This is a genomic window from Aliiglaciecola sp. 3_MG-2023 (genome assembly GCF_030548205.1).
GTDB lineage: Bacteria > Pseudomonadota > Gammaproteobacteria > Enterobacterales > Alteromonadaceae > Aliiglaciecola.
On record NZ_JAUORV010000004.1, the window covers coordinates 1 to 115,343 of the forward strand.

Annotated in this window: 99 protein-coding genes (1 of these 99 running past the window's edge); 44 read left to right on the forward strand and 55 right to left on the reverse strand. The window is 41.5% G+C overall.

All coding sequences use genetic code 11. The features are described from left to right. Positions 1-207: 207 nt before the first annotated feature. From Q4574_RS05325 to Q4574_RS05335, 3 genes are read right to left on the reverse strand one after another with little or no spacing between them, the layout of a single operon-like run. Positions 208-1,104: a histone deacetylase gene (locus tag Q4574_RS05325; protein WP_303472330.1), complete on the reverse strand. Its 897-nt coding sequence runs from the start codon at positions 1,102-1,104 to the stop codon at positions 208-210. A gap of 32 nt (positions 1,105-1,136) precedes the next feature. Then, positions 1,137-1,802: a TVP38/TMEM64 family protein gene (locus Q4574_RS05330; RefSeq protein ID WP_303472332.1), complete on the reverse strand. Its 666-nt coding sequence runs from the start codon at positions 1,800-1,802 to the stop codon at positions 1,137-1,139. Then, the gene (locus Q4574_RS05335) at positions 1,795-2,577 is read right to left on the reverse strand and encodes a gamma-glutamyl-gamma-aminobutyrate hydrolase family protein (protein WP_303472334.1); all 783 of its coding nucleotides are present in this window, start codon (positions 2,575-2,577) and stop codon (positions 1,795-1,797) included. The genes Q4574_RS05330 and Q4574_RS05335 overlap by 8 nt, the downstream gene beginning before the upstream one ends. 431 nt (positions 2,578-3,008) lie before the next feature. Here Q4574_RS05335 and Q4574_RS05340 point away from each other — a divergent pair, with 431 nt between their 5' ends. The 6 genes from Q4574_RS05340 (at position 3,009) to Q4574_RS05365 (ending at position 13,290) form a co-directional block, all read left to right on the forward strand. Continuing rightward, the gene (locus tag Q4574_RS05340) at positions 3,009-4,046 is read left to right on the forward strand and encodes a LacI family DNA-binding transcriptional regulator (protein WP_303472336.1); all 1,038 of its coding nucleotides are present in this window, start codon (positions 3,009-3,011) and stop codon (positions 4,044-4,046) included. 73 nt (positions 4,047-4,119) lie between these two features. Continuing rightward, on the forward strand, positions 4,120-5,274 hold the full coding sequence (locus tag Q4574_RS05345; protein ID WP_303472338.1) for an endo-1,4-beta-xylanase: 1,155 nt from the start codon (positions 4,120-4,122) through the stop codon (positions 5,272-5,274). A gap of 17 nt (positions 5,275-5,291) precedes the next feature. Then, complete coding sequence (locus Q4574_RS05350; RefSeq protein ID WP_303472340.1) at positions 5,292-6,608, forward strand: glycoside-pentoside-hexuronide (GPH):cation symporter; 1,317 nt, start codon at positions 5,292-5,294, stop codon at positions 6,606-6,608. 2 nt (positions 6,609-6,610) lie between these two features. After that, on the forward strand, positions 6,611-8,254 hold the full coding sequence (locus Q4574_RS05355; RefSeq protein ID WP_303472342.1) for a glycoside hydrolase family 43 protein: 1,644 nt from the start codon (positions 6,611-6,613) through the stop codon (positions 8,252-8,254). Between the two features lie 220 nt (positions 8,255-8,474). Beyond that, on the forward strand, positions 8,475-11,657 hold the full coding sequence (locus Q4574_RS05360) for a TonB-dependent receptor (protein ID WP_303472344.1): 3,183 nt from the start codon (positions 8,475-8,477) through the stop codon (positions 11,655-11,657). A gap of 100 nt (positions 11,658-11,757) precedes the next feature. After that, on the forward strand, positions 11,758-13,290 hold the full coding sequence (locus Q4574_RS05365) for a tryptophan halogenase family protein (protein WP_303472346.1): 1,533 nt from the start codon (positions 11,758-11,760) through the stop codon (positions 13,288-13,290). 106 nt (positions 13,291-13,396) lie between these two features. On the opposite strand, the gene Q4574_RS05370 is transcribed toward Q4574_RS05365, so the two are convergent. The 12 genes from Q4574_RS05370 to ccmA are packed head-to-tail and all read right to left on the reverse strand — an operon-like array spanning position 13,397 to position 22,694. Further along, entirely contained in the window at positions 13,397-13,936 is a 540-nt protein-coding gene (locus Q4574_RS05370) for a hypothetical protein (protein WP_303472348.1), read from the reverse strand. Between the two features lie 51 nt (positions 13,937-13,987). Next, positions 13,988-14,794 carry a glutamate racemase gene (murI, locus tag Q4574_RS05375; RefSeq protein WP_303472350.1) on the reverse strand — a complete coding sequence of 269 codons (807 nt, stop codon included), beginning with the start codon at positions 14,792-14,794 and terminating at the stop codon, positions 13,988-13,990. Positions 14,795-14,822: 28 nt separating this feature from the next. Then, positions 14,823-15,599: a VacJ family lipoprotein gene (locus Q4574_RS05380; protein ID WP_303472352.1), complete on the reverse strand. Its 777-nt coding sequence runs from the start codon at positions 15,597-15,599 to the stop codon at positions 14,823-14,825. Next, positions 15,599-16,849, reverse strand: coding sequence for a c-type cytochrome biogenesis protein CcmI (gene ccmI, locus Q4574_RS05385; protein ID WP_303472354.1), 1,251 nt, complete (start codon positions 16,847-16,849; stop codon positions 15,599-15,601). Before ccmI ends, Q4574_RS05380 begins: the two co-directional genes overlap by 1 nt. Continuing rightward, positions 16,842-17,282, reverse strand: coding sequence for a cytochrome c-type biogenesis protein (locus Q4574_RS05390; protein ID WP_303472356.1), 441 nt, complete (start codon positions 17,280-17,282; stop codon positions 16,842-16,844). Before Q4574_RS05390 ends, ccmI begins: the two co-directional genes overlap by 8 nt. Beyond that, complete coding sequence (locus tag Q4574_RS05395) at positions 17,279-17,851, reverse strand: DsbE family thiol:disulfide interchange protein (protein ID WP_303472358.1); 573 nt, start codon at positions 17,849-17,851, stop codon at positions 17,279-17,281. The genes Q4574_RS05390 and Q4574_RS05395 overlap by 4 nt, the downstream gene beginning before the upstream one ends. Beyond that, a complete protein-coding gene (locus tag Q4574_RS05400) occupies positions 17,848-19,896 on the reverse strand; it encodes a heme lyase CcmF/NrfE family subunit (RefSeq protein ID WP_303472360.1) in 2,049 nt (682 codons plus the stop codon). Before Q4574_RS05400 ends, Q4574_RS05395 begins: the two co-directional genes overlap by 4 nt. Before the next feature lie 12 nt (positions 19,897-19,908). Further along, complete coding sequence (gene ccmE, locus Q4574_RS05405) at positions 19,909-20,397, reverse strand: cytochrome c maturation protein CcmE (protein WP_303472362.1); 489 nt, start codon at positions 20,395-20,397, stop codon at positions 19,909-19,911. Beyond that, positions 20,394-20,657 (reverse strand): heme exporter protein CcmD, encoded by a 264-nt coding sequence (ccmD, locus tag Q4574_RS05410; protein WP_303472364.1) that lies wholly within the window; start codon positions 20,655-20,657, stop codon positions 20,394-20,396. The genes ccmE and ccmD overlap by 4 nt, the downstream gene beginning before the upstream one ends. Then, on the reverse strand, positions 20,654-21,400 hold the full coding sequence (locus Q4574_RS05415; RefSeq protein ID WP_303472366.1) for a heme ABC transporter permease: 747 nt from the start codon (positions 21,398-21,400) through the stop codon (positions 20,654-20,656). Before Q4574_RS05415 ends, ccmD begins: the two co-directional genes overlap by 4 nt. After that, a complete protein-coding gene (gene ccmB, locus Q4574_RS05420) occupies positions 21,400-22,068 on the reverse strand; it encodes a heme exporter protein CcmB (protein ID WP_303472367.1) in 669 nt (222 codons plus the stop codon). The genes Q4574_RS05415 and ccmB overlap by 1 nt, the downstream gene beginning before the upstream one ends. Then, complete coding sequence (gene ccmA, locus Q4574_RS05425; RefSeq protein ID WP_303472369.1) at positions 22,065-22,694, reverse strand: cytochrome c biogenesis heme-transporting ATPase CcmA; 630 nt, start codon at positions 22,692-22,694, stop codon at positions 22,065-22,067. The genes ccmB and ccmA overlap by 4 nt, the downstream gene beginning before the upstream one ends. A 210-nt stretch (positions 22,695-22,904) precedes the next feature. On the opposite strand from ccmA, the gene Q4574_RS05430 reads away from it, so the two are divergent. The 6 genes from Q4574_RS05430 to Q4574_RS05455 all read left to right on the forward strand — a co-directional run bounded on the left by Q4574_RS05430 (position 22,905) and on the right by Q4574_RS05455 (position 33,769). Further along, positions 22,905-25,208, forward strand: a complete 2,304-nt coding sequence (locus tag Q4574_RS05430) for a flagellar hook-length control protein FliK (protein ID WP_303472370.1) — start codon at positions 22,905-22,907, stop codon at positions 25,206-25,208. Positions 25,209-25,220: 12 nt separating this feature from the next. Beyond that, complete coding sequence (locus Q4574_RS05435; protein WP_303472371.1) at positions 25,221-25,544, forward strand: EscU/YscU/HrcU family type III secretion system export apparatus switch protein; 324 nt, start codon at positions 25,221-25,223, stop codon at positions 25,542-25,544. A 124-nt stretch (positions 25,545-25,668) separates the two neighbouring features. Continuing rightward, the gene (locus tag Q4574_RS05440; protein ID WP_303472373.1) at positions 25,669-30,624 is read left to right on the forward strand and encodes a PAS domain-containing protein; all 4,956 of its coding nucleotides are present in this window, start codon (positions 25,669-25,671) and stop codon (positions 30,622-30,624) included. A 147-nt stretch (positions 30,625-30,771) separates the two neighbouring features. After that, a complete protein-coding gene (locus Q4574_RS05445) occupies positions 30,772-30,990 on the forward strand; it encodes a hypothetical protein (RefSeq protein WP_303472375.1) in 219 nt (72 codons plus the stop codon). A 143-nt stretch (positions 30,991-31,133) separates the two neighbouring features. Continuing rightward, positions 31,134-32,087 (forward strand): transposase, encoded by a 954-nt coding sequence (locus Q4574_RS05450; RefSeq protein WP_303472376.1) that lies wholly within the window; start codon positions 31,134-31,136, stop codon positions 32,085-32,087. Between the two features lie 497 nt (positions 32,088-32,584). Continuing rightward, positions 32,585-33,769 (forward strand): histidinol-phosphate transaminase, encoded by a 1,185-nt coding sequence (locus Q4574_RS05455; RefSeq protein WP_303472378.1) that lies wholly within the window; start codon positions 32,585-32,587, stop codon positions 33,767-33,769. Between the two features lie 240 nt (positions 33,770-34,009). On the opposite strand, the gene Q4574_RS05460 is transcribed toward Q4574_RS05455, so the two are convergent. The 3 genes from Q4574_RS05460 to Q4574_RS05470 form a co-directional block, all read right to left on the reverse strand. After that, positions 34,010-35,179 (reverse strand): histidinol-phosphate transaminase, encoded by a 1,170-nt coding sequence (locus tag Q4574_RS05460; protein WP_303472381.1) that lies wholly within the window; start codon positions 35,177-35,179, stop codon positions 34,010-34,012. A 30-nt stretch (positions 35,180-35,209) separates the two neighbouring features. Then, complete coding sequence (locus Q4574_RS05465) at positions 35,210-36,034, reverse strand: sulfite exporter TauE/SafE family protein (RefSeq protein WP_303472830.1); 825 nt, start codon at positions 36,032-36,034, stop codon at positions 35,210-35,212. Positions 36,035-36,161: 127 nt separating this feature from the next. Next, positions 36,162-38,780 (reverse strand): TonB-dependent siderophore receptor, encoded by a 2,619-nt coding sequence (locus Q4574_RS05470; protein WP_303472383.1) that lies wholly within the window; start codon positions 38,778-38,780, stop codon positions 36,162-36,164. A gap of 526 nt (positions 38,781-39,306) precedes the next feature. Between Q4574_RS05470 and Q4574_RS05475 the strand changes: the two genes are divergently transcribed. After that, positions 39,307-40,308 (forward strand): LysR family transcriptional regulator, encoded by a 1,002-nt coding sequence (locus tag Q4574_RS05475; RefSeq protein ID WP_303472385.1) that lies wholly within the window; start codon positions 39,307-39,309, stop codon positions 40,306-40,308. Here Q4574_RS05475 and Q4574_RS05480 read toward each other — a convergent pair. From Q4574_RS05480 to Q4574_RS05490, 3 genes are read right to left on the reverse strand one after another with little or no spacing between them, the layout of a single operon-like run. After that, positions 40,301-40,540, reverse strand: a complete 240-nt coding sequence (locus Q4574_RS05480; RefSeq protein WP_303472388.1) for a hypothetical protein — start codon at positions 40,538-40,540, stop codon at positions 40,301-40,303. The two genes, Q4574_RS05475 and Q4574_RS05480, sit on opposite strands and share 8 nt — an antisense overlap. Positions 40,541-40,551: 11 nt before the next feature. Then, a complete protein-coding gene (locus tag Q4574_RS05485; protein WP_303472390.1) occupies positions 40,552-40,986 on the reverse strand; it encodes a hypothetical protein in 435 nt (144 codons plus the stop codon). 7 nt (positions 40,987-40,993) lie between these two features. Continuing rightward, a complete protein-coding gene (locus Q4574_RS05490) occupies positions 40,994-41,311 on the reverse strand; it encodes a DUF883 domain-containing protein (RefSeq protein WP_303472392.1) in 318 nt (105 codons plus the stop codon). A gap of 213 nt (positions 41,312-41,524) precedes the next feature. Here Q4574_RS05490 and Q4574_RS05495 point away from each other — a divergent pair, with 213 nt between their 5' ends. Further along, positions 41,525-42,505 (forward strand): endonuclease/exonuclease/phosphatase family protein, encoded by a 981-nt coding sequence (locus Q4574_RS05495; protein WP_303472394.1) that lies wholly within the window; start codon positions 41,525-41,527, stop codon positions 42,503-42,505. A 77-nt stretch (positions 42,506-42,582) separates the two neighbouring features. Here Q4574_RS05495 and Q4574_RS05500 read toward each other — a convergent pair whose 3' ends face one another. From Q4574_RS05500 to pncC, 4 genes are all read right to left on the reverse strand, one after another. Further along, a complete protein-coding gene (locus Q4574_RS05500) occupies positions 42,583-42,741 on the reverse strand; it encodes a YqaE/Pmp3 family membrane protein (RefSeq protein WP_216046824.1) in 159 nt (52 codons plus the stop codon). An 85-nt stretch (positions 42,742-42,826) separates the two neighbouring features. Continuing rightward, positions 42,827-43,273 carry a PA2169 family four-helix-bundle protein gene (locus Q4574_RS05505; RefSeq protein ID WP_303472398.1) on the reverse strand — a complete coding sequence of 149 codons (447 nt, stop codon included), beginning with the start codon at positions 43,271-43,273 and terminating at the stop codon, positions 42,827-42,829. Positions 43,274-43,639: 366 nt separating this feature from the next. Continuing rightward, complete coding sequence (gene recA / locus Q4574_RS05510) at positions 43,640-44,674, reverse strand: recombinase RecA (RefSeq protein ID WP_303472400.1); 1,035 nt, start codon at positions 44,672-44,674, stop codon at positions 43,640-43,642. Between the two features lie 212 nt (positions 44,675-44,886). Continuing rightward, positions 44,887-45,372: a nicotinamide-nucleotide amidase gene (gene pncC, locus Q4574_RS05515; RefSeq protein ID WP_303472401.1), complete on the reverse strand. Its 486-nt coding sequence runs from the start codon at positions 45,370-45,372 to the stop codon at positions 44,887-44,889. 163 nt (positions 45,373-45,535) lie between these two features. On the opposite strand from pncC, the gene mutS reads away from it, so the two are divergent. The 9 genes from mutS (at position 45,536) to Q4574_RS05560 (ending at position 58,523) form a co-directional block, all read left to right on the forward strand. Further along, entirely contained in the window at positions 45,536-48,115 is a 2,580-nt protein-coding gene (gene mutS / locus Q4574_RS05520; RefSeq protein ID WP_303472403.1) for a DNA mismatch repair protein MutS, read from the forward strand. Positions 48,116-48,302: 187 nt separating this feature from the next. Continuing rightward, positions 48,303-49,934, forward strand: a complete 1,632-nt coding sequence (locus Q4574_RS05525; protein ID WP_303472405.1) for a CTP synthase — start codon at positions 48,303-48,305, stop codon at positions 49,932-49,934. Positions 49,935-50,040: 106 nt separating this feature from the next. Continuing rightward, complete coding sequence (gene eno / locus Q4574_RS05530) at positions 50,041-51,333, forward strand: phosphopyruvate hydratase (RefSeq protein ID WP_303472407.1); 1,293 nt, start codon at positions 50,041-50,043, stop codon at positions 51,331-51,333. Between the two features lie 80 nt (positions 51,334-51,413). Next, complete coding sequence (locus Q4574_RS05535) at positions 51,414-52,055, forward strand: hypothetical protein (RefSeq protein WP_303472409.1); 642 nt, start codon at positions 51,414-51,416, stop codon at positions 52,053-52,055. Positions 52,056-52,436: 381 nt separating this feature from the next. Further along, positions 52,437-53,996 carry a 2-isopropylmalate synthase gene (gene leuA, locus Q4574_RS05540; RefSeq protein WP_303472411.1) on the forward strand — a complete coding sequence of 520 codons (1,560 nt, stop codon included), beginning with the start codon at positions 52,437-52,439 and terminating at the stop codon, positions 53,994-53,996. A 7-nt stretch (positions 53,997-54,003) separates the two neighbouring features. Beyond that, the gene (gene leuB / locus Q4574_RS05545) at positions 54,004-55,110 is read left to right on the forward strand and encodes a 3-isopropylmalate dehydrogenase (RefSeq protein WP_303472413.1); all 1,107 of its coding nucleotides are present in this window, start codon (positions 54,004-54,006) and stop codon (positions 55,108-55,110) included. A 40-nt stretch (positions 55,111-55,150) separates the two neighbouring features. Further along, positions 55,151-56,545, forward strand: coding sequence for a 3-isopropylmalate dehydratase large subunit (gene leuC, locus Q4574_RS05550; protein ID WP_303472415.1), 1,395 nt, complete (start codon positions 55,151-55,153; stop codon positions 56,543-56,545). A 9-nt stretch (positions 56,546-56,554) separates the two neighbouring features. Next, positions 56,555-57,157 carry a 3-isopropylmalate dehydratase small subunit gene (gene leuD / locus Q4574_RS05555; RefSeq protein WP_303472417.1) on the forward strand — a complete coding sequence of 201 codons (603 nt, stop codon included), beginning with the start codon at positions 56,555-56,557 and terminating at the stop codon, positions 57,155-57,157. Positions 57,158-57,320: 163 nt separating this feature from the next. Next, positions 57,321-58,523 (forward strand): HD-GYP domain-containing protein, encoded by a 1,203-nt coding sequence (locus tag Q4574_RS05560; RefSeq protein ID WP_303472419.1) that lies wholly within the window; start codon positions 57,321-57,323, stop codon positions 58,521-58,523. A gap of 54 nt (positions 58,524-58,577) precedes the next feature. On the opposite strand, the gene Q4574_RS05565 is transcribed toward Q4574_RS05560, so the two are convergent. After that, entirely contained in the window at positions 58,578-59,642 is a 1,065-nt protein-coding gene (locus Q4574_RS05565; protein WP_303472421.1) for a general secretion pathway protein GspB, read from the reverse strand. A gap of 1 nt (position 59,643) precedes the next feature. Then, complete coding sequence (locus Q4574_RS05570) at positions 59,644-60,546, reverse strand: ExeA family protein (protein WP_303472423.1); 903 nt, start codon at positions 60,544-60,546, stop codon at positions 59,644-59,646. A 117-nt stretch (positions 60,547-60,663) separates the two neighbouring features. Between Q4574_RS05570 and Q4574_RS05575 the strand changes: the two genes are divergently transcribed. The 4 genes from Q4574_RS05575 (at position 60,664) to Q4574_RS05590 (ending at position 66,103) form a co-directional block, all read left to right on the forward strand. After that, a complete protein-coding gene (locus Q4574_RS05575) occupies positions 60,664-61,896 on the forward strand; it encodes a multifunctional CCA addition/repair protein (RefSeq protein ID WP_303472424.1) in 1,233 nt (410 codons plus the stop codon). Positions 61,897-62,005: 109 nt separating this feature from the next. After that, positions 62,006-63,220: an ATP-dependent RNA helicase SrmB gene (gene srmB, locus Q4574_RS05580; RefSeq protein ID WP_303472426.1), complete on the forward strand. Its 1,215-nt coding sequence runs from the start codon at positions 62,006-62,008 to the stop codon at positions 63,218-63,220. Between the two features lie 427 nt (positions 63,221-63,647). Beyond that, positions 63,648-65,435, forward strand: coding sequence for a bifunctional diguanylate cyclase/phosphodiesterase (locus Q4574_RS05585; RefSeq protein ID WP_303472428.1), 1,788 nt, complete (start codon positions 63,648-63,650; stop codon positions 65,433-65,435). A gap of 92 nt (positions 65,436-65,527) precedes the next feature. Next, the gene (locus tag Q4574_RS05590) at positions 65,528-66,103 is read left to right on the forward strand and encodes a thymidine kinase (protein ID WP_303472430.1); all 576 of its coding nucleotides are present in this window, start codon (positions 65,528-65,530) and stop codon (positions 66,101-66,103) included. Between the two features lie 138 nt (positions 66,104-66,241). Here Q4574_RS05590 and prsR read toward each other — a convergent pair whose 3' ends face one another. The 13 genes from prsR to Q4574_RS05655 form a co-directional block, all read right to left on the reverse strand. After that, a complete protein-coding gene (gene prsR, locus Q4574_RS05595) occupies positions 66,242-67,603 on the reverse strand; it encodes a PEP-CTERM-box response regulator transcription factor (protein ID WP_303472431.1) in 1,362 nt (453 codons plus the stop codon). 27 nt (positions 67,604-67,630) lie between these two features. Beyond that, positions 67,631-69,655 (reverse strand): XrtA/PEP-CTERM system histidine kinase PrsK, encoded by a 2,025-nt coding sequence (prsK, locus tag Q4574_RS05600; protein WP_303472832.1) that lies wholly within the window; start codon positions 69,653-69,655, stop codon positions 67,631-67,633. A 67-nt stretch (positions 69,656-69,722) separates the two neighbouring features. Beyond that, entirely contained in the window at positions 69,723-70,847 is a 1,125-nt protein-coding gene (locus tag Q4574_RS05605) for a beta-ketoacyl-ACP synthase III (protein ID WP_303472433.1), read from the reverse strand. 170 nt (positions 70,848-71,017) lie between these two features. Further along, positions 71,018-71,974, reverse strand: coding sequence for a hypothetical protein (locus Q4574_RS05610; RefSeq protein WP_303472434.1), 957 nt, complete (start codon positions 71,972-71,974; stop codon positions 71,018-71,020). Positions 71,975-72,017: 43 nt separating this feature from the next. Beyond that, positions 72,018-72,650 (reverse strand): hypothetical protein, encoded by a 633-nt coding sequence (locus tag Q4574_RS05615; RefSeq protein ID WP_303472436.1) that lies wholly within the window; start codon positions 72,648-72,650, stop codon positions 72,018-72,020. Further along, positions 72,643-73,185, reverse strand: coding sequence for an RNA polymerase sigma factor (locus tag Q4574_RS05620; RefSeq protein ID WP_303472438.1), 543 nt, complete (start codon positions 73,183-73,185; stop codon positions 72,643-72,645). The genes Q4574_RS05615 and Q4574_RS05620 overlap by 8 nt, the downstream gene beginning before the upstream one ends. A 71-nt stretch (positions 73,186-73,256) precedes the next feature. Next, positions 73,257-74,168, reverse strand: a complete 912-nt coding sequence (locus Q4574_RS05625) for a hydrogen peroxide-inducible genes activator (protein WP_303472440.1) — start codon at positions 74,166-74,168, stop codon at positions 73,257-73,259. Between the two features lie 130 nt (positions 74,169-74,298). Continuing rightward, on the reverse strand, positions 74,299-75,567 hold the full coding sequence (locus Q4574_RS05630; protein WP_303472442.1) for an inorganic phosphate transporter: 1,269 nt from the start codon (positions 75,565-75,567) through the stop codon (positions 74,299-74,301). Positions 75,568-75,581: 14 nt separating this feature from the next. Further along, positions 75,582-76,259 carry a TIGR00153 family protein gene (locus Q4574_RS05635; protein WP_303472444.1) on the reverse strand — a complete coding sequence of 226 codons (678 nt, stop codon included), beginning with the start codon at positions 76,257-76,259 and terminating at the stop codon, positions 75,582-75,584. 194 nt (positions 76,260-76,453) lie between these two features. After that, positions 76,454-77,131, reverse strand: coding sequence for a phosphate signaling complex protein PhoU (gene phoU, locus Q4574_RS05640; RefSeq protein ID WP_303472446.1), 678 nt, complete (start codon positions 77,129-77,131; stop codon positions 76,454-76,456). 12 nt (positions 77,132-77,143) lie between these two features. Then, positions 77,144-77,950, reverse strand: a complete 807-nt coding sequence (gene pstB, locus Q4574_RS05645) for a phosphate ABC transporter ATP-binding protein PstB (protein ID WP_303472448.1) — start codon at positions 77,948-77,950, stop codon at positions 77,144-77,146. Between the two features lie 13 nt (positions 77,951-77,963). Then, complete coding sequence (gene pstA, locus Q4574_RS05650; RefSeq protein WP_303472450.1) at positions 77,964-79,523, reverse strand: phosphate ABC transporter permease PstA; 1,560 nt, start codon at positions 79,521-79,523, stop codon at positions 77,964-77,966. Further along, the gene (locus tag Q4574_RS05655) at positions 79,516-81,678 is read right to left on the reverse strand and encodes an ABC transporter permease subunit (RefSeq protein ID WP_303472452.1); all 2,163 of its coding nucleotides are present in this window, start codon (positions 81,676-81,678) and stop codon (positions 79,516-79,518) included. The genes pstA and Q4574_RS05655 overlap by 8 nt, the downstream gene beginning before the upstream one ends. 246 nt (positions 81,679-81,924) lie before the next feature. Between Q4574_RS05655 and Q4574_RS05660 the strand changes: the two genes are divergently transcribed. The 3 genes from Q4574_RS05660 (at position 81,925) to ppx (ending at position 86,159) form a co-directional block, all read left to right on the forward strand. Then, on the forward strand, positions 81,925-82,428 hold the full coding sequence (locus Q4574_RS05660; protein ID WP_303472453.1) for a glycine cleavage system protein R: 504 nt from the start codon (positions 81,925-81,927) through the stop codon (positions 82,426-82,428). Between the two features lie 96 nt (positions 82,429-82,524). Continuing rightward, on the forward strand, positions 82,525-84,588 hold the full coding sequence (gene ppk1, locus Q4574_RS05665; RefSeq protein WP_303472455.1) for a polyphosphate kinase 1: 2,064 nt from the start codon (positions 82,525-82,527) through the stop codon (positions 84,586-84,588). A gap of 44 nt (positions 84,589-84,632) precedes the next feature. Next, positions 84,633-86,159 (forward strand): exopolyphosphatase, encoded by a 1,527-nt coding sequence (gene ppx, locus Q4574_RS05670; protein ID WP_303472457.1) that lies wholly within the window; start codon positions 84,633-84,635, stop codon positions 86,157-86,159. An 87-nt stretch (positions 86,160-86,246) separates the two neighbouring features. On the opposite strand, the gene Q4574_RS05675 is transcribed toward ppx, so the two are convergent. The 4 genes from Q4574_RS05675 to tkt form a co-directional block, all read right to left on the reverse strand. Beyond that, on the reverse strand, positions 86,247-87,146 hold the full coding sequence (locus Q4574_RS05675; RefSeq protein ID WP_303472459.1) for a fructose bisphosphate aldolase: 900 nt from the start codon (positions 87,144-87,146) through the stop codon (positions 86,247-86,249). A 93-nt stretch (positions 87,147-87,239) separates the two neighbouring features. Further along, positions 87,240-88,418 carry a phosphoglycerate kinase gene (locus tag Q4574_RS05680; RefSeq protein ID WP_303472460.1) on the reverse strand — a complete coding sequence of 393 codons (1,179 nt, stop codon included), beginning with the start codon at positions 88,416-88,418 and terminating at the stop codon, positions 87,240-87,242. Between the two features lie 80 nt (positions 88,419-88,498). Next, complete coding sequence (gene epd / locus Q4574_RS05685; RefSeq protein WP_303472462.1) at positions 88,499-89,506, reverse strand: erythrose-4-phosphate dehydrogenase; 1,008 nt, start codon at positions 89,504-89,506, stop codon at positions 88,499-88,501. A gap of 110 nt (positions 89,507-89,616) precedes the next feature. Further along, positions 89,617-91,608 (reverse strand): transketolase, encoded by a 1,992-nt coding sequence (gene tkt, locus Q4574_RS05690; protein ID WP_303472464.1) that lies wholly within the window; start codon positions 91,606-91,608, stop codon positions 89,617-89,619. A 349-nt stretch (positions 91,609-91,957) separates the two neighbouring features. Here tkt and metK point away from each other — a divergent pair, with 349 nt between their 5' ends. Then, a complete protein-coding gene (metK, locus tag Q4574_RS05695; RefSeq protein WP_303472466.1) occupies positions 91,958-93,103 on the forward strand; it encodes a methionine adenosyltransferase in 1,146 nt (381 codons plus the stop codon). 68 nt (positions 93,104-93,171) lie between these two features. Here metK and Q4574_RS05700 read toward each other — a convergent pair whose 3' ends face one another. After that, complete coding sequence (locus tag Q4574_RS05700; RefSeq protein WP_303472468.1) at positions 93,172-93,624, reverse strand: hypothetical protein; 453 nt, start codon at positions 93,622-93,624, stop codon at positions 93,172-93,174. Between the two features lie 137 nt (positions 93,625-93,761). Here Q4574_RS05700 and Q4574_RS05705 point away from each other — a divergent pair, with 137 nt between their 5' ends. Continuing rightward, positions 93,762-94,568 carry a M48 family metallopeptidase gene (locus Q4574_RS05705; protein ID WP_303472470.1) on the forward strand — a complete coding sequence of 269 codons (807 nt, stop codon included), beginning with the start codon at positions 93,762-93,764 and terminating at the stop codon, positions 94,566-94,568. Between the two features lie 71 nt (positions 94,569-94,639). Here Q4574_RS05705 and Q4574_RS05710 read toward each other — a convergent pair whose 3' ends face one another. Further along, positions 94,640-95,464 carry a mechanosensitive ion channel family protein gene (locus Q4574_RS05710; RefSeq protein WP_303472472.1) on the reverse strand — a complete coding sequence of 275 codons (825 nt, stop codon included), beginning with the start codon at positions 95,462-95,464 and terminating at the stop codon, positions 94,640-94,642. 577 nt (positions 95,465-96,041) lie between these two features. On the opposite strand from Q4574_RS05710, the gene Q4574_RS05715 reads away from it, so the two are divergent. The 3 genes from Q4574_RS05715 (at position 96,042) to Q4574_RS05725 (ending at position 98,721) form a co-directional block, all read left to right on the forward strand. After that, a complete protein-coding gene (locus Q4574_RS05715) occupies positions 96,042-96,221 on the forward strand; it encodes a hypothetical protein (RefSeq protein ID WP_303472474.1) in 180 nt (59 codons plus the stop codon). A 213-nt stretch (positions 96,222-96,434) separates the two neighbouring features. Beyond that, positions 96,435-97,163, forward strand: coding sequence for a 16S rRNA (uracil(1498)-N(3))-methyltransferase (locus tag Q4574_RS05720; protein ID WP_303472476.1), 729 nt, complete (start codon positions 96,435-96,437; stop codon positions 97,161-97,163). An 88-nt stretch (positions 97,164-97,251) separates the two neighbouring features. Further along, a complete protein-coding gene (locus Q4574_RS05725; protein WP_303472478.1) occupies positions 97,252-98,721 on the forward strand; it encodes a GAF domain-containing sensor histidine kinase in 1,470 nt (489 codons plus the stop codon). Here Q4574_RS05725 and Q4574_RS05730 read toward each other — a convergent pair. Further along, positions 98,692-99,342 carry a response regulator transcription factor gene (locus Q4574_RS05730; RefSeq protein WP_303472481.1) on the reverse strand — a complete coding sequence of 217 codons (651 nt, stop codon included), beginning with the start codon at positions 99,340-99,342 and terminating at the stop codon, positions 98,692-98,694. The two genes, Q4574_RS05725 and Q4574_RS05730, sit on opposite strands and share 30 nt — an antisense overlap. Further along, complete coding sequence (locus Q4574_RS05735; RefSeq protein WP_303472482.1) at positions 99,339-100,478, reverse strand: sensor histidine kinase; 1,140 nt, start codon at positions 100,476-100,478, stop codon at positions 99,339-99,341. Before Q4574_RS05735 ends, Q4574_RS05730 begins: the two co-directional genes overlap by 4 nt. A 220-nt stretch (positions 100,479-100,698) precedes the next feature. On the opposite strand from Q4574_RS05735, the gene Q4574_RS05740 reads away from it, so the two are divergent. Beyond that, on the forward strand, positions 100,699-101,241 hold the full coding sequence (locus tag Q4574_RS05740) for a hypothetical protein (protein WP_303472484.1): 543 nt from the start codon (positions 100,699-100,701) through the stop codon (positions 101,239-101,241). Here Q4574_RS05740 and Q4574_RS05745 read toward each other — a convergent pair. After that, the gene (locus tag Q4574_RS05745; protein ID WP_303472486.1) at positions 101,238-102,419 is read right to left on the reverse strand and encodes a DNA-binding transcriptional regulator; all 1,182 of its coding nucleotides are present in this window, start codon (positions 102,417-102,419) and stop codon (positions 101,238-101,240) included. The genes Q4574_RS05740 and Q4574_RS05745 overlap by 4 nt on opposite strands. Before the next feature lie 181 nt (positions 102,420-102,600). On the opposite strand from Q4574_RS05745, the gene xylB reads away from it, so the two are divergent. Both xylB and xylA read left to right on the forward strand, forming a co-directional pair. Beyond that, entirely contained in the window at positions 102,601-104,061 is a 1,461-nt protein-coding gene (gene xylB, locus Q4574_RS05750; protein WP_303472488.1) for a xylulokinase, read from the forward strand. A gap of 146 nt (positions 104,062-104,207) precedes the next feature. Continuing rightward, a complete protein-coding gene (gene xylA / locus Q4574_RS05755; RefSeq protein WP_303472490.1) occupies positions 104,208-105,527 on the forward strand; it encodes a xylose isomerase in 1,320 nt (439 codons plus the stop codon). A 123-nt stretch (positions 105,528-105,650) separates the two neighbouring features. Here xylA and Q4574_RS05760 read toward each other — a convergent pair whose 3' ends face one another. From Q4574_RS05760 to Q4574_RS05770, 3 genes are all read right to left on the reverse strand, one after another. Continuing rightward, positions 105,651-106,424, reverse strand: a complete 774-nt coding sequence (locus Q4574_RS05760) for a ThuA domain-containing protein (RefSeq protein WP_303472492.1) — start codon at positions 106,422-106,424, stop codon at positions 105,651-105,653. 76 nt (positions 106,425-106,500) lie between these two features. Continuing rightward, positions 106,501-107,877, reverse strand: a complete 1,377-nt coding sequence (locus tag Q4574_RS05765; RefSeq protein WP_303472834.1) for a sugar porter family MFS transporter — start codon at positions 107,875-107,877, stop codon at positions 106,501-106,503. Positions 107,878-108,124: 247 nt separating this feature from the next. Further along, a complete protein-coding gene (locus Q4574_RS05770) occupies positions 108,125-108,577 on the reverse strand; it encodes an Lrp/AsnC family transcriptional regulator (protein WP_303472493.1) in 453 nt (150 codons plus the stop codon). 123 nt (positions 108,578-108,700) lie between these two features. Here Q4574_RS05770 and cysK point away from each other — a divergent pair, with 123 nt between their 5' ends. The 4 genes from cysK to ruvX all read left to right on the forward strand — a co-directional run bounded on the left by cysK (position 108,701) and on the right by ruvX (position 111,808). Next, positions 108,701-109,681, forward strand: a complete 981-nt coding sequence (cysK, locus tag Q4574_RS05775; protein ID WP_303472496.1) for a cysteine synthase A — start codon at positions 108,701-108,703, stop codon at positions 109,679-109,681. Positions 109,682-109,863: 182 nt separating this feature from the next. After that, positions 109,864-110,829 carry a glutathione synthase gene (gene gshB / locus Q4574_RS05780; protein WP_303472498.1) on the forward strand — a complete coding sequence of 322 codons (966 nt, stop codon included), beginning with the start codon at positions 109,864-109,866 and terminating at the stop codon, positions 110,827-110,829. Then, on the forward strand, positions 110,816-111,373 hold the full coding sequence (locus Q4574_RS05785; protein ID WP_303472500.1) for a YqgE/AlgH family protein: 558 nt from the start codon (positions 110,816-110,818) through the stop codon (positions 111,371-111,373). The genes gshB and Q4574_RS05785 overlap by 14 nt, the downstream gene beginning before the upstream one ends. A gap of 15 nt (positions 111,374-111,388) precedes the next feature. After that, entirely contained in the window at positions 111,389-111,808 is a 420-nt protein-coding gene (gene ruvX, locus Q4574_RS05790) for a Holliday junction resolvase RuvX (RefSeq protein ID WP_303472502.1), read from the forward strand. A gap of 2 nt (positions 111,809-111,810) precedes the next feature. On the opposite strand, the gene Q4574_RS05795 is transcribed toward ruvX, so the two are convergent. Genes Q4574_RS05795 through Q4574_RS05805 form a run of 3 tightly spaced genes read right to left on the reverse strand, consistent with a single transcriptional unit; the run spans position 111,811 to position 114,308 of the window. Further along, a complete protein-coding gene (locus tag Q4574_RS05795) occupies positions 111,811-112,137 on the reverse strand; it encodes a DUF2007 domain-containing protein (protein ID WP_303472504.1) in 327 nt (108 codons plus the stop codon). Positions 112,138-112,142: 5 nt separating this feature from the next. Further along, a complete protein-coding gene (locus Q4574_RS05800) occupies positions 112,143-113,255 on the reverse strand; it encodes a PilT/PilU family type 4a pilus ATPase (RefSeq protein WP_303472506.1) in 1,113 nt (370 codons plus the stop codon). A gap of 9 nt (positions 113,256-113,264) precedes the next feature. Further along, a complete protein-coding gene (locus tag Q4574_RS05805; protein ID WP_303472508.1) occupies positions 113,265-114,308 on the reverse strand; it encodes a type IV pilus twitching motility protein PilT in 1,044 nt (347 codons plus the stop codon). 29 nt (positions 114,309-114,337) lie between these two features. Here Q4574_RS05805 and Q4574_RS05810 point away from each other — a divergent pair, with 29 nt between their 5' ends. Together Q4574_RS05810 and proC are read left to right on the forward strand one after the other, a co-directional pair. Continuing rightward, positions 114,338-115,030 carry a YggS family pyridoxal phosphate-dependent enzyme gene (locus Q4574_RS05810; protein WP_303472510.1) on the forward strand — a complete coding sequence of 231 codons (693 nt, stop codon included), beginning with the start codon at positions 114,338-114,340 and terminating at the stop codon, positions 115,028-115,030. A 13-nt stretch (positions 115,031-115,043) separates the two neighbouring features. After that, a protein-coding gene (gene proC, locus Q4574_RS05815; RefSeq protein WP_303472511.1) for a pyrroline-5-carboxylate reductase crosses the window boundary here: on the forward strand, positions 115,044-115,343 show its 5' end (the start). Its footprint extends 522 nt past the window's final position; the window shows 300 of its 822 coding nt (coding positions 1-300); the start codon lies at positions 115,044-115,046; its stop codon lies off the right edge, out of view.

The window sequence follows — 115,343 nt, forward strand, 5'->3', positions numbered from 1 at the left end:
TTTCCATGGCCTAAAGACCATGCTACAAGCACCTTCACACCTGTAGTCGGGTGCTTTAGCCCCGAAGCTCTGTTAGACATTTCCATGGCCTGATTTCCATGGCCTAAAGACCATGCTACAGGCACCTTCACACCTGTAGTCGGGTGCTTTAGCCCCGAGGTTCTGTTAACAACCAACAACGCTCCCACGGGATAAATCTGTATTTGCTCAATATACCCCAGCGGCCCTAAATAACTGTAAATGCACCTTAACCAAGGCATCAATGTCTCGCTGATAACCGCCACCAATCACCGCGGCGACGGGCAATCCTTTGTGTTCACACAGATCAAAAACCATCTTATCTCGCGCATAAACGCCTTGGGTACTGATACACAAATGCCCTAGATCATCATCTTCATGAATATCCACCCCAGCGTCATAAATCACAGCGTCGGGTTGGAAATTATTGACCGCAAGATTCAACGCACAATCAACCGTATCTAGATAGACCTCATCTGAGGTGCCTTTGGGCAATGGGAAATCATAGTCAGAGACTTGCTTTCGATGTGGAAAGTTCTTTTCACCATGAATAGATACGGTTTTAACGTTGGCATTTCGCTCGGCCAACTTGGCGGTACCATCACCTTGGTGAACATCACAATCAAATATCAAAATCCTATCCACACTTGGATTTTGCAGCATATTTAATGCACTGAGATATAGGTCATTGACCATACAGAAGCCCGAACCAAAATTCGCGAATGCATGATGATAACCACCCGTTAGATTTATTGCCTTGCCAGACTCTAAAGCGAGTTGGCTGGTTAAGATAGTGCCACCCACGGCAGTTAAGGTGCGAGTAATCAACTGTTCTGACCAAGGAAATCCTATTCGCCGCATGGCTTTAGCATCCAGAGTACCAGTGGTAAGTTGCTGAACATATAATGGATTCAAAACCGACTTTAAACGTTCAACGTTTACAGCTTCGGGTTGCTGAAAACTAGACTCGGCAACACCAAATTGGCGCAGAGCATCATAAATAGCCTGATATTTTTGAATCGGAAATCGATGCCTCACCGGTAAATCAAGAATCGAATAAATGGGGTGAAACACCAAAGGGATCATATACTTCCAACATTTAACATTAATCTAACCGCTTATTCTTCTTGCTCGGTCTGTTTATTCACCATGACCCGATAAACAATAAAAAGAATAATTGCAGCAACAAGTGAAGTGGCCGCCAAGCCAGACGGCTCTTTCATCATTTGCAGCGCACCTTCACCGAAAAATACAGCACTTAAACCTAAAGGCATAATACCGACAGTTGAGCCAAATGCGAACTTCCAAATATTAATTCCCAAAGAACCGCCAATTATACTCGTAACGGTAAACGGAGGTGTGGGAGCCAACCTTAATGCAAGAACCGCCCAAGCCCCTTTATCATCCATTTTGTTTTTCACTTTATCTAAACTATCACTGACTCTTTGACCAAACACTTCTACCCCCATGAATTTACCTACACCATAGCCACTAAGGCTCGCCAGTAAAAATCCAGGGATACAAATTAGCAAACTAATCCAGATATTAAACACTAAGCCTACAGCGAAAGCCATTAAAGGAATAGGGATCAATAAACTACCGCCAATGAAAAAGATCCCCAGAAAAACTAAAGCAGTGACTAGGTTTTGCGGTACACTATTGGTCAATTCAGTGATCTTATCTATGCTCAAAAATTCTCCCAAAGGAGTCAAAAAATAGGCAGCTGCTAAACCGACCAAAATCAATATAAGCACCCCAAGTTTCATCCCATTATTTTTATTCATTGTCCCCCTCCTTTTGCCCTTTTCGATTTTTCGCCTGTTGCACTAACCATTGAAAAATACTTCTGTGGGTTTTCATATAAAACAAATACTCAGGATGCCATTGCACGCCGAGTACATTGTCACTGTTTTTACTCTCGATAACCTGATTGATACCGGCTTTTTCTTTTGCGGTAACCTCCAAAGACTCTGCGGGCTGAGCTATGGCTTGGGAATGAATCGCATTAACACGGATGGGATCATCACCAACAATATCGTTAATCAAAGTGTTGTCTTTGGTATAAATCACTTTTTTACGGGGAAAGGGACTGCGGATCCGCATTTTTTCCTGTAATAGAGGCAACGTAGACTGGTACATGCTGCCGCCTAGTTCCGCATTAAGAAGCTGGTGTCCTCGGCAAATCCCCAAAATAGGTTTGTCTTGTTCCATAGCATAATCGATAAATTCTTGCTCCATTGAATCTCGAGCTTTGTCATACTCGCTGGTTGAGAACCTGCTCAAAAGCTCCATGGGATATACCAGCGCTTCTTTGATTTTCAGCCATAAAGATCGCTCGACTTTAGGTAACGCCTGCTTAATGTAATTATCAGGATGAATATCAGAACCACCACCAATAATGATGCCATCAAAATCAATTTGACCGCTGAAATCATCGGGCGTGACGCGAATAGGAACCCCACCCGCCAAGCGAACGTTCAGGGCCGTAAAAAGCCAAGCAGTCAGACCAGAACGATTGGGCCCTGTCACTGCGATTTTCGGTTTATTATTCACTGCCATACATCCACCCACTGTAAAAAAATTGATTATGTTTAGGTTCTAAATCAGCCCCTAACAAGATTAATTTGCAAAGAATGAACCAATTTCAACAGCCCCCAAAAAGTCAATTAAAAACCCTATAAAATCAAATATTTAAAAATAAAAACCAACAAAACCCAGCAATCTAAAACGAATTTTTTTGTTTGCAAAATGAATTAATTTCAAACATAAATGTATTTTTTCTATGGCAATGCCTAATTGATGGTTGAGTAACGATTCTCTTTAAACGTAAGACTTTTTTTGTCTTGCAGACAATGATTTCAAAACAAGCCGTTAGACAGTGTCACTCTGTATTTATGAAAAATGTTAATTAACATTTAGGTATGTCGATATTGATCCTGTAGACTAGCCAGATTCGAGGTTTACTCTGTTAACAAAATGGGACGAAATACATGTCTAAGGTTAAACTGCAAGATATCGCAATCAAAGCTGGCGTCTCAATGATGACCGTCTCAAGAGTAATGAATAACGATCCCAAAGTCGGTGCAAAAACCCGCGAAAAAGTCAGCAAAATTGCCAATGAAATGCACTATAAGCCCAATATAGCGGCGCGACATCTGGCGAGTTCTCGATCTTATTTCATCGGTTTAGTTTGCGAATACGCTAATTATTCATACGTGAGTAAATTTCTAGTTGGTGCCCTGCGAAAATGTCGTACTAGTGGTTATCATATTATATTGGACGAAGCCACTAGTCATCGTGAAAAGACCATAGCCACTATAAAAGATCTCATTTATGTGACTAAAGTAGACGGATTAATTTTACTCCCCCCGATTAGCAATATTCCTGAAGTTGTCGATTTATTAGTATCGGAAAACATTGATTTTGTGCGTATCGCACCTGACATTAATCTAACCGCTAGTCACTATATTTGCATTGATGATTATCAGGCGGCGTTTGAAGTTACTGAAAAGCTTATATTAAATGGCCACAAACGGATTGCACATATTATTGGCAGTCCCAGTCAAGGGGCAAGCAGAATGCGTTATCAAGGGTATTTAGATGCATTGCGCTCCAATCAGCTAATGATACCACCGGAGTATATTGAACAAGGAGATTTCACCTATAAATCTGGCTTAGACGCGGCAAAGCGATTACTTGAACTAACCAACAAACCTGATGCAATATTTGCGGCAAATGATGAAATGGCAGCAGCGGTTGTTTCCGTCGCCCATATGAAACATCTAGATGTACCCGAAGACGTTTCCATTGTTGGCTTTGATGACACTGAACTTGCCACCACTATTTGGCCGAACATTTCAACGGTTACACAACCTCTTGAAGAAATGGCTGAACTCGCCATAGATATCCTAACCACTCCCAAAACGCCCTCTCCCCCCAAAAAACCTAAAATGTCTAGTATGCGTCATGTGCTGGAATATCAATTGCAGTTAAGAGACTCAAGTAAAAATAATGTTAATTTAACGTAAATTCATAATTGACAAACGAAACCCGACAAAATATTGTTAGCGCTAACATTTTATTGCGAAAGTTCGGTGATTAATGAAACTTATAATAGCGTGGGCATTTTTATTCTTTGTAATTGGCTGTGTGTCGGGATGCACTCAATCTAGCTCGACTCACACAAACTCTGAACTAGTGACAGATGTTTCATTGCACCAAGCATTTTCTCCTTATTTTGATGTTGGCGTTGCTATCAACACGCAACAAGCAAATGGCCAAGACAGCCAGTCAGTCGCCATTGTGAATCAGCATTTTAATACCCTCACCGCCGAAAATGATATGAAGTGGGAAAGCATTCAGCCGACCTTAAATAACTTCACCTTTGAAGCTGCAGATGCCCTTGTTGAATATGCAAACGCAACCCATAAAAATATTATTGGTCACACCTTAGTTTGGCATCAACAAACGCCTGATTGGGTTTTCGAGGACGAATTTGGCCAACCTGCTAGTCGTGAACTTTTGTTATCGAGAATGAAAGCTCATATTTTTGCGCTGGCAGGCAGGTATAAAGACGATATCAAAGGCTGGGACGTGGTGAACGAAGCGTTTAATGAAGATGGCTCTTTAAGGGACTCGAAATGGTCACAAATTATCGGTACAGACTTTATCGAAAAAGCCTTTGAATATGCTCATCAAGCTGCGCCAAATGCCAAGCTGTATTACAACGATTACAATTTATATAAAGCCCCTAAAATGGACAGCGTGATAGCACTAGCTAAACGCCTCAAAGCTAAGGGGATACCCATAGATGGAATTGGTGAGCAAGGTCATTACGGCGTGGAACCTCCCCTTGAACAACTGGAAATCAGTATTAAAAAAGTGGCCGATGCGGGTTTAACAATAATGATTACAGAGCTGGACATTTCGGTTCTTAAATTCCCTGACGAAGAAAATATGGGGGCAGACATTTCATTAAATTTTACCCTTAAAGATGAATATAACCCTTATGTAAATGGCATTTCGAAATCCGCTTATTCTAAATTGGCTAACGCCTATAACGATCTATTTAAGCTGTTTATAAGCTATCACCAACATATTGACAGGGTCACTTTTTGGGGTGTTTCTGACAATGATACATGGCGTAATAACTGGCCCATGCAAGGCCGCACCGACTATCCACTGCTATTCGACCGACATTATCAAGCCAAAGCTTTTGTAAATGACTTAATGGCGCTAGCCAAACAATATCAATAATTTAAGGTAAGTATTTAATGGTAAAGGTAAGCGTTACTGAGAAAATAGGCTATGGCCTGGGCGATGCAGCAAGTAACATCGTGTTCCAGGTAGTGATGGGCTTTTTGCTGTATTTCTATACCGACGTCTTTGGCATATCCGCTGCGGCAGTGGGTACCTTATTTTTGCTAGTTAGGATTTTTGATGCCATAACCGATCCTGTTATGGGTGGGATTGCAGACAGAACCGATACAAGATGGGGCAAATACCGTCCCTATTTATTGTGGTGTGCAATTCCATACGGTCTGCTAGCGGTATTGGCCTTTACCACACCCGATTTTAGTGACACGGGAAAGCTGGTTTACGCTTACATTAGCTATACATTATTGATGACCGTTTACACAGCCATCAATATACCATATTCCGCCTTAGGTGGTGTAATGACTGCGTCGCCCACTGAACGGGCGTCGGTTCAATCTTATCGGTTTGCACTGGCCATGGTAGGTGGCGCGATTGTGACGGCCAGTGTTTTGCCATTAGTTGACTATTTTGGTCAAGGCAACGAACAACAAGGTTTTCAAATGGCAATGGTCACGTTATCCATTGTCGCTGTGCTCTGTTTTGTGGGCTGTTTTTCTTTGACCAAAGAGCGGGTAGAGATGCCGAAATCCCCTGCCAATCCTATTCTTAAAGGAATTTGGCTCGACTTTGCCAAAATGCTGCAAAATGACCAGTGGCGAATCATCGCAATTGTTAGCTTGTTACTGCTTATTAGCGTGGCAATGCGTGGCGCGACAACCCCCTTTTATGTGCAATATTACTTGCAACAAGAATCGCTAATTACGCTGTTTATGACCAGCGGTATGGTTGCAGGTATAGCCGGCGCTCTGAGTGCGAACTGGTTAGTAAAAAGATTTTGTAAAGTCACACTTATGCGTTTGTGCGCGCTGGGTATAGTGGTGGCCAATGGGGTGTTGTTTTTTGTCCCCCGTGACTCAATGGAAATCGCCTTGGTGTTTACAATACTAGCCAATTTTGTCCACATGATATTTACCCCTCTATTATTTTCTGCCGTACCGGACACCGTGGACTACGGTGCCAAAAAATTAGGTCAAAGTGCCATGGCGATGGCGTTTTCCGGGCACCTATTAATGATCAAACTAGGCATTGCATTAGGTGGAGCCTTTACGGGCTGGATCCTCGCTACAACTGGCTATCAACCAAACATTGAGCAAAACGAAACGGCATTGAATGGCATCTTATTCTTGTACTCTGCAAGCTCTGTTATTGCCGGCCTTGTGGTATTTGCTTGTATGAAATTCTACAAACTTACACGTGATTTTAAGGAAGCGTAAGAATGACGACCCCGACTCAACCTATGATACAAAACCCAATACTTCCAGGTTTCAACCCAGATCCGAGTATTGTTGCAGTGGGCGATGATTTTTACATCGCGACGTCCACCTTTGAATGGTATCCAGGTGTGCAAATTCACCACTCAAAAGATTTAAAGAACTGGCAATTGGTAAGCCGTCCATTAAATCGAAAAGCCTTGTTAGATCTGCGTGGTGAACCCGATTCTTGTGGTGTTTGGGCTCCCTGCCTTAGCTATCATGACGGCTTATTTTATTTAATTTATACCGACGTAAAACGATTCGACGGTGACTTCAAAGATGCCCATAACTATTTAACCACTTGTGAAACCATAGATGGTGATTGGAGTGATCCCATCTACATGAACTCCAGTGGCTTCGATCCTTCCTTGTTCCATGATGATGATGGCAAAAAGTGGTTCGTCAATATGGTGTGGGATCACCGCCGAGAAAAAAATAGATTCGGCGGTATCTTATTGCAAGAGTATTGCCCTGTTAAACAAAAACTAGTGGGGGAAATTAAGAATATCTTTGCGGGTAGCAAACTTGCTTGTACCGAAGCACCTCATTTGTATAAACGTAATGGATATTATTATTTATTAACTGCAGAAGGTGGCACGTTTTACACCCATGCAATGACACTGGCTCGTTCTAAGAATATCGATGGTCCATACGAACTAGACCCGTACGGCTACTTATTAACCGCTAAAGATAATCAACATTTGCCACTGCAGCGAACAGGTCACGGTGACTTGTTTGAAACAGCTAGCGGTGAAACCTATCTTGTGCATTTATGTGGTCGCCCCTTGTTAGGCGAACGGCGCTGTCCCCTTGGCCGTGAAACCGGATTACAAAAGACCTATTGGACTGACGATGACTGGCTAAGAGTTGAGAATGCAGTCACAGATGGCTTACCCACAATGGAGGTACCCGCACCGAGTTTGCCCGAACACCCTTGGCCAGCAAGTCAAACTCAGCATGACTTTGATTCACCTCAGCTGCCAATTGAATTTCAATGGTTACGTACCCCTAATCCCGAGCGTTTATTCAGCTTGTCCGCCCGTTCCGGTTATCTACGTTTGATTGGCAGAGAGTCCATAGGTTCATTATATGAGCAAGCCTTGGTTGCTCGTAGGCAAGAAGCTTTTAGCTATACAGCACAAACCGCCATGGAATTTTCACCCGCCAATTTTCAACAAACAGCTGGGCTTATTTGTTACTACAACAGCCAAAAATTCCATTACTGTTATGTGTCCATCGACGATGAAGGCAACCGTTTTGTAGATGTAATGAGTTGTTTAGGCAACCCTGATTTAACCCTAACATTTGCCCTTCGAGAAGGTCATACCGAGCCTTGGGTGACAGACGAGCGCTTTATACTACCCAGTCAAGGGCCGGTATATTTGGGAGCTGAAGTGAGCCACCACAAGCTCAACTTCTCCTTTTCAACGGATGAAATACATTGGACTAAGCTGCCCATCAACCTCGACTACAGCATTATTTCCGATGAAGCTGGCAGCGGTGAAGGAGCTCATTTTACCGGGGGATTTGTCGGTATGGCTTGCCAAGATCTGTCAGGACAGCAATGCACTGCTGATTTTGATTATTTCAACTACATCGAGCAATAAGTACAAAAGAACATGATTACCCTCGAGACGTCACTTTTTACCTTATGTTTAAGCTCGGCGATGTATGCCGTTCAGGTTAGTTCAATGACGTTTCTCGTTAACAAGTATTTTAGCACCACATAACGGCGGCTTTTTAGGGTTGCTAGTGGTAAAAAAATGACCAACAAAACACATTGAAATATTAAAACCAAAAATAGTGATACGAACTTGGAGTTTAACCGTGAAGCATAAAAACCAATTAGCCGAACTAAAACGTAAGCCTAAACCTCGTTTTAATAAGTCCATGATTGCTTTAGCAATAATGGGTTTTAGCAGCCAAAGCTTTGCTCAAGATGCGCAGCCAAGCCCTGCAGCGGAAGACACAGATGTAGAAATCATCAACGTTCGAGGAGTGAGATCAAGTGTTATTCGCGCCCAAGAATTAAAACGTGAAGCAGACACCTTTGTCGACGCAATTACCGCATCTGATATAGGAGCACTTCCAGATCGAAGCGTACTTGAGGCGATGCAGCGCATACCCGGCATTTCAATTGAACGTTTTGCTGCAGCCAATGACCCCGACCACTTTGGAGTAGAAGGCAGTGGCGCGGTGATCCGCGGTATGTCAGCTACCCGCAGTGAATTCAACGGTCGGGATTCGTTTACAGCAAATTCTGGAAGAGGTCTGAGTTTTCAAGATGTTCCTCCTGAATTAATGGGATCGGTACGAGTTTATAAAAATCAGAGTGCGGATCTGATAGAAGGAGGGATTGGCGGTACTGTGAGTCTGCATACGCGCCTGCCTTTCGATTCTGATGAGCGTATTGTCGCGGTTTCTGCAGATCTGACTTACAGTGATTTGATAGAAGAAACCACTCCTAGCGGGTCCGCCATGTTTAGTGATAGTTGGAGAACAGATGCTGGAAAATTTGGTTTCCTAGTCAACGTCGCCACGTCTGAATTGGAAAGCCTGTCTCATAGTATGCAATCTGAAGTATTTTTAACCCGCGATGATTTGGTCGAAGGTCAGACGGTACTTGCTCCTAATGGTGGCAACTTTGGAAAAAATAATATAAACCGAGAAAGACAAGGCCTTGCCCTAGCCGTTCAATGGGAAAGCCCTGATCGTCGTACTTTAGTGACTGGCCAGTTTATGCGCTCTGATGCGACCCTAGCTTGGACTGAAAATACGTTCAGTTATCAAACCGATATGAACAATGGCGCTGAAGCGGATGGCCTGAGACGAGACACTTACCCGCTAGATGGCACGCCTGCTTATGAATTTGATGATAGCGGTACTTTCGTCAATGGCACTATCACCGACCAACGTGATGGAGGCTGGCGTTCAAATGGAAATGATCAGCAACGTGTGCCAATTGCTGCAGATTGGGGAAACCCTTCAGTACCACAATTCGGTAATACGTACCAAACAACAACACGTACTAAAGAACAAAGAACCATTGTTGATGACTATGCATTCAACGTGAAATTCAGACCCAATGACACTTGGTCCCATGAGTTTGACGTACAGTATATCGATGCCACAACCAAAGACGATGATGTCACCCTATTCTTAGGTACTCAAGCCAATTTAAGTTTGAATTTAAAAGGAGATGTGCCACAAATCGAACTTTTAGAACCGTGGAATGGACACCCAGGAGGTAATGGACAAGAAAGTAACCCTGCTTTTTTCCAAACCAAATCTTCATATTACTGGCGCTCAGCAATGGATCACTACGAACGGAGCGAAGGTGATTCCGTTGCATTTCGCTATGATACTAAACATATTTTTGATAGTGGCTTTTTCTCTTCGGTCAAAGCTGGAGTTCGTTATGCAAAGCGTGAACAAACAGTGCGATTTTCAGCCTATAACTGGCAATCACTGGGCGCAATATTTAGCAATGATATAGATGGTGATGGATATGCTGCAGCCTGGCTAGACCTGCCAGCAGCGGCAAGCTTAAATGATGAGGTACAACAAGTTAGTTGGGACAATCATCACCGTGGAGACAATGTAATCGTGCCCGGCGGCACAACCCTACACCCCTCAATTGCGTTAGTCCAAGACTACGCTAATTGGGGAAGCAGACTGGCAGATATAGCGTCAGATTGGGAACCGTTATCCGAGCGACAAATACAAAACGGAGTTGACGCCAATGGTAACCCCACTTATGAGCAATTAGACGGACCTTTTAGACCGGCTGAATCGAATACCTTTGTGGAAACCAATAAAGCCGCCTATGTACGCTTTGATTTTGAATCTGACGACTACAAGTTCCCTTTTAACGGCAACTTTGGTATTCGTTACATTGAAATAAAGCGGGAAACCGAAGGCGCTGTTACCTTTCCTAATCTCATTCCCAATGATCCAACGGACACATCTGATCGCTTAAATTATTTACCTGCAGATGATCTTGCATTTGGTAATTATGGTACCTCGATGCTTAACGATGTCTACACAGATGACTTCATTTTGCCTAGTTTCAATCTAAAAGTAGAATTAGATGAAAATTTAATTGCTCGCTTTGCCGTGTCTAAAGCCATTGCTTATCCAGATACGGGGAATTTGAAAAACTACGTGAGTATTGAGGATGGCATCTTCGTTACCGACCGAACAGAACCAGAAGAACCCGGCGGTGAAGCAATCATTAACGGTGCAGATGTAACCACCTGGGAAGGTAATTCAGGCAATCCTTATTTGGCTCCCATGGAATCGATTCAATACGACCTTTCCCTTGAATGGTATTTCAGCGAATCAAACTCTCTAACAACTACCTTATTTTACAAAGATTTGAGTAACTTCTTTGTGACTGGGGCAATGGATGAGCAGTACACCAATAATGGGGTGACCAACACAGTGAGAGTGCAAAAGCCACTAAATACTGACGAAGGAACAATGCAAGGTATTGAATTTGCTTATTCGCAATTTTTCGATTTCTTACCATCTCCTTTTGATGGTTTAGGGGTTCAGGCTAACTACACCTATATTGAAGCTGAGGGAGTGCCCAACAGTAATACCTTTGAAACTGAACCTGATGGACAACCCAAAGATGGGCCAGCGGAAGCCGCATTTGATTCGCTACCGTTAGAGGGGCAATCTAAACACACCGCAAATTTAGTGTTAACTTATGAAAAGAATGACGTATCAGCGCGTATGGCCTATAACTGGCGGTCGGCATACTTGTTAACCGCAAGAGATGTTATTGCGCCCTATCGGCCTATTTATAATGAAAGTGCAGGCTTTCTTGATGGCTCTATTTTCTATAACGCAACTGACAATATTAAGGTCGGGATTCAAGCTGTCAACTTGCTAGATACGGTGACTAAAACAACCATGCAAATAGACGATGAAGGCACTCGAACCGGTCGTTCCTGGTTCGTAAACGATAGACGATTCTCTTTTGTAGTTAGAGCAACCTTCTAGTTAAGTTAGCAACGAAGTACAGGTTCGCGCACCCAACAGGGTGCGCTTTTAGGCTCAATTTCGATGAATAATCAAGTGCGCCAGTAGAATAGGAAAATATATGAGTGAACACCTAATAAAGAACATTGTTATTGTAGGTGGCGGGACTTCAGGTTGGATGACAGCAGCCGCCCTTGGCACTTTGCTCCGCCAAGAAGGCATGAATATCCGGTTAATCGAGTCTAGTGATATTTCGAATGTCGGTGTGGGTGAAGCGACAATTCCTCAAATTAAGCTCTTCAATGATCTACTGGGGTTAGACGAAGATGACTTCGTTAGAAAAACCCAAGCCACCTTTAAACACGGAATTGAATTTGTAAATTGGAAGAAACTAGATCACAGCTATATGCACCCATTTGGTACGTTAGGTTTAAACTTTGAAGGGGTTGAATTTCATCAATTTTGGCTAAAAATGTCGAAACTTGGTAAAGCTGGTGATTTACAAGATTATGCCTTCAATAGTGTTGCCGCGAAATCCGGAAAGATGATGCGCTCCATCGACACACCTAACTCTCCATTAAATAATATCGCCTATGCCTTCCATTTCGATGCAAATTTGTATGTAAAATATTTACGAGAAATAGCTGAGAAACATGGCGTGAAACGTACTGATGCCAAGGTAACCCAAGTCAATTTGCGTAAAGCAGATGGGTTTATAGAAAGCCTATTATTAGATAGTGGCGAACTGGTTGAAGGAGAACTATTTATTGATTGTAGTGGTTTTCGCGGCATATTGATTGAACAAGCGCTACACACAGGTTATGAAGATTGGAGTCACTGGTTACCTTGTGATCGCGCCGTTGCAGTGCAAAGCGAAACCATGGAAGCGCCTGTTCCCTATACCCGCTCTACCGCGCAAAAAGCAGGTTGGCAATGGCGGATTCCCTTGCAACATCGTGTAGGCAATGGACATGTCTATTCATCAAAATTCATGAGCGATGAAGAAGCCGAAAAAATCCTTTTAGACGGTATAGATGGAGTGCCATTAACCGCACCACGAATAATTAGATTTAAGACAGGTATGCGAAAAAAATTCTGGAACAAGAATTGTGTCGCAATAGGTTTGGCTGGCGGTTTTATCGAGCCCTTAGAATCAACGGCTATCCATTTAGTCCAAAGCGGTATTTCTCGACTGATGAGTCTCTTCCCGTCAAAACAATTTTTTAAACCTGATGTGGATACCTATAACTCACAAGCTGCGTTAGAGATGGAACGCATCCGCGACTTTATTATTTTGCATTACAAAGTTACAGAAAGAGACGATACGCCGTTTTGGGATTACGTTCGTAACATGGAAATACCTGAATACCTGCAAAGAAAAATAGATTTATTTAAGGCAAATGGCCGCATATTTCGTGAAGATGAAGAGTTATTTAATCAAACCAGTTGGTTAAGTGTGATGGTTGGACAGGGCATATCGCCTGAAGGTTATCATCCAATGGTTGATGTACTAAGCGAAGCGCAAATACAAAAACGTATGGAAAACGTGAAAACTGTGATTGAAAAATCTGTCGATTACATGCCCAGCCAAGCACAATTTATAGCTCAATACTGCGCAGCCTCGCCAATAGACAACAACCCTAAAACGGATTGAGAAGGTATAATAGGGTTAAATTGAATAACAAGCTTTTTGATTAACCCTTTGTATTCTTTAATGACAACCAAGCGGTTAAATTAAAGAGATTGCTTAGGGTCATAGATTAATCTAAGGGGCACGTATGATCACTCGCCGCTAAATTACATAAAAATGTATCATCCATTTGCTGTTTCCAAAACAAAAACTGGGGTTCTTCCACATCAAATGCCCATACCTTTTGAATATGATAAAAGCTTTCTTGACCTTGCATCATTAAATGGATCATACGGGCCACAACTTTACCATTGACTTCACAACGCGTTTGCCAATATGCAAAAGGGATATTATTTATTTTTGGATGAGTCATATTGATGGATTCAAATGCCTGGCAATGGGATTTACCCGGTGCATCTAATTCAATGCGTTTTTGTTGTAAGTTTTCTTGGAGTTGATCATAAATGCTAACGGCAAAAGTATCCGCCCAACGCTGTCCTTTCTTCTGCCACATATTGGAACGATACCGATGGTCTTGCTTTTGAAATAATTGCCAAGACTTAAGCTCTTGAATGGAAGGTAAAACTAAGTTTTCCCCTTGATATGGGCTGTTTTGACTGGCGCAAGCCGAGAGGACAGTTATGAATATTACAGTCAGTATCAAACGCATAATGAAAGACCCAGCAGCGGAAACACTCTAACTATATCCCAACACTTCTAACTAGTCTGTGAATTCATGAACTTGTTCAAATTCTTTTGGCCATAAGAGCTCACAAATTCCTAAAAACTCGGCATTGCAGCGACTGCTAAATAACTTGGTTTTGCCGCCTTCTTGGCATCTATTTATCTTGTCATTACGTTCTAATACGGCCAAAGTTTGGCGGGCAATGGCATCGCTGGTATTTACCAACTGCACGTCATCACCTGCAATACATCGAATTTGCTGGCCCAAAAAACCGTAGTGAGTGCAACCTAACACTATTTGATCAGCCCCTTGGCTAACTAATGGCGTGACATATTGTTGAATTAATTGTTGGGTCGCGAGGGAATCAAACTCCCCCGCTTCAATTTTTTCCACTAAGCCATCACAAGCCTGAGACAAAACCTTATTATGAGTTTTTAATCTAGCGACTAATTGCTGGTATTGCTCACTTTTAATGGTGTTGTGGGTGGCCAATACGCCAACAATGCCTGATTGGCTAGCATTAAGCGCAGGTTTTATGCCGGGCTCAACACCAACAAACTCAATGGGATAGAGTGCGCGTAATTTAGCAATACAGGTCAGTGTAGCTGTGTTACAAGCTACAACTATGAGTTTGACTTGCTGGGCCATTAAATATTCTACGATGGCCTGACAGCGCTGCAAAACAAAGTGTTCAGGCTTGCCACCATAGGGAGCATTGGCGCTATCGGCAACGTAAATGATATTTTCATGGGGTAACATTTGTCGTATTGCAGCGGCGATGGATAAACCACCAACACCGGAATCAAATACACCTATGGCAGCATTACTTGCAGAAGTTAGCAAGGGTAGCCCTCTCCATAAACAGACGACCTTAGAGGTCGTCTAAAAAATCTTCAAAGTTTTCGCTTTCTTCTTCCGGATCGGTATTTAAATCAGATTGAGGTACCTCACCGTCTGTGACGCGAAATTCGAGATTCTGGAAGTAGGCGTTCTTCACGAAAGCATAGGGATCAAGTGATTGTTCCAATTGCCCTTCTTGCTCCATCAGTTGAGCCCGGGCTTCTAACACTTTTATACCGGTTCGCACCGCTGCGACGTAAAATGACAAATCTTGCAGTGGAAAATATGCCGAATCCACAAAGTCACCGGTTAACGAACGAAGATCAGTGGGACCATAAGCCGGCAACATGAGGTAAGTACCCGTGCCCACGCCATACTTACCTAATACTTCACCAAACTCTTCTTCTTGTCTTTCTATGCCAATTTCTTTAGCTACATCAAATAGACCTAAAATACCCACAGTGGAATTAAGTACAAATCGACCTAGACTAGCCAAGCTTCCACCGACTTTGCCTTGCAGCAGATTATTCACGGAATTTGACGGTTCTTCTAAATTCAGCGCAGCGTTATGCAATCCTTGTCGTGCCGGTTGCGGAACATAGTCGACGTAAACCACGGCAGTGGGTCGCAGAATATATGCATCAAGCACATCATAGTTAAAGTCCCACATGGTGCGGTTGAAACCTTCCAATGAGTCACGGGGATCGTTATATTCGACCGCTTGAGTTTGTCCATTCACTGCCTGCTGTGAAGCACATCCACCAAGCAAAAATGCTGCAACTAATAACAAGCAAATTTTTGGGTTCATTACATCACTTCCTTATCGATAACAATTGATTGCATGATCTGATTACCTGCTTGCAGCGTGACTGTCACTTCGCCCTGGAGCTCGCCTTTGGCTTGAGCTACATTTTCATCCAAGGAAATTCGCGCCACCAACCTTGCATTTTCAAGCTGGGATAATTTAAAATTCGGTAACATTGCATTCGCATCAGACAATTCAACCTGCAGTGGCAAATCAGCCAATCGATTTTTAACCACAGCGGCTGGCATTCTCACCGAACCATTGGCATCTTGAGCAAACACAAAAATAAACGCATTTTCAGGTATTTTAGCCACTAGTTCGTCAGATATTGAGACCGTAATTAAAACCGATGTATCTGCATCTGCAACCTCAACAGCTTCATCTACTTGGGGGGCAACAGACCCTTGACTAAGTTGGGCGATACGTTTTTCAACCTCAGCCGTCATAGGATCATCGGCCGGTAGTATTAGTTTTAACTGTTGCCAGCTACTAAGGGCTTGTTGTGTGTCACCTAACTGAGTAGAGGCCACTGCCAACATGCCGATGGCGTTCATATCTTGGGGGTTACTCTGAACCATTGTTTTTAACAAGCGTTGTGCCTTACGAATATAATTCTCTTCACCAGTCATCACCAATGTTTGGGTATAACTGGACAATACACCACTGTGTTCTGGCGCTAACATATAGGCCTTTTCAAATGCTTGTAAGGCAGACTCTAAACGATTTAAAGATGCGTGCAGCCTACCTAATAATAACCAACCTATATAATCATCGGGGGCATTTGCTAGTTTACTGCGCATGGCAAGACTGAAATCGTTCAACTCATCTAGGGTGACACTGGAGTCGCCTTCTATCACGATTCGTTTCGCCAATTCAGAGGATTGTTGTTTCACCTCTTGCCAATGCTGTAAATCACTTACTTCATTGCTTTTGTAGTACAAAATTGCACACAAAATAACGCTAATACTGATCCCTAAAAACAACGGCCAAGAACCGGCTTGTTGTTGATCTGGACTGCCAACAGTTTCATCCACTAGAGCTAATTTTAGCTCTTTAATTGCAATGTCTTTATCATCAGCAGAGATTACGCCTTCATCCACTTCACGACTCAGTTCTTGCATTCGCTGTTTAATAATTTGAGTGTTAGTCAACACATCTTGGTGATGTCGATTGCGTTTAAGTAACCAAGGAACAACTAAAATCCCCACAGCAATGGCCGACAACATGGCAAAACCCAGCCAATAACTAGTCATTCTCTTTCTCCAATAACGAATCTGCTTTGGCTAAAACATCTTCATCAAAATCATTCACTTGTTTCTTACGTTGAGTCAAAACGAACCAAGCCGCACCGATGACGAAAATTACCGGTAACAACCATAACCAAATAGTTAGTGGCGTCACTGGCGGCTGATAAGATACAAAATCACCATAACGGGACTTCATAAAATCGACGATTTCTGCTCTACTTTTGCCTTCGTTCAGCAATTCGTAAACTTTACGTCGTAAATCGTGGGCAATCATGGCATCAGAATCAGCTATGTTTTGATTCTGACACTGAGGACAGCGTAGCTCCTGGGTTAGTTCCAAAAACAATTTTTGCTTCACAGGATCATCAAAGTTGTAGGCTTCTTCCAGCGCCCAAAGAGGACTAGTAACTAAAACAAATAACAGTATCAACTTTTTCATTGGGCCATTAACTCATTGTATAGAGGTGCGATTTTAGATCGCCAAACCCGAGTATTAATATCACCAATATGATGCATTCTAATCACGCCTTGTTTATCAATGAGGAAGGTTTCAGGTGCTCCGGTGACCCCTAAATCCAACGAATAATCTCGCTTTACATCAAAAACATTAAACTCATATGGGTTGCCCAATTGCGCCAACTTTGTGGTAACTTCTTGTTGAATAGTTGGGATGCTTTTTATCCCGAAATCAGGATCGGTATCTTGGTCGTAATACAAACCAATTATACGTACCCCCTGTTGACTCAACTCTGTTAGATAAGGTAGCTCAACAGCACAGGTGACACACCATACTCCCCACACGTTCATCAAAGTCACTTGGCCTTCAAATATGGATGGATCATAAATCACATCCGGTTGCATCAAATCCGGTAACGCAAAATCAGGGGCGGGTTTATTCAAGACAGTAGAATCGAGTTGTCTCGGGTCACCGTATAAGCCCTTGTATAAGAAAATCGATACCAACACAAACAAGGTTATTGGTATTAAAAATATCGAGATCTTTTTCATGCTTGTCCTTGTACTTTGGTTGCTAACGCCTCAGAGCTAGCGTCGCTGGCAAGCTTGTCACCACCTAAACGTTTTTTCACTTTGGCCACTTTAGCCATGCGATAACGCTTATCGGAAATCGATAGAATTCCCCCTAAAGCCATGATTAAGGAACCTGCCCAAATCCAATTGACAAAAGGTTTGATATAGATTCTGACAGCCCAAGCGCCATCATTTAATTGCTCCCCTAAGGCAACAAATAAATCTCTGGAGATTCCACTGTCGATTCCCGCTTCGGTCATACTAGTTCGTTGTACCGGGTAAAAACGTTTCTCAGCTTCTAAATGAGTGATTTTTTTCGTCATGCTCGTATCGGTGAACACGTCGACGATCCCCACATGACCGACATAGTTTGGTCCCTTTAAGTCCCTTACTCCAGTAAACTTGAACACATACCCGCTAATTTCAATCACATCACCGGTGTGCATGCGTACATCTCTTTCCTGTTCGTAATTGCTGACTAAGGTTATCCCTATTAAGGTGACCGCAAAACCCACATGGCCCATTACCATTCCCCAATGACTCGGGGTTAAACGACGCAGCTTTTGCCACGTAGTTGATGATTGAGTTTTGTCATTTTGCGCTGCAACCCGCTGCATAATTTCCTGAACAGTAGAAACGAAAATCCAAACACTTAATATTGAACCTAAGGTCGCCATATAGGTCATTTGGTTGTAACTAGCTTGGATTAAAAAGCCACCACAAACACTGATAACAAAGCCAATTAGAAGCTGTTTCTGTATTGCTTTAGGAGACTGTTTTTTCCAGCGAGATAAAGGACCCATCGCCAATAACAATACAAATGGCACGATTAAATAAACAAACATATCGTTAAAAAATGGTGCACCAATGGAAATTGATCCCAAGCCGATTTCTTTATGAACTAGGGGTAACAAGGTACCCATTAACACCACGATAGTGGCCGCCGTTAATAACAAATTATTGCCCATCAACATCACTTCTCGGGAGAACCACTCGTAGCGGCCAACACTTTTTAGTTGAGGAGCGCGGATGGCATACAATATTAATGAACCACCAACAACCACACCTAAAATAGCAAGAATGAACAAACCTCGGGTGGGATCACTGGCAAATGAATGCACTGAAACCAGCACACCTGAGCGTACTAAGAAGGTCCCTAACAAACTTAAGGAAAATGCGGAAATGGCTAATAACACAGTCCAAGACTTAAAAATCTTACGCTTTTCGGTGACTGCTAAGCTATGGACTAACGCGGTTCCCACTAACCAAGGCATAAAGGATGCATTTTCCACTGGATCCCAGAACCACCAGCCACCCCAACCTAATTCGTAATAGGCCCACCACGAACCTAGAGCAATACCTACAGTTAGAAAACACCAAGCCGCTAGCGTCCAAGGACGAGACCAGCGGGCCCAGGTAGAATCCAGTTGCCCGGATATCAATGCCGATATAGCAAAGGCAAAGGCCACCGAGAAGCCCACATACCCCATGTACAACATAGGAGGATGAATAATCATGCCAAAATCTTGTAGAAGTGGATTAAGGTCTCGTCCATCAACAGGGTAGAAAGGTAGCAAGCTTTCAAACGGATTAGAGGCGGTCAAAACAAACAGATAAAACCCGACTGCCACCATGCCTAATATTGATAACACTCTGGCAACCATGACTTGAGGAATACTATTACTCAGCACCGCTACAGCCACAGTCCACACTGAAAAGATTAATATCCAAAGTAAAAATGAGCCTTCATGTCCGCCCCATACTGCGGTTAATTTGTAATACCAAGGCAACAAGCTGTTGGAATGATTTGCCACATAAGCAATGCTGAAATCATCGTTGTAAAATGCATTCATTAACGCGCCAAAAGCAATGGCGGTAAACAAAAACATGCCTATGGCCAATGGCTTGGCAAGGGCCATAAATTGGATTTGGTTCTTGTACGCCCCCCACATTGGATAAACAGACAACAGCATTGCCATGAGTAAGGCCAATACCAGTGAAAAGTGTCCTAATTCTGCAAGCATGTTTGTTGTATCCTAATAGCCAGAATCGGTTTTTGATTCCGATTGTAAATTGTCGGGTTTGACATGCTTAATGCCTTTCATTTTTTCTGCCAATTCAGGCGGCATATACTCTTCGTCATGTTTCGCTAACACTTCATCCGCCACAATGAGGTTATTTTCCGTTAGTCGACCCGTTGCCACTATGCCCTGACCTTCACGAAATAGGTCAGGTAAAATGCCTGCGTAACGCACGGTCACTAAGGGGCCTGTATCGGCCAAATCAAAACTGACGGCTAAACTTTGTTGATCCCGTTTAACACTGCCAGGAACCACCATGCCGCCTATACGAAGACGCTGACCGATTGAGGGCGTGACACCTTCTTTACCATTAATAATCTCAGAGGGTGTATAAAAATGATCAATATTTTCACTTAGTGCACTGAGCATCATCCATACAGCTGCAGCTACCAACAGCACAACTGCCAATATTCCAAACAAACGTTTTTGACGTCTTGGATTCACGATAATTCACCTTTATTTTCAGAACGAGAATGGGATTCTTTGTCGGCACTTTCAGCCGCTTTTTTCTGTTTATTTTGTTTAATACGTTTCTTTCGAGCAATTTGCGCATTAACCGCTTTAATTAATTGCTTTTTAGCCCAAATGCTTTCGTAAACAACCAAAAGCACAGCAATGAATGACACCCCAAATGCCAGCCATACGTAAAATCCATATCCGCCCATGTCCCAAAACGCTTGCCAAGAATCAAATTGAAACGTCATGATTTCCCCTCTTTCAATAAGGTTTTGACTGCCCAAGGACGGTGTATTTCGCGGCGTAACAACTCATTTTGCAAACGCTTTAAGGTGATTGCCCCAATTAATAAGACTGCCGCCAACAAATTCACCATTAGTGGCCAAAACATTTCCGGTGCTATAGAGGGTTTATCAAACTTGCTGATAGTTGCCCCTTGATGCAAGGTGTTCCACCACTCTACCGAATAATGAATAATGGGTAGATTGATAACACCAACTAACGACATCACCCCAGCCGCTTTTCCTGCCTGAATTTTGTCGTCGAAGGATTTGTACAAGGATATCACCCCAAGATATAAAAATAGTAAAACCAGTTCGGAAGTTAAGCGTGCATCCCATACCCACCAAGTCCCCCACATAGGTTTACCCCAAGCAGCGCCGGTAAACAAAGCAATAAAGGTCATCATCGCGCCAACGGGCGCAATTGCAATCATCGCCATATAAGCTGTACGGATTTGCCAAACTAGACCAATAAGGGCAGCTACCGCCATGGCGGCATAGGCGCTCATTGATGTGATAGCACTAGGCACATGTATGTAGATAATTCGGAAAGAATCGCCTTGCTGATAATCAGCTGGAGCGAACATAAGCCCTAAAATCAGACCACTAATTAAGGTTATTGCTGCACTGATTGAAAACCATGGCAATAGGGTTTGACAGAGCCGATAAGTTGACTCTGATTTAGCATAAGGATGTAACCACTTCCACATTAACTTTGACTCACTTTTAATGCATAGGCAATGGCCATAGGAGCCAGTGCAAGAGCGAATAATAACATTGCTCCAATTAAGCCTAAATGGGCTGAATAAGATATTTGTAGCGAGGCGGCTTCTACTGCCGCGGTAGCAAATATCAATAAAGGTACAAAAACCGGTAACAATAACAAGGCTAACAATACGCCACCTTTCTGCAGCCCCACAGTCAAACCAACTGCGACTGCGCCAACTAAGCTCAGTAGTGGGGTACCAACTAACAAGGTAGCCAACAATGCCCAATACATCTCTAACGTTAGGTTTAAAAAGAGCCCTAACAAAGGAGACAATAAAATTAAAGGTACAATGCTGGCTAACCAATGCACTGCCACCTTAACCACGCAAACAAGGGGCATAGATGCGCCACTTAGCATTATCTGCTCAAGGGTTCCATCCTGAAAATCGTCGCGGAATAATCTCTCCATCCCTAACAAGGAAGATAAAATAGCTGCTACCCAAATAACGCCGGGGCCAATCTTTTGTAGAATTTCAGGGCCAGGACCAACGCCCAACGGAAACAAACTAATCACTAACACAAAAAACATCATTGGCTGCAATAGTTCAGCCCGCTGACGAAATGCCAAGGCTAGATCGCGCTTGAAAACAGCCAACAATGAGGCGGTCATATGCGATACTCCAACAACAATTCAGATGTGGGGTAATCCACATCTAAGGTTTGATGAGACGTAATAATAATCGCCCCGCCTTCACTCAAATGTTGAATCATTTTGTTTCGCAGCAAGGCAATGCCTTGCACGTCTAACGCTGTAAAAGGTTCATCTAAAATCCATAGCTTAGCGTCAGTTTTCAACCATAAACGGGCTAAAGCAACACGCCTTTGCTGACCTGCGGAAAGCTGACTTACTGGCACATCTTCAAGGCCAACTAAGCCCAGCTCGGCAAGTAATTCAAATAATTCAGTTTCTGTGCAATTCACTTGATTTAATTGACACCAAAATTGTAAATTTTCAATGGCATTTAAATTCAGACTTAACCCCAACTTGTGTCCAAAATAAACCAGATCTTGAAAATACTGCTCACTCACAGTGTGAATATCTTGGTGTTTATACTCTACATGGCCGGCAGCAGGATCGCTTAAGCCAACCAAAATTCGTAACAAACTGGTTTTTCCAGCGCCATTTTGGCCGCGCACATAAAGTAATTGGGAGGGTTCGATTGAAAAATTAACCATCTCAAACAAGGTTCGATCTTGTTTTACACATCCCAAATTTTGCCCACGTAACAATGCCAAGTTGAGTCATTCTCCAGTTAGGCTATATACAACAATGACTTAACTAAGTGTTAAATCAAAAATATTTCGATTTACTTAAAACTTCCAGCCGAAAAATCGGCGCAAATGATACCATAGCAAAAAGCCAAATCCAGCTATTAGATTCTATATCTACAACAGGTTATGCTTAGTCAGTGTTTAATCTACTGACGCTTTGCCGATAACCTGTTTATGTCAGATATATCACTTAACGCCCAACAGCAACTTGTACAGGTAGCAGCTCAGCTTTCGAAGCTGTCTACAAACTCGCCAGTTGCAAAACAAGCAGCGCAAGTTATCGTGCAGTTTTTAGCAAACAATCAAATTGGTTTAACCTTGCCCAAACAGCAGCAAACCGTCACCTTGCCAAAACCAGCCAACTTACCTCAGGCATTGAACGCCACCCAAGTACAAGCACAATTGCAAAATCATACCAGTTCGTCGGGTAATCAAAATACTACTTCAGAACTATTATTATTTAGCACGTCAACAAAAACAGACAGCCAGTCGGTTTTAGCGAGCCTCAATCAAAAACAACTTTCCACCATTTTAAATGCCATTAGCAGCAAAGCATCTCCCAGTGGACAAGCTAAAAGCGCTAATGTGGAAGTAAAAGTAGTGAGTAGTCATAACAACACCCTTAATTTATCAACCCAAATACAAGGTAAATCAGAACTCATCAAAGTAACCTTGCCAACTATAAAGCAGGTATTGCCAAGCAATCAAAATCTACATTTGCAGATCACCCCCAAAGGCAACCAGTGGCAAGTTAAACTAAACACAGAGAGTCAAACTAAACTAAGCACAGTAGTAAACACAGACAGTCAAACAAGCCATCAAAACCAACAGACTGTCCGCCCAAACTATTCTCAAAACAATCAGCAACATAGAGGCGTGCCGCCAAACCAACAGAATCTGAATAACAGCCAAACTCAGGCCAACGCGCAAACCACTACTCAGAGTCAAACGAACCCTGGGCAAAAAGTCATTATGCTCAATTTGAGCAAACCTGATATCGTTAAATTGTTACAATCTGATTCAGCTAAGCTGCACAACACCGCCCACAATGTGTCTTTGTCGGTACCTCGTCAAACATTGATCGAGACCCTGACAAAACACCCGGAACTGCGATTAGACAATGCCGTATCTAAACTTTTACAGGTCGAAGGATCAGTAAAAAATGTGAGTATCAACATACTGGTATCTGGTTTAGGTGAGATTAAAGCCCCTGTAAAGACTCCCCTTGCTCAGCTTCCCCTCACAGAAGCCCAAGTGAAACAAATCAAACAGGTGCTGTTTTTGCAAACGGATCCTAAACCAACCTCCAATCAAACCGCCGAACCCTCCGTTTTGCGTTCAGACACGGCAATAGTCAAACCCGAAACTTCATCAAAAAGCCAAGCCATAGGTCAATCAGCCCAAATGGATAAGCCCCATGGTGGTCACAATACAAATCAATTGCCCGCAAAAGAAGCTACACCCAACCCCGTGCAAACAGATCGCCCTGAAGTGGTTAAAACACTTCCCAATTTAACCAGTAAAATAGCGGCGATACCCGCAGCTGAGAAACAACAAATATTGTCACAAATAAGTGAATTAATGCGCCGGGTTTTGCCACAAGTAGCTAGCCCAAGCGACACACTGCAAAAAATTGAAATAGCCTTAGGAGACCCCATTTTAACAAAGTCCCCAGAGACTAAAGCGGTGGTGGAATCAATACTGAAACAACTCCAGCAAGGCACACCCCAAGGCAAAGAAGCTGATGTTGAAAATATTAAACAGCTAATCACCCAAGCCCCTCTTAACTTGACGCCCATACAGCTGACCCAAGCTATTTCTTCCCAAGGATTAGTCGCGGGTTTGATGACAATGTTACAGGTTAGCTTAGCTGCCAAGTTAAATAGAAACCAACCTCAGAACAGTGAAAAAATCGCTCAAATAGTCAGTGGCCTGCTTTCTGGTTCAAACAAAACTGTTTCTCCACCCACTCAACGAAGCTTAAGTGATCTCAATCAAATGGAACAAAAGCATCAGATACTTAAGCAGCTAGGGCGTATGTTTGCGCAACATCAATCATCTAAAATGAATAATGCTGAACAAGCCTTACAAGGACAAGAAAGCTTTTATTACGTGTTACCCAGCGGTATCGGTGAAAACAAAAAAGATATCGAATTACTCATCAAACGAGAGCCGGATAAACATGGAAATGCAGATAAACAAAAAAGCAAACTCGCAATTTGGCATCTAACCATGAAAATGGACATTGGTGATATTGGGCAAATACTCACGAAAGCGAAATTACAACAAAATGAACTAGAGCTAGACTTGTACACCTCCAATGAAGCGGTAAAGGATTTGGTCTATAACTATCTACCTATGTTTAAAAAGCGATTAAAAAGCCTAGGCATTGAAGTGGCTAAAGCACAGTGTCAACTAGGGAAAATACCTGAACATTTGCAAACTCGTCCTTATCATATTTTTCAAACCCAAGCATAATAAGTAGACACTATGACAGATCCTAAAAAAGCAAAAAAAACCAAGAGTGCGGTAGGCCTTCAATACCAAGAAGGAGACAAACAAGCACCAAAAGTTATCGCCAAAGGGTTTGGGGATTTAGCCGAAGAAATCGTTACCCTTGCAAAACAAAGTGGTGTTTTAGTACACGAAGATCCTTACTTAAGTGAATTTCTTGCCAGCATGGATTTAGGTCAAGAAATCCCCGAGCAGTTGTACCATGTTATAGCGGAGCTCATCGCCTTCTCCTACGTATTACAAGGCAAATTTCCAGAGAGCTGGGCGGCTAGTCGACATAAATTATCGACCAAAGCTTAAATACTTATCATTTGTTAAACAGTTACTTAGGTATTGTTTTATACACCTAGTTGTTTTTAAAAAGATGTGTTGTCACAAGCAGGCAGGTTACTCTAGTTGTAATATGTTGAGTGGGAATAATTTAATGACGCTGCACGCATTTAAAAAAGTGTCTAACATCTGTGTTGCTCTAAGCACATTGTTGATTACGAATAATGTATACGCCATTGCTGAACAAGTATTGGCGCAATCTAGTGATACCATTGAATATGGGTTAATCGCTATCGTTGCCTTGTTCGTTGTAGTTTTTGTAATGATGATCATTTTTAAAGTCGGTCACAAAAAAGCGACTCATCAGCTTGCTGAAAATCAGCGAATTTTACAACAAAACACCTTTTATCTAGATAATTTCCAGGTGGGTATGGTACATGTAAACCATGCTGGTGAAATCCAATACTGTAATAAATTAGCTGCATATTTTTTAGGAAACAGACCTGAAAATCTAACTGGAAAAGGGTTAAGCACACTGTTTAATAAGCAATATTCTGAACAAATTGAAAAAGGGATTAACGCTAAAGTTCAATCTAAAGAACAACTTATAGGCCCTGTAAAAGAGCGTGATTTATTGCTCGAATTTGCTCCACAAAAAGGCAATATACACAACATTGCATCAATTATATCCATAGTCGACTTTACCGCAGCTCAATCAAAAATAGCTTCCCTAACGAATTCCTTAGACTTTAATAACCAGCTGTTAGATAGCAGCCAGATAGGTCAATTAGAAATCGACTTATCAGAAAAAACATTCAGAACAAATAGGGTTTTCTCCAAGCTACTGGCAAACACTGATGAGCAAATTCAAGGGGATCTAAAACAGTTTGAACAATATATATCACAACAAACACAGTTCGCTTGGATTCAAGGACTTAAAGATTTAGAAAGGGGGCAACCCATTGATTTAGTGTGCAAATTGGATGCCCACGAAGGAAATGTATTTGTTAAGGTTATTGGCTTGCCATTGAACTTGGATGAGAAGGGGAAAGCGCAAAACGCTCACATGACTGTCACCAACATCAGTCCCCAGGTAGCGTTAAAAGAGCAGCTAGCCGCTAGCAAACAGATTGTAAAAGGGATGCTCAGCTCCATGAGTCACCCTACCCTATTATTGGATGAGAATAGTTTAGTAGTGGCCTGTAACACAGCATTTGAATTGATTTTTAATACGTCGACGGAGAATTTACGTCAACAACCTGCAAAACAGCTGTCGGTGTTACCAACTGAAATTCAAGATCTTATGCCCCAAGGACAGTCATCCAGCATGGTTTATTCTGCAAGTGTTGGTAGTGCCAAGGAAATGAGCTTAACCTTAGCTACAGGCGAACAAAGAACTTTAAAAATAAAGATTCAGTCTTTTCGTGATGAAAGCGGTAACCCTGCAGGTTCAATATGTTTAATGGAGGACGTTACTGAGCTTAAACAGACCAAAGCACTCCTGGAACACGAGCGTCAGCGCTTCGCTAATATCATTAATAAGGCACCACTAGGTATCGCCATGATTGACGAGGACGATGGCATCGTACAAGCCAATTCAGCATTAACACAACGTCTTAATATCACTGAAAAAGAATTAAAGAAAATCTCGTTTTATCAATTATTTAATGACCCCAAAAATTCAGGAAAAGCGGCCAAAAAGCTACACAAAAATGGTCGTCTAGAAGGCTTCCACGCCGACTTAAAGGGCAGTCAACAACAGTTGCATCCTAGCGAGCTAAATATCGAATTATTTGACCGCAAAAAACAACATTATTTATGCTGGATATCAGATATTAGTGATGAACAATATCAGCAAGATAAATTCGAAAGTTTGTTGTTACACAGCAGTATGCCAATGGCCGTATTGGCCGAAGATGGCTTTAATAAGCTCAACCCCGCAGCCTGTGACTTTTTCTCAGTAGAAGACCAGGAAGATCTATTTGGGCTCTATCCTTATTCGCAAAAACTCAACGATGAAGAATCGGATCTCGAAAGCCTACAACATAAAATTGAGCACATAAAACAAGATGGACAGGCATTATCAATCACTTGGCAACACAGGCTTGATAAGAAAAAACTGCCTTGTCAGGCCACCTTTGTTCCTATGTTTAAAGGTCAGGATTTTGATTCAATATTATGCATATGGACAGATTTAAGAGCCATTAAAAAAGCAGATCAAGAGCGCTTAGAAGCGATTAATTTGCATCAAGCAGCGGAACGATTAATTGTCGAGAAACAACAACTATTGGAAAGTAGCCAAGATCAATTAGCCAGCAAAGTAAGATCACTGTCTGATACCCAATCTAAGCTAAAAGCAGCTGAAGAAGATATTACCGATAAAACATCTGAATTGTCCTCTCTACAAGAAGCCCACGACAATATCACTGCACACTTAAATCAATTACAAGAAGACTATCAACAGAGCAGAGATTCACTGGCCAGCAGTGAACAAGCCAATGAAGAATTGGCTAAGCAACTGGAACAAACTAGCAAACGTGTTAATGGTCTAGAAAAACAACGAAATCAAATTGCCGATGAATTGCAGTACAGTAACAAAAAATACAAAGACGCTCAGAAAGAGTTGGCTGAAAGTGAAGAAACCGCTCGCACTTTAGAAACAGAACGACAAGAACAACAGCAGAAAATGCTTGCCTTTGAGGGTGAAATCAGTCAGCTGAAAACATCTATTCATCAAAAAGACAAACAGATTTCAGATGTAAACGGCCAGATAAGTAGTTTGCAATCGAAATTATCAAGCTCTAGTCAAGCCAGTGAAAAATTACGTCAGTTGCTAATTAATCAACGTAAAGCTAGCGAAAAAGCTGAACAACAACGGCGTGACTTAGAGCAATCGTGTTTCGTTGCGCAATCTGAATTGTCAAATAAAGCCCGTCATATTGATCATTTGCAGTATGAAATGGATAAATTTGAAGAAATGTCCAAGCAGCAAAAAGGCGATATGGAAAAACAACAGACGTTGCTGCAACAAGAGCTTGAAAATAAACAACGTCAGTTGCAAGCAACCCAAGGAGTTTTAAATCAAGCCCAACGTCAGTCAGAACAAGATAAAGCAGAAAAACAGCAACAACAGCAACGCTTACAGCAATTGCAAGACGACTTAATGGAAGTTGAACGTCGCAGTGAACAGCAACAACAAAAAATAGCCGAAGCCGATAAACACTGGGCGCAACAACAACAAAAATTACAACAAGAGTTACACGACAAACAACAAAAACTGCAGGACACCCAACGCATTTTACAGCAACAAGAACTGCAAGTAGAAGCAGAGAAGTCTGCTAAAGCTGAGCAACAAAAAGTGTTCGAAAAGTTACAACAAGAATTGGCAGAAATGGAGAGGCGTAGTGAATTGCAGCAACAGCAAAAAAATGATGAAGCTGAGTTAAGGCTGCAAGAACAACAGCTACAATGGCAGCAAGAACTTGAACAACAGCAACAGAAACTGCAAAGGGCTGAACAGAATCTAAATCAAGCCAAACAACAAACTGAAGCAGAAAAAGTACAACAGCGGGAATTGATGCAGCGCTTACAATCAGAATTGGTTGAAATGGAAAAGCGTAGTGAACAGCAGCAAAAACAAATTGTAGAAGAGGCTAACCGTCGTTGGAAAGATAAACAAGATGAGTTACAAAAAGCGCTGCAACGTAAGCAGCAGAAACTATTAGAAACCGAACAAGCTTTGCAAAGAACGGCACAGCAAACCGAAACTGAAAAAGCAGCTAAACAACAGCAGCAAAAGATTTTTGAACAACTGCAATCTGAATTAGTAGAAATGGAGCAACGTAGTTCTCAACAACAACGAGAAATGCAAGAAAGTGATCAACAATGGCAACAGCGGCAGGAAGCGTTAAAACAAGAAGTTGAGGCCAAGCAAGCAAAACTGAAGCAAACTCAACAACAATTAGACGAGAATCAGCGGCAAGCGGATAAGGAAAAACGGGAGCGCCTCGAACAACAACAAAAACTTGATCAATTGAAGTCAGAGTTATCAGATGTAGAAAGTCGTGCGACTAAACAAAAAGAAATGCTGCAAGGAAGTGATGAGCAATGGCGTCAACATCATGCAGAAATTGAGCAACAGAAAAAACAGCTGCAACAGTCTTTACGTGATGCTGAACAGCAAAATAAACAAATGCAAGAGAAGCTTCAGCACAGCCTGCAGGAGTTAGCCCGGGCTGAGTCACAAGTGAACGATACCCAGTCTGGAGAACAGAAGTTACAATTAGAATTAGAACAAGCAAAACGAGAAGCCCAGGAACTTCAAGGCAAACTGAAACAGCAAGAGCTGCAGGAGCTAAAACTACAACAACAGTTAGCAGAACAGCAAAATGCGCTGCAAAACAGCGAGCAAAATGTACAAAAGATGCAAAATGAACAACAGCAACTGGCCAATCAATTGCAGTCTATTCAGGCTGAGTACGACCATACAAAAGCAAGTTTAAGCGCACAAGATAACAATCAATCAGAGTTAACTGAAAAATTACAGCAATTGGAACAAGAGTTAATCAATAACAAACACCAGATTGCGAATAAAGAGACGGAATTAGAGCGAGCACAAAAACAACTGGAGTCCAGTCAGGCTAAATTACAAGTCAAGGAAAAAGCTTTAGTTGCTGCTCATAAAGAAGAATTGAAACAAGTTCAAGAACAACGTCCTGATTCGGAAACTCTACAAACCCCTGAGTTTGCCAAATTAGAAATGCCTAGAGATCCTCATATTTGGTTCGACTTATTGCCCTTTTTACAAAAAAATCCCCCAAAACAATCTCTGGCCGTTGATTTAGGTGCATTGATGAATGAGTTAGAGGATGCCATGGAAACCATGGATAAAGCAGTAACCGAAGACAATGCAAGCGCAATACTAACCCAAGGCCGAAAACTCGCGCATATTGCCCGTAAAGTTAACTCTAATCCTTTGGATGATGTAGCTACGCGTTTAGAAGCGGACTTTCGACAAGGAGAAGTTGATAGTATTTCAATATTTTGGCCGAGTGTAAAAGAGTCAATAATGACCACGCTTAGGGTGATTTATTCCCATTTAAACAAGTAATTTATACATAATTGGGCTTAGTTAAGTGTGGTTCTGAACTAGGCCCAAGGATATAAATTTAATAGTCATACTATTGCCAATTTGGCTCTGAGCATGCAATATTGACGACAGTATCCAATCTCTTAAAAGCCTCAATTTATTCTAAACATGCAAAATCAAATTATTTATCAATTCCCCAACGGTCAGATAGCGAACCGTTTTCTCAACGATGTGAATTCTGATCAACTTCCTAATATCAGAGCTAAATTGTACCGCGGTTCTTTGAAGGTGCAGGTAACTTACCAATATTCGGATTCAGGGTTCGACAGCACCAGTGCGGAACTGGATGACCTAGCGGGCAAATACGGTGGCGAAGAAGTAAATTAAGTTTAAATATCTAAATCAAGACAGCCACACAATAAATCAAGACAGCCACAAACTAGACTATCTAAATCAAGACAGCCACAAACTAGACCACCTCTTTCAAGTAATCAACTAAGCTTTAGGTATTAGATTCAACAGGAAGAACTATGCCTTTAGCAAGGAAGCGTCAAATTTGTTTGACGGACACTCCCTACTATCACTGCGTGTCCCGCTGTGTTCGTCGGGCTTATTTGTGTGGGAAAGACAACATCACAGGAAAAAGTTTTGAACACCGTCGTCAGTGGGTTGAAGACCGATTACTGTTTTTATCCACGGTATTTGCCATTGATGTCTGTGCCTACGCCATTATGAGCAACCATTCCCATGTGGTGTTGCATGTTAACGTGAACGACGCCAATCAGTGGACGGACAAACAAGTGTGCGCAAGATGGCATAAATTACACAAAGGAACGCTGTTAACCCAGCAATTCTTGAGTAGTGAAACCACATCGTTTTCTGCGCCAGAATTAGACAGTTTGCAAGCCACGTTATCCATCTATCGACAACGGCTAATGGATATCAGTTGGTTCATGCGCGAACTTAACGAACCCATTGCGCGAAAAGCCAATCATGAAGACCAATGCACCGGCCATTTCTGGGAAGGACGCTTTAAATCTCAAGCGCTATTAGATGAGCATGCAATAGCCGCATGCATGGTTTATGTGGATTTAAACCCAATTCGGGCAAAATTAGCCACCACACCTGAAACCTCTAAACATACCAGCGTCAGACGACGTATTATCGACTTGAAACACGGAAAACAAACTTCAACATTGATGCCATTTGTAAGCAACGTATTACCCCGTCAGACAACCGTGATACCGTTTAATCTTATAGACTATCTAAAATTAGTCGACCTTTCCGGGCGTAGTCTACATCCCACTAAAAGTGGTGCAATAAATATGAATCAGTCACCTATCCTTCAGCGACTGGGTTTTGATGAACAAACTTGGAATACCCTTTTTTCAAGCTTCGAAGAAACTTTTAGTGTCGCAGCGGGCCAAAACGACACTCTTAAAAGTTATAAACGACGACGTCGACATAAGCGCTTAGTTGCTTGATTGTGGCACTTCCTTTCATTACTAAAATTTAAGACTAAGAAAGTATTGTTTTCTTTAAAATATTGCTAAAAAGATTCTCCCGAATTAATTTCAAATCAACAAATATATAGCGCTGCTAAATATTCAAATAGTCGTATAATCCATATTGCATTCTCAATAGTTAATCTAATTCTATTTTAATAACTAATCTTTCTCATATGCCTGTCCAAGTTATTGCTCATATGCCTGTCCAAGTTAATGCTCATATGCCTGTCCAAGTTAATGCTCACATATTAAAAAACATGCCTGTCCAAGTTACTCTGTCCAAGTTACTTCTATTTCAGTTATTGCCATGTAAAATAACCACCAAACTTTTAACTTAATTTACAGCGTCGTAACATGTGATGTTGTTAGTCAAAAACTTTATCAATTTCACCGACTTACCCTTTATTTACCATTGCATAGCTAGGCTATAGGATTTAATCTAAAATCCCAATAACTATTAGACAGAGTGGCAAATGAAACAAGGTATAACAAACATTAATAAAATTGATTCTTCACGCCGCAAATGGCTAAAATCCGTTGGACTAGGTACGGGAGCTTTAGCACTCTCTGCATGTGTAGATTCTAGTGTAAAAGAACTCAATGCCGCAGGCATGAAAACTGATCACTTTCCGTCCGCAACACCGAATGTAAATGACGGACTTATAAGACTGTCCTCAAATGAAAATGCATTTGGGCCATCAGCTAAAGCAGTAGACGCCATGCAAGGTGAACTATTCAACCTTGGCAGGTATGCTGATGCAACTGTGGATGTCCTGAAGAAGAAAATTGCAGCCCAAGAAGGTGTTTCTGAAGAACAGATCGTAGTCACCAATGGCTCTTCTCCAATCTTATTTGGATACGCGGACTGGATCACCAAAAATGGCAATAAATTAGTCACTTCCATGGCCACCTATGAAGGGGTTCCTCGTGGTGCAGAATTTATGGGCGCAGACGTTACTTATGTTCCCTTAGACTCACAAATGAACTTCGATCTAGATGCAATCGAAGCAGCAGTTACTGATGACACCACAGCGGTTTATATTTGTAACCCAAACAACCCAACTGGTTGTGTAGTTGATGCTGGAAAACTAACCGAATTTGCAAAACGTGTATCGCAAAAAGCGCAAGTTTTCATTGATGAAGCCTACATTGAAATGTCAGATGCTTACCCTGCAAACGTCCAGTCAAAGTTAGCTGCCGATGGCTACAACGTCGTAATTTGTCGTACCTTCTCAAAAATACATGCAATGGCTGGACAGCGTTTAGGTTACGCTATAATGCCCGTTGAACAAGCCAAAGTAATAGGCCGAATGTTGAGAATGGGAGGTGTGAACTACCTCGGGCTAGTGGCGGGTATGGCGAGCATGGATGATCATGAGAATTTAAATACTATGCGAAAACGTGTTCAAACCGAACGCGCCAAGTTAACCGCTGCTGCTCGGGAATTAGGACAGCCATATGCAAAAAACCCGCAAGGGAATTTTATCTATATGGATACAGGTATGCCCCATGACCAATTTTCGGAAAAAATGAAAGCTGAAGGAATAAAAGTGGTCGGCAGAACATGGCCTGGTTATGACTCTTGGTCTCGTATTAGTATAGGAACGCCAGAAGAGACTGATGCTTGTGTTAAAGCTTTAAAGGCAGTTTTAGCATAATTAAGGTTGTCCAAAGCATTTAATAACTTCAACTTTAAACGCAAAGGATACCGCAACAACCTCAAGCCTCTGTTCCAGTCAGGTTAAATATCTCTGGCTGGAGCATTGGTTAACTAAACAGATATTTAACAACTTTGCCCTTTCAAAAACCATAAAAAACCCATTATCTGCAAGAAACAAATAATGGGGTTAATGTTAAATCTACGATTTTGAAGCTAACCTAAAGTAGTGGTTGCGAACTTACGATTTCATCATTTTATACATTTCATCTAACGCTTTAGGCATAGCATCAGCGTACATTTGCACATCTTTTATTATTCCTGTACTCACCCGCGACCAAGGTTGATAAGTACGATATTGGCCGCGAATTAATACGTTTTGTTTTTCCATCGCCTGCCTAAATGAATTGGCGTCTCCATCACCAAGATTAACAAACACAAAGTTAGTGCTTGAAGGTAACGCAGTCAACCCATTGGCTTTTACCGCTGACAATATTATGCCTTTAGCTTCCATAACTTTTTCTCTAGAAAAGGTTTTGAAGCCCTCATCATGATAACTAGCAATGGCTGCAGCTAAACCAGCCTGGTTGATTGAATAACTTCCCAGACCATATTTGTTAATAAATTCGATATTTTCTTCCGAACCCAGCATATAACCCACTCGCATTCCCGCCAGTCCATAGATTTTAGAAAAAGTACGAGCAACAATGATATTGTGGCCCTGATTAATAAGGGGGATCATCGAATGTTTAGGACCATCTTCAATGAGTTCATTGTATGCTTCATCCACCAAGACTAAAGTTTTCTTAGACGCCTTAATACAAAACTCTTTCAGTTTCATCGGATCAAGAATTCTTCCGGTGGGGTTATTCGGATTACAAACGTGCACCATGGCAACATCATCATCTATGGCATCATAAAGAGCATCAAGATCAATTTCTAAATCGGCAGTATTTGGCACCCGGCGAATTTCGGGTCCTCCCTGACTTATAGGCGCTTTAGAGGTGGTATCCCAAAATAAATCTGGCCCTAAGATAACGCCTTTCGTTGTTGCTGCCAAAGCGGCGAAAGCCAGAATCAACGAAGAGCCTGCAGTAATTGAGATATTGCTAGGTTTCAAACTATAGTTTTCTGCAATCATATCCCGTAAATACATTGCTGCATTGTAGGCATAATACGCGCCTCCCTGACTACTCGCTTGCGAAATAGCTTTTAAAGCTTCTGGGCTAGGGCCATAAGGGTTTTCATTGGCGTTAAGTTTGGCAATACCGGCGGCAGGTCCGTAATTAACTTTGGGTGCTGTTGTAGCAGCTGATGCCATGCCTGCAGGCACAATTAAGCCTGAAGCTCCGGCAGCGGAAGCAGCTATACTGCCGCCTAAAAATAAGCGTCTAGATGGATTATAAGTCATTATTATTTTCCTTTTCTTCTTAAAATGTGTCTACGACAAAACTTTGATAAACATGGCAGTTGATACAATTACTAAATAAATACCGAACAAACGTTTGAGTTTTTTCTCGCTAAAACTATGGGCCAATGAAGCCCCAAATGGTGCAGTTAAAATGGAACCAACGCTGATGGCAATTAAGGCCGGCAGATTGATGTATCCAACAGTGCCAAATGGCATGCTCTCAGGACTAGTGTTTTCCATAAACAAAAATCCGATAGCACCAGGCAAGCCAATTAGACATCCCACACCCGCTGCAGTTGCCACTGCCTGTTGTATGGTGCGTTTACACATAACCATAGTGATAACAGTTGGCGTTCCGCCACCGATACCCAATAATGCCGAAAACCCGCCCAATACAAATGCCAGTGTGGCTTTGCCCATGCCTGAAGGCATTGAAAAGGACACCCCTGGACGAACAACAAAATCTGGGAAAAGAAAATAGATTGAATACAGCAAAACCCCTGCGGCAAAAACAATAGTTAAACCAACGCTACTTGTATGGTTAGCAATGGCAAGCCCTCCCAGAACCCCTAAAACAATCCAAATAGACCATGACTTGAGGACATCAAAATCAACCGCACCTCGACGACGATGGGCCATCACTGACCGGGCACTCGATACCACTATGGAAGCCAAAGACGTACCTATCGCCACTTTCACCAACTCTTCAGAATTGGGTGTAAAAAACGGAAAAACCGCCAATAGGGCGGGCACCACGACAAAACCACCACCGTTTCCAAATAATCCCGCGGTAATACCAGCAACAGCGCCGGCACAACATAACGTTAGAACGAACCAGAGTAACTCTATCTCCATCACAACATCGCTCCACTAAAAATGGTTTTCAAAATATGTACTCAACTTAATAAAAAATAAACTCGTAAAACAAGCAGGGGGCTTTCGCCCCTTCTGCCATTTCAGTATCTTCTAATCGTTTAACGATTTAGAAATTAGCAATAAATTTGGCGTAGTAGTAACCACCTTGCCAATCAACCACCGAATCTGAGCGATAAACGCGTCCACAACATGAATCTCCCATTGTTGCTACATCAGGATAGTTGTCGAAAATATTACGAACTCCCATGGAAACCGTATACATGTCATTGATATGATAGGTACCTTCCAGATCAACCATTAGCTCTGAACCAAAAGTTTGGATTTCAGTATCAACTGAGCTATCGTTGGCATTTTCATATTCACCGTAATAACTGAAACGTGTAGTTAAACTCCAATCCTCGTAACTGTGATTAATCGAGAACACACCGCGCATTTCGGGTACCCCATTCTCAAAATCGAATTGATCTTCTGCGTTTAAGTAATCACTAGGATCTGAATCAAACTCCTGAGAGTTATAATTGATCGAAGCGGTAAACATTGTTTCGCCAAAATCAGATTTCAAAGCGTAGGTACCAACTACGTCAAGGCCTTCAGTTATTGTATCGAAGGCGTTTTGGAAGAAGAAAACACCACCAATGGATTCAGCGCCCACTACACCGGCTTCGGCCAGATTCAAATAGTTAGTGTAATCATCACCACTTGACGGATCGGTAGACACGTCCATGGTAGAAACAGCATACACTCTGTCTTCCAATAATATATGGTAGTAGTCAACGGTTAAGCTGAAATCACCAATTGCTGCGGTCAAACCCAATGTAAAGTTAGTCGATAACTCAGGGCGAAGCTCTTCAGCACCAAGTGCTTGGGCAACCGAACCACCTGCTGGAAACAAACCTGTCGCAACCGGAAACCCATTGGGTAAGCGAGTAGACACATTGGTTGTACCTTGCTGACCTGGCGTTGGTGCTCTGAAACCAGTTCCGTATGAGCTACGAACTGCAAACTCATCAGTAAATTGGTAAATAGCAGCGACTTTATAGACTAGCTCGGAATCAAAATCAGAATAATCTTCATAACGCAGTGCAGCTTGTGCAAATAGTTTGTCAGTAAGATCACCTGAAATATCCACATAAGCAGCATAGGAATCTCGAGAGTATTTACCTGAGAACTCAGGAGAATAACCAGGGAAACCATTTGAACCTACACCAACAACTCGGTAAACCGGATCTAATCCTTCAATACCGTCATCTTCAAAACCGTCACCATCTACATCGTTGGTCGTATAATTAGCGCAATCTAGTGTCGAACCGCTATCGATAACAGCTTCACCAGCTTCAGTCGGTAGATAATCATCTGTACAGAAATCCCAAGGATCTGCAGAAGCGTAAGGGCCTGCAAAGTACGAGTCTTCTTCTCCGCCGGAGATTTCATAAGACTCATCCATATAACTCAAACCAAAAGCAAGAACGTAATCAGCTAAGTCATAAGCAAAGTCAGCTTGAATTTGTGTCTCTTCATTACTTAAATCACCCGGTTTAAATGACGTAGGTGACAAGTTACCCATTGATGGGTTAACAGTATTGCTTAACGTATACGAAATTTCATTGTAACCATATCGGGCACTTATATCGTAACTAAATGCATCGTTCACCCCTTTTATACCACCAAGCAGTGAGTAGTCAGTTACGTCTCCGAAGAAACGTGGTGTAAACCCTCCAGGAAATATTTCGATTGGGCTCCATATAGAACCATCTTCCAAACGAAGATCTTCAATGGTGCCATTACCCGGATAACGATAAAAGAATGACCCATCACCTTCACTTTCTGAATAATTTCCGAAGCCATAAAGTTCAACATCATCAGTAAGTGAATACCCTGCATTCACAAAAATCCGAGTACCGCTTGAATTGGGCTGTCCCCACGGCTGAACTTGAGACGAACCGTGTATTGTTTGACCTTGTAACTCTGCAGCTGCAATATATTCTGCAGATTGTTCGTCAACGCAGAACCAAGCTTCACAATACTGGGTTCCTCTGAAAGTGGCTTCCGAATCTGAATACTCAGCGGAGATGCTTAAAAAACCATCATCACCTAAAGCAAACCCTTTATTACCTGCGATGACCAACTGATCACCATCGCCTTCAAAATATTGTCCAATTTCTGCTGAAAACATACCGCCTTCAGTATTATTTTTAAGCTGGAAATTGATTACCCCTGCGATGGCATCAGAACCATATTGGGCAGCAGCACCATCACGCAGTACCTCCACACTCGCTATCGCTGCGGTAGGAATGGTCGCTAGATCAGGCCCTTGTGTACCTGAACCACCAATGGAAACTAAAGAAGCACGGTGACGGCGCTTAGAGTTTACGAGTACTAAGGTTTTGTCTGTAGGTAACCCCCGCAGCTGAGCAGGACGGATAAAGGTACCGCCATCTGAAATAGGCTGTCGAGAAACTGAATAAGATGGTACTAAGGTTTTTAGGACATCATTCATATCTGAAAACGCGACCGCATTTAAGTCATCGGCACTGAGCACATCTACAGGGACAGGTGAACTGGTCACTGTTCTTGGAGCACCTCGCACCCCCACTATCGCTATCTTTTCTAAGTTGTCTTCTTCTGCCGCAGCCTCTTGCGCGAGTGCTAAAGGAGCACTCATCAGAGAAATAGCACAACCAGATAAACCCGCTAAAATGGCGGCATTAATTTTGTTTAGTTTCATTGTGTGTTCCCCTATCAAATATGTGTTCTAAATAGTGTTTTGTTATTTTTTCTTTTTATTTTTTATTCTTGAGTGTTTTTAGTTTCAAATTCCTGAGTTAATTTCGACTTAGGGAGTGCCCTTTTTGGGTTCAATTAAGCACCAACTTCAAGCAAATAGATTTTTTGATAATGCATCAGGCCTATCAACTATCTTTCAAGAGACTAAAAAATGCTGTGACGAGGCGGAAGAAAAAAGATTATTGAGGGTTATAAGAAAAACATTGAGCCTTAAATTTTTCTTATGAATAACAAGAGCATATAGATTTCGTTTTGCTCAAAAAAATATTATCAAAAATTGAACTAAACATATTTTTTACATTATCAAACTAGATACATCATAGCCATGGTATAAAAAATGCTTAATTAACAAGTAATTACAAGGAATAGTGCAAAAAATAAGTCTGAAACCGATATGTAACTAATTTAGTGCAATGGAGGACACCAATTATCATTAAATAAGCGTCATTGTTAGAGGTAGCTGTTAAATGAATACTAAACAACTTGAGTACTTTTTGATGACTGTACAGCAAGGTAGCATTGCAGCCGCAGCAAGAGACCTCGACATTGCTCAACCCGCCATTAGTCAGCAATTAGCTAATTTAGAAAGAGAAATGGGCGCAGTCCTTCTTGAGCGCAGCTACAAAGGTGTGAGGCTTACCCATGCAGGGCAAATATTTGTTAATTATGCTGAATCAATAACCAAAAACATCAATGACGCTAAGAGCGAACTGCAGCAACTCGTCAAAAGCTCCTCGGGAGTAGTTAGGGTTGGCATGCTACCGTCAATTGGAAATGTCTTGTCAATGCCTCTGATTGCTGAGATCAATCATTTTCACCCTCACATCAAATTAGAAATTAGTACAGGCCCGTCCTACGCGGTAAAAGAATGGCTTAAAACCAATCAACTCGATATCGCGTTAACTTATGAACAAGAAATAGATCAGAATTTTATGAGCTCCTACCCCCTTATCGAAGAGTTTATGTACTTGGTTGTTGGGGGGAATGATAGTGCGAAAAACTTCAAGCAGTTGTTACATAGAGATTCAGTGAATTTTTGGGAGTTAAGTCAATTTGAGCTTTTAACGCCAGGCCTAAAAGACGCTCTAGGAAAGCTAATCAATAATTATGAACAGCGCACGGGGGTTGCCTTAAAACACGATAAAGCGTATTCAGGACAATTAATGACAGGATTAAGACAAGTGATCCAAGGCGAGGGATTGATGATATTACCTTCCTCAGCAATGTACCATTTAGAAGAGAGCAAGGTCATTAAAACTTTAAAGATAGAGCAACCAGAGATGACTCGAATGGTATTAGCAACCACCAATAAGGGAAAGCGTATTTCTGATGCTTCGATTCAAATGCTAAACGTGATCAAAGCCGTGACAGCAAGTGAACAAGCTTTATCACATTGGCGCGGTCGATTAGCGTTATCGACAGAAAAACTCCCACAAACCCCATCAAACTTAATCGCTAAAGCTATATAAGTCGCAATAAAATACTGATGATGGTTTTGCTAGAATTTGAATCTGATCCCGATTGAAGTTCGTAACAAGAGCCAACTACAAAAGACGTTAACAGCCCTTTAGGAGATCCCAGCCATTGTTTAGATTGGTTTTGGGCATACTCTAACCTTTGCTGCTTAATATCTTTGGACACTTTATATATAGACGCTTCGTTATCGACTCGGGCTTTTTGTGCGGCCAATAAATCAAACATATTAAACCTCGTTAAGTTTGAGTTGATGAATTTTCTGTAGGTTTACCAAATAAAGTATTGAGTGTTGTAGAAAGTCCAATAGAACAAACGGCATTTTTGAAAACTCGATGGATAACCCAAAACAAAAGTAGATTTAGGGTGATTAAAAAAACAGCAACAACCATCCAGTGAACACCGTAACTATAAGCGCTATAACCTAAGGTGAAAAGTAAGCCGGTCCAGGTAATTAAACTAATCCCGACTAACAGTAAAATGCAAACAAAGCTCAACACCAATCCTTTCACAGAAAGTTTTAATTCCTGAACTGCTAGCGTCTTCGCCTTGCCTACTTGTGCTTTTTGTGACTCCCACACCCTAGCCCAACTTGCCTGCAGTTCAGCAAAATCTGCAACGTCATTGTCAGTCGCTGCAGATTTTTCGCGCTGGTGAGTCTCGCCATCAATCATCAGAAGTCTACTTTCTTTTCAGAAGTGCAGTCAGTGCCATACCGGCAGCAAATGCGATACCTGCTGTTGCAACCGGGTTCTCTTTGGTAAATTTCCCTACCGCTGAAGAATTCCAGAAATCTAAAGCTTCTTGCTGTTTTTCCGACATTGCTTCTGCTGAAGCGCTTGCAGAGTGCCTTACTTTTTCTTCAGTCTTAGCTGCTTGCTTCGATAATGAATCAACTGAGTGATGAAGGGCATCTGTTACCTTGTCAGCAATTGGAGTGTCTGACTCATCACGGCCCTGTTTAGGAATATTGCTAGCTGAATGTGCTTGGTTTGACATGTAATGCTCCTTTTTTAGTTAAATGCTATCAATCAATTATTGAAAGACAGTAATTTATAAGGAGCAACCAATATGCCACTTTAAAAGGCACAACTTAATTCAATCAAAACAAGTAATTAACGATTTTTAGTACGAACCACCCCATAATTAAAAGGTTATTCTTGTAAATACTTCTGATATTCTTTGCAACAATTACATCAATTCGTAAAAAATATGATTGAAACAACTCTACTTTGTACCAGCGGTTTTCTTTTAGCCATTACTCTACTCCCTTTATTACCTAGCAATCATTGGATATGCCGGAGTTGGGAGTTCCCTCGGGTACAGATAGTTGTGTTAATCGTAATTAATATTTTACTAACGGCAATCTTCAGCGAAAATACCTTAATGATAAGTCTACTTGCAGTAAACATCGCAAGTTTACTTTATCAAGTAATTTGGATATTGCCTTACACATTTCTTTATCCTAAAGAAGTTGAACAAGGAACAAAAACGCAATCCAGCACAAGTATTAAAGTCATCACTGCAAACGTACTCATGCCGAACAAATCAGCTCAAAAACTAATAGACTTAGTGACCCAATATGAACCGGATATCTTAGTCACATTGGAAACAAATAAGTGGTGGCAGGAAGCAATGAGTCCCATCCACAAAAAATATCCATATCGAGTTAATAAGCCTTTGGAAAATTTATATGGAATGCACGTTTACAGTAAGTTTGAAATATCCGATTTACAGGTTATGGAATTAATTGAGAAGGATGTGCCATCGGTTCATTGTTATATCCATTTTGCACAAAACGTGAAAGTAAAATTTCATTTTATGCATCCTGCTCCCCCGTCACCAACAGAAAACGAAACAGCAAAGCCCAGAGACAAAGAGTTACTTTTGATTGCCGATGAAGTGAAAAACTCTCTACAACCGACCATAGTGACTGGAGATTTAAATGACGTTGCCTGGTCTCCTACTACACGAAATTTTCGTCATAAGAGTGGATTACAAGATCCTAGAATTGGCAGGGGCTTTTTCAATACCTTTCATGCAGACTATCCAGTTATTCGATGGCCTCTTGATCACCTTTTTCATTCCCATCACTTCATGCTGATAGACATAAAAAGGCTGCCTTCCATCGATTCTGATCATTTCCCACTATTCACTGAGCTCGTCGTGAAAGAACAAGCACAATCAGAGTAAGGGTATCTGCAATGAAAGTAGTCCGCTTGCAAATTTAAATTATATTGCTGCGGACTTTACTCTTAATATTATTAACTTTATCTTTTGGCAATAATCCAAACTGCGTGGATTATTCCGGGTAAGTAACCAAGAATAGTCAGCAGAATATTTAAGAAAAAAGCGCCACTGAATCCTACTTGAAGAAAGACTCCTACGGGTGGCAATAGAATAGCTAAAATAAGTCGAATGATATCCATAATGTACCTCACTGATGAACATTGATTAGTTTACAATCACATTATAAGCCGCCCTGTGAGCGGCTTATAACTATTAAGTTATCGGCTAAGCAGTGATTTCCTGCAGAGCTTTCATTTCATCGTGACAAGCTTGCATAGTGCCACGGATTTCTCGAAGTGCTAAGGTGCATGTATCAGGCTGGGTTTCTTTAAGAGCCTCATCAATAATTTCTAAGGTTTTATCTTCAACTTCTTCAAGTTGACTAATGTACGTATGTTCTTTGTCGAAAGACAAAGCACCGACTAATTTGGTGTACATGTTTCGTATATTAACCGCAATGGATTCACCTTTTTCTTTCTCACCTTTTTCAGCAATGGCGAAAGGCTGTAGAGCTTCGATTGCCGCCTTTTTCTCAAACATCATTCTTGCAAAAACTTGTTTCACCGATTGATGAGATGCTTTGTCGATACTTTCTTCATAAAAGTCTGCGCCAGCGCTTAATACTTCAATCACATCAGTTACTTTGTTTACTTGTTTCACTTCATTACTCATAAATATCTCCTTTTAATGATCGAAAAAATAATCAAAATTTCACTTTGATTGTGTTGTTATTCAGTCTAAAGGGTTGCAGAAACCGCACCATCGTGAAGTAACAGCGCAAAGAAATATTAGAATGAACATAAAAAGCACATTTTATTATTATATTTCAATTAGATAAGAGAATTTTAAATGAACCCGTTAATCGGCATTCAGAGATAAAGAAAAAAATAGAAGAGAAAGACAGGCAATCCAAATTGTAAAAAATTTACGCATAAGATGGAAAGTTTACAAAGAAAAGTATCTATTTCAGTATTTAAAAAGCCCCGCCAATAAAATTAGCGGGGAACTCACGCTTAGGGAATGTGTGTAAGGTTAGGGTTACAACACATCCTCAGAAGCTATAGGATCTTCTGGTTTGACTGTTTTAGACAGTAATAACTCAGCTCTGAGGCGTTTCTCAATATCATCAGCCATATCAGTGTGTTCTCGTAGGTATTTAACCACGTTGGCTTTACCTTGACCGATACGCTCTCCATTGTAGCTATACCAAGCCCCCGCCTTTTCAACAAACTTCTGCTTTACACCTAAGTCAATCAACTCAGCTTCTTTACAGATACCTTGGCCATATAAAATTTGGAATTCAGCTTGTTTAAATGGCGGAGCAACTTTATTTTTAACCACTTTTACTCGGGTTTCATTACCAACCACTTCATCGCCGTCTTTAATCGCACCAATACGGCGTATATCTAATCTTACCGAAGCATAAAACTTAAGGGCATTACCACCAGTTGTGGTTTCTGGAGAACCAAACATTACCCCAATTTTCATACGAATTTGGTTAATGAAGATAACTAAGGTGTTTGACCGTTTGATATTACCGGTTAGTTTACGTAGCGCTTGTGACATCAAACGTGCCTGCAAACCAACGTGGGAATCTCCCATATCACCTTCAATCTCAGCTTTCGGCGTTAACGCCGCTACGGAATCGACCACTACAACGTCAACCGCACCAGAACGCACTAACATATCGCAGATTTCTAATGCTTGTTCACCGGTATCAGGCTGAGAGACCAACAGATCATCAATATTCACCCCTAATTTGGCCGCATAGACTGGATCCAAGGCATGCTCCGCATCTACGAAGGCACAAGTTTTACCCATTTTTTGCGCTTCAGCGATAGCTTGTAAGGTCAGGGTTGTTTTACCAGATGATTCTGGACCATAAATTTCGACGACTCTACCACATGGCAAGCCACCTATTCCCAGCGCAATATCAATTGTCAAAGAGCCGGTTGAAACCGCTTCAATATCTAAAGCTTGGTTGTCTCCAAGGCGCATAATCGCACCTTTACCAAATTGTTTTTCAATCTGCCCTAGAGCAGCTGATAATGCGCGAGATTTATTATCGTCCATCGGAATATCCTTCGAAAATAGCGTGATAAATTAAACAAGGGTTCAACGAACTTGTTTATTTGTTTCATAACCTAAAGTTTATGCTGAGAAGTATACTGTATGATTATACAGTTGCAAGTACAGTTTTACTTGTTTTGTAATTTTCTGACCTGATGAGTTAAAAATGTCTATTAAAGGTAAGACGTATTAACGCCTTAACAATATGTAAAGCCTTAACAAATTCGTTGACTAACCTGTTTTAACGCAAACTCGATAGCTTGCAGCCTCACTTCATGACGATCCCCAGAAAATATCTGTTTTTCAGTAAAAATATCACCATTGATATAAAAGCCAAACCACACTAAACCTACAGGTTTGTCTTCTGTCCCACCATCAGGTCCGGCAATACCACTTATGGAAACGCCCACTTCGGCGTGGGATTTTTGTGCGCATCCTGAAGCCATCTGTTCAACAGTCTGAGCAGACACAGCGCCAAAGGAAATCAAAACTTCCTGTCTAACCCCTAACAAATCATGTTTTGCTTCATTAGAATAAGTAACGAAGGATTGCTTAAACCATTCAGAACTTCCCGCAACGCTGGTGATTGCAAAGGCAACGCCTCCGCCGGTGCAAGATTCTGCACAACTTATCGTCCAACCTTTTTGTTGTAACTGCTGACCAAGTTGCTGCGCCATTAAATCGATTGATTCGGTTAACATATACAAATATGCTCCAATATTAATTTTAAGTGGCAGATTGTACTAACAACTGCTAGAAAAAAAACCCATACTTCTTATAATGCCCAATTGTTTTTAATTGTCTTGCTTTAGGTAAGTCATTTATTCAAGCATAACCTCAACCTGCAAAGAGATCCCAACCTCAATGAGTAATAGCGTTAAACAGCCAGATCTAGATAGTCATACTCCCATGATGCGTCAGTACTTAACCATAAAAGCTGAACATCCAGATATTCTGCTTTTCTATCGAATGGGCGATTTTTACGAGCTGTTTTTTGACGATGCAAAAAAAGCCTCGGAACTACTAGATATCTCCTTAACCGCCAGAGGCAAGTCAGGTGGGAACGCCATTCCTATGGCCGGTGTGCCCTATCATGCTGTAGAAAGTTACCTTGCCCGGTTAGTTAAAATGGGGCAATCGGTGGCGATAGTTGAACAAGTGGGAGATCCTGCCACCAGCAAAGGTCCAGTCGAAAGGCGAGTACAACGAATTGTCACCCCAGGCACAGTAACCGACGAAGCCTTACTCGAAGACAAGCAAGATAATTTGTTAGCGGCTGTGTTTTCCCAAAAAGACGTGTTTGGTTTTGCCGTGATCGATATTACAAGCGGCCGTTTTAGTTTATCTGAATTTACTGGAGAAGAAGCATTATTAGCTGAATTACAACGCTGTAATCCTGCCGAATTGCTATATCCTGAGGGGTTTAGTCATCTGCATTTAATCGATGATCGCGCAGGCTTAAGGCGACGTCCTGTATGGGAATTTGATTTGCAAACGGCCAACAAGCAACTAAACCAACAATTTGGTACCACAGAGCTCAATGGCTTTGGTGTGCAAGATGCAAAAATTGCGATTTGTGCTGCTGGCTGTATTGTTCAATATGTTAAAGACACCCAACGTTCGGCTTTACCGCACATACGCAAAATCCAATTGCAAAATAATGACGATACCGTACTCATGGATGCAGCCACCAGGCGCAATCTAGAGTTAACCTTGAATTTATCTGGCGGCGTTGAACATACTTTAGCGAGTATTCTAGATTATACAGTTACGCCCATGGGTAGTCGCTTATTAAAACGCTGGATCCAAACCCCTGTGCGCGACTTACAGGTTATTAATAGCCGTCAACAGCAAATAAAAGCCTTACATGAAGGCGAATACGAAGATTTGCGAGATATGCTTAAATCTGTAGGCGATATGGAACGCTGCTTAGCCAGGTTAGCTTTACGTTCCGCTCGTCCAAGAGACTTTTCCCGATTAGGCAATGCATTTGAAATGCTACCAAAGGTTCAACAAACTTTGGCGAATTTAGGACCAGAGTTTGTTAAATTGAGTGAAGATATCAACAATTTTCCTGAACTTGGTGAATTGTTATCCAACGCAATCATCCCTAACCCACCGGTATTGATACGAGATGGAGGTGTGATCGCCCCAGGCTACAATGCAGAGTTGGATGAACTCAGAAACCTAGCCAAAGGTGCTACAGACTATCTCGAACAGTTGGAAATTAGAGAAAAAGAACGAACGGGTATTCCCTCACTTAAAGTAAATTACAATAAAGTGCACGGCTATTATATTGAAGTTAGTCGCAGTTTTGCCGATCAGGTCCCTGCGGATTATGTCCGCCGTCAAACCTTAAAAAATAACGAACGCTATATTATTCCAGAACTCAAAGAGCACGAAGACAAAGTACTTACCAGCCAAGGACGCGCACTCGCTTTGGAAAAGCAGTTATATGATCAGCTCTTCGATTTATTATTACCCCAATTAAATGAGCTCATGATAAGTGCTATGGGACTGGCTGAGTTAGATGTTATTTGTAATTTAGCACAACGAGCAGAAGCCTTAGATTTACATTGTCCGGAAATGTCTGAACAGAGCGGAATATTCTACGAACAAGGTCGCCACCCTGTGGTTGAAAATGTGATGAAAACGCCTTTCATTGCCAATCCCTTAGCGATGACCCCATCTAGACGAATGTTGATTATAACAGGGCCAAATATGGGCGGAAAATCAACTTATATGAGGCAAACAGCATTGATCGTGCTGATGGCGTACATAGGTTCATTTGTGCCCGCACAGCAGGCCGTTATCGGCCCTGTAGATAGAATATTCACCCGCATTGGAGCATCAGATGATCTCGCCTCTGGCCGCTCTACTTTTATGGTGGAGATGACCGAAACGGCGAATATTTTAAATAATGCAACGGCCAATAGTTTAGTTTTAATGGACGAAATTGGTCGTGGAACCAGCACCTATGACGGCCTATCATTAGCCTGGGCATGTGCCGAATACCTTGCATCTAAGATTCACGCATACACACTTTTTGCCACCCATTATTTTGAATTGACTCAATTGGCTTCAGAGCTCGACAGTTTAGCTAATGTGCACCTTGATGCTATTGAACACAACGATGAAATTCGTTTTATGCATGCGGTTCAAGAAGGCCCTGCTAATCGCAGTTATGGTTTACAAGTGGCGCAACTAGCCGGAGTGCCGAAGAGTGTTATTCGCTCCGCCAAAACAAAACTCGCTATTTTGGAAAAACAACCAAACATTGACAGTAGTGAGCTGGCAGTAAGTGATCACTCACAGCAATTAGATCTTTTGGACTGTGTAGATGAATTACGGATTAAATTGAAGCAAGTGGAACCCGATGAGTTGACGCCTAAAGAAGCCCTAGCATTAGTTTATTCCCTTAAAGAAATGAGCAAACAATCTTAATAATATAGACGTTATTAGCATTGACTGAATGTAGTTTAAATCAAATCAAGATTTGTCGCTGTTTAATGAAAAAGTTCGTTGTATGGACAGGCAGGTTTCCGTATACTGTTGAGCCGTCCATATGCCGAAACTTTGTCGGTTCCTTGGTCAAGTATTCTTATCAACTCCAAAACGTCTTAGGTTACACATGACACATTATATTTTCGTCACAGGTGGTGTCGTTTCATCACTTGGAAAAGGTATTGCCGCAGCTTCGTTAGCTGCAATTCTCGAAGCTAGAGGATTGAAAGTTACGATGCTCAAACTGGACCCATATATTAATGTGGATCCGGGCACTATGAGCCCCATTCAACACGGCGAAGTATTTGTTACCGATGACGGTGCAGAAACAGATTTAGATTTAGGTCATTACGAGCGCTTTATTCGTACCCGTATGACCAGACGCAATAATTTCACCACAGGTCGCGTATACGAAGAAGTATTAAAACGTGAAAGACGCGGTGACTATCTTGGCGCGACCATACAGGTTATTCCTCATATTACTAACGAAATAAAACGTCGGGTAATAGAAGGCGCAGAAGGAGTAGACGTAGCCATTGTTGAAATAGGTGGAACTGTAGGTGATATAGAGTCACAACCATTTCTCGAAGCAATTCGTCAGTTAGGTGCAGAATTAGGGCGTGAGCGCGCCATGTATATGCATCTAACATTAGTTCCTTACATGGCTGCATCCGGTGAAGTGAAAACCAAGCCCACTCAACACTCCGTGAAAGAGTTGCGCTCCATTGGTATCCAACCAGATATTCTAGTTTGCCGTTCAGAGAGTGCCCTTCCTTCAAACGAACGTCAAAAGATTGCATTATTCACGAACGTCCCCGATAAAGCCGTTATCGGTTTAAAAGATGTGGATAGTATTTATCGCATTCCTGCGGGCCTAAAAGCCCAAGGTATGGATGAATTAGTGGTTCAACGTTTTGGTTTAGATTGCCCTGAAGCCGATTTGACTGAGTGGGAACAAGTTTTATATGCAGAGTCTAATCCAAATGACGAAGTCAATATCGGCATGATCGGCAAATATGTCGAATTACCCGATGCATACAAATCAGTTAACGAAGCATTAAAACATGCAGGCTTAAAAAACCGTCTTTCAGTCAATATCCGTTATATCGATTCTCAGGATATCGAAAGCAAAGGCGAAAATGTATTGCACGATCTTGATGCTATTTTGGTTCCAGGTGGATTTGGCGAACGTGGTATTGAAGGGAAAATAGCTGCCGCTAAATATGCTCGTGAAAACAAAGTACCCTATTTGGGAATTTGTTTAGGGATGCAGGTTGCATTAATTGAATATGCTAGAAACGTAACTGGCATGGCGGATGCGAACAGTACTGAATTTAATCCAGATACCCCATTCCCAGTCGTCGGCTTAATTACCGAATGGCTGGAATCAGACGGCAGCACAGAGGTCAGAGATGAAACTTCTGATCTAGGTGGTACAATGCGTTTGGGTAGTCAATTGTGCCATTTAATTCCAGATACAAAGGTGCACCAAACCTATGGCGATACAGAAATTTATGAACGCCATAGACATCGTTACGAAGTAAATAACAATCTGCGTGATGAAATTGAAGCATCAGGTTTAATTGTGTCTGGTTTATCTACCGATAAACGTTTGGTTGAGGTTATCGAATTACCTGATCACCCATGGTTTATTGCAGGCCAATTTCACCCAGAATTTAACTCTACACCCCGTGACGGCCACCCTCTATTTACAGGGTTTGTGCACGCCGCTGGTGAATACCATAAAAATAATAATTAAAAGAAGAACCAAGCGCCTATTCGTATAATAAATATAAGCCTTAAACAAAGGCATTATTATGCGAGTGCTTAGAACGTAAATTAAACATTTTTATAAGGCAACAAGAATGGCAAAAATCAGCAAGATTATTGGCCGTGAGGTAATGGACTCGCGTGGTAACCCAACCGTAGAGGCAGACGTTTATTTGGAAAGTGGTGCTTGGGGGCGAGCTTGTGCTCCTTCTGGCGCATCAACTGGCTCTCGTGAAGCATTGGAATTACGTGACGGTGATAAGTCTAGATACTTAGGTAAAGGTGTACTTAACGCCGTTGCCGCTATTAACGGTGATATTCAGGCAGCGTTAGTGGGTCAAGATGCACTTGAACAACGTGCAGTAGATAAGGTTATGATCGACCTAGATGGCACAGAAAATAAAGAAAAGTTTGGTGCTAATGCCATTCTTGCGGTTTCTCTGGCAGTTGCTAAAGCGGCGGCGATGGAGAAAAACGTTCCTTTATATCAACATATTTCTGAACTTAACGGCACGCCAGGACAGTACTCAATGCCAGTCCCCATGATGAATATCATTAACGGTGGTGAGCATGCTGATAACAACGTAGACATTCAAGAGTTTATGGTTCAGCCGGTAGGCGCACCAAATTTCCGTGAAGCACTACGTATGGGCGCTGAAATCTTCCATAGCCTTAAAAAAGTTTTGTCTGCTAAAGGCCTTAACACTGCAGTTGGCGACGAAGGTGGCTTTGCCCCTAACCTAAGCTCAAACGAAGAAGCCCTTAAGGTTATTATCCAAGCAGTTGAAAGCGCTGGTTATGTCATGGATAAAGACGTTACCCTAGCACTCGATTGTGCATCATCTGAGTTTTATGTTGACGACCAATATAATATGAAAGGTGAAGGAAAAGTCTTTAACTCTGAACAGTTCAGTGATTATTTAGCTGACCTTTCTGCTAAGTATCCCATTATCTCAATTGAAGATGGTTTGGATGAAAGCGACTGGGATGGTTGGGCTTACCTAACAGGCAAAATCGGCGATAAAATACAACTTGTCGGTGATGACTTGTTTGTGACCAATACCAAGATTCTTAAACGCGGTATTGATAATGGTGTAGGTAACTCTATCCTGATTAAGTTTAACCAAATTGGTTCACTTTCAGAAACCTTAGATGCGATTAAGATGGCTAAAGATGCAGGTTTCACAGCCGTTATCTCTCATCGAAGTGGTGAAACTGAAGATGCAACCATTGCAGATTTAGCAGTAGGAACCGCAGCAGGACAAATCAAAACAGGTTCTCTATGCCGTTCTGATCGTGTTGCTAAGTACAACCAATTGCTGCGCATTGAAGAAGCTTTAGGTGACTCAGTTAGTTACGGCGGTCGCGCTGAAATTAAAGGTCAATAAAGCCTAATGAGCATGTGCCAGCCTGAGTTTTATCTGGTGCATGCTTACAACTACCCTAATTGTCTGATATAAGTCAGATAATGTCCGATACCAATCATCAACAACAAGTTGATATCTTCGCCTCAGATCAAAGACAGCGCCATTTTGCCGAGCTGTGTAATGCCCTGTATGAAAGAGAATTACACTCCTTAAGTAAAACCGCACCGAATAATATACGATTGTTACAACGTCGGTTATCCGGATTGCCCTACCATATTAAAAATGCAGCCGAATATTTACTTGCCCAAGACTATCCAATTCAAGTGGATATTCACAATGGCAGCTGGCAAGCAAAACAAACGGCTAAATGTGTTAGTAGTAAGTACGATCCAGAAAAAACCTTTGTTTGGTTTAGCAATTATGTTCGTATGGGCTTACCCTCACCGATTTGCATGAGTGATATGGGCGTTGAAACCGTGGAGTTAGACTCTGTTGATAGAATCGACCAAGAACAGCATAAACTGCATTTCAATAAACATGGTTGGTTTGATTTCAACGGCGCTTATTTAGGCGAGTATGAACATTCATTGCAAAGCAAAACCTTATTAATCCCCAATAAAAGCAATATCACCGCAGCGTGTTGCGGTCACAGCTGGAATCATAAGGGGAAAACCATTCCCCGCACGCTCAGCTTACGAGAATTATTGCTATCCACAACCATCAATTGGAAGACCTATAAGTAATTAACCTAAAAGCAACATAGGTTAAAAGGTCGCTTAGTTAATGAACAGTTTTTTGAGTTTAGTGAAATTTCCACTGCAAAATGCGCCATATACGCCTGCTTATCCCGAGTTAAGGTTAGTTATTCCAAAGCGATATATATGGATTTATTAACTAAGGTTGACGCATAGGCTGATAAAGGATACAAATACACCACTGGAGAATTTACTCTAAATTTGATTAATTGAGAACAATGTGGCTTTACGAAAAATAGCTTTACTGAACATCCTACTACTTCTGGCAGCGAGACTGCACGGGTAGGTTGTAAATGTCACAACTGATTTTAAAACCCGTGCAACGCACGGGTTTTTTGTATGGGCAATATACTTAACAGGAGAAAAAATATGTCTAATCAAGTGAAAATATTTGATACAACCTTGCGTGATGGCGAACAAGCGCTGCCTGCAAGTCTCACTGTTAAAGAAAAACTGCAAATTGCGTTTGCCATTGAACGTTTAGGCGTAGATATCATTGAAGCTGGATTTCCAGTGTCGTCACCGGGTGACTTTGCGTCAGTGCAAAGCATTGCCAGAGAAATCAAGAACGCCACTGTATGTGGCTTATCTCGAGCACTAGAAAAAGATATTGATGCCTGTGGTGAAGCCTTAAAGGTTGCCGATCAATTTCGTATTCATACCTTTATCGCAACCTCAGATATACATGTTGGCGCTAAACTTAAAAAATCCCAAGAAGAGATTGTGGAAATGGCGGTTCATGCCATTAAACACGCTCGTCGCTATACAGATGACGTAGAATTTTCCTGCGAAGATGCAGGACGTACTCATATCGACTACTTGTGCAGCATGGTTGAAGCGGCAATCAACGCTGGCGCAACTACGGTCAATATCCCTGATACTGTCGGTTATACAACGCCAACAGAGTTCGGTGGGATCATTAAAAATTTATACAATCGAGTCCCGAACATCGACAAAGCAACTATCTCAGTTCATTGTCACAATGACTTAGGTTTGGCCGTTGCTAACTCCTTGGCTGCCGTGGAAAATGGTGCAAGACAAGTTGAAGCAACAATGAATGGAATAGGTGAACGCGCGGGTAACTGTTCATTAGAAGAGATTGCAATGATATTGCAAACCCGCCATGCCATGTTGGGTTTGCAAACCAACATCAACTCCAATGAAATTTCACGTACCTCTAAACTCGTTAGCCAGTTATGTAATATGCCGGTTCAGGCTAACAAAGCCATTGTAGGAGCCAACGCGTTTAGTCACTCTTCTGGTATTCACCAAGACGGTGTTCTAAAAGCACAAAACACCTATGAAATCATGACTCCAGAGAGTGTGGGAATTAATAAAAATAACTTAAACCTAACTTCACGTTCAGGTCGCCATGTCATTAAGCATAGATTGACTGAGTTAGGCTATAAACAAAGCGACTATGACTTAGAAGCGATTTACAGTGCATTCTTGAAATTAGCCGATAAAAAAGGCCAAGTGTTTGACTATGATTTAGAAGCACTGTTGTTTTTTGATCAACAGAAACAAGACCAAGCTCATTTCGAGCTACTCTATTTACAAGCCAATTCGGGTCGGGAAATTATTCCCAGTGCTACCGTGAAAATGCGTATTGGTGAATCTGAAGTTACCGAATCAGCTGTGGGTAACGGGCCAGTAGACGCAGCCTTCAATGCCATTACTAAAGCCATAGGTCACAGCAGAGTCGATGTGGTTGATTTCAAATTAGACTCGAAAGGTGAAGGTGCTGATGCACTCGCTCAAGTCAGTCTAATCGCCGAATATAATGGTCGCCGTTTCAACGGTATCGGTCTTGCCACCGATATCGTGGAGTCGGGCGTCAAAGCACTCATTTATGTGTTAAACAACACACATTTAGCTGATCAAATTGATCAACAGAAGAAACAACAAATAAAAATTGCAGGGGTTTAATAAGTACATGTCTAATTATGAAATTGCCGTTTTACCAGGAGACGGTATAGGTCCAGAAATTATGGCTGAGGCCAGAAAAGTGCTCAGTGCAGTTGAAAAAACCTGCGGATTGTCATTTACTCTGAACGAATATGATGTGGGTGGCTTAGCCATTGATAATCATGGAAAGGCTCTCCCAGAGTACACCCTAAAAGGGTGCGAACAAGCAGACGCAATTTTGTTTGGTTCCATAGGCGGTCCTAAATGGGATAGTTTGCCTTTGGAGCAACGCCCAGAACGAGCTGCATTGCTTGCATTGCGAGGCCACTTCGATTTATTCAGTAACTTACGACCTGCTAAGATTTATGAAGGCTTAGAATCACTATCCCCCCTTCGCGCAGATATCGCAGCAAGTGGATTTGATGTACTCGTCATCAGAGAACTCACCAGTGGCATTTATTTTGGTCAGCCTAAAGGACTTGAGGGTGAAGGCGAAGAGCAATTTGCCTATGACACTATGCGTTACTCAAAACGTGAAATTCGTCGTATAGCTAAAAGTGCGTTTGAAGCGGCGATGAAGCGCGGCAAAAAAGTCACCTCGGTAGATAAAGCGAATGTGCTAGTGTGCTCTCGTTTATGGCGTGAAGTAACGGAAGAAGTAGCAAAGGATTATCCAGAAGTACAACTTGAGCATATCTATATTGATAATGCCACCATGCAATTACTGCGTTACCCCAACGAGTTTGATGTGATGCTTTGTTCTAATTTGTTTGGCGACATCATCTCTGATGAGTGTGCAATGATTACAGGCTCCATGGGATTATTACCGTCTGCGAGTGTTAATGAGAGCGGTTTTGGTATGTTCGAACCTGCTGGAGGCTCAGCGCCTGACATTGCAGGTAAAGGCATTGCTAACCCTATTGCGCAAATATTGTCTGCTTCGATGATGCTACGTTATAGCTTGAATCAGGGCGAAGCGGCAGATCAAATTGATGATGCGGTGCGTAAAGCGTTAGCTGAAGGTGTATTAACAGGAGAGTTACTTCCTCCAGAAAAACGCCATCTAGCCAAAACTACATCGCAAGTGGGTGACGTAATTAGTCAGCACATATTATCAGCAGCGCAAAATAGCTAAAATTAGCCTGCAGGCTACGCTTTAAATTTAGGAACTAAAAATGGCAAAATCTTTATATGACAAAATTTGGGAATCCCATATTGTCGATCAATTGGGTGAAGATAATCTTATTTATATTGACCGTCACCTGATCCACGAAGTCACCACTCCACAAGCGTTTGCAGGGTTAAATGAAAAAGGACGTAAAGTAAGATGTCCACAAAAAACCTTCGCAACCATGGATCACAGTATTTCTACTCGCTCGTTAGCAATAGATGCCTGCGGCCCGGAAAACCAACTGCAATTGCAGACCTTAGCCAACAATTGTAAAGAACACGGTATTGAATTATTCCCTGTAGGACATCAAAAGCAAGGTATCGTCCATGTAATAGGGCCTGAACTTGGCTTAATTTTACCCGGTATGACGGTTGTTTGTGGAGATTCCCACACGGCAACCCATGGCGCATTTGGCGCCCTTGCTTTTGGTATAGGTACTTCACAAGTTGAGCATGTTTTTGCCACCCAAACATTAAAACAAAGCAAAGCCAAAAGTATGCTAATTAATGTTGATGGAAAATTACCCATTGGCATCACAGCAAAAGACATCATTCTGGCCATTATTGGTGAAATAAGCCATGCCGGCGCCACTGGGTATGTTATCGAATATGCCGGAGAAGCCATTCGTGGGTTAACCATGGAAGAGCGCATGACAGTGTGTAACATGACCATTGAAGCAGGAGCAAAAGCGGGCTTTATTGCACCTGATGAAACCACGTTTGAATACATTAAAGGTCGTGAATATGCGCCAACTGGGGAAACTTGGGATGAAGCAGTAGCCTATTGGAAAACCTTGCATACCGATGAGGGTGCGCATTTTGATAAAGTGGTTGAATTGCAAGCACAAGACATTGCCCCACAGGTAACTTGGGGAACCAACCCAGGCCAAGTGACTGGAGTGACTAATGCCATTCCAACCCCAGAAGACTTTAGCGATCCCATCGAGCGTGAATCAGCTAGTAAGGCCCTTGCATATATGGATTTGAAAGCGGGTACAAAGCTTACGGATGTTGCAGTCAATAATGTATTTATCGGTTCTTGTACTAATAGTCGAATTGAAGACCTGCGCTCAGCAGCGCAGATTGCTAAAAAAGGAAAAGTAGCAGAAGGCGTAACAGCCATAGTTGTTCCCGGTTCCGTATCAGTTAAACAACAGGCTGAAGAAGAAAAACTCGACCAAATCTTTATTGATGCGGGTTTTGAATGGCGCCTACCCGGTTGTTCAATGTGTTTAGGAATGAACGACGATATTCTCAAAGCAGGTGATAGGTGTGCGTCAACGAGTAACCGAAATTTTGAAGGACGCCAAGGCCGTGGGGCAAGAACCCACCTAGTTTCTCCAGCAATGGCAGCTGCAGCTGCGATCACTGGTCACTTCATTGATGTACGCGACTTGTAGGAGTAGATGATGACAGGATTCACAACCCATTTAGGTACAGCAGCACCACTTGATCAAGCCAACGTGGACACAGATCAAATCATTCCCAAGCAATTTTTGACTGGGGTTACTCGCACAGGCTACGGCAAACACTTATTTCACGATTGGCGTTATTTAGATTTACATGAAAAAGAAGTCAACCCAGATTTTGCCCTAACCAAACCTGAATATCAGGGAGCGAGTATTCTACTAGCTCGTGAAAATTTTGGTTGCGGTTCAAGCCGTGAGCATGCTCCTTGGGCCCTCGCTGATTTCGGCTACAGCGTCATCATTGCCACCAGTTTCGCTGATATTTTTTATGGTAATTGTATAAATAATCAATTATTGCCAATTAGCCTTAGCAATGACGAGATGAACAGTCTTTTTGCCATTGTGAAAGACAAGCCTGAAACCCAAATTTTTATCGATTTACCCAATCAAAGGGTTAAAGTGGCTGAGCATGAATATCATTTTGATATCCCTGAACACCATAAAAACAATTTGATTAAAGGGCTTGATGCTATTGGTCAAACCTTAGAACTAGACGATAAAATTCTTGATTATGAAAATAACGCGTTAGCTTGGTTAAGATAGTTCTCTTGTAATAACAGCATCCAGGAACGACGGAGTAAATTCCTTGCCTGGATGCTTGTTTAAATTTCTAAACCACGATTTAAAAGGAGATTTGAAATTACTATTGGGATAAAATACAGCTTCATTTAAAACCTTAAAAATCTGTTGGGAGTGCTGGGTAGTAATGCTTGAAGCGATCAAAATCGAAGATTTAAAGCCAGGCATGTTTGTTAATGAAGTTATCGAACAAAAAGGCAAATTAAAAATAAAAACAAAAGGCCTAGTAAAATCAGTTAAATCAATTGATTTGTTAAAGAGCAAAGGTGTAACCAAAGTAGAAATTGATTTATCTCGAAGTAATCTTCCACCACCAGTTGTCACTCCTAAAGTAGAACAAGACGATATTAAAGAAACACCTCCATCGCCTCCCCCCAAAATAAAATCTTATACTGATAGTGAACAACTTGAGGCTGCTACTAAGCTATATGATGAAGCCTTGGTTATTCAAAGTCGATTTTTTAAGCGCTTAGCAGCCAACGATACGCCGTCACTGTCCGATGTGAAGAACTTAAGTGCAAATATAATAGAATCAGTATTAAACATGCCAAGTGGCTTGAGTTGCTTAACCTTACTGAATAAATCAGGAAGATATTTGTTAGAGCATTCTCTAAACTGTTCTATTTTACTGACGATGTTTGCAAATTATAGAAACATGGGTCCGCAAGCAATTGAAGAGTTAAGTCTAGCCGGATTGTTAATGGATGTCGGTATGACCAACATGCCAAAAGACATTACGCAATCCCCAGCAAAACTAACCCTCCAACAAAAAGAAATTATTACAACCCATGTGGATATTGGTCTTGATTTAGTTGACCGCTGCGGAGGTGTAACCGCGATAGTACAAGATATTATCTTCAACCATCACGAACGAATCGATGGCACAGGTTATCCAGATGCGCAGAGTGAACATGATGTAAGTGAATACGTTCGCATGGCCGGGATTGTAGATAGCTACGATGCGATGATTAATGAACGGCCATTTCGTAAAGCCGTGACCCCTTCTAAAGCCCTAGTGAAGCTTCTAAGTGATGAAAGTTACGACCAGGTACTTGTTGCTCAATTTATAAAATGCTTAGGTGTGCACCCCGTTGGCTCTCTTGTAAAATTGGATAATGATAGGTTAGCGATAATAACTCGCGGCAACAAAGAGACTCCTATGAAGCCTGTCGTCATGGCTTTTTATAACTTAAAAACCTCAAGCTATTCTGAAGTCAAAAAGTTAGATTTAAGTCAGGTGAATGTAAAAATTATCAGTGCCGTTCGACCTGAAGACTTTGGTTTAAATTTAACCAAGTTTTTAAAAGAGATTTTAATAACCGCGTTGTGATTTTTAAACAGGGCATTTAGTAGTCGTTAAATGCCCTCGAATAAGTCACTTAATCTACCAATCTGATAGTGCTTCCATACTAAACTCTTGACCTTTAAACGTCATGATCACATGTTGCGGCTCAATTCCCTGTATAATAAGCCCGTCTTCAATTTCCTGTCCTTCAACGGCTCTTTTACCATTCACCCTAACCCATCTCTCTTGCGGTGCTGACACGTACATATGGGCGGAAAACGCTAAACTCGGTAATTCCATTAACACCCAAGCAGGAAGATCACTCACCGATGGTACATCCTTGATGGATTGTGAATTATCAGCAGGATCGACGGGGGTTTCATCTCCTAAAGAGGCCAAGGCATTTCGAAAGCGCTGCAATAACTCTGGTGGAATATTAGCTTCTTCTTCCTCGCTTTGTTGTTTAACAGCTTGTTGTTCTGCCAGCCGTTGCGCCTCGTCATCTGCAGATTCTTTCTCTATAGGGCGTTGGTTTTGCGTTGGCGGTTTTTCTTGTTCAGGCTCGGAGTCGAGTTCGGAAATGACTTGCTCGGTTTTCGCCGTTACCGAACTAACTTGATCAATATTCTGCTCTTGCTGAGTAATTTCGGACGCAGTGGACTCATTAGGATCGATGAGTTGGCTGTTATCTTCTGGTTTTGATTCTGTCGTTTGTGCGACTTCAGGGGGTGGATTAAATACATGCTTAAATTGGGTTAAGTTTGCCAAAGTTAAACCAAAACAAAATCCAGCGGCGATAACCACTACTGCAATCAGTGATTTTTTACCATAATACTGCCATGCTTCTGGTAGCTCTTGCACCGAAGGTAAAAATAAACTGCGGTTAAACTGCTCTGAAATACCTTGGTCGATGTGCTGAGTAATAGTACTGGTATCTTCAACCAATTTTTGGGTTTTCGATTTAGCAATTTTGGGCTTTTTGACTTCCACCGTCATATCGGGGTCGATCTCAACTTCCTGCACCCCCATTTCAGCTAACGCATTTACCATATCCAAGCTGCTAACAAGACCGGACTTTTTAATCTTTACGGGTCCGTTTTGGGCAGTCACTTTAATAATGACCATTCCAACTTTAAGTTGCTCAACACTGATTTTTTGGGTCATGTTAGGCTCCAACCATATAGCCAATACTGGCAGCGGCGAGAAAACTTGCAACCAATATCAAAGTCCATTGCTTTCCTTGTCGCTGTTTAACCACGTCATCACCTAAGATTTGCCTAGCAGCCGCGATAAAAATATGGCGACGAACAATGGGATGTTGTTTGGTAAATGTTAGTGTTAAAGCGCGATCGCAGAGTAGGTTAATGACCCTAGGTATGCCGCCGGTTATTTGATAAATCGCTTGTAAAGTAGGTTTACTGAAAATTCGTTCATGCCCGCCTGCCACCGACAGTCGATGGGCAATGTAGTTTTTGACTTCCAGTGAAGAAAGGGGCAATAAGTGATATCTGGCGGTAATACGTTGGGCTAATTGTCTTAACTCATTGCGTTTCAGCAACTGTTGTAACTCAGGCTGTCCTATTAACACCACCTTAAGTAATTTTTCCCGATTGGTTTCCAAATTCGTTAAGAGTCGCAACTGCTCCAACACTTCAGGTAATAAATGTTGAGCCTCATCAACAATCAAAACCGTATTGATTCCGTTTCCATGATTGGTGGTGAGTTTATCTAAGATTTTATCGGTAAAATATTTCAAACTGGCTTGTTTTTTAAGATAACGAATTTTTAACTCATCGCAAATTGTTGCCAGTAATTCTATTGCCGAAAGGGTTGGGTTGAGAATCATTGCCACTTGCGTATTATCAGGCAATTGTTGCAGCAGTTTGCGTGAGACAGTGGTTTTCCCAGTGCCGACCTCACCTGTGAGCATGACAAACCCGCCGCTTTCACGTAAACCAAAAATTAAATGAGCAAGCGCTTCTTTATGGCGAGGACTCATATACAGATAATCTGGGTTAGGTGCTATCGAAAACGGGTTATCGGATAATCCAAAATAATTCAGGTACATATATGCTTATAAAACCAATCCAAATTTGCGACGAATAAGGTAACACTATTTGAGGTTAACTCAAAGACTGCTTACTATGGGAGTTATTGTGGAAAGCATAAAGAGAGTTATCTACAGATGAAATGTTTTTTAGTTGGCGGCGCGGTGCGCGATAAACTGCTGGATCGCAAAGTTAATGACCAAGATTGGGTTGTGGTTGGCGAAACCATAGAATCAATGTTGGCCGCGGGTTTCACTCAGGTAGGTAGTGATTTTCCGGTTTTTCTGCACCCCAAAAGTAAAGAAGAATATGCACTGGCGCGCACCGAGCGAAAAAATGGTAAAGGCTACACTGGATTTGAGGTAAATAGTGCCCCTGATGTTACCCTTGAAGAAGATCTGCAACGCAGAGATTTAACCATCAATGCTATGGCCTTAGATCAGAACCAGCAGTTGATCGACCCTTTCAATGGTCAAAAAGATTTAAAGGAGCGTGTTTTACGTCATGTCTCCCCTGCTTTTACGGAAGATCCACTCAGGGTACTGCGAGTAGCTAGATTCGCTGCTCGATATCATCAATACGGTTTTCAAATTGCGCCAGAAACCGCATTGTTAATGAAACACATGGTGGAACAAGGAGAAATAGATCACCTCGTCCCTGAACGTGTATGGAAAGAAACATCTCGCGCACTATTGGAAAACGATCCCGACATATTTTTTGAAACCCTAAGAGCCTGCGGTGCATTGAAAGTATGGTTTCCTGAACTAGACATACTATGGGGCATTCCAAACCCTGTGCAATGGCATCCCGAAATCGATACTGGGATCCATACCATGATGGTCATTCAACAAGCGGCGAAACTCACTGATAGTTTAGCCATACGTTATGCAGCCTTAGTACATGACTTGGGCAAAGGGCTAACGGATCCTGCTCAGTGGCCATCCCATCGAGAGCATGAAGAGTTGGGAGTTGCCCCTATCCAAGCCCTCAGTGAACGTTTGAAAGTCCCTAATGATTGTAAAGAATTAGCGATTATGACCAGTGAATACCACACTCATATTCATCGAGCTTTGGAGCTCAGACCCGCCACCGTATTGAAGGTATTAAATCATTGTGATGCTTGGCGACGACCACAGCGATTCAAAGATTTACTTACAACCTGCATAGCGGATGCAAAGGGACGAGCCGGCTTAGAAGATAGAGACTATCCCCAAGCGGATTTCATGTGGCAAGCCTTCGAAGCGGCGAATGGCGTAGAGGTCAAATCGATTATTGAAGCAGGTGCTGTGGGCAAAAATATTAAACTACGCTTAAATGAAAAACGCATTCACGCTATTCGAAACATGAAAGAGAATTATGCGGCGAATTAACCCCCTTACATCGGCAAAATTGCTTAACTCAATTAAGGCTGCCCTAAAGTGGATAACTACTTTATAATTGCGGCAATTATGTGAAAGCGACTAGAATCCACGGAAAAATATGTTTGATGAATTAGATCTTGACGAAAAGTTATGTCAAGCCTTAGCCGATATGGGGTACACCTCCCCTACCAGTATTCAATCTCTGGTGATCCCTCCAGCCATGGAAGGACAAGATATCTTAGCCAATGCACCTACGGGAACGGGTAAGACTGCCGCATTTTTGTTACCGGCTTGTCAGTTTTTACTGGATTTTCCTCGTCAACAACCTGGTTCTTGTCGAATTTTGATACTAACGCCTACCCGAGAACTCGCCTTGCAAGTGTATGAACAAGCAATGCAAATCACACAATATACAGATTTAGAGTGTGGCGTAATCACTGGAGGCATTAATTATGGAACAGATCGCGAAACCCTAGAAAAAAACCTGGATATTTTAGTCGCAACCCCCGGCAGATTGTTCGAGCATATTGAAAAAGAAAGTTTTGATTGCCGCGATATTGAAAGTTTAGTGTTGGACGAAGCAGATCGCATGTTGGATATGGGCTTTTCCGCCATAGTGAATCAAATTGCTGCTGAAGCGCGTTGGCGCAAACAGTCCATGTTGTTTTCAGCTACCCTTGAAGGTCCTGGGATTGCGCGTTTTGCCAAAGACTTGCTAACCAATCCCGTTTCACTAGAAGCGACCCCAAGCCGCAAAGAACACGCGAAAATTCTGCAATGGATCCATCTAGCAGATGATGCAACCCATAAATATAATTTGCTAAAAAGTATTCTAACCAATCAAATTCAATCAGCGGTGGTATTTGTAAAAACTCGGGACCGACTCAACCAACTTAAACAAATGCTCGAACGAGATGGATTCACAATTTCGTGGCTGCAAGGAGAAATGCCCCAAGATAAACGCAATAGTGCGTTACAACGTTTTAAAGATGGCGAGATAAACATTCTGTTAGCCACCGACGTTGCTTCAAGAGGTATTGATGTGGACAACATCAGTCACGTCATTAATTACGATCTTCCTAGAACAGCAGATATTTACGTTCATCGTATTGGTCGAACCGGTAGAGCAGGAAAAAAAGGAACCGCTATATCCATTGCTGAAGCCCACGAGATGGGGATCATCGCAAAAATTGAGCGCTATACACAGCAGCGCTTGAAACGTCGCGTGATAGAAGCGTTGCGACCAAAGAATAAAGAAGCTAAACCGCCGGTTAAAAAGAAAAAGCCTAAATCTGCCAAAAAGAAAATTAAGCGTCCCAAGAAAAACAAATGAAGGTGATAGTTTGCAACACAATATCGCAAGAACTTCAAATTAATCAATAACTTGCTGTGATAGCTAGTTAAGCCTTCAAATTATGGGGGAGTAAATTGTTTTTTTAGATAGTTTGATAGTCCTATTTGCTTAAAAGTTGTATGATGTTGGCGTATTTAGTTTCGCTGTGTAACCAATTTGGCTGGTTTTTAGAAGGGGTTCTGCCATTAACAACGATTTTGAAATTAATCAGGCAAATTTACGAGATAAAACTAACTCCATTTATGAAAATTTACTTGTCGGACTAATCGGCAGCTTAGTTGCAGCCATTTTTCTTGTTTTTGCATTAGATACACCCAATACCCATAGTTTAAAGCTAACTTGGTTGGCTGTTGTTGCCCTGATAACAGCTTTCCGGTTCATTGATTGGCTTTATTGGCGAATTAAATTGCGCCGAAAAAAATACGAAGCACATCCGGCCAGAAATCGCGCGGTGCTTGGGGTTATTTCGTTGGCTTTAATGTGGTGCGTCTATTCGGTCGTTTTTTACGACAGTATGGATCTAACAGAGTTGGCTTTGACCTTTGCCATGCTTTGTACCCTCTCAAGTGGAGCAAACTCTGCTCTTTCAGGCCATAAAAAGACGGCTATTCTTTATACTATTCTGTTGTTAACACCCGTATCCTGTATGGCGTTATTTTCTGGTGTTACAGTACATATTTTTATCGGCTGTTTAGGGCTTCTATACAATATTGCCATCACCTATTCCGCAGCTCGAGCCGCTGACTTAACGAAAGAAGCCATCAAACTACGCAATGAAAACACGCTTATTTTAGAAAAAATGCAGCAAAAAATCGCCCAAACTGATGCCGTCCATGCAGAATTATCACAGGCTTATAATCATTTAAGTGATAACAAGGAAGCCTTAGAAAAAGAGGTAGAGCGACGCACAGAAGAAATCAGAATGTTATCGAGCTTAGATCCGTTAACTCAGTTATATAATCGTGAAGCATTTATCCGTCAGTTATCCGAAACGGCAACTAAGAGTATTAAAAGCGGTCATTCAGTCGCTTTGCTTTTCATCGATTTAAATGGCTTTAAAAAAGTCAACGATACACTCGGACACAAAGTAGGGGATGCAGTATTAGTCGAGGTAGCCGGCCGAATTGGTGCATTTGCTAATGACTATCAAGCGGGACGCTGGGGTGGCGATGAGTTTTTAATGTTATTACCCTATGCTGACCATGAAACTGCTATTTCGGTGGCCAATGCATTATTAGCTCGTATATCTCAGCCCTTAGATGTCATGTCTAATCAGCTTTTTGTCAGTGCAACCATTGGCATCGCGATGTTACCCGAACACACGTCAAATGAAACAGAACTAATTCAACTGGCTGACTTTGCAATGTTCGAACAAAAGAAATTGAATTTATCTGCGCCAAGAATGTTTTCCCAGGATTTATTTGAAAACCTCAAACAAATCGAGGAACTGCGCAATGGTTTACAGGAAGCCATCAGCAATAAACAACTTTATTTATGTTACCAACCCATTGTGAAATGCAAAACTAAACAACCTTGGTCATTTGAAGCTCTGTTACGTTGGAATTTTAACGGCAACCTCGTTGGTCCCGACACCTTTATCCCCTTAGCAGAACAAACCGGATTAATTCACGAAATTGGTGCTTGGGTGCTTAACCGAGCCTGCATTGATGCCAGCCAATGGCAGCATAGTCCCAATGCATCGGTATCTGTAAACGTTTCGATCACACAGCTGTTAGATTCTGATTTTATTGGCGTTTTAGATAAAGCATTAAAAACGAGTAAATTAAAACCAGAACGACTGCATTTAGAAATAACAGAATCGATGTTTGCTGATAACAAAGAAAAAGTTAAAGCCAAAATAAATGCCATCAAAGAAAGAAATGTTCAAGTTTCCATTGATGACTTTGGTACAGGTTACTCGTCATTGAGTCAGTTACAAACCCTCAAGTTCGATACCATAAAAATTGACCGTTCTTTTGTTTTGAATATGCAGCATGGTGGCGAAGCTATCATCAGAGCAACCCTGTTTATTGCCAAACAATTTGGTTGCCAAACTGTAGCTGAAGGTATTGAAACAGAACAAGAAGCACTCAAACTGTCTGAAATGGGTGTGGATTACTTACAAGGTTTTTTGTTTTCTAGACCGATAAAAAACGACGATTTACGTCACTGGGTGGAGAAGATTGAAACCTAATTTAGGCAACATATACCCCAATAACAGACACACCTTGATTTCAACTTTTAAAATACAACTGTGTGGCATAACACAGTTTTAGAGCACGCTTTATGGCCCAACTTTATTTCTATTATTCTGCAATGAATGCAGGTAAATCCACATCTTTGTTGCAGTCTGCTTACAATTATCAAGAACGCGGCATGCGCGCAGAAATTTTCACAGCTGCGCTGGATGATCGCTACGGAATTGGAAAAGTAACGTCTCGTATAGGTTTAAAGTCAGACGCTCACTTGTTTAATCGAGAAAGTGACTTATTTAAAAGTACGGAAGCGTTACAGGACAATGGAAAAATTGACTGCATCTTTATCGATGAGGCGCAATTTTTAAATAAACGCCAAGTAAAACAATTAACTAAAATTGTTGACCAATTGCACATTCCGGTCTTGGCCTATGGTCTGCGCACCGACTTTCTCGGTGAAACCTTCGAGGGAAGTCACTATTTATTAGCGTGGGCCGACAAGATGATTGAATTAAAAACAGTATGCCATTGTGGTAAAAAAGCAAATTTCGTTGTCCGTTGGGATGAGACGGGAAAACCTGTAAAACACGGCGCACAGGTGCAAGTTGGCGGTAATGATACTTATGAGTCTATGTGTCGAAAACACTTTACTCAACTAGTTTGGTAGTCTCCATAAGAGGGATAACTGATTAGACTTTAACGCAAGGCTGATACCCTTTAGACACCAAACCTGCCCCATTAAACTTAAAACGCCTCAGCATATTTATCCTGAGGCATTGTCGTGTTTTGGATTTCCCAATACTTGTTAGGCTCCAGTTTTAATATCATCTAAGTGGTACTTATCAATAAGCGAATATAACGTTGGTCGTGTCACCCCTAAAAGTTCAGCAGTTCTCGACATATTCTTCTCGGATTGGTAATAAGCTCGGCGAATAGCACGACTTTCGGCTAATTCTCTTACTTCACGTAAGTTTAGGCTATCCACGCTATCATCACCATCTTCACGGACAATTAAGCCTAAGTCATCAGCCTGAATTGTACTGCCTTCGGCTAAAATAACCGCTGACTTCAGTTTATTTTGCAACTCACGAATATTACCGTTCCAGCGATGTTGCAACATCGCTTTAACCGCACCATCACTCAGGCCTTTCACTTTGGTTCCAAACTCTTCGTTGTACTGATTTAAAAAGGTTTTAGCCAGCAAAATAACATCATTCTCGCGCTCTCTTAAGGGCGGAATGCTGATAATAATTTCGCCAACGCGATAGAACAAATCTTCACGGAAAGTTTGTTCTGTCACCATATCTTGCAAATTTCGGTGGGTTGCACAGATAACACGAATATCCACAGGGATTTCACTTCTCCCCCCTACCCGTTCAATCACCCTTTCTTGCAGAAAACGGAGCATTTTGGCTTGTAGTCCAAGGGGCATATCACCAATTTCGTCTAAAAATACAGTGCCGCCTTGAGCCGTTTCAATTTTACCTAACGTGGTTTTATTCGCGCCGGTAAACGCCCCTTTTTCATAGCCAAAAAGTTCGCTTTCTAGTAAATTTTCAGGAATAGAGGCACAGTTGATGGCAACAAAAGGCTTGTCTTTTCGAAGACTATGATCATGAATACTGCGGGCAAACACTTCCTTACCAGTACCACTTTCACCTAACAACAAGGTGCTAATATCAGTTTGTGCAATTTTCTCAGCTTTACGGCTAACTATTTGAATAGATTCACTATTACCAATAATTTTGCTCATGGATGAAGAGTTTTTAGCAAGCTGCCGGTTTTCTAGTTCAAGATTAAATAAATTAGCAGCCCGATTCACTAGAATCTGAATGGTGTCAGAGTCGATTGGCTTTTGATAAAAGTCGTAAGCACCTAGGGCAATAGCTTTGAGGGCATTTTCTTTATCATTATTGCCGGTCACCACGATCACTTTGGTTTGCGGCGATAAGGCTAAGATTTCCTCCAGAGCGGCTAAGCCTTCAGAAGCATTAGCAGGATCTGGTGGCAATCCTAAATCGAGGGTAACAACTTTAGGCTCATATCTGCGTAATTGGTTGATCGCAGATTGGCGATCTTCAGCAAAAACAACTTCGTATTCGCTTAAGCTCCATTTAAGTTGCTTTTGAATTCCTAGATCGTCATCAACTACTAATATTCTATCCACGTCTTTTGGGTCCCTCTATAAAGATTATTATTCTGCAGGAAAATTCAGTGTAAACACTGACCCTTTTTGCTGTTCACTTTGGACCTTAATACTGCCGCCCAACCTTTCAACAAAATTCTTGGCATCGTATGCACCAATTCCCATTCCTGCGTTACCTTTAGTGGTATCGAATGGTTTAAATAAGCGATGTTCAATAAAATCTTGACTCATTCCCTCACCGCTATCTTCGATGGTAACGATAAGAAAACGTTGGTCAACGCTCATATCGATGCTCACTTTTACCTGCCCGTGATCGTCAGTCGCTTGTTGCGCATTACTGATCAAGTGATACATAACATTACAGAATTTTTCTTCATCTATCACCAGTTGTTTCTCATCAATGACAATTAAACTCGGAATGGGTAAATTTCCTGCGCATTTTTTGTCGATCACTGATTGAATACTCACGGAAACATCACATAGCTTTTCGTTGCTTCGTTGCGCTTCTTTTTTATCTGTGAGCTGGCGTAACATTTTATCCATACGCGCTTTTGTGTGGGTCAAGGTTTCAAAAGTATCTTCAATAAACTCAGGGTTATCTTTGTGTTGCTCAGCGTTGGCTAAAATCAAATCGATTTGTGCTAGCACATTCTTCAAGTCATGTAATACAAACGCCGACATTCGGTTGAACGCCGCAAACTGTGCATTTTCAGCCACCTCTTTACCGGCTTCGTGATGGAAAACATAGCTTGATATTTGTGCGGTCACTGCGGTCAGGTAATCCCTGAGCTCCCAATTTAATTTACGAACCGAGCGGTCACCATTCATAATTGCTAACCCCCAAAGCGCTTCGGCCTTATATATGGGAAGCACAATTTGAAAGGAGCACTCATTTAACAACGCATGGTTCAATTTTAAGCCTTCATAAATAAACGGCTGATAACGCAACTCTTCTATATCGATAACCCAGTCTTTTTGCTGGCAATACACAGCTAACTCATTCAATAATTGAACTTCTCGTGGAGTAAGATCTGGGTGGTTAATTTGTGCTTTAGGATTAAGGCTGTGCCCTTCCTTTTTCAGTAACACACCAGAATTGTATTCAATGGCTTGAATCCAACCATTAAGCGCATTTTCATAAACCTGTGAAATATTGGATTCATTGGAAGACAAAGCATCGGTTAATTTTAACCATTCAATACGATAATCGAACTGATTGACGAAAAAGTGCTTGGTAATAAATACCCGTATTTTCACTCTTAGGCTGTTGGACAAGAACAAGGTCATTAGCAGTGCAGTGGATAATACTATGAGTATTATCTGTATTGTGCTTCCCCACTCTCCACCAATGTATTTTACGAAATAGCCTATCATCGCCATGATAAACAAATACACGCCTGCGACCATTAACAAAGAACTGTGTAACACGATTTCTCGAGAGATAAATATGTCAACGCCCCAATGTTTGATTCGGCGAATAGCCAATACTAGGAACGGCAACAATCCCGTATAAACGTAACCTCGTGCGGCAATATAAGTTACTTCTACGCCGCCAACCATAGTGGCATTGGCAAAGGTCACGAATTCAAATAAATTCGTGGCTCCCAGGTATAACACAAGGGGTTTATATGCCCACTTATTTTCTCCAGCTTGTCGATAGATTAACTCCAGTATGACCAGAACTTCCAAAGAGATAATTGTTAGGGCTAGAAACTGCCAACTCACATCGATTGGGAGAAAATAAGGCAATAAAATGCTGGCAACAGGCACAGATAACATGATGATGGAAAAGGGACGCATTAACACGTCCTTAATACTTCGAAAGTCGTTTTTAATGCAAGCCAGTAAGAAAACTAGCCAGATACTTTGTTTAACTGCATCCCATAGAAATAAGTGTTTGATTTCTACAGGTCCAAATAAAAAATTAATGTGCAGTAAACACCACACAGCAGTCCCTGCTGTAGCTAGAATCAATAAATATTTAACCAATCCTGCCTTTCTAACGGTGAAAAGCAACAATAGCAATAGGCTGTAACTGACTACACCTAGTCCAAACCCAAGATCAGCTATCATCATCTATTGACTTCCTTGCACAAAACTAACTATCGTAAGCACCAATTAACCCTTCAATGGTTAACTCTTACTTCTTTTTAAGCACTAAACTGCCAATGGAATAACCCGCACCGAATGAGCAAATCAGGCCATAATCTCCTGATTGTAAATCTTGATGATGTAAATGAAACGCAATAATTGAGCCTGCCGATGCGGTGTTTGCAAATCGATCTAGTACAATAGGTGCTTCGTCAGCATCTGCCACCCGACCGAGTAACTTTTTAGTTATCAAGGTGTTCATATTAATGTTCGCTTGATGTAACCACCAGCGCCTTACATCTGCGGAGGTTAAATTGTGCTTGGCCAAATGATCGGCAATGTGAGCGGCCGCCATGGGACAGACTTCTTTGAATACTTTGCGTCCCTCTTGATGAAACAATTTATCCGGCCCGTAAGGTTCGGTATCAAAAACTCGACTCATGTAACCAAAGTTGGAACGAATATTACTGGAAAAATCGGTAACAGCTTTGGTACTGAGAATTTCAAATTGTTGCTCACTGGTAGCCGTATCTTGATGTTCAATTACCATAGCTGTGGCAACGTCACCAAAAATAAAGTGACTATCACGGTCCTGATAATTAATTTGCGGTGAAATTAATTCAGGATTAATGACTAAAACACATTTGGCCGTTTCAGCAGCGATCATTTCATATGCTCGATGCAACCCAAAGGTTGCCGCGGAACAGGCAACCAACATGTCGAAGCCAAAACCTTTAATGCCTAACGCACCTTGCACTTCAATGGCAATAGCCGGATATGAGCGCTGAGTATAAGCACAAGATACAATAACTGCATCAATGTCTTGTGCTGTCTTATTTGCCGCTTTTAGTGCTTTTTTCGCTGCATCTAAAGCCACTTCAGCTTGGTGTGACAATTCATCATCACTGCGCTCTGGAATATTTGGACGCATTCGTTCAATATCTAAAACACCGTCTTTTACATAAGCGTACCGACTTTTGATACCTGATGCTTTTTCTACAAAATCTGCGCTAGATAAGGGTTTAGCCTTTATTTCATCCGCAGCAATGGCCTCGGCGTTTTCTAAGTTGTACTTTTCAGCATAAGCATTATAACTGTCAACCAACTCACTGTTAGAAATACTGTAAGGGGGCGTCCACATTCCCGAACCACTGATCACAATCTGTTTAGTCATGTATTAAAATCCAATCATTTGTCACTGCAAAATTAAACTGTCTAAGCTTAGCGTTTTCGCAGTGTAAAGTCATGGAACATGCACAAGCAATTTACATCTAACGCCTGCTCATATAAAAATACCGTGAAGATTCACGGTATTTTTAACGCCTCGATATACCTGATTTGACCTTAAAACATGTAGGTCTCTGCGTTGGTTAACAATTGTTTATCCGTTATTTTGTCTTTTACACAAGATTGAATATCCTGATTTTTAAAAACATAAATACGATCTTCAGAGCCATTGTTCTGTGGCGAGCCAAAGTTCGATAGCACAAAAGTGACATGCTCATCCCCAGGCAGTGCTCTAAATCCATTGCCGTATTTACACAAAGTCGTGGCTATATTGTTTTCAAAACGCGATAGAAATGCACTGTACTGTTGCTTTTTCTGAGCCATCCTTTGCTCCGCTTGCTGTTTTTGATCTGCTGCTAACTGTTTGGCATATTTATCGACACTAGCCTGCTGTTCTTTTAATTCTGCAATTTCACTCTCAAGTTCCGTTTTTTCTTCTAACAGATCTGCTTTTCGCTGACTATCTGCGTTGCGCATTTCAAACTCTATATCCCGCAAGCGGCGTGTATATTCTCGCTGCTCCCAAGCTATTTCACGTTCTTGTTGATTGAGCTCTCGTAGCTTTTCTCTTGCTTTATTCATTGCCCCACTCGCTAACCGCAAAGATTCCTCGACTTCTTCGCTCCAATGTTCTTCATCAATTTCAATGAATACATTGTGCTCATCATCGCCAATCTCCGGTAAAGGCGGTATAGGCGGCAATTCGGGTATCACCGCAAAGTCACTATCGCCATTAAAGGAAAATTCAAAGTGTCTGGAGTGAGCACTGCTTGTTAACTCAAAAACCACACCTTGGGTAGACAAATAGGTAACATCTAAGCCCCTAAGTTTGATCCCATCTTTACTTTCCCCTTGGGTTAACGCGGTTTTGATAATACCGCTCATTATCTGCAATTCACTTTTCAATTCAGGCAAATTTGTTTTTGCCCATACCATGCTTGTCGTTATGCCTAATAGTGCGGCACTTAAGCCAGTCGCTAATGTGAGTTTTTTGAATTTACGATAGGTTGTCATTTTTCACCTCTTGAATACTTAAAATTAGATACACTATTCGGCCTTAGGGTTTGCCCGTTGGGTTATCATATATAGCGTTTTGAAGCTGATTGAGTTGGCGGGCATAAAACAACTGATCGTCATTTCGTTGTTCATTAATAAACTTAATTAACTCACCAAAATCTTCTTTACGTTCTTGTCTACTGGAAGCCAATAAATACTGGGTAAGCTGAGTACTAGCATCTAATTGCTGCTCACGTAGGGAGGCGACATAGTCATTCAATGCCGCATTTTGTTGCGCTTTAAATTCGTCTAGCTGTCGCGCCACTTTTTGCTCTAGACGTTGCCCAGAATCACGAAAACCAAATGTCATTTTACCTCCCTCAACACTGGCTTCGAAACCACTAAACACCAGCACAATAGCGACAATTGAAAGTGCGCTTGAAAACACCGAGAAGCCTTGCCACTGCCACCACTTTTGCGAAGCTTGATAATCAAAACTTGCTTCTTGATTCCAATTAGGTGCAGCTTGTGATTGATAATCTTGAGCAAACAAAGAAGCTCGGTTGGCCATTTCCACTTGCTTGGAAAAGTCGTCATCTTCAATGCATAAACTTTCAAACTGCTGTTGTTGTTGTGGACTCAAGTCTCCTTCCATCCAAGCGGCAAGCAACTCAGATTGATTTAAATTAGGCATATTCAACCTCCAATAAAATTTTTAACTTTGATAACGCGCTGTACATTCGAGATTTAGCGGTGTTAGCTGAAATTCCAAGTTGTTCCGCAATTTCTTCAAACGTAAATTGACCGAAAAATTTCAATTCAATAACCGCTTTTTGAGATAGCGGAAGCTGCTGCATTGCATTTACCAATTGATTAGCATTTTGAGAGGACACCATGGATGTTTCCATACATGGCTCACCACTTTCAATTTCTGGACTATCATCAAGGGCTTGATGGGGCTTTTTACGTCGGTAAAATTCAATGCATCTATAATGGGCAATTTTGAAAAGCCAACCTCGAAAGCAGCCCTCTCCCCGGAAATTACTTAAATTACGAAACACTGAAATAAATACTTCCTGCATCAAATCTAATGCGTCTTCGCGGGTGCCTGTCATGCGAATGCCATAGTTATACACTTGAGATTCATAGCGTTTTATCAGATTCAACCAAGCACGTTTGTTGCCGTTTAATGCTTTGCTTATTAACTGTTGGTCGCTTTTTTCAAACACGTAAATGGTTCCATTAGTCTGCTTGTTGATATAGTCGAGACCAAGTTTCAAATAGTTTGAAACCAGCGAAATTATTTTTTTAAGGTAGGTATAGGCATCAGTGGTGAGAGCAATTCTGCTAACATTCTGAATAAACGAACACGGGTGGTTCCCGATCGCCAAACTAGGCCAATTTCACGGTAAGCATTGTCTTCGGCTGGCATGGACATTAGTTGTGCGTTGTTTAGTATATGATGATCAATGGCAAGTTCTGGTAAAAAAGTATAACCGAGTTTGCTATTTGCCAGTTCAACCAGAGTATGTAAGCTAGACGCTGCGAGTGAACTAACTTGTTCAGAATGTTTCAGTCGACAGGCGCTCACGGCGTGTCCCGTCATACAATGTTCCCGTTGTAACAAGAAGACACTGTCTTTGGGTAATGCAGACATATCCATAGGATCGGCCAAGGACTCGATTAAATCACTGTGGGCCACTAAATGGAAGGGGTCATGACCAATAACCAATTGCTTACAGCCAGGGGTTTCCATAGGCAAAGCTAAAATTAATAGGTCTAAGATTCCATCGTTTAATTGGCGTAACAGATTTTCAGTGGTGTCTTCTTGGAGTTTTAATTGCAACTCAGTGAAGTTGGCTTTGACTACTGACAATATTCCTTCGAAAATGAATGGCGCTATAGTAGGAATGACCCCTAATTTCAGACTACCCGCCTGCCAATTACCAGCCGAATGGGCAAAATCAACCAATTCCGTAGCATCATTTAACAATTTTTTACTGCGCTCGACCAACTCTAAGCCGAAGGGCGTAAAAACAAAAGTTTTATGGTCCCGCTCGAGCAACTGACAAGCAAATTGTTCTTCCAGGTTTTGAATAGCGGTACTGAGGGTCGATTGACTGACGCAACACAGCTGAGCAGCCTTATTAAAATGCTGCACTTCATGTAATACAACCAGATAATGTAAATGTTTTAAATTGGGCCACTTCATGATTTATCTTCTAAAAAACTGATTAGACTTGTTAGTTTAAATCAGATTTTTAAATATTCAAATCAAATAAAAACAGCACCCTAGGGTGCCGTTGTTTTGCATAAGCAATTTAATCGCTGTCAATTTTAGACTAACTAGCAAATATACCTTTGAGCATGAAAAAGAATATAATTGATAAAGCGGCACCTGCAGGTAGAGTAACAACCCAGGAAATCACGATGTTTCGCACAACCCCCAAGTTCAGTGCAGCGATACCACGTGCCATTCCTACTCCTAACACAGCCCCTACTAGAGTTTGTGTAGTAGAGATGGGTAAGCCAGTACCTGAAGCAAGCACCACTGTGGAGGCAGCTGCTAACTCAGCCGCAAATCCACGACTGGGCGTTAAATGGGTAATGCCGTTTCCTATGGTTCGAATTACTCGGTGACCAAACAAGGCTAATCCTGCAACAATACCGAGTGCTCCTAGGGGGAGTATCCACCAATCCAAGGCAGCTTTAGAACTGATTTCACCTTGGCTATTGACCACTGAAACAACCGCTGCCAAAGGTCCAATTGCATTGGCTACATCGTTTGAACCATGAGCAAATGCCATACAACAGGCAGTAACAACCATCAAAATAGCAAATACTTTTTCAACATTGGTAAAATGCATTGATCTGTCGAGACTTTCGTCAAACTTGAGTCGATTTATATACAAACGACCAATAGTAGAAACAACAACGGCAATAACTATCGAAAGTATGCAAGCCTCAAAGAAGGTAAAGTGCAAGCCTACATGCTTCAACCCTTTCGTGATGGTGACTAGCGACATTACAAAGCCAGCAAATGCCATATAGAAGGGCACATAGCGTTTGGCGTTTCTAAACGGATTATCGGTATCAAAGATAAGACGTTGGGCACTCATGAAAATCAAAAAGGCGATAAAACCGGAAATAGCAGGTGTAATTACCCAACTACCTACAATCCCGCCAACTTTAGTCCAGTCTACAGAATCTGCACCTACGCCGACGGCGGCAAAACCAACAATGGCACCTATAATAGAGTGAGTAGTGGATACCGGCCACCCCAAATAAGATGCAACCCCTAACCAAATGCCAGCTGAAAACAACGCAGATATCATTCCAAATACGAGTAAATCGGGGGAATCAATGAAATAGCTAGTGTCAATAATGCCTTTCCGAATGGTAGAAGTCACTTCCCCACCGGCTAAATAAGCGCCGGCAAATTCGAACACCATTGCAATAAATACTGCTTGTTTAATGGTTAACGCTTTAGAGCCTACAGAGGTTCCCATGGCATTCGCAACATCATTAGCGCCAACCCCCCAAGCCATCAAAAACCCAACGACAGCCGCAACAACGATCAGGATAAACCCGTAGTCATTAATAATTTCCATAGAGGTACGCCTTTTTATCCTGCTAACATCAATTCAAGTCGAGCACCGACTCGTTCTGCGGTATCGGCTAAACCACCGACTAATTCAATGATGTTGTATAAGAACATAACATCGACAGGATTCATTTCAGATTCCAATTTCATTAAAGAACTACGCATGTTTATTTGCATACTGTCAGTTTCATCTTCAATTTCATCTAGTTGGGATATCATTCTTTCAACTAAATCGACTTCCCTACCTTTAAAACCCGCTTCCAATAATTCATCTAATTCATTGATGACATTTTTAGCTTGAGATGAAGCATCAAGACACCTAAGCAGATAAGCATTAAATGACTCCTGTAATGATTCGGGGATCTGTAATTGACGACCTATAATGCGACCAGAAATATCCTTTGCTTTATTGGCCAATTTATCTTGCTGAGTTATCAGTGCAAGTATGTCTTGACGTTGAATGGGCATAAACAAACCTGTCGGTAAGTTTGTTCTCAATTCACGTTTGACCTTGTCTGCCTGTTTTTCCAGTTGAGATATTTGTTGTTGCACATCCTCTGCGCGAGTCCAATCACATTCATAAACATGTTTAAAAAATACAGCGAGCAATTGAGTACACTGATCGACTAGATCAATGTGATCTTCAATCGGCTTCAGTGGCGATTTGGCAAAAACACCAAGAAATGAGTTTGTTGACATTATGTATCTCTAAAATAATCGGTTAGCCAATCCAGAAGCCTGAATCATACGCGAAAGACTAACCTGTTTATATGACATTTTTATGACCCCGCTGAAACCCTTTGAATAAAAGGGTTTATAGAAAAATCACAAAATCGAATGCGCTTAAAAAAAGCACTATTTACGCTAAAAAAACGACTCTCAATACCCTCTATTTAGATGTCGCGGTTAGCTGAGCCTTCCACCAAAAATATAACGTATTCACAGACATTCTTGCACCTATCTCCAATACGCTCAAATGAGCGCAAGGCCCAAAGGACCTCCAACCAATTTTCAAGTTCATCGGAATGTTGTTGCATTTCTAAAATAGTAATACTGAGTAAGTCTTTGTACTGGGCATCTATTGATTCATCATTTTCATACGTTTTCTGCGCAGCCATTATATCCAAGCGTGCAAACGCATCTAAGGTATCTTTAAGCATTTCTAATACATGTTCACCAATATTCAACATACTCGACTTGAGTGTCTCCGAGTCAGGTACATTAGAATGAGAGATCAGTTTTGCTACCCGTTCTATTTCATCTCCCATGCGTTCAATATCGGCAGTTGCTTTGGCTATCGTCATAATTAAGCGCAAATCACTAGCCGTTGGGTGACGTCGAGCAATAATTCGCATGCATTCTTCATCAATCTGAATTTCCATGGAATTAATTTCTTTATCATTAATTACCACTTTTTCAGCTAAACCAGCATTATTTGTTTTTAAGGCATGCAAAGTATCATTTAGTTGCTGCTCTAACAGGCCTCCCATAGTCAGCACTGAGTTCTTGAGATCTTCAAGTTCCTTGTTAAAACCAACAGAGATATGGGTATTGATTTCTATGTAAGCCATTTAGCGTGGTTCCTACCCGTAACGTCCGGTTATATAAGACTCTGTTTGCTTGCGTTTAGGCATTGTGAACAAACTATCACTGTCAGAGTATTCAATAACCTTACCTTCATGGATGAACGCAGTATAGTCAGATACCCTTGCAGCCTGCTGCATATTATGGGTGACTATAATAACAGTGTGTTGCTTCTTCAGTTGATTAAGCAATTCTTCAATATGTAATGTTGCTAATGGGTCAAGTGCTGAAGTGGGTTCGTCAAGCAAAAGGATCTCAGGTTTTAACGCTAAAGCACGAGCGATTACCATACGTTGTTGTTGACCGCCTGAAAGGGTTAACGCCGATTCAAATAAACGGTCGCGAACTTCTTTCCAAAGTCCGGTTTCACGTAATGCCTGCTCAACTGCGTCATCAAGTTTTCTTCGTTCATGGACACCTTGTAACTTCAAACCATAGGACACATTTTCAAAAATTGACATGGGAAACGGATTGGGTTTCTGAAATACCATGCCAACACGAGTACGCAAAGTCGCAACATTTTGTTTACGATGGTAGATATCACTACCAGAAATTATCACCTGACCAGATACTTCACACCCGTGCAATAAATCGTTCATTCGGTTGAAACAGCTAATTAAGCTAGATTTTCCACAGCCGCTTTGACCGATCAGTGCGGTCACCTGATTTTTAGGGATTAACATATTGATGTCTTCGAGCACTCGTTTCTCACCAAAACGCAAATTGAGTTGCTTCACCTCAATGGCGGTTTGCTCTGGTGATAAATTATTGACATCTAATTTGTCATGTTCAAATAACTTTAACATGTATTCCTGTACTCTAATTCTGTGTATATTGTTTACGCAGCCGATTACGAATAAAGATAGCGATTAAGTTTAAACTCAACACCATTAACAGTAACAACATGCAACAGGCAAATATAAATGAAGAGCCATTACCAATATTTTGACTATGGAATGCACCGTCATATATTAGTACACCTAGGTGCATAAATTGGCGTTGTAAATGGAAAAAGGGAAATTCCCCGTCTACGGGTAACGCAGGCGCGAACTTCACAGCACCAATTAACATCAAAGGTGCGACTTCCCCGGCCCCACGGGCCATTGCGAGTATGACACCAGTCATGATCCCTGGACTCGCAATAGGCAAAATCATCTTAAAAATCGTTTCAGCTTGTGTTGCTCCAAGGGCATAACTGCCATCGCGCAACGACTGAGGCACCCGTCGTAAACCTTCTTCTGTGGCAACTATGACAACGGGCAAGGTCAAAATAGCCATTGTTAGTGACGCCCAAAATATCCCCGGGGCGCCGAACGTTGCCGCGGGAAGTTCGTTGGAGAAGAGTAACTTGTCAATATTTGCCCCAACCACGTATACAAAAAAACCTAAACCAAAAACACCGTACACAATGGAAGGTACCCCTGCCAAATTATTCACCGAAATACGAATAAGGGCCGTCATTTTATTGCGCGGAGCATATTCATGCAAATACACTGCGGCTAGCACGCCAAATGGAGTAACGAATAACGTCATTAACAGCACCATCACAATAGTACCAAATAACGCAGGGAAAACCCCGCCTGAGGTATTGTTCAATTTTGGTGAGTCGCTAATAAAAGAGGCAAATGCAGCAAACGAGGAAGCAAGCTTATCTTTCAGGCTCATGGCATTTGGAGTGCGCAACTCGCGAATATCCTGAAGATTTATTGAATAAGTACTGCCATCAGCAAATGCCACTGTGAGTGCATAACCTGTGAGGATTCCCTCCACATCCTTAAGGGCATCCTGCAATTCATAAAACCGTTTAGCTAACTTTACGCGGGCTGGAGCATCAGACTTAACCCCCCGCTGATCCAAACTGGCTAGAGCTCGATGGATATCAGCCAATTCGCCTTGACGAATTAATTCAACAGATGCAATTAATTGATTAATTTCCCCTTGAACACTATCAAACTTTTCCAAGCCTAAAGTATTGCCCGATGCATCCATTATTGATAAAAATTGAGCAATCACTGTCCCGCCGTTTTTTAATTCAACCACTACCACATCGGGGATCTCTTCAATACTGATAATACTTGATTTTTTAAGGGTCAACTGGCCACTGAATAGTTGTTGTACAGAAGAATAGCGGTAATGCATAATCTCTTCACCAACACGCATTGTTTTGGCATCCAACTTTACAAACTGAGTCTGATAATTTCCATCAGGTTGTTGGTAAATAATAGTTTGAATATTTTGCGGCCAAAAAAAGCCTCCACCTCGAATAAAAATAAAAAACGACAGTGCGATTAAAACTAACACTAAAAAGCCTGCCACCGCTGCGGTAAAGCTGGTTGCCACTGATTGTTTTTGGTCGAGATTAAACTTCCAATTAGCCATGTTGATAGTTCTTCCTCAACCACTGTCGAAGTAACTCTGCAAAGGTATTTAATACAAAGGTAAATAGAAATAGTACTAGAGCAGTTAAAAACAGAATTTGGTAATGACTGTTACCCACTTCTGATTCTGGCATTTCAATGGCTAAGTTAGCGGTTAGGGTGCGTAAACCAGATAACAAATTCCAATCAGCAACGGGGGTATTTCCAGTGACCATCAGAACGATCATGGTTTCCCCAAAGGCCCTGCCTAACCCTAAAGCGATGGCACTTAAAATACCTGGATACGCCAAAATCAACACCACTTTACGGAGAGTTTGTAGCCGCGTAGCCCCCAAAGCGGAAGATGCTTGTTTGAGACTATCGGGCACTTCATAAATCGCATCTTCAGCGAGCGAATAAATGCTAGGCACTATGGCTATTCCTAATGCCAACGCAACAACAAGGGTATTTTTATTAATATTTTCTAAACTATCTATTGGTAACCACCAATGTCCTTGAAGATTAGTGCTTACCATCGACAAGACGTCCGTAATCGAATAAACAAAAAAACCTAAGCCAATGAGTAAAACACTCGCAATGGGCAACTCCCACCCTTGTTTAAAGCGCTGTGGCAAACGTTCCACCAATGGTTGATGTAAAAGGGCAAACAAAACCAAAACCAGGGGTAATAACAAAACAAAAAGCAACAATGACAAGATAAATTGTTCTGCTAAGGGCGCTAACCAAATCGCAGCAATAAAGCCCAGAACCACAGAAGGGATAGCTTCGAGCACTTCGATACTCGGCTTAATCCAATTACGTAACCTTGGTGGTGCGAAAAAACCGGTATACATGGCTGCACACACAGCCAAGGGAACTGCAATTAGTAATGCCAAAAAAGAGGCTTTTAAACTGCCAATGACCAAGGGAACTAAACTAAATTTAGTTTCGTGATAATCCGCTGCCGAGGTCGTTTGCCATACATAATCAGGTTTAGGATAGCCCTCATACGTATTTTTCCCCCACAAAGATTGCATGGTATTTACCGCAGAAATGGACTCAACTTCCCATACATGAATGGTGTTATCCGTCGCCGAATACAAAATGTTCTGGCTTAATGAGACATGATTGTTGATATCGTTTGTGAATACATCGCTAACCTGCTCACCAGTGACATAATTGATGACCTTTAATTGATGTTTATTATCAACGATAAAGGCCGCATTCTCGGATTGGTGAATTAAAATTTGTTGCGGTTGATGTTCAATCACAATCGAGTACATGGGTTCAAAGACTAATTGCCCTTTGGAGTTCACTATGCTCCATTTTTGCAGTGTTTTATCCCGTAAACTAATAAACAATGAACGTTGGCTAGGAAATACATTCAATGAACTAATGGCATCCTCAAAAGCGATACGATTTAAGCGGCCAGTGGCGATATCATGGGTAACCAGTTTACTATCAGCCACATACACAAATTTACCAATTCGTGGTAGTAATTTAAGGTGCCGCGCACGTTCAACGTTGACCACATCAATTTTATTTTTGCTGCGTCTATCAATATTATAGACCTTCCAGCTTTTACCCTGTTGCACTGAAAGCATGATAGTGTTGTTGCTAAGTTGAAAGTCAAATTGATTGGTCGCAATTAGGTGGTTTATCTCGGTGACCGCTAACGACATCTCCAACTCAGGAAATAGCTGTTTATCTACTTGATTGAGCTTTTCGATCCGTAAAATGCCAGAATGACTTAATATGGCCAGATAGAGCTGACCATCAAAGAACTTAACTTTGATTTGGTCAGTGCATAACAATGGCATAATTTTACTTTTTCTTAAGCTGGCATTTGGCGTTTCTGCTGATTGAGAATAAAAATTTATTCGGCAATCTTGATCTTGGGTGATGATGGGTACCGCATTCACCACATCTCCCATATACAAAATCCGTTCATTGGGGGAAATAGCATATTGGTGTGTTTGCGTAATGCTGACATCACGAGTCAATGGCAACACTTGAATAAGCAATTGCCAAAGTAATAACCCGAGCGTTAGCAAAACCAACCATCCTGACGTTGCGATAGCTCCAGCAACCAGACGGTTTTTAATTTTTCTTAAACGGGCGACTTTCACCGTTTGGGTGTTGCTAGACGATGATTCATCAACTGATGATTGACTCACAAAACTAACCCTACTTTTAAAATTGTGCCTAGTGTAATGGATATCTGCAAACAGGCAAGTGACAATCTTTTTAGTCGGGACACGTTAGAATGATGAATCTATGTTTAAAATATGCCTATCTACACAATGATTAATTTACGAATTATCATATGATTAGGCTATGATGTTAGTACAACTGAAAATTAGACCTATCGGGGATAACCCTGAAGGTATAACTCTAAAATAGTTAAGTCGAAGGGGATTGCAATGAAACCGATAATTTTAACCCTAATCGGAAAAGATAAACCAGGGCTAGTAGTATCACTCGCGCAAAAAGTTTATTCCTTAGGAGGGAATTGGTTAGCTAGTAACTTTTCCTATATGGCGGGTCACTTTGCAGGTTTTGTCGAGGTCGATATCCCTGTTGAAAATCATGACACCCTAATCGACTTCTTACAAAAACATCCCGACCTCACCATCCATTCGGTCAGTGCTGACAACGAAACTGATGATAAACCTGATATCGTGGAAATTGACATTATGGGCAATGACAAGCCCGGCATTGTGCAAGAGCTGACATCAACCTTGAACCGATTTAATATCAATATCATTAAGTTTGAATCCAGTTGTCAAAGCGCGCCTAATTGGGGCAGTTTATTGTTTAAGGCCCATGCCGTTGTGGCTATTCCTTCGGGTTTCCAGCTAGATGAACTTTCCGAGGCACTTGAAGATATTGCCAACGATTTGATTGTTGATGTTGATTTACGTTAGTAATTTACAATGAAATTACACAATTTAACAAAACTGTCATACAAACAATGGAACATTCCATCCTATTGAAAACGCGCGAGAAAAATCAGGTAACTAATGTATCCAGAACAAATCTATTATCCAAAAGAACTCAGTTGGCTTTCATTTAACGAACGAGTATTGCAAGAAGCCGCCGATCAACATAACCCAATCGTTGAGAGAATCCGTTTCTTGGGCATCTATTCAAGCAATATGGATGAGTTTTATCGGGTTAGAGTAGCCGAAGTAAAGCGCCTAATTTATATCCATCTAGAGGAAGGGAACGAAAAAGCGGCGGAAAATACCAAGGTGTTGATGGAACAGATTCAAAACAAAGTGGTAGATCTAACGGACAGTTTTGAAAAAGTATACGATGATGTTGTGCATGGGCTAAAGCGTTACAACATTTACATTGTAGATAAAAACCAACTCACGCCATACCAACACGAGTGGCTCACCAACTATTTTAAAAATAAGATATTACGGCATATAGCGCCAATTTTACTGCACAAAAAAGTAAATCTAGTTGACCGTTTAAACGACTTTGGTACCTATTTATATGTGGCAATTTATAAAAAAGACCGGGCAACTAAATACGCGACCATCGAGTTGCCCACAGAAGCCATGTCCCGTTTTATTCAAATTCCGCCAGAAAAAAGCCGAAAAAAGAAACATATCATACTCATTGACGATGTTATTCAACTCTGCTTAAGCATTGTTTTTAAAGGTTTTATTGAATTTGATGAATTGGAAGCCTATTCGTTTAAAGTAACCCGAGACTCAGAATATTCAATTAACGATGAGATTGATGAAAGCTTCGTAGAAAAAATGTCTGAAAGCATGAAACAGCGCTTAATTGCTGAGCCGGTTAGGGTTATATACGATGCTGATATGCCCGAAGAAATGCTTAAAAATCTAAAGAAGCGACTAAAAATAAGTTCCTTTGATAGTTTGATTGCCGGCGGAGCCTATCGAAACTTCAAAGACTTTATCGGTTTCCCGAATGTGGGTAGAAGTTATTTAGAAAACCCACCGCTACCCGCGATTAATACCCATTTATTTACTGATTTCGACACCGCATTTGATGCCATCAAGCACAAAGATATTTTACTTTACTACCCCTACCATCGATTTCTACATTTTACCGAGTTTGTTCGCCAAGCGGCGTTTGACCCGAGCGTAAAACATATCCGCCTTAATATTTACCGAGTAGCCAATAAATCGCGAATTGTGAATTCACTTATTGATGCAGTAGACAACGGTAAAACTGTGACTGTGGTGGTTGAACTGCGAGCCCGTTTTGATGAAGAAGCCAACATTGAATGGTCTAAAACCATGACAGATGCAGGGATTCGTGTGGTGTTAGGTTCTCCTTCTTTTAAAATTCACAGTAAATTATGTGTTGTCAGTCGTGAAGAAAAAGGTGAGTTAGTTCATTATTCCCATTTCGGAACGGGTAACTTTAATGAAAAGACCGCCAAAATTTATACCGACTTTAGTCTTTTTACCCGTAATCAAGAGTTAGCTCAAGAGGCCATATGGGTATTTGATTTAATTCAACTACCTTACCGCCGTAATAAATTTCAGCACCTTCAGGTATCCCCGCTGAATGCACGTACCAAAATCCAAATTTTAGTACGCCAAGAAATACAAAATGCCAATGAAGGGTTGCCATCGGGCATCATATTAAAAGTGAATAACCTTGTTGACCAACAGTTAATTGATGACCTTTACCGGGCCAGTCAAGCTGGCGTAAAAGTGAAAGCCATAGTGCGTGGCATGTGCTCCCTTATCCCTAACATACCGGGGGTCAGTGAAAACATTTCTATTATTAGTATTGTCGATCGTTTCTTAGAACATCCTCGAGTGACGGTTTTCACCAATGGTGGGAAACCCAAAGTGTATATATCCTCTGCCGATTGGATGGCAAGAAATATGGATAACCGTATCGAAGTGGGTTGTCCTATTTATGATGACGATTTAAAGCAGCAAATTATTCATATTCTCGAACTTCAACTTAAAGATACTATTAAAGCGCGGGTAATTGATGCAGAGCAAACCAATAACTATGTGAAACGTGGAAATCGAAAAAAATTGCGCTCGCAAGTTGAAATATACCACTATCTTAAATCACTAGAATAATACACTATATTGGAAAGTGAACGGGTTAAGGAACCTTTGAATACATGTCTGAATTAAGCGAAGCCTTTAGTAATATTGAAGCACGCCCTACAACCCAAGTTGCGGCCCTAGATATTGGCTCCAATAGTTTTCATTTGGTGGTCGCACGTATTGTTGCCGGTAGTGTTCAGATATTACATCGCGTTAAGCAGAAAGTGCGTTTGGCTGATGGTTTAGATAAGCATAACCGATTGTCAGACGAAGCCATGCAAAGAGGCTTAGACACCTTGCAGATTATTGCGGAAAGTCTTAAAGGCTTTGAGCCAGACACAGTTAGAATTGTTGCCACTTACACCCTGCGAAAAGCCAAAAATGCCAAAGAGTTTATTCAGGCGGCCAAACAAATTTTACCTTATCCAATTGAAGTTATATCCGGCATTGAAGAAGCCCGTTTAATTTATTCAGGTGTGGCACATACGGTTCAAAATGATGGCCAAAGGCTAGTGGTAGATATTGGCGGAGGTTCAACTGAATTTATCATTGGCGAAGGTTTTGAAAGCAAAATCATGCGCAGTTTACAGATGGGCTGTGTGAGTTATACAAAACGTTTTTTTGCCAATGGCTCTCTTTCTTCCGGGGCGTTCAAAAAAGCGGTTACCGCCGCACAGCAAGAGCTGGAATTGATAGATGCAAAATACATAAAACTAGGTTGGCGGCACTGTATAGGCACCTCGGGTACAATTAAAGCGATAGTGCTATTAGCCCAATCTTTAGATGATGCCAATCCAGAGGGCTTTGTATCGCTGGACGATCTAAAAGCATTGCGCGATAAATGTATATCTGCCGGCCATATAAAAGACCTAAAATTAGCGGTCACCGAAGACCGAGTTCCAGTTTTAGCAGCCGGCATTTCCATTTTAATTGGCATCTTCAAAAGTTTAAAAATAACCACAATGGAATATTCTGCAGCTGCGTTGCGAGAAGGCGTGCTCTACGAAATGGAAGAGCAATTGGCCCATCACGATATCCGTGAACGCACAGCGCAAAGTCTAGCGACTCGTTATGATGTAGATGTGGACCAGGCCAAACGTGTGCATGTAACCACATTAGCCGTTTACAACCAATGTAAAAAGGCCTGGAAAATTGGCGGTCAACAGTATCGCAACTTACTGAGTTGGGCTGCGCTGCTACATGAAGTGGGTTTACAAATAAATTCTCGAGGGGTTCAGCGCCATTCTGGTTACATATTACAAAACGTGGACTTACACGGCTTTAACCAAGAACAACAGGTTCTGCTGTCTGTGTTAACCCGATTTCACCGCAAAAAACTTCGCCCAGACGAACTACCTGAGTTTTGGCAATTTGATTCGGAAGTGGTAAAAAAGCTGATTGTCATTTTACGCTTAGGTGTGCTGTTAAATATCAAGCGACAAGATGATTTTCTGCCTGATTTTGCAGTTGTAGTTGATGACAAATCGATACAAATAACCTTCCCTGAACAATGGTTATTGCACAAACCAATCATCAGTGCAGATTTAGCCCGAGAAGCTGAATACCTCAGCGTATTGAACTATAAACTGGCCTTTTCCTAGTCAATTTCTTAAATCTTTTCAGATGTACTAGCCAGAAAATAAAAAAGCCGAACAAAGGTCCGGCTTGATTAGCTATTGACACTAAAATTAGGTAATAGAAGCTTGATAGATACTTTCGATAGAAGCATCCAATGTATCTTCAAACTCTTGATCAGAAAGTTGCGCGAATAAACCTTCTGAAAGCGCTCGTGAAAAACTAGCAATAATACCTTTGTTTGCAGTTAAACGACTGTTGGCTTCTTCTCTTGAATAGCCGCCAGATAAAGCAACAACTTTCAGTACACGAGGGTGCTCAATCAATTCGGTATAAAAACCATTCACTTCGGGCAAAGTCAGTTTTAACATTACATTTTGGGTATCTGGAAGAGCATCAAGTTGCGTTAAAATTTCAGCTTTAAGCAAAGATTCCGCGGCTTCTTTATCAACAGCATGAATATCAACTTCTGGCTCGATAATAGGAATAAGCCCTTTCGCCAATATTTGTTTACCTACTAGGAATTGCTGTTCAATTACCGCTTTAATACCAGCAGGGTTAGCAGATTTCACCACTGAACGCATCTTGGTACCAAAGACATCTTTTGCGTTGGCTTTATCCAAAACCTGATCCAAGCCTGGCATCCCTTTCATTAACTGTACGCCATTCTCTTCCGCTTCCAACCCTTTATCCACTTTCAGAAAGGGAACAACTTGTTTTTCTTGCCACAAATATTGCGAACTAGCTTTGCCTTCAATATCTCTGTCTAGGGTATTTTCAAACAAAATAGCGCCTAATACTCGCTTACCATTAAACGCATTGCTGGTGATGATTCGAGTGCGCATTTCATGCACTTTATCGAACATCTCTTCGTCACCGTTATACTCATCTTCGGTTACACCATACAGCTTTAATGCTTTTGGGGTACTACCACCACTTTGATCCAAGGCCGCTATAAATCCATTATCGGACTCTATTTTTTTAAGCATGTCTAGTTGTGCTTGTGATGCCATTAGCAACACTCCTTTTTATTTGAGTAGTCTACAAAACTTTTATTGAGTGCTTCATTACACTTCTTGTTGTGAGAGTAAAAAAACTCTCGATTGTTACTCTTTTGCCCTTGCTTCCAACATTGCTACAGCAGGTAAAGTTTTGCCTTCTAAAAACTCCAAGAAAGCACCACCGCCTGTTGAAATATACGAAACTTGGTCAGATATACCATATTTGTCTACCGCTGCCAAAGTATCGCCACCACCGGCAATTGAAAAAGCACTACTTTGTGCAATTGCCAGAGAGATTGCTTTCGTTCCTTCACCGAATTGATCGAATTCAAAAACGCCAACTGGACCATTCCATACAATAGTGCCAGCTTGTCTAATTAAAGCGGCAAGTTGATTGGAAGTTTGAGGTCCAACATCAAAAATCATGTCTTCATCGCTGACCTGAGTCACGGCTTTCAGACTAGCTGATGCGCTTTCGGAAAACTCAGTCCCCGTCACCACGTCTACGGGTACAGGAATATTGCCACCATTATCCGCTGCTGTCTGCATTAAACGCTTGGCTTCAGGGATTAAATCTTCTTCATACAAGGATTTACCCACATTATGCCCTTGAGCTGCGATAAAAGTATTGGCAATGCCGCCACCAACGATAAGTTGATCAACTTTACCAGAAAGTGATTCTAAAACCGTTAATTTTGTTGAAACTTTAGATCCACCCACAATGGCTAACATAGGTCTAGCTGGGTTATCTAACGCTTTACCTAAGGCATCTAACTCGTTAGTTAGAAGAGGGCCAGCACAAGCTACAGGGGCAAATTTACCTGCACCATGGGTTGATGCTTGCGCTCTATGTGCCGTGCCAAACGCATCCATAACATAAACGTCACACAAGGCTGCATACTGTTTTGATAGCGTTTCGTCGTCTTTTTTCTCACCCACATTAAAGCGCACGTTTTCTAATACAACGACTTCGCCTGTTGCCACTTCAAGGCCATTCAAATAATCGGTTGCTAATCTGACTGGGCAATCAAGGTGCTCGTTTAAATAATTGACAACAGGCTGCAATGAATACTGAGGATCAACTTCACCTTCGGTGGGTCTGCCTAGATGAGACATCACCATCACCTTTGCACCTTTTTCCAGGGCTAGCTTAATTGTTGGCAAGGCCGCTTTAATGCGCGCATCTGAGGTCACTTTGCCGTCTTTTACCGGCACATTGAGATCTTCGCGTATTAACACGCGTTTATCTGTGAGAGTTAAATCAGCCATACTGAGTATCGACATATTGCTTCCTTTAATCTTGCTTTTATGGATAGTTAATCTTTCAAATCATTAAGTATATTAGTTAATAATTACATTATTGTTTAGACACGAAACATAGCTTGCGCTGTATCTAACATTCGATTTGCAAACCCCCACTCATTGTCACACCAAACCAAGGTTTTCACTAATTGCTTATGGCTCACTCTGGTTTGCGTGCCGTCTACGATACAAGAGTGTGGGTCGTGATTGAAGTCTACTGATACCAACGGTTCTTCAGTGTAACTCAATATTCCATTTAATCTGCCCTGACCTGCTTGTTTCAATACCTGATTAATATCGTCTATCGAGACTTTTTTATCTACAGTTACACTTAAATCCATTGCGGTTACATTAATTGTAGGCACTCTGACCGCGATGGCTTCAAATTTTCCGGCAAATTTAGGCAAAATGCGCTCAATACCTGCAGCTAATCGGGTATCAACGGGAATAATGGATTGGCTTGCGGCACGAGTTCGGCGCAAATCAGTATGATAAGCATCAATAACTTGTTGATCGTGCATTGAGGAATGAATGGTAGTGATTGTGCCACTCAGTACATCAAATGCATTATCCAACACTTGGATCACAGGCACAATACAGTTTGTAGTGCAGGAACCATTGGATACGATTCGGTCGTCTTGTTGCAACAAATCATCATTGACACCATAAATAACAGTGGCATCCATATCGGGTGTTGACGGATGGGAGAAGAGTACCTTTTTAGCGCCCTGAGCTATATGAATTTCAGCGTCGGCCCTGTCGTTATGCACACCTGTGCATTCCAATACCAAATCAACACCGAGTTCAGCCCAAGGTAACTTGTCTAAAGTGGGAAACTGTAATAATTGAATACTGTCGTTAGCCACATTTAAACAATCACCATCCAACGAGACAGGAAAGCCGAATCGACCATGGGCAGTATCATATTTTAATAAATGAGCAATGCCTTCGGGATTGGCAATCTCATTTATTGCAACAATTTTGATTTGTTCATATCGAGCGGTTTCGTAAAGTGCTCGCAATACATTCCGACCTATTCGTCCAAAGCCATTTATTGCAATTCGTATCATGTCACTCTTAATACATAAACGAACACACTCTAAAGAGAGTGTGTTCTTCTTTAGTCATAGGATAACTCTTATCAAATCGGATATGAGTCATCCTAGTTTATTGCCATCAATTACAGTGAGTTAGCCGTTTCGACAATCGCGTCTGCGGTAAAACCAAAGTATTTTAGCAAGGCACCACCTGGAGCTGACTCACCAAACGTTGTCATACCAACAACTTTGCCATCAAATCCAACGTATTTGTACCAAAAATCAACGTGGGCAGCTTCAACAGCCACTCGTTTTGTTACGCTACGGGGTAATACTGACTCACGATAGTCTGCATCTTGCGCATCAAATACATTAGTACTTGGCATGGAAACCACTCGCACAGCCTTGCCTTGAGCCGTCAATTTTGCTGCTGCTTCAACAGTGATTGCCATTTCAGAGCCGGTTGCAATTAGGATGATCTCAGGTGTTCCATCGCAATCAAGTAAAACATAACCACCTTTCGCAATATCAGCTAATTGCTGCTCATTGCGGGCTTGTGCAGGCAAACCTTGACGACTGAATACTAGGGCACTTGGGCCATCAGTGCGTTCTATCGACGCTTTCCAAGCCACTGCCGTTTCAGCCCCATCACAAGGTCTCCAGGTGGTCAGGTTTGGCGTCATACGCAAATTGGCAACTTGTTCAATAGGCTGATGGGTTGGGCCATCTTCACCTTGACCAATTGAGTCATGGGTGTAAACAAAAATATTCGGAACTCCCATCAACGCAGACATACGCACAGCATTGCGGGCATATTCCATAAACATAAGGAAAGTAGCACCGTAGGTTCTAAAACCACCATGCAGCCCAATACCGTTCATGATTGCGCTCATACCAAATTCACGCACACCGTAGAAAATATAGTTGCCGCTAGCATCATCTGCGGTAATGCCTTTTGAACCGGACCATAGAGTCAAGTTGGAACCCGCTAAATCAGCGGAACCACCTACCACTTCTGGCAATAAACTTGCAAAAGCTTCAATGGCATTTTGCGAAGACTTACGACTGGCCACATTTTCAGATTTTTCTTGAGTCTGCTTAATATACGCTGCGGCTTTTTCGCTAAAATCTGCGGGTAACTCACCGTTAAGACGACGGGTAAACTCACTAGCCAACTCCGGATGCGCGTCTGCGTACTGCGCGAACGTATCATTCCACTGTTGCTCTAGTTCAAGTCCACTTTGTTTAGCATCCCATTGGGCATAAATATCTTCAGGAATAACAAAAGGAGCATGATTCCAGTTAAGTTCTTTACGAGTTGCTTCAACTTCGTCAAGACCTAAAGGTGAACCATGACTATCGTGGCTACCTGATTTATTCGGAGAACCAAATCCTATTACCGTCTTACAGCAAATCATGGTGGGTTTTGTCGTTTCAGCTTTAGCAGCTTCAATCGCCGCCTTGATTGCAACAGGATCATGACCATCTACATCAGCAATAACCTGCCACCCGTATGATTCAAAACGAGCTGGCGTATCATCCGTAAACCAACCTTCTACTTCGCCGTCAATGGAAATACCGTTATCATCCCAAAAAGCGATCAACTTACCTAAACCTAAAGTACCAGCAAGCGAACAGGTTTCATGGGAAATGCCTTCCATCAAACAACCATCACCTAGAAAGCAATAAGTAAAGTGATCAACGATATCAAATTCAGGTTGATTAAATTGGGCTGCTAACATTTTCTCAGCAATTGCCATACCCACAGCGTTACTGATACCTTGGCCTAAAGGGCCAGTAGTGGTTTCAACACCGGGAGCATAACCATACTCTGGGTGACCTGGGGTTCTTGAATGCAATTGGCGGAAGTTTTTCAATTCTTCAATGGGTAAGTCATATCCAGTTAGATGTAACAATGAATAGATCAACATCGAACCATGACCATTGGACAGAACAAACCTATCACGGTTAGCCCATTTAGGGTTAGCTGGGTTGTGGTGCATAAAATCACTCCACAATACTTGCGCAATATCAGCCATTCCCATTGGTGCTCCGGGGTGGCCTGAATTAGCTTGTTGTACTGCATCCATAGATAAAGCGCGAATGGCGTTGGCTAGTTCTCGACGTGAAGGCATGTTGTCTCCTGCTATAAATAAGTGCCTAAAAGCATGCTCAACATCTAATTATCTTAGCTAAGACATTGATTGATTTGCTTGTATTCGTGTTGGGTGCAACATTTTCCACCAGCCATCGACGAACTGCAACGCTTATTCATTATTGATTATGCTTTTTTTGGTTATGTTCTATTCCTTTTCCGGTTTTTTTACGTATATAGCAGTGGAAAGCATTCTGAACATATAGCCATTTGGACGTCTAGACGGAAAGACTGGTATTTTTAAAAATATTGATTAAAATGTAGCTATTACCGATAACAAACCACTTTTGGCGCGAATCTAACACGCGAATTCAAAATAGGATTAAAACATGACATCACACCTTTTCACTTCAGAGTCTGTTTCTGAGGGGCATCCTGACAAAATTGCTGATCAAATTTCTGATGCAGTCTTGGACGCCATTTTGACTCAAGATCCTAAAGCTCGAGTAGCTTGCGAGACCTTTGTTAAAACAGGAATGGTTCTGGTTGGCGGTGAAGTAACCACTTCAGCATGGGTTGATATAGAAGAGTTAACCAGAAAGACGGTTCGCGAGATTGGTTACACTCATTCCGATATGGGCTTTGACGCTGATTCCTGCGCAGTACTCAATGCCATTGGAAAGCAGTCACCAGACATTAATCAAGGGGTAGATCGCAGCAGACCAGAAGAACAAGGTGCCGGAGACCAAGGCTTGATGTTTGGCTATGCCAGTGATGAAACTGATGTACTGATGCCTGCCCCTATTACCTATTCTCACCGTCTGGTTAAACGCCAGGCTGAGGTTAGAAAAAACAATTCTCTGCCTTGGTTGCGCCCCGATGCCAAAAGTCAGGTCACTTTTGTCTACGAAGATAATCAACCAGTGGGCATCGATGCAGTAGTGCTGTCTACTCAACACTGTGATTCAATCAGTACTGCCGATTTACAAGAAGCAGTAATGGAAGAAATAATCAAACCTGTACTGCCTGAAAAATGGTTGTCTGCGAAAACCAAGTTTTTAATTAATCCAACGGGTCGATTTGTGATAGGTGGCCCTATGGGTGACTGTGGTTTAACAGGCCGTAAAATTATAGTTGATACCTATGGTGGCATGGCTCGTCACGGTGGCGGCTGTTTCTCTGGAAAAGATCCCTCAAAAGTAGATCGTTCAGCAGCCTATGCTGGTCGCTATGTGGCTAAGAATATTGTTGCTGCAGGTTTAGCCAAGCGATGTGAAATCCAAGTATCTTATGCCATTGGTGTGGCCGAACCCACATCTATTAGTATTGAAACTTTTGGTACTGGCGTGATTACAGATCAAAAACTTACAGAATTAGTTAGAGCTAACTTTGATCTTCGCCCCTATGGCTTAATTAAGATGCTAGACCTTGAGCGCCCTATCTATCAGGGCACTGCGGCTTATGGTCACTTTGGTCGAGAGGAATTTCCTTGGGAAGCAACTGACAAAGCAGAACAACTAAAAGCGGCTATCTAATCACCTTTAAAAACATAAAAATAGCGTCTACTTAGACGCTATTTTTGTTTGTAGAGAGAAACAAAGGTTTAATCTTCAGGTTGACAGTAATTTGCGTTGGCCAGAGTGACATGCACCTGATTAGCCATTCGTACTCGCACACAATCTCCCTGTGCTGCAGGAAAATAATCTAACACCACCACTAAGTACTCACCATCAGTGGCAGTTAAATGGTATTCATACCCACGGCTTGGACCTTCTTCTATTTGCATGAGTAAGCCACCAAAAAATGCACTTATTAATGCGCCAGCAATAATCTGTCGATCGCTACCATAAATATTATTCATCGCTCCCCAAAGCCCCCATGTCGCTGCGGCTTCACCTACCTGAGAGTCAAATTTCACATCGTATATCTGATCGACGTTGGCGTACAACTCAGTGATAAATTGGTTGCGTTCGATATGTCGCGTATGATGAGATGCACAAGACGAGAGTACAGATAGCAAACACAATACCGTTAATTTTATGTATATTGTTTTCATAGGTAAGCATCTTTACGGACAAATATCTTTAAGGATAAATATCTTGTTAAGTAATTATTCTAGCATACTGATCTAAAACTGAATTTAAGCTTAACAATAAAGAACGGATATAGTTAGCAGCAAATCGGAAATAATTTATGTTAAAAAGTATCACCAAATCATCGATTGCAATTGCTATTAGTGCAATTTTTCTAACCAGTTGTTCCACTTCGCCAACCGGAAGATCGCAATTAAAACTTTACTCTAAAGATCAATTAGCCAATATGGGTGCGCAAGCATTTGATGGCATGAAGTTAGAGCAGAAAGTATCCCAACAAGGAGTAGATAACCAATATGTTTCTTGTGTAGCCAGCTTTATTACCAAACATGTACCCAATAGTGTATTTGATGGTCAATGGGAGTTGGTCGTGTTCGAAGATGATCAAGTAAATGCGTTTGCATTACCTGGTGGCAAAATAGGCGTATATACTGGGTTACTCAATGTTGCGCAAAACCAAGATCAGTTGGCTGCCGTTATTGGACACGAAGTTGGGCATGTGATTGCAGAACACGGAAACGAAAGAATGTCGAATTCAGCTCTTATTGGTATTGGTTTAGAAGCAACCAATCAAATCCTCAATGCGAATCAGGTAGCAAACAGCAATATGATCATGGCAGGTATTGGTTTAGGTGTGCAGGTTGGTGTGCAGTTACCCTTTAGCCGAACCCACGAGACTGAGGCGGATCTGATAGGATTAGAATTAATGGCCAGAGCTGGATTCGATCCGACACAATCCATAGCGCTTTGGAAAAATATGGACAAAGCAAGTGAAGGACAAAGAACCTCTGAGTTTATGTCGACTCACCCCTCTCCTGCCACGCGAATTGAAACCTTAACTGCAAATATGTCTGCAGCGCTATCATTGGCAGCACAAGCAACTGATAAACCAAACTGTACGATGTAAACGCCTCTAACACACGATTTCTAGATAAAAAAAATGCCGCTAATGCGGCATTTTCTTACAATCATAAAAGATTATGATTCTTCAGTTTTATGCAAGTGAACATCCATTTGTGGGAATGGAATGCTAATGCCTTCTTGGTCAAAACGAAGTTTAACCGCTTCAGTGAAGTCAAATTTAACAGCCCAGTAGTCAGCAGAAGCAACCCAAGGACGAACAATGAAGTTCACGCTGCTATCTGCCAGTTCTGAAACTGCAACAGTAGGCGCAGGATCTTTTAGAATGCGTTCATCAGCATTAACCATTTCAAGCAATACTTCTTTGGCTTTCTTAAGATCAGCGTCATAACCAATACCAACAACCATATCCACTCGACGAGTTTCTTTTGCTGATACGTTTACAATGTTGCCACTATATATAGCGCCATTTGGAACGATAATTTCTTTGTTATCTGGTGTTGTCATTACCGTTGTAAAAATGGTGATATCTTTTACGACACCTGCAGTACCTGCAGCTTCAATGAAGTTGCCGCGGGTAAACGGACGAAATACAAGCAACATAACGCCAGCTGCAAAGTTCTGTAAAGAGCCTTGAAGAGACAAACCGATTGCCAAACCGGCAGCACCTAAAATAGCGACTAAGGATGTTGTATCCACACCTAGCTGATCTAATGAAGCGACAATAACGAACAACATTAAGACCGCATTCACAATGGCCTTTAAAAAGTCCACTAACATGTCGTCATATTTAGAACGAGCCATTACCTTGCCAAATAAATTGACAAGAATTCCGACGACTATTTTACCGATAATGTAGATGATTACCGCGAACAGTATGTTCAGTCCCCATGGAATTACATAAGTTTCAACTAACTCTGCAACATTTATATCTTCAAGCATTTTGTTTCTCCCAAACATTTTTTAATTCTTGATATAGCGATAGTCCTTCACCAAAAAGAAAGCCTTTTCATTTAATTAGCTAACATCACTACTTGGTAATTAGTTGGACGGTGAAATAATAAAGGAAACAAGACTTTATGCACTCTTTTTTTTGCAAATTAGACTAATGTATATGTCGCAATTTAGCGCCATAGACTAAAGTTGAATTCGTTTATTATTTTCGATGTTTTAAAGTATATGTCATTGAATTGTCAGAAACCTAGGTTAGTTTACATTTCGTAAATTAAGCGCGGTCACAATCAATATCAAGAATCTAATTTTAGAAATAACGCAGTTAGTTTTTCGGATTTTATTCATTTAATTTTGTATTAAAACAAAGTTTTTATCACTGTTTATTATTACGAACAGGTAGTTAGTCTTCTTTTAAAAAGTTTGATTTATTACAAACATTTGAATTTGTTAGAGTTTTATAAATGTTGTTTTTTTGAACACATTTGACTCTACTTTGTGTTTTAGAAGTGCTATGCTATTGGCCCCTAATTTCAGGGAAACCGTAATATTTTTAAAGGAATTGAAAATGTTAATTCTCTCTCTTATCTTCGTTAGTTTGGTCATTCTATTAGTCTTTTGCCTTGCTAAAGACACTGGCGAAAATACTGCGTTTGCCCGAAAAGATGCATCGGTGAATAGCCAGTATGAATCTATTGATGCGCCTCACGATGGAATGACGTCAACTAAAACATTAAACGCAAACTAAAATAAACTAATTTTAATATCATCATTTGCATCAAGCGCGGTCACATGAAACACCGCGTTTGATGTTCAGATATCGTAAACGTTTATGCTGTAGTCACCTTGGTGCATTGATGTAAATGCGTTACTGGTGCAGCCAATTTGCAAAATTCTTTAGTTGAGATACCTTTTACTTCATATACCATGTAGCAAATTGTAACCTGCCAATTTAAATAACATGCGAATTCCAAGAATTTATCACCCAGATTTACTCATAGTTGATCAGACAATTGATCTCACAACCGATGCTGCCAACCATATTGCTAACGTACTTCGCCTCAATGAAGGACACCCTTTAGTATTGTTTAACGGCGATGGTAATGAATATAGTGCCGAACTAGTCACTGCCAAAAAGCGTCAAGTGAGTGTATTAGTGGATGCAAAGTTATCGATTAACGTAGAGTCCAGCCTAAAAGTTCATCTTGGTCAAGGTGTATCCCGGGGCGATAGAATGGATTTGGCCATTCAAAAAGCGGTTGAATTAGGTGTTACCGAAATTACGCCACTTATCACTGAGCGATGTGGCGTTAAATTATCACCTGAACGCTGGCAGAAAAAGTGTCAACAATGGCAAAAACTCATTATTTCAGCTTGTGAGCAGTGTGGCAGGAACCAAATTCCAACGCTGCACCCTTGTACTTCTATTCATGAATGGACAAAACAATCCACCTCTGATCTTCGGTTAACATTACATCCTAAAGCAGAAAAGAGTATTAAACATCTCACGATCCCAGCCAGTGGTGTTAGATTGCTTATTGGTCCTGAAGGTGGTTTTAGTGAGCCAGAAGTGTATGCCACTGAACAAGTTGGATTTCAAACTGTACAAATGGGTCCTCGGATATTACGAACTGAAACTGCGGCCATTGCAGCAATAGCAGCGTTGCAAGCTATACATGGTGATTTGTAGACAAGAAATTTTGCGTAGACATGGGCTATTTTCGTGCTACATTGAGGTGTAGTGGGCGCAATAAATCATCAACTTGGCTACCCAAACCATGAAATCTCTTAATGCCATGAATACTCAAGGTAAGAACAATTACACGCATCTTAAACGCCATAATGCCATTGAATCTGGTCGTATAAACGCACTGTCCATGTTAGTAAATGGGGAACCACTAGAAATTGTTTTAAGGGAGATTATTGCTAGCCTTGAATCGGCAACCTCGGGGCTAAAGTGTTCAATAAACTTGATGGATAAAACAGGCTTTGCCCTCAGCCCTTTTGTATCCCCAAGCCTTCCAACACTCCTTTTGGATGCATTACAAAATCAAAGAGTGATTCCCCCCTCTACCACCTGTGCATTTGCAATTGCTAACAGAGAACTCACCGTAACTGAAGATATTACTCAAGATCCCCATTGGCTCAAAATACGCGATACAGCATTAGCATGCGGTATACGCGCTTGTTGGTCGCAGCCAATAATTTCGCCAAGTAGTGAAGTGTTAGGCACCTTTTCCATGTATTTATCCACTTGTGGAGCTCCTGAGCAAGACGATATTGATTCGTTGATCTACGAATCTCAAATTGTGTCGATTATTCTTGAACGGGCGAATAATATTCAACAGCTGGAAGAAACAAATGCTGAGCTGGAAAGACGCGTAGAAGCACGCACTGAGGAATTGACCAACGCCAATAAAATGTTGAAAAAGGCGTTAGAACAGCGCAACGAAGTGCAAAACCAATTGGTAGAATTAGAAAACATGGCGGCTCTGGGAACCATGATGTCGAGTTTAACTCATGAAATAAACACCCCAACAGGTGTTGCCATAACGGCGACTTCTTATTTACAAAGTATTCTCAGCACAACCACTCAATCCTTTAAAGAAGGTCAACTTAAACGTTCACAGTTAACGTCATTTTTTAACAAAACCAAAGAAAGTGTCGATATTATTGAACGCAATTTAGTTCGCTCTACCCAGCTAATAAAAACCTTCAAACAACTTTCTTTAGATCAACACAGTCAAGAAGTGCGAAAAATTAATCTCATGAGTTATGTAAATGAGATTTTATTGACGTTAAAACCTAGATTGAAACGTTCAAACCAACAGTTTTGTTTCGACATAGATCCTGATTTGGAAGTGTATAGTAACCCTGGCGCCCTGAGTCAATTATTAATTAATTTAATTATGAATTCGGTTCAGCATGCTTTTGAATTACATCAAATTGGTCATATCTTTTTCAAAATAAGAATCGACGAAAAAATTGCTGACCACCCGCTGTTAAAGATTATTTATAAGGATAATGGCCGTGGCATGTCTGAGCATACACTGGAAAATTTATACAAACCATTTTTTACCAGTGCACGACAAAACGGCGGTTCGGGGTTAGGCATGCATATTTGTTACGACATTGTGGTCAAAGTCTTGGCCGGACATATTGAATGTAAATCAAAAATAGGAAAAGGTGTCGAGTTTACCGTTGTTTTTCCTGTCGCTTTAGATGAACCCGAGCTCGATAGCTTTTAGCACAGCACGAGTGCGATCTCGTACTCCAAGTTTTTCTAATACGTTTGAGACTTGATTCTTAACTGTTCCTTCCGATTTAAATACGACTTCGGATATTTCACGATTACTGCATCCCGCTGCGATTAAACGCAATATTTCAACTTCCTTGGCACTTAGAGGGATGGGGATATCGGAGCTTTCAAACGTGCTCTGCTTATCTTGCAAAGTTTTGACCACACGCTGGGTAATACTAGGTTGAATTAAGGTCTCTCCCGCGTGTACTTTAGCAATGGCATCAACTAAGGTTTCTAAAGACACATCCTTCAATAAAAAGCCCTTTGCTCCGGCCTGAATGGCTTGAATAACAAGTTGATGATCATCAAAAGTTGTCAACATAATAACCGGTGGGTTCTTAACTTCGTTACATTGATTAAGGGCCTCCACCGCTTCAATCCCATTCATTACTGGCATGCGAATATCCATTAATACAACATCTGGTTTTTGCGTTGAAATCACTTCCAATGCACTTTTTCCATCTGCGGCTTCAGCAACAATGTTGATTTCAGGGGCTAAAGATAACAAGCTTTTTATCCCTTCCCGAACCAAGGTTTGATCGTCAACGACCATGACATTAATACTCATGTTAACTCCGGTAATTCAATTTGGGTATGAAACCCTATGGGGGTTAGTTTGGCATCAAGCGTACCCCCTAAGTGAGCGACTCTTTCTCGCATACCAGTCAACCCATTGCCTTCTTGAATGTCATTTTGTTTAACTCGACTCCCGTCGTCTTGCATTCGAAGCAATATAGAATCATCTTTATGGCTAAGCTGAATATTGAAATTTTTGGCATGGCTATGCCGTAAAGTATTGGTCACAGATTCTTGGACACAACGGAGTATCGTTTCAGCTACATCCACATCTGAGATAGTTAAATTTGTTTCAATATTGAGAGAAATACGTAAATTAGGCACATTGTCCAACAATGCATGCAGCGCTTGATTCAATTCAATATGAGACTTTTCCCGAATTTCAGAGACAGCTTCGCGTACATCACTTAATAATAACTTTGCTAAATCATGACATTGTTGAATTTGAGACTGCACTTCTCCATCGGAAATCCGCGACGCTACCTGCAAATTAATGGTTAATGCCGTTAAATGATGCCCCAATAAATCATGTATGTTACGCGCAATTCTGACTCTTTCGGCTTGCTTAGATGCTTCCCCCAATAAAGTTTGTGTGGCCATTAGTTCGCGATTAAGCTCCATCGCCTGCTCGGTTGCACGCTTTTCTTTAATATTTGCGTTCACCATCACAAGGGCAAAAATATTGAATGTCCAAAATAGTAGCGTGGATATTATTGCAGAATCTATTTGCCAATAAAAATGCATAACCAGCCAAAATGGTGCTGTCCATATGGGAGAGGAAAAAAGTGTTTGTTTAAATGGCATGAAATAAGGTAATTGCGCACTCCAAATGGTGACAAGAATCGCCAGAAAGGTGAAAGGAGTAAGGAAGCCCAAGATCATAATAGCTGCATATTGAATGGCAATAAATATCAGTCGGGTTTGCAAGTTATTGCGATATTCGTGATCTGATATGACAAGCAAAAAGAACACAATGTAAACGAGCAATGCACATCCGGCCGCAGCTACTTTTTGCCCAGAGTAGCTATCTGAGCTCACCATCAAAGACAACGCTATGGCGCTCACTACCGCCCAGGGGAAAATAGCTGAGAGATTTTCTTTTCTAAACAAGCTTTTCACATATTGCATTTAAGACCCAAGATAAAATTGACCATATGCCAGCAACTGACACTGCGAGAAGATCAAGTATGAACAATTTTAGAATTGAACGCTATAGGCCAAAAGTCACGTTTTATATAGTGACTTTTGGCACTAAACATTATCTCTAGAATACTTAAACTGGACTCAAATCACAGCGATAAACTTAATTATTTTTTGAATTTAATATAGTGAATTATTGGAGAGAAAAATGACAATCTTGCTTGCTAGTTTATTCATTGCACCATTTATTATAGGAACCTTGGCTTTTATTCTATTCTGGCTCCCGTTCAAAGCCCAAAAAGGTAAGCTCAAGCATAAAAAGCTTGGTGATTATTTTGCTGCAACCATATACTCGCTAGTCTGTTCGGTTGCTCTCATGGCATTTATGACTTTATACTTTCCTATGCTGATTGATGAAAAAATACTATCAACGACCATCGAACCGCAACGTTTCATTGTAAGTTTACAAATCATTTTTAGCATTTTAAGTGTACTAATGGGTATTATTATACTGGTTTTTTCCATGAAGCGAATACATAGTCTGAAGCCAACAATCACCAAGCATCGAAACTCAGCAATCACATTAGGAATTATTGCTCTTACCGTTCTTACTGCCTTTGGCGGCGGAAAGTTGTTTGCAAACCTTGGCGACGCACAAATTATATTCTGGTTCGCTCCAGGTATAATCGGCGGTGTAGCAATATTTTTAATTTCTAAAGTTTATGCCTCTAAGGGGGCGTTAAAAAATTAACTCTCGCTTTGCTGTAAATGTTGGTCACGGTATTCTTTGGGTGTTTGATCAAAGTGTTTGCGAAACACCGCGTACATATATTGCAATGACGGATAACCACACATCAAGGCTATCTCAGATGTTTGGTTATCACTAGAGGTAAGCATACTGCACGCTTTTGAGAGTTTCTCATTGTGAATCTCATTATGAATGCTGTGTCCTCTCTCTTCATAAAAGCGGGACTCAAGGTTGGAACGAGAAATCCCAACATAATCTAATACTTGCTCTACTTTTATGCCTTTACAGGCATTTTGACGAATAAAATGCATGGCCTGAATCACATGGGGGTCTTTTAAAGCTTTAAAGTCTGTTGATTGTCGTTGCGCAACGCCAATGGGCGGAACTGTCACAATTTTATTTTTTAGATTGGGGTTTTCAAGCCGGCGATGGAGTAACTTGGCAGCTTGAAAACCCATATCGAAACCACCTTGAGTCACTGAACTTAAACTTATCCGGCTTAAATTTCGGGCAATATCGTCATCATCAATACCGACAATAGAAATTTGATCAGGTACTAGTTTACCTGTGTGATCACAGGCTTGCAGCAAATGACGAGCTCGGGCATCGGTAACAGAAATAACTCCAACGGGGTTTGGCAAACTTTGCAACCAATCGGACAATCGATTCATTGAATATTGCCAAGTTTCAGGACGTGTTGGATGGCCTCGGTACACGGCACAATCGTAGCCATCTTCTTTACATAGTTTGATAATCGCTTTTTCACGCTCGGTGGCCCAGCGATGATTTTCATCTGGTGGAAATCCATAAAAAGCGAAACGTTCTAAGCCTTTCTGTTTGAGATGTTCGTAAGCGCATTTCACTACCGCCAAATTGTCGGTGGCCACATAGGGAACATTGGGGTAGTCATCCAGATTTTCATAAGATCCTCCTACGCCAATAACGGGAAGGTCAATATTTTCGACTGCATGTTGAATAGATGGCGAGTCAAAGTCAGCGATGATGCCATCTCCAACCCAATCATTAATGTTATCTATTCGGGCTAAAAAGTCTTCTTCTAAATACACATCCCAATCGACTTTAGAAGATTGTAAATAGTGCCCAATACCTTCAATTACTTGGCGATCATACACTTTGTTTGCATTGAAAAGTAACGAAATACTGTGCTTTGCCTTGAACATGCAACACCTCATAGACACTTTTGTGTAATTACGTTTTTGTTAAGTGGGCGTATAGTAATACCAAACTTAGTAAAAAGAACCTAGACAAGAAATTACGAAATTTAATAATTAAATAACATAATTGATACAAAACGCCCTCTCGTAAAAGATGCACAGACATTTTTCACAGACTGAGAGCAACATGTACCTTGGCGTTGATTTAGGCACTTCAGGCATAAAAATTATAGTAATGGACGAGGCTGGCAATATTGTAGACAGCGAAACAGAGGCCCTGCAGGTTTCTCGTCCAAACCCACTTTGGTCAGAACAAGATCCGCAGCACTGGTGGGCCGCATGTGACACTGTGATGCAAAAACTGGCCAAGCGAAACCAGATGCAGCAAGTCAAAAGTATTGGTTTATCGGGGCAAATGCACGGTGCGACCCTGTTAGACAGCGAAAATAACGTTATTCGCCCCGCCATTTTATGGAATGACGGACGCAGCCAAGCCCAATGCGAAGAACTGGAACAAAAAGTAGCAAATTGTCACCAAATTACCGGTAATTTAGTGATGCCCGGCTTTACCGCGCCCAAAGTACTATGGGTAAAACAAAATGAACCTGATAACTTTGCAAAAATTGCCAAGGTGCTGTTACCTAAAGACTATTTGCGCTTCCTATTAACTGGCAGTTTTGCCACCGACATGTCAGACGCAGCGGGTACCATGTGGCTAGATGTTGAAGCTCGAGACTGGCACAGTGATATGTTATCGGCATGCGGCTTAACCAAAGAGCATATGCCGACGTTATTGGAAGGTAACGAAATAAGTGGTCAGCTAGATGAACATTTAGCTAAGCGTTGGAATATGCAATCAGTACCCGTTATTGCTGGCGGTGGTGATAATGCTGCCGGCGCAATTGGCGTGGGGTTAGTTAGCCCCGGCCAAGCCATGATTTCATTAGGTACTTCAGGTGTTTATTTTCTCGTTTCTGAGGGGTTTAAAGCCAACCCTCAAAAGGCGGTGCACAGTTTCTGTCACGCAGTCCCTAATACTTGGCATTTAATGTCAGTAATGTTGAGCGCAGCGAATTGTTTACAATGGTTTGCCGAAGACGTAGTAAAGTCGAACGTTTCCGATCTTTTAGAAGAATTAGCATCCAAATCCGCCACTTTGGATATCAAGCAAGCTCCTATTTTTCTTCCCTATTTAAGCGGAGAAAGAACGCCCCACAACAACCCTCATGCCCAGGGTAACTTTTTTGGGATAACCAATGAAAGTGATCAAGCTTGTTTTACCCATGCCATTATGGAGGGCGTCAGTTTTGCGTTCGCCGATGGCCTAGATGCTGTCCACGACTCAGGTGCTCAGGCTACTGAGATCACATTAATTGGCGGTGGCGCCAAAAGCCCCTATTGGCGCCAATTGCTAGCCGATGTTTTAAATACAAAAATTACCTTTCGCAAAGGCGGCGACGTGGGTCCAGCTTTAGGTGCAGCAAGACTCGCCAAAATGGCCATCCACAGGGAACTCACCTTAGATGATGTGTGTCCGGAACCTGAGATTGTAGAAATTCATTACCCGAATTCTCACAAGGTGGCCATTTATAGATCTCGCCGAGACAAATTCAAGAAGTTATACCCAGCGATAAAGGAGCTATTTTAAATCTGTTCGTGCATTAGGCTTGTTCAACTGACATTGAACAAAAAGCACAAGAGTCTAAGCACAAAACGTAATTGTTAGCTTGGCAATAAACACTCACTATTCATTTTATATTTACAGCAATCATTCATTTGTAGCAGGAGACCAAGATGTCCCAATATTTCGAAAACATTGAAAAAATCCAATATGAAGGAGTGGATTCAGATAATCCATTGGCGTTTCATCATTACAACCCAGAGCAAATCATTTTAGGAAAAAGCATGAAAGAGCACCTGCGTTTTGCAGCGTGTTACTGGCATAATTTTTGTTGGGATGGGGCTGATGTATTTGGTCAAGGCACCTTTGGTCGTCCATGGTTGAAACCCGGTGATCCTATGCAACGGGCAAAACAAAAAGCGGATGTGGCGTTTGAGTTTTTTAATAAATTAAACATCCCGTTTTATTGCTTCCACGATGTAGACGTTTCCCCAGAAGGTAACTCAATCAAAGAATACACTGAAAATTTTGCGCAGATGGTTGATGTGTTAGAAGCCAAACAAGAAGAGTCTGGGGTGAAGCTACTTTGGGGTACTGCCAACTTGTTTAGTAACCCAAGATATGCTGCCGGTGGTGCGACTAACCCCAATCCAGAGGTGTTTTCTTACGGCGCTACCCAAGTATTTCATGCAATGAATGCAACCAAACGCCTTGGTGGTGAAAACTACGTGTTATGGGGAGGTCGTGAGGGCTATGAAACCCTATTGAATACTGATTTGCGTCAAGAACGAGAGCAACTAGCTCGCTTTATGCAAATGGTTGTCGAACACAAACATAAAATTGGATTTAAAGGCACCTTGCTGATTGAACCTAAGCCTCAGGAACCCACCAAACATCAGTACGATTATGACAGTGCCACCGTATATGGTTTCTTAAAACAGTACGGTTTAGAGCAAGAATTTAAAATGAATATTGAAGCCAACCATGCAACTTTGGCTGGCCACTCATTCCACCATGAAATTGCGACCGCTGTATCTTTAGGTATCTTTGGAAGCATAGATGCAAACCGCGGTGATGCGCAAAACGGATGGGATACCGATCAGTTCCCAAATGCAGTGGAAGAATTGTCACTCATTATGTATGAGGTACTTAAGGCTGGGGGCTTTACCACAGGCGGTCTAAACTTCGATACCAAGCTACGTAGACAAAGTTCTGATCCTACGGACTTATTCCATGGACATATAGGTGGTATGGATCATATGGCCCTAGGTTTGAAAAAAGCCGCAGAGATCATTAACAATGATTTCTTGGCAGCTAAAGTAAAAGAGCGCTATGCCGGTTGGAACAAAGACCTGGGTAAAGGCATTATCAGCGGTGAACATTCGTTGCAATCTTTAGCCAAGTTTACGCTAGATAATTCCCTTGCACCAAAACACGTTAGCGGACAGCAAGAGTTATTAGAAAATAAAGTGAACCGTGTACTTTATGGCTAATTAGTAGGGTTTAAACAACTTTAAATTAAAGATTAAAAAAGGCCTCTATATTCGAGGCCTTCTTTATGTCTGAAAAGTACTCTAAGCAATATTTCGTTTATTGTTCATTGAACTGGGGCCAATTTATTTACGGATACCTTTACCGCTATAAGCCCAGTACATTCCACCAAACAAATGTTCCAGAAAGGCAGTGTTTTCGTAAACAGCAGGCAAATGACCTAAACCGGTATAAAAAGCACGACCTCCGTGGATTTCCTGATACCAGGCAACGGGATGAAACTCCCCCATTCCTTTACCTTTTACCTGTCCCCAATCTGCTTCTGGAGCATAAGTTGACTCGTCTATACTTAGAATATAATTTAAGTTAGAACTTAACTCTGGACCATATTGATACCATTCATCTGTCCATAAGGATACGTCAGGTAACTTTTCCGTTCCTGGGAAGGAGCGATCAATGACTGATAACTCTGCAGTTTGAATAAGCGGATGAATAACAAATTGCCTACCAACTAATTGTCCATACCACGGCCAATCATATTCTGTATCGCTTGCACTATGTACACCTACAAAGCCTTTACCAGATTCGATAAATTGTTCAAATGCTTGTTGCTGGGTTGAATTTAAAATATCCCCAGTGGTAAGCAAAAACATCACAACATCGTATTGAGCAAGATTTTTTTGATTAAATACATTCGCATCTTCCTGCCAATCCATTGAAAAATGGTGTTTTTCAGACATCTTTTTTAGTGCACTTATTGCTTGGTTCACTGAAGTATGATGAAAACCCGCCGTCTTGGTAAACACCAAAACGTTAAATTGTTTGGCTTCTACCGACAGGCTTAATAGTAAGGTTGCTACTAGCACTGTGACTATGCCTAAGCAATTTTTAGTGGCCATATTGTCTCTCTCCTCTTAACCTTATAAAAATCAAAAAAAGGCAATCCCATTGCCTTTTTCCAATATAAACTTGAACTTATCCAATCATATCTTCTAATTCAGTGCCTCTGGTTTCATGTACTAATTTAACCACGAACAGCACAGACAACAGCGCGCAAACTGCATAGAACCCGTATGCGCCAGCTAAGCCAATGCTAGTCAACATAATTGGGAAGGTCATGGTAATCGCAAAGTTAGCCCCCCACTGAAATAATCCAGCCACCGCCAAACCAGAACCACGAATTTGATTTGGAAACATTTCTCCTAACATTACCCACATTACTGGTCCCCAGGAAAGATTAAAGAAAAAAACATATGCATTGGCAGAGACCAACGCCAGCGTTCCTAAACTTCCTAAATCCAAATTCCCTTTGGCATCAAAATCAGCCGTTGCGAAACAAAAGACCATTAGACCTAAGGTCAAGGTCATTCCTATCGAGCCTAGGGTTAGTAAAGGCTTACGCCCAATTTTATCAATTAACAACATGGTTATTATGCAGGCAGCAATACTCACTGCACCGCTGATAATGTTAATCAGCAAAGCGTCTGATTCAGAAAATCCAACCGCTTGCCAAAGCACCGCACCGTAGTAAAAAACGACATTGATACCAACTAACTGTTGGAATATGGCCAAACCGATTCCAACCCATACAATTTTTCTTACTTTCCCGGAGCTTTTATCCATCAAGTCGGATAATTTTGGTTGATGATCACCTGCTAAAGACCCCTCAATTTCAGCTAACTTTTGTTCTCCAGCCTTTTGCCCATATAACCTAACGAGCACCACTTTGGCGGTGGTTAATTTCTTTTTAATGACTAGAAAACGGGGACTTTCTGGGATAAGTAATAAACTTAACAAAAATAGACATGCAGGCACTAATTCAATCCAGAACATCCACCGCCATGCACTAAAACCCAACCATAAATCAGCTGTGGATACACCAGCTAAATCCGCAAGTAAGTAGTTACTTACGAATGCAGCAAACAAGCCACTGATAATAGCGACCTGTTGAATCGTTGTTAGCATGCCACGGAATCTTGCAGGGGCAATTTCGCTTATGTATGCAGGAGCCATAACCGATGCGGCTCCAACGGCTATTCCGCCGAGAATGCGATAAATAATAAACTCGCCAGAGCTATCAGCGATACCCGATCCCCAAGCACTAATAATAAAAAATATGGCGGCCAAAATTAAAATCGTTTTTCGGCCAAATAAGTCCGCTAGTCGGCCGGCGCAAAATGCGCCTATTGCACATCCCAACAACATGCTGGCTACGTTAAAACCCGTACCAACACTGTCTGAGTTAAATGCGTTTTGTAAACCATCTACGGTGCCATTAATCACACCGCTATCAAAACCAAATAAAAATCCGCCTAGGGTTGCAACGCAGCTCACCATAACGATGAACAACATATTTTCTTTTTCTTGTATCAACTCAGATTCCTTTTTATTTTAATTTTTAACCGAAAACCAAAAACGATCCCTTTGTCTTTCAATCGGTTAACACTGTTAAATAATTGTTAATCGATAGAATATAGAGAACACTGGTAATTTGGAAACAAAAACGAATTAAAATAAAACCATTAGAAGATTAGTGAATGACATTGAGTTTCAATGTTTTAATAATGTCTTTAAATAGATGACTAAAAGATGGAAGGACTCAGACAATAGGCAGGGTAGTGGTATATTTAATTTGTTCCATAGAAAAACTAGAAGTGACATCGGACAAATCAATTCCCGATACCAATTTTTTGTAAAACACATCAAAGGCTTTTAAATCAGTGACCATCACTTTAAGCATATAATCATATTCACCACTCATACGGTAAAATTCAATCACTTCTTCTAAATTTCTGGCGTGAGCGGCAAACATCTTAAACCATTTATCGTCATGTTTACCTGCTTTCACTTGCACAAACGCCGTCACATTTAATCCGACTTTTTCACTGCTCAACAACGCCACTCGTCTGCTAATGATCCCTTCTTTTTCAAGAAGTTGAATCCGTCTCCAACAAGGAGTGTTGCTCAATCCCACCTGCTCTGCAATTTGACTTACCGAAAGTGTTACGTCTTTTTGCATTAATCGTAAAATAGCCTTATCAATAGAATCCAAAATACAAAAACCCAATACAATTAGAATATAATTCTAATATAAAGCAAAAACATAAAACAGTTTAGAATTTTTTACTTTTTTTCTATGGCAGAATTATAAAAAACAACAATGGACAACAAGGTTATGCTAGCAAGACAAAATACCATTCAACCGCAAATCGGTCTAAACGAAAAAATACATGACAATATTACCCAAACAATTGGAAACACCCCTTTGGTGAGATTGTCTCGAATGATCGAAAATACTGAACTTGAGTGTGATCTTGTAGCCAAAGTGGAATACTTTAACCCTGCAGGTTCGGTAAAAGATCGCCCAGCTTTAGCCATGATAGATGCATTAATGGCCTCAGATGAATTTACCTCTGACACCCATATCATAGAAGCAACTTCGGGTAACAATGGTGTAGCTTGCGCGTGGATATGTGCAATAAGACAAATTCCATTGACCATTGTTATTCCAGAACACATGTCGATTGAGCGCAGAAAGTTAATCCGTCTATATGGTGCCAATGTTATTACCACACCCAAAGCGTTAGGCACGAAAGGTGCAATTGATCACGCTGCACTATTAGTCAGCCAGCAACCCAATGCCGTTTCGTTGAACCAATTTTCTAATCTCGCTAACGTGGACACCCACTTTAATTCCACTGCACAGGAAATATGGCGGGACTGCGATGGTAATCTAGATATATTTGTAGCAGGTGTTGGTACCGGTGGGACTATTACCGGAATCGCTAAGGCCCTTAAACAACTGAATCCCAGTATCCAAATTGTTGCCGTCGAGCCCAGTGCTTGCCCTGTGTTGAGCGAGGGAAAAAGTGGTGTGCATAAAATTCAAGGGCTTAGTTCGGGTCATGTGCCAGACATTTTAGACGTGAGTGTCATTGATAGCATTGAAACCGTTAGTGACGATGATGCCGTAGAATATGCAAGAATGTTAGCCAGAATTGAAGGTATTCCAGTGGGTATATCATCAGGAGCGGCGTTGTGTGCAAGTATGCGTTTAGCGACTTCAGCAGAAAATAAAGGGAAACGAATTGTAACCTTATTTGCGGATACAGCGGAACGCTATTTCAGCACGGATTTGTTTTCTCACTGCCAATAGTTTAAGTCTGTTTTACAGGTTTACTAATAGTCACGAATTACTCCAGGAAGCCTGTTGCTGTGCAGAATTCAGCGTCTTTTAATGAAGTTAGCTAATTTTTGCATGGGCTTTCCCTTGAAATTTTTAGTCGCAGCACAAGATCTTAGGTATGATGAATTAATATCAATCAACAAGGATCAATATTGGCTATTAAACTCGGGATCGTCATGGATCCGATAGAAAGCATAAATATCAAGAAAGACACCAGCTTTGCAATGTTATTGGATGCTCAGCAGCGTGGTTATGACATTACTTATATGGAAATGTCTGATCTATATATTGATAACGGTGTCCCTATGGCGCAAATGCGTCCTTTGAACGTTATCAAAGATCCACAAAAGTGGTTTGAGCTAGGCGAAGCAAAAAACGGCAATTTAGCAGAGCTTGATGTTATTTTGATGCGCAAAGATCCCCCTTTTGACAGTGAATTTTTATACGCCACACATATTTTTTCGTTAGCCGAGCAAGGGGGAACGCTCATTGTAAATCGTTCCTCGAGTTTGCGTGATTTCAATGAGAAATTATTTACTTCCTGGTTTCCCGATTTAATTCCAGATACCCTAGTCACCCGTAATTCAGCCTTAATTCGCGAATTTCACAAAAAGCACCAAGACATTATTTGTAAACCCTTAGATGGGATGGGCGGTACATCCATATTTCGTGTCACGCCAGAGGGTACAAACTTAGGTGTGATCATGGAGACCTTAACGGATAACGGTACTACCTATGCAATGTTTCAACGTTACATGCCGGAAATTAAAGACGGTGACAAACGAATTCTGATCATTGATGGACAAGTCGTACCTTATTGCCTTGCCCGTTTGCCCAGCAAGGGGGAAACCCGTGGAAACTTAGCGGCAGGTGGTACAGGAAGAGCCCAGCCCTTATCTGATTCAGATAGACAAATCGCAGAGAAAATTGCGCCACTATTAGTGGAAAAAGGTCTGATTTTTGTTGGTTTAGATGTTATTGGTGACAGAATTACCGAAATTAATGTGACCAGCCCTACCTGTGTACAAGAAATTGAAGCCGCATATGACGTTAATATCACAGGTATGTTATTTGATGCCATTGAGAAACGTTTAGGTGATAGAAATGCAAAGCTTTGAACATCATTTATTAGTTGCCATGCCAAGTTTAGATGATCCCTATTTTGCCCGCTCCTTGACCTATATTTGTGAGCATAATGACAAAGGCGCTATGGGTCTTGTGATCAATCAACCCATTGGAATGAGTTTACAAGAATTGATCAACCAGGCGGATAAAGATGCCATTGTATTAGAGGAAAAAGCCAATGAAATTGTCTTAGCTGGCGGTCCCGTTAGCCAAGATAGAGGCTTTATTTTACACACAACTCAACCTGGCTGGAGCTCAAGCTTACAACTCACGTCTGAAATAATGATCACCACCTCTAAAGATATATTATCTGCCCTGGGTAACGAGCAAGCACCGGCGAAATCCTTAGTAACACTTGGCTATGCAGGCTGGTCTGCAGGGCAGCTTGAAGAGGAAGTGCAAAACAACTCGTGGCTAATAGTAGAAGCAGATGAGGAATTATTGTTTGATGTTCCTATCCATAAAAAATGGGAAGAGGCTGTGCGTCGACTTGGTATTGACGTTTGGCAACTAGGTCCAGATGCTGGACATGCTTAAAAAGGTTTGTGAACTATGACAATTGGGTCTAGAACCTTTTTGGGGTTTGATTTTGGTACTAAAAGTATTGGTGTTGCTATTGGTCAAGAAATTACTGGCACAGCTTCGCCATTGGACGCGATTCAAGCTCGCGATGGTATTCCAGATTGGGAGCTGGTTAAAAAAGTATACGAGCAATGGCAACCCCAGTTAGTGGTAGTTGGCTTACCCCTAAATATGGATGGCAGTAAACAGGAAATGACCTTTAAAGCACAAAAGTTTGCCAATAGATTACATGCTAAATTTAAAGTCCCTGTGCAAACCCTTGACGAACGCTTAACCACAGTGGATGCCAAAGCGCGACTTTTTGAGATGGGGGGATTTAAAAAGCTGACGAAAGGTAAAGTGGATAGCGCCTCAGCTTGCTTAATATTAGAAAGCTTTATGGCGCAGTAATATCAAAGTTCGTTGGCAGTAGTGCTAGCACTATTGCCACAGTTCCAACATAGGGCAAAACTTCCTTCATTTTCTTCTTGGCATTGATTACACACCCAGCGAGCAGTATTTTCAGGAACAAGATTGAATTGGGCAATTAGTTGTGTCGCTTTATCGTACCAAGTCTCATCTGTTAGCCACACTTCAGGCATAGCATCTAATGGCGACAATTCACCAATTGCTCCAATCGCGAACTCGTTTTTGATAAAGTTTGGGATCTGATTATCATCTAATAATTGCTTAATTTGATAAATTCGAAAGCGCTCATTATGCCAATAAATTTTCTTCATTGGGGCTAATCCATATCAATTGAAACATTAGACAATGAACCTAAGCTCGTGCCCTCTTCTGTATCCAATTTAATCATTAAGCGAAGATCATTGGGGGAATCCGCATGATGGATAGCTTGTTCCATGCTAATGCGCTCTTGTTTGTATAATTCGTACAAAGCCATGTCGAAGCTTTGCATCCCCATTTCTTTACCTTTTTTCATGGCTTCTTTAAGGGAACCAATTTCATTACGCTGAATTAAATCTGTCACTAAAGGTGAGTTGAGTAAAATCTCGATGGCCGCTACACGTCCTTTTCCATCAATGGTTGGTACCAGTTGTTGTGCAACAATAGCGCGTAAATTTAAGCTCAAGTCAAAGCGCAATTTTTCATGCTGCTCAGGTGGTGCTAGGTGCATAATCCGCTCTATCGCCTGATTGGCGTTGTTGGCGTGCAAGGTTGCCACACACAAATGACCTGTATCAGCAAACGACATTGCATATTCCATGGTTTCCATGGAACGTATTTCACCAATTAAAATCACATCCGGAGCCTGCCGCAACGAACTTTTAAGGGCATCGTCAAAGGAGCGGGTGTCTATGCCCACTTCCCGTTGTGTAACCACACAGCCTGCGTGTTCGTGTACAAATTCAATGGGATCCTCTATGGTCAGAATATGGCCCCGAGAATTTTGATTTCGATGGCCTATCAAAGCAGCCAAGGAAGTAGATTTACCCGTACCAGTGGCACCCACAAACAGAAGTAATCCACGTTTAGACATAATCACGTCTTTAAGTATCTCTGGTAAGCCCAGATCATCGGCTTTGGGAATTTGCGTAACAATCCGACGCACTACCATGCCAGCCATATCTCGTTGCCAAAATGCACTACAACGAAAACGCCCTATACCATCTCTGGCAATAGCGAAATTGCACTCTTTGCTGTTGCTGAATTCATCTTGTTGTTTTTCACTCATCACGTTATTGACTAACGCGAGTGCAGCTTCTTCTGTTAGACGCTCATCATTGAGTGGCGTCATTTGTCCATTTATTTTGGCACTAATGGGAAAACCCACGGTAATAAACAAGTCTGACGCACCTTGCTCTGCCATTTTTCTTAAGTAAGGATTCAGATCCATTGGATACTCCTAGAAACCAATTTTAGGTTGTTTATCCACTGACTTAGCCGCTGCGTCTTGTGCGGTAATCACACCTTGCGCAACTAACCGCTGTAAACATTGATCCATAGTTTGCATGCCGTGGGCTTGGCCAGTTTGGATGACAGAATACATTTGTGGCACTTTATCTTCGCGAATTAAATTACGAATCGCTGGGATACCTATCATAATCTCATGGGCAGCAATACGCCCTCCCCCCACTTTTTTCAACAAGGTTTGAGAAATAACGGCACGCAATGACTCTGAAAGCATGGAACGCACCATTGACTTCTCTTCTGCTGGAAATACATCGATGATTCTATCAATGGTTTTAGGGGCGGAGTTGGTATGCAAGGTAGCAAACACTAAATGGCCTGTTTCAGCCGCAGAAATCGCCAAACGAATTGTCTCTAAATCACGTAATTCGCCCACCAGAATAACATCGGGATCTTCCCGCAACGCAGAACGAAGGGCATTGTTAAAACTATGGGTGTCACGATGCACTTCACGCTGGTTAAGTACGCAAAGTTTATTCTCATGCACAAATTCAATGGGGTCTTCAATGGTCAGTATGTGTTCCCGTTTACTGGTATTAATGTGATCGATCATCGCCGCCAAGGTGGTACTTTTACCTGAGCCGGTAGCACCTGTGACTAATACAATACCCGTGGGTTGGTTAATGATATCTTTAAAAATAGCTGGTGCACCTAAATCGTCTAAGGTCAGTACTTTACTGGGAATGGTTCGCAGAACAGCAGCTGCACCTCTATTTTGCATAAATGCATTAACCCGGAATCGAGATAAATCTTTCACCTCAAATGAAAAGTCCACTTCGAGGTTTTCTTCGTATTCTTTGCGCTGCTTATCATTCATGATTTCGTATACCAGCGCGTGAACTTGCTTATGATCCAATTCCGGCACATTTAGACGACGGATTTCGCCATCAACGCGAATAATCGGAGGTAAACCCGCTGATAGATGTAAATCTGATGCATTATTCTTAACACTAAAAGCTAAAAGTTCGGTAATATCCAAAATATGATTCTCCGTCTAAACAATGGCACATGGAAACAATAGCAGAACGTCTCAAAAGCGCACACAAAAGCCTATCGCTGGCAGTAAATAAAGCTAATCGTGCGCCAAATTCAGTCCAATTACTAGCAGTGAGTAAAACAAAACCGGTATCTGATATCGTCCTTGCGTATGAAGCTGGACACCGATCATTTGGTGAAAACTATGTGCAAGAGGGTGTCGAAAAAGTTCAGGAATTGCAAGAACTTAAAGATATTGAATGGCACTTTATTGGGCCCTTACAGTCGAATAAAACTAAGCTGGTTGCAGAACACTTTGATTGGGTACAGAGTGTCGATAGGGAAAAAATTGCCACGCGCCTGAATAATCATCGTACGCCCCATAAGAAGCTGAATGTGCTTATTCAAGTAAATATTAATGCAGAACACAGCAAAGCTGGGGTTTTAGCCAATGAAGTTGAGACACTGGCTGCGCTTATTGCTACACTACCTAACTTAACGCTTAGGGGATTAATGACAATTCCTAAAGCTTCACAATCTGCGCAAGAATTGGTTAACACCTATCAACACATGCACCAACTTTTCGTCGACTTGCAACAAACTTATGAATCAGTTGACACGTTATCTATGGGCATGAGTGCAGATATTGAACCAGCAGTGCTATGTGGAAGCACAATGGTACGGGTAGGAACAGCCATTTTTGGTGCCCGCAATTACACAAACTAAGAGACAATAATTTATGAGTGAAAAAACCATCGCGTTTATTGGCGCAGGTAACATGACACGTTCGATTATCTCAGGTCTGGTAAATTCTGGGTACGACCCCAAAAAAATTATTGCCAGCAACCCGTCCGTGGGAAAACTAGAAAGTTTAGAGTCTGAATTAGGTGTAAACACCACACAAGACAATCAAGAGGCGGTCAAACAAGCCAGTGTAGTGGTTCTAGCAGTGAAACCGCAACTGATGGAAACCGTTTGTCAAGATCTAGCTCAAAAACAAGATTTGAACGGTAAATTATTTGTATCTATTGCTGCTGGA

Bases quoted from the DNA above. Each gene is read 5' to 3' on its own strand.
- pstB (WP_303472448.1), bottom strand. From the start codon at position 77,950: ATGTTAAAGTTATTTGAACATGACAAATTAGATGTCAATAATTTATCA.
- Q4574_RS05470 (WP_303472383.1), bottom strand. From the start codon at position 38,780: ATGAAACTAAACAAAATTAATGCCGCCATTTTAGCGGGTTTATCTGGT.
- ppx (WP_303472457.1), top strand. From the start codon at position 84,633: ATGTCTGAATTAAGCGAAGCCTTTAGTAATATTGAAGCACGCCCTACA.
- Q4574_RS05745 (WP_303472486.1), bottom strand. From the start codon at position 102,419: ATGTTCAAGGCAAAGCACAGTATTTCGTTACTTTTCAATGCAAACAAA.
- ccmI (WP_303472354.1), bottom strand. From the start codon at position 16,849: ATGACTAGTTATTGGCTGGGTTTTGCCATGTTGTCGGCCATTGCTGTG.
- ruvX (WP_303472502.1), top strand. From the start codon at position 111,389: ATGACAATTGGGTCTAGAACCTTTTTGGGGTTTGATTTTGGTACTAAA.
- Q4574_RS05495 (WP_303472394.1), top strand. From the start codon at position 41,525: ATGATTGAAACAACTCTACTTTGTACCAGCGGTTTTCTTTTAGCCATT.
- cysK (WP_303472496.1), top strand. From the start codon at position 108,701: ATGCTAGCAAGACAAAATACCATTCAACCGCAAATCGGTCTAAACGAA.
- Q4574_RS05765 (WP_303472834.1), bottom strand. From the start codon at position 107,877: ATGTTGTTCATCGTTATGGTGAGCTGCGTTGCAACCCTAGGCGGATTT.
- tkt (WP_303472464.1), bottom strand. From the start codon at position 91,608: ATGCCTTCACGTCGAGAACTAGCCAACGCCATTCGCGCTTTATCTATG.
- metK (WP_303472466.1), top strand. From the start codon at position 91,958: ATGACATCACACCTTTTCACTTCAGAGTCTGTTTCTGAGGGGCATCCT.
- leuB (WP_303472413.1), top strand. From the start codon at position 54,004: ATGTCTAATTATGAAATTGCCGTTTTACCAGGAGACGGTATAGGTCCA.
- Q4574_RS05335 (WP_303472334.1), bottom strand. From the start codon at position 2,577: ATGGCAGTGAATAATAAACCGAAAATCGCAGTGACAGGGCCCAATCGT.
- Q4574_RS05350 (WP_303472340.1), top strand. From the start codon at position 5,292: ATGGTAAAGGTAAGCGTTACTGAGAAAATAGGCTATGGCCTGGGCGAT.
- Q4574_RS05440 (WP_303472373.1), top strand. From the start codon at position 25,669: ATGACGCTGCACGCATTTAAAAAAGTGTCTAACATCTGTGTTGCTCTA.
- Q4574_RS05705 (WP_303472470.1), top strand. From the start codon at position 93,762: ATGTTAAAAAGTATCACCAAATCATCGATTGCAATTGCTATTAGTGCA.
- Q4574_RS05730 (WP_303472481.1), bottom strand. From the start codon at position 99,342: ATGAGTATTAATGTCATGGTCGTTGACGATCAAACCTTGGTTCGGGAA.
- Q4574_RS05785 (WP_303472500.1), top strand. From the start codon at position 110,816: ATGCAAAGCTTTGAACATCATTTATTAGTTGCCATGCCAAGTTTAGAT.
- Q4574_RS05795 (WP_303472504.1), bottom strand. From the start codon at position 112,137: ATGAAGAAAATTTATTGGCATAATGAGCGCTTTCGAATTTATCAAATT.
- Q4574_RS05455 (WP_303472378.1), top strand. From the start codon at position 32,585: ATGAAACAAGGTATAACAAACATTAATAAAATTGATTCTTCACGCCGC.
- Q4574_RS05345 (WP_303472338.1), top strand. From the start codon at position 4,120: ATGAAACTTATAATAGCGTGGGCATTTTTATTCTTTGTAATTGGCTGT.
- Q4574_RS05365 (WP_303472346.1), top strand. From the start codon at position 11,758: ATGAGTGAACACCTAATAAAGAACATTGTTATTGTAGGTGGCGGGACT.
- phoU (WP_303472446.1), bottom strand. From the start codon at position 77,131: ATGGCTTACATAGAAATCAATACCCATATCTCTGTTGGTTTTAACAAG.
- Q4574_RS05735 (WP_303472482.1), bottom strand. From the start codon at position 100,478: ATGCAATATGTGAAAAGCTTGTTTAGAAAAGAAAATCTCTCAGCTATT.
- Q4574_RS05450 (WP_303472376.1), top strand. From the start codon at position 31,134: ATGCCTTTAGCAAGGAAGCGTCAAATTTGTTTGACGGACACTCCCTAC.
- Q4574_RS05610 (WP_303472434.1), bottom strand. From the start codon at position 71,974: ATGACAACCTATCGTAAATTCAAAAAACTCACATTAGCGACTGGCTTA.
- eno (WP_303472407.1), top strand. From the start codon at position 50,041: ATGGCAAAAATCAGCAAGATTATTGGCCGTGAGGTAATGGACTCGCGT.
- Q4574_RS05725 (WP_303472478.1), top strand. From the start codon at position 97,252: ATGAAATCTCTTAATGCCATGAATACTCAAGGTAAGAACAATTACACG.
- srmB (WP_303472426.1), top strand. From the start codon at position 62,006: ATGTTTGATGAATTAGATCTTGACGAAAAGTTATGTCAAGCCTTAGCC.
- Q4574_RS05475 (WP_303472385.1), top strand. From the start codon at position 39,307: ATGAATACTAAACAACTTGAGTACTTTTTGATGACTGTACAGCAAGGT.
- Q4574_RS05395 (WP_303472358.1), bottom strand. From the start codon at position 17,851: ATGAAAAAGATCTCGATATTTTTAATACCAATAACCTTGTTTGTGTTG.
- Q4574_RS05710 (WP_303472472.1), bottom strand. From the start codon at position 95,464: ATGCTTGAAGATATAAATGTTGCAGAGTTAGTTGAAACTTATGTAATT.
- Q4574_RS05675 (WP_303472459.1), bottom strand. From the start codon at position 87,146: ATGGCATCACAAGCACAACTAGACATGCTTAAAAAAATAGAGTCCGAT.
- Q4574_RS05325 (WP_303472330.1), bottom strand. From the start codon at position 1,104: ATGATCCCTTTGGTGTTTCACCCCATTTATTCGATTCTTGATTTACCG.
- Q4574_RS05560 (WP_303472419.1), top strand. From the start codon at position 57,321: ATGCTTGAAGCGATCAAAATCGAAGATTTAAAGCCAGGCATGTTTGTT.
- Q4574_RS05565 (WP_303472421.1), bottom strand. From the start codon at position 59,642: ATGACCCAAAAAATCAGTGTTGAGCAACTTAAAGTTGGAATGGTCATT.
- Q4574_RS05370 (WP_303472348.1), bottom strand. From the start codon at position 13,936: ATGCGTTTGATACTGACTGTAATATTCATAACTGTCCTCTCGGCTTGC.
- ppk1 (WP_303472455.1), top strand. From the start codon at position 82,525: ATGTATCCAGAACAAATCTATTATCCAAAAGAACTCAGTTGGCTTTCA.
- pncC (WP_303472401.1), bottom strand. From the start codon at position 45,372: ATGTTAACCGAATCAATCGATTTAATGGCGCAGCAACTTGGTCAGCAG.
- Q4574_RS05625 (WP_303472440.1), bottom strand. From the start codon at position 74,168: ATGAAGTGGCCCAATTTAAAACATTTACATTATCTGGTTGTATTACAT.
- Q4574_RS05435 (WP_303472371.1), top strand. From the start codon at position 25,221: ATGACAGATCCTAAAAAAGCAAAAAAAACCAAGAGTGCGGTAGGCCTT.
- Q4574_RS05505 (WP_303472398.1), bottom strand. From the start codon at position 43,273: ATGAGTAATGAAGTGAAACAAGTAAACAAAGTAACTGATGTGATTGAA.
- epd (WP_303472462.1), bottom strand. From the start codon at position 89,506: ATGATACGAATTGCAATAAATGGCTTTGGACGAATAGGTCGGAATGTA.
- Q4574_RS05380 (WP_303472352.1), bottom strand. From the start codon at position 15,599: ATGAACCCAAAAATTTGCTTGTTATTAGTTGCAGCATTTTTGCTTGGT.
- ccmB (WP_303472367.1), bottom strand. From the start codon at position 22,068: ATGACCGCCTCATTGTTGGCTGTTTTCAAGCGCGATCTAGCCTTGGCA.
- Q4574_RS05480 (WP_303472388.1), bottom strand. From the start codon at position 40,540: ATGTTTGATTTATTGGCCGCACAAAAAGCCCGAGTCGATAACGAAGCG.
- Q4574_RS05635 (WP_303472444.1), bottom strand. From the start codon at position 76,259: ATGTCAACAAACTCATTTCTTGGTGTTTTTGCCAAATCGCCACTGAAG.
- Q4574_RS05680 (WP_303472460.1), bottom strand. From the start codon at position 88,418: ATGTCGATACTCAGTATGGCTGATTTAACTCTCACAGATAAACGCGTG.
- Q4574_RS05485 (WP_303472390.1), bottom strand. From the start codon at position 40,986: ATGATTGATGGCGAGACTCACCAGCGCGAAAAATCTGCAGCGACTGAC.
- Q4574_RS05355 (WP_303472342.1), top strand. From the start codon at position 6,611: ATGACGACCCCGACTCAACCTATGATACAAAACCCAATACTTCCAGGT.
- mutS (WP_303472403.1), top strand. From the start codon at position 45,536: ATGAGTAATAGCGTTAAACAGCCAGATCTAGATAGTCATACTCCCATG.
- Q4574_RS05525 (WP_303472405.1), top strand. From the start codon at position 48,303: ATGACACATTATATTTTCGTCACAGGTGGTGTCGTTTCATCACTTGGA.
- pstA (WP_303472450.1), bottom strand. From the start codon at position 79,523: ATGGCTAATTGGAAGTTTAATCTCGACCAAAAACAATCAGTGGCAACC.
- Q4574_RS05605 (WP_303472433.1), bottom strand. From the start codon at position 70,847: ATGACTAAACAGATTGTGATCAGTGGTTCGGGAATGTGGACGCCCCCT.
- Q4574_RS05810 (WP_303472510.1), top strand. From the start codon at position 114,338: ATGGAAACAATAGCAGAACGTCTCAAAAGCGCACACAAAAGCCTATCG.
- Q4574_RS05570 (WP_303472423.1), bottom strand. From the start codon at position 60,546: ATGTACCTGAATTATTTTGGATTATCCGATAACCCGTTTTCGATAGCA.
- Q4574_RS05490 (WP_303472392.1), bottom strand. From the start codon at position 41,311: ATGTCAAACCAAGCACATTCAGCTAGCAATATTCCTAAACAGGGCCGT.
- leuC (WP_303472415.1), top strand. From the start codon at position 55,151: ATGGCAAAATCTTTATATGACAAAATTTGGGAATCCCATATTGTCGAT.
- Q4574_RS05445 (WP_303472375.1), top strand. From the start codon at position 30,772: ATGCAAAATCAAATTATTTATCAATTCCCCAACGGTCAGATAGCGAAC.
- Q4574_RS05500 (WP_216046824.1), bottom strand. From the start codon at position 42,741: ATGGATATCATTCGACTTATTTTAGCTATTCTATTGCCACCCGTAGGA.
- Q4574_RS05465 (WP_303472830.1), bottom strand. From the start codon at position 36,034: ATGGAGATAGAGTTACTCTGGTTCGTTCTAACGTTATGTTGTGCCGGC.
- Q4574_RS05740 (WP_303472484.1), top strand. From the start codon at position 100,699: ATGACAATCTTGCTTGCTAGTTTATTCATTGCACCATTTATTATAGGA.
- Q4574_RS05460 (WP_303472381.1), bottom strand. From the start codon at position 35,179: ATGACTTATAATCCATCTAGACGCTTATTTTTAGGCGGCAGTATAGCT.
- Q4574_RS05430 (WP_303472370.1), top strand. From the start codon at position 22,905: ATGTCAGATATATCACTTAACGCCCAACAGCAACTTGTACAGGTAGCA.
- Q4574_RS05390 (WP_303472356.1), bottom strand. From the start codon at position 17,282: ATGAAAAAGTTGATACTGTTATTTGTTTTAGTTACTAGTCCTCTTTGG.
- Q4574_RS05415 (WP_303472366.1), bottom strand. From the start codon at position 21,400: ATGTGGAAGTGGTTACATCCTTATGCTAAATCAGAGTCAACTTATCGG.
- Q4574_RS05615 (WP_303472436.1), bottom strand. From the start codon at position 72,650: ATGCCTAATTTAAATCAATCTGAGTTGCTTGCCGCTTGGATGGAAGGA.
- leuD (WP_303472417.1), top strand. From the start codon at position 56,555: ATGACAGGATTCACAACCCATTTAGGTACAGCAGCACCACTTGATCAA.
- Q4574_RS05340 (WP_303472336.1), top strand. From the start codon at position 3,009: ATGTCTAAGGTTAAACTGCAAGATATCGCAATCAAAGCTGGCGTCTCA.
- Q4574_RS05590 (WP_303472430.1), top strand. From the start codon at position 65,528: ATGGCCCAACTTTATTTCTATTATTCTGCAATGAATGCAGGTAAATCC.
- recA (WP_303472400.1), bottom strand. From the start codon at position 44,674: ATGGACGATAATAAATCTCGCGCATTATCAGCTGCTCTAGGGCAGATT.
- xylA (WP_303472490.1), top strand. From the start codon at position 104,208: ATGTCCCAATATTTCGAAAACATTGAAAAAATCCAATATGAAGGAGTG.
- Q4574_RS05720 (WP_303472476.1), top strand. From the start codon at position 96,435: ATGCGAATTCCAAGAATTTATCACCCAGATTTACTCATAGTTGATCAG.
- Q4574_RS05715 (WP_303472474.1), top strand. From the start codon at position 96,042: ATGTTAATTCTCTCTCTTATCTTCGTTAGTTTGGTCATTCTATTAGTC.
- Q4574_RS05760 (WP_303472492.1), bottom strand. From the start codon at position 106,424: ATGGCCACTAAAAATTGCTTAGGCATAGTCACAGTGCTAGTAGCAACC.
- Q4574_RS05400 (WP_303472360.1), bottom strand. From the start codon at position 19,896: ATGCTTGCAGAATTAGGACACTTTTCACTGGTATTGGCCTTACTCATG.
- ccmD (WP_303472364.1), bottom strand. From the start codon at position 20,657: ATGACGTTTCAATTTGATTCTTGGCAAGCGTTTTGGGACATGGGCGGA.
- Q4574_RS05330 (WP_303472332.1), bottom strand. From the start codon at position 1,802: ATGAATAAAAATAATGGGATGAAACTTGGGGTGCTTATATTGATTTTG.
- Q4574_RS05575 (WP_303472424.1), top strand. From the start codon at position 60,664: ATGAAATGTTTTTTAGTTGGCGGCGCGGTGCGCGATAAACTGCTGGAT.
- xylB (WP_303472488.1), top strand. From the start codon at position 102,601: ATGTACCTTGGCGTTGATTTAGGCACTTCAGGCATAAAAATTATAGTA.
- Q4574_RS05660 (WP_303472453.1), top strand. From the start codon at position 81,925: ATGAAACCGATAATTTTAACCCTAATCGGAAAAGATAAACCAGGGCTA.
- Q4574_RS05630 (WP_303472442.1), bottom strand. From the start codon at position 75,567: ATGGAAATTATTAATGACTACGGGTTTATCCTGATCGTTGTTGCGGCT.
- Q4574_RS05700 (WP_303472468.1), bottom strand. From the start codon at position 93,624: ATGAAAACAATATACATAAAATTAACGGTATTGTGTTTGCTATCTGTA.
- Q4574_RS05535 (WP_303472409.1), top strand. From the start codon at position 51,414: ATGTCCGATACCAATCATCAACAACAAGTTGATATCTTCGCCTCAGAT.
- prsK (WP_303472832.1), bottom strand. From the start codon at position 69,655: ATGATAGCTGATCTTGGGTTTGGACTAGGTGTAGTCAGTTACAGCCTA.
- Q4574_RS05800 (WP_303472506.1), bottom strand. From the start codon at position 113,255: ATGGATCTGAATCCTTACTTAAGAAAAATGGCAGAGCAAGGTGCGTCA.
- leuA (WP_303472411.1), top strand. From the start codon at position 52,437: ATGTCTAATCAAGTGAAAATATTTGATACAACCTTGCGTGATGGCGAA.